Origin of the sequence: Allobosea sp. 2RAB26, assembly GCF_052115465.1 — a bacterium.
Taxonomy (GTDB): domain Bacteria; phylum Pseudomonadota; class Alphaproteobacteria; order Rhizobiales; family Beijerinckiaceae; genus Allobosea.
In genome coordinates, this window is sequence record NZ_JBFRGS010000022.1 from 1 (window position 1) to 85,098 (window position 85,098).

General features: G+C 65.0%; 70 protein-coding genes, 2 tRNA genes and 1 pseudogene. 25 read left to right on the forward strand and 48 right to left on the reverse strand.

The window, feature by feature from the left end:
• The coding region (locus tag AB4118_RS29125) for a peroxidase family protein (protein ID WP_441493037.1) at positions 1–11,525 on the reverse strand (11,525 nt) is incomplete at its 3' end.
• A gap of 815 nt (positions 11,526–12,340) precedes the next feature.
• Complete coding sequence (locus AB4118_RS29130) at positions 12,341–14,746, reverse strand: multicopper oxidase domain-containing protein (RefSeq protein WP_441493038.1); 2,406 nt, start codon at positions 14,744–14,746, stop codon at positions 12,341–12,343.
• 594 nt (positions 14,747–15,340) lie between these two features.
• On the opposite strand from AB4118_RS29130, the gene ppc reads away from it, so the two are divergent.
• Complete coding sequence (gene ppc / locus AB4118_RS29135; RefSeq protein WP_441493039.1) at positions 15,341–18,172, forward strand: phosphoenolpyruvate carboxylase; 2,832 nt, start codon at positions 15,341–15,343, stop codon at positions 18,170–18,172.
• 54 nt (positions 18,173–18,226) lie between these two features.
• On the opposite strand, the gene AB4118_RS29140 is transcribed toward ppc, so the two are convergent.
• The 7 genes from AB4118_RS29140 to AB4118_RS29170 form a co-directional block, all read right to left on the reverse strand.
• Positions 18,227–19,192 (reverse strand): diguanylate cyclase, encoded by a 966-nt coding sequence (locus tag AB4118_RS29140; RefSeq protein WP_441493040.1) that lies wholly within the window; start codon positions 19,190–19,192, stop codon positions 18,227–18,229.
• A gap of 70 nt (positions 19,193–19,262) precedes the next feature.
• On the reverse strand, positions 19,263–20,282 hold the full coding sequence (cheB, locus tag AB4118_RS29145) for a chemotaxis response regulator protein-glutamate methylesterase (RefSeq protein WP_441493041.1): 1,020 nt from the start codon (positions 20,280–20,282) through the stop codon (positions 19,263–19,265).
• Positions 20,283–20,304: 22 nt separating this feature from the next.
• Positions 20,305–22,590, reverse strand: coding sequence for a hybrid sensor histidine kinase/response regulator (locus tag AB4118_RS29150; RefSeq protein WP_441493042.1), 2,286 nt, complete (start codon positions 22,588–22,590; stop codon positions 20,305–20,307).
• Positions 22,587–23,291, reverse strand: coding sequence for a chemotaxis protein CheW (locus tag AB4118_RS29155; RefSeq protein WP_441493043.1), 705 nt, complete (start codon positions 23,289–23,291; stop codon positions 22,587–22,589). The genes AB4118_RS29150 and AB4118_RS29155 overlap by 4 nt, the downstream gene beginning before the upstream one ends.
• The gene (locus AB4118_RS29160) at positions 23,291–24,544 is read right to left on the reverse strand and encodes a CheR family methyltransferase (protein WP_441493044.1); all 1,254 of its coding nucleotides are present in this window, start codon (positions 24,542–24,544) and stop codon (positions 23,291–23,293) included. The genes AB4118_RS29155 and AB4118_RS29160 overlap by 1 nt, the downstream gene beginning before the upstream one ends.
• Before the next feature lie 11 nt (positions 24,545–24,555).
• Positions 24,556–25,020 (reverse strand): chemotaxis protein CheW, encoded by a 465-nt coding sequence (locus tag AB4118_RS29165; RefSeq protein WP_441493045.1) that lies wholly within the window; start codon positions 25,018–25,020, stop codon positions 24,556–24,558.
• 129 nt (positions 25,021–25,149) lie between these two features.
• On the reverse strand, positions 25,150–26,787 hold the full coding sequence (locus tag AB4118_RS29170; RefSeq protein ID WP_441493046.1) for a methyl-accepting chemotaxis protein: 1,638 nt from the start codon (positions 26,785–26,787) through the stop codon (positions 25,150–25,152).
• A gap of 765 nt (positions 26,788–27,552) precedes the next feature.
• Between AB4118_RS29170 and AB4118_RS29175 the strand changes: the two genes are divergently transcribed.
• The 3 genes from AB4118_RS29175 (at position 27,553) to AB4118_RS29185 (ending at position 32,746) form a co-directional block, all read left to right on the forward strand.
• Entirely contained in the window at positions 27,553–28,659 is a 1,107-nt protein-coding gene (locus tag AB4118_RS29175) for an efflux RND transporter periplasmic adaptor subunit (RefSeq protein WP_441493047.1), read from the forward strand.
• A gap of 5 nt (positions 28,660–28,664) precedes the next feature.
• Complete coding sequence (locus tag AB4118_RS29180; protein ID WP_441493048.1) at positions 28,665–31,850, forward strand: efflux RND transporter permease subunit; 3,186 nt, start codon at positions 28,665–28,667, stop codon at positions 31,848–31,850.
• A gap of 278 nt (positions 31,851–32,128) precedes the next feature.
• Positions 32,129–32,746 carry a hypothetical protein gene (locus AB4118_RS29185; RefSeq protein WP_441493049.1) on the forward strand — a complete coding sequence of 206 codons (618 nt, stop codon included), beginning with the start codon at positions 32,129–32,131 and terminating at the stop codon, positions 32,744–32,746.
• Between the two features lie 113 nt (positions 32,747–32,859).
• Here the strand turns inward: AB4118_RS29185 and AB4118_RS29190 are convergent.
• Positions 32,860–32,950 (reverse strand) — tRNA-Ser (locus AB4118_RS29190).
• A gap of 92 nt (positions 32,951–33,042) precedes the next feature.
• On the opposite strand from AB4118_RS29190, the gene AB4118_RS29195 reads away from it, so the two are divergent.
• Positions 33,043–33,447: a hypothetical protein gene (locus tag AB4118_RS29195; protein ID WP_441493050.1), complete on the forward strand. Its 405-nt coding sequence runs from the start codon at positions 33,043–33,045 to the stop codon at positions 33,445–33,447.
• Positions 33,448–33,509: 62 nt separating this feature from the next.
• On the opposite strand, the gene AB4118_RS29200 is transcribed toward AB4118_RS29195, so the two are convergent.
• A complete protein-coding gene (locus tag AB4118_RS29200) occupies positions 33,510–34,490 on the reverse strand; it encodes a glycerophosphodiester phosphodiesterase family protein (RefSeq protein ID WP_441493051.1) in 981 nt (326 codons plus the stop codon).
• A 105-nt stretch (positions 34,491–34,595) separates the two neighbouring features.
• On the opposite strand from AB4118_RS29200, the gene AB4118_RS29205 reads away from it, so the two are divergent.
• The gene (locus tag AB4118_RS29205) at positions 34,596–34,877 is read left to right on the forward strand and encodes a hypothetical protein (protein ID WP_441493052.1); all 282 of its coding nucleotides are present in this window, start codon (positions 34,596–34,598) and stop codon (positions 34,875–34,877) included.
• Positions 34,874–36,019 carry a helix-turn-helix domain-containing protein gene (locus tag AB4118_RS29210; protein ID WP_441493053.1) on the forward strand — a complete coding sequence of 382 codons (1,146 nt, stop codon included), beginning with the start codon at positions 34,874–34,876 and terminating at the stop codon, positions 36,017–36,019. Before AB4118_RS29205 ends, AB4118_RS29210 begins: the two co-directional genes overlap by 4 nt.
• A 76-nt stretch (positions 36,020–36,095) precedes the next feature.
• Here the strand turns inward: AB4118_RS29210 and AB4118_RS29215 are convergent, their stop codons facing one another.
• Complete coding sequence (locus tag AB4118_RS29215) at positions 36,096–36,326, reverse strand: hypothetical protein (RefSeq protein ID WP_441480806.1); 231 nt, start codon at positions 36,324–36,326, stop codon at positions 36,096–36,098.
• Between the two features lie 92 nt (positions 36,327–36,418).
• Entirely contained in the window at positions 36,419–36,694 is a 276-nt protein-coding gene (locus AB4118_RS29220; RefSeq protein WP_441493054.1) for a PilZ domain-containing protein, read from the reverse strand.
• 242 nt (positions 36,695–36,936) lie between these two features.
• On the opposite strand from AB4118_RS29220, the gene AB4118_RS29225 reads away from it, so the two are divergent.
• Complete coding sequence (locus tag AB4118_RS29225; RefSeq protein WP_441493055.1) at positions 36,937–37,398, forward strand: hypothetical protein; 462 nt, start codon at positions 36,937–36,939, stop codon at positions 37,396–37,398.
• A gap of 89 nt (positions 37,399–37,487) precedes the next feature.
• Here the strand turns inward: AB4118_RS29225 and AB4118_RS29230 are convergent, their stop codons facing one another.
• The 4 genes from AB4118_RS29230 to AB4118_RS29245 are packed head-to-tail and all read right to left on the reverse strand — an operon-like array spanning position 37,488 to position 40,168.
• Positions 37,488–38,273, reverse strand: a complete 786-nt coding sequence (locus tag AB4118_RS29230) for an anti-sigma factor family protein (protein ID WP_441493056.1) — start codon at positions 38,271–38,273, stop codon at positions 37,488–37,490.
• Positions 38,260–38,799: a sigma-70 family RNA polymerase sigma factor gene (locus tag AB4118_RS29235; protein ID WP_441493057.1), complete on the reverse strand. Its 540-nt coding sequence runs from the start codon at positions 38,797–38,799 to the stop codon at positions 38,260–38,262. Before AB4118_RS29235 ends, AB4118_RS29230 begins: the two co-directional genes overlap by 14 nt.
• Before the next feature lie 39 nt (positions 38,800–38,838).
• Entirely contained in the window at positions 38,839–39,174 is a 336-nt protein-coding gene (locus tag AB4118_RS29240) for a cupredoxin domain-containing protein (protein WP_441493058.1), read from the reverse strand.
• Positions 39,175–39,211: 37 nt separating this feature from the next.
• A complete protein-coding gene (locus AB4118_RS29245; RefSeq protein WP_441493059.1) occupies positions 39,212–40,168 on the reverse strand; it encodes a metallophosphoesterase family protein in 957 nt (318 codons plus the stop codon).
• Between the two features lie 435 nt (positions 40,169–40,603).
• Between AB4118_RS29245 and AB4118_RS29250 the strand changes: the two genes are divergently transcribed.
• Positions 40,604–41,233 (forward strand): 2OG-Fe(II) oxygenase, encoded by a 630-nt coding sequence (locus AB4118_RS29250; protein WP_441493060.1) that lies wholly within the window; start codon positions 40,604–40,606, stop codon positions 41,231–41,233.
• 407 nt (positions 41,234–41,640) lie between these two features.
• Entirely contained in the window at positions 41,641–42,330 is a 690-nt protein-coding gene (locus AB4118_RS29255; protein ID WP_441493061.1) for a hypothetical protein, read from the forward strand.
• 197 nt (positions 42,331–42,527) lie between these two features.
• On the opposite strand, the gene AB4118_RS29260 is transcribed toward AB4118_RS29255, so the two are convergent.
• The 5 genes from AB4118_RS29260 to AB4118_RS29280 all read right to left on the reverse strand — a co-directional run bounded on the left by AB4118_RS29260 (position 42,528) and on the right by AB4118_RS29280 (position 44,890).
• A complete protein-coding gene (locus AB4118_RS29260) occupies positions 42,528–42,797 on the reverse strand; it encodes a hypothetical protein (RefSeq protein ID WP_441493062.1) in 270 nt (89 codons plus the stop codon).
• 203 nt (positions 42,798–43,000) lie between these two features.
• Positions 43,001–43,076, reverse strand: a tRNA-Phe gene (locus tag AB4118_RS29265).
• A gap of 88 nt (positions 43,077–43,164) precedes the next feature.
• Entirely contained in the window at positions 43,165–43,374 is a 210-nt protein-coding gene (gene yacG, locus AB4118_RS29270) for a DNA gyrase inhibitor YacG (RefSeq protein ID WP_441480815.1), read from the reverse strand.
• On the reverse strand, positions 43,367–44,188 hold the full coding sequence (locus AB4118_RS29275) for an SDR family NAD(P)-dependent oxidoreductase (protein ID WP_441493063.1): 822 nt from the start codon (positions 44,186–44,188) through the stop codon (positions 43,367–43,369). Before AB4118_RS29275 ends, yacG begins: the two co-directional genes overlap by 8 nt.
• Positions 44,189–44,281: 93 nt before the next feature.
• Positions 44,282–44,890: a Maf-like protein gene (locus AB4118_RS29280; RefSeq protein WP_441493099.1), complete on the reverse strand. Its 609-nt coding sequence runs from the start codon at positions 44,888–44,890 to the stop codon at positions 44,282–44,284.
• A 328-nt stretch (positions 44,891–45,218) separates the two neighbouring features.
• Between AB4118_RS29280 and AB4118_RS29285 the strand changes: the two genes are divergently transcribed.
• Positions 45,219–45,602 carry a hypothetical protein gene (locus AB4118_RS29285; protein WP_141739951.1) on the forward strand — a complete coding sequence of 128 codons (384 nt, stop codon included), beginning with the start codon at positions 45,219–45,221 and terminating at the stop codon, positions 45,600–45,602.
• Between the two features lie 93 nt (positions 45,603–45,695).
• Here AB4118_RS29285 and AB4118_RS29290 read toward each other — a convergent pair whose 3' ends face one another.
• Together AB4118_RS29290 and AB4118_RS29295 are read right to left on the reverse strand one after the other, a co-directional pair.
• Positions 45,696–46,547: a CDP-alcohol phosphatidyltransferase family protein gene (locus tag AB4118_RS29290; RefSeq protein WP_441493064.1), complete on the reverse strand. Its 852-nt coding sequence runs from the start codon at positions 46,545–46,547 to the stop codon at positions 45,696–45,698.
• Positions 46,548–46,642: 95 nt separating this feature from the next.
• Positions 46,643–47,341: a phosphatidylserine decarboxylase gene (locus AB4118_RS29295; RefSeq protein ID WP_069877150.1), complete on the reverse strand. Its 699-nt coding sequence runs from the start codon at positions 47,339–47,341 to the stop codon at positions 46,643–46,645.
• A gap of 232 nt (positions 47,342–47,573) precedes the next feature.
• On the opposite strand from AB4118_RS29295, the gene AB4118_RS29300 reads away from it, so the two are divergent.
• The gene (locus tag AB4118_RS29300) at positions 47,574–48,038 is read left to right on the forward strand and encodes a GNAT family N-acetyltransferase (protein ID WP_441493065.1); all 465 of its coding nucleotides are present in this window, start codon (positions 47,574–47,576) and stop codon (positions 48,036–48,038) included.
• Between the two features lie 9 nt (positions 48,039–48,047).
• Here AB4118_RS29300 and AB4118_RS29305 read toward each other — a convergent pair whose 3' ends face one another.
• From AB4118_RS29305 to AB4118_RS29325, 5 genes are all read right to left on the reverse strand, one after another.
• Complete coding sequence (locus AB4118_RS29305; protein ID WP_441493066.1) at positions 48,048–48,560, reverse strand: hypothetical protein; 513 nt, start codon at positions 48,558–48,560, stop codon at positions 48,048–48,050.
• The gene (locus tag AB4118_RS29310) at positions 48,557–49,150 is read right to left on the reverse strand and encodes a hypothetical protein (protein WP_441493067.1); all 594 of its coding nucleotides are present in this window, start codon (positions 49,148–49,150) and stop codon (positions 48,557–48,559) included. The genes AB4118_RS29305 and AB4118_RS29310 overlap by 4 nt, the downstream gene beginning before the upstream one ends.
• Before the next feature lie 12 nt (positions 49,151–49,162).
• Positions 49,163–49,654, reverse strand: coding sequence for a hypothetical protein (locus AB4118_RS29315; protein ID WP_441493068.1), 492 nt, complete (start codon positions 49,652–49,654; stop codon positions 49,163–49,165).
• Between the two features lie 99 nt (positions 49,655–49,753).
• Positions 49,754–51,667: an ABCB family ABC transporter ATP-binding protein/permease gene (locus tag AB4118_RS29320; protein ID WP_441493069.1), complete on the reverse strand. Its 1,914-nt coding sequence runs from the start codon at positions 51,665–51,667 to the stop codon at positions 49,754–49,756.
• A 3-nt stretch (positions 51,668–51,670) separates the two neighbouring features.
• Positions 51,671–51,847 (reverse strand): hypothetical protein, encoded by a 177-nt coding sequence (locus AB4118_RS29325; protein WP_441493070.1) that lies wholly within the window; start codon positions 51,845–51,847, stop codon positions 51,671–51,673.
• On the opposite strand from AB4118_RS29325, the gene AB4118_RS29330 reads away from it, so the two are divergent.
• The gene (locus AB4118_RS29330; RefSeq protein WP_441493071.1) at positions 51,846–52,193 is read left to right on the forward strand and encodes a hypothetical protein; all 348 of its coding nucleotides are present in this window, start codon (positions 51,846–51,848) and stop codon (positions 52,191–52,193) included. The two genes, AB4118_RS29325 and AB4118_RS29330, sit on opposite strands and share 2 nt — an antisense overlap.
• Before the next feature lie 141 nt (positions 52,194–52,334).
• On the opposite strand, the gene cimA is transcribed toward AB4118_RS29330, so the two are convergent.
• The 3 genes from cimA to cysS all read right to left on the reverse strand — a co-directional run bounded on the left by cimA (position 52,335) and on the right by cysS (position 56,123).
• A complete protein-coding gene (gene cimA / locus AB4118_RS29335; protein ID WP_441493072.1) occupies positions 52,335–53,930 on the reverse strand; it encodes a citramalate synthase in 1,596 nt (531 codons plus the stop codon).
• Positions 53,931–54,042: 112 nt separating this feature from the next.
• Entirely contained in the window at positions 54,043–54,612 is a 570-nt protein-coding gene (locus AB4118_RS29340; protein WP_441493073.1) for an endonuclease domain-containing protein, read from the reverse strand.
• Positions 54,594–56,123 (reverse strand): cysteine--tRNA ligase, encoded by a 1,530-nt coding sequence (cysS, locus tag AB4118_RS29345; protein ID WP_441493074.1) that lies wholly within the window; start codon positions 56,121–56,123, stop codon positions 54,594–54,596. Before cysS ends, AB4118_RS29340 begins: the two co-directional genes overlap by 19 nt.
• Positions 56,124–56,437: 314 nt before the next feature.
• Between cysS and AB4118_RS29350 the strand changes: the two genes are divergently transcribed.
• Positions 56,438–56,770 (forward strand): hypothetical protein, encoded by a 333-nt coding sequence (locus tag AB4118_RS29350; protein WP_113512928.1) that lies wholly within the window; start codon positions 56,438–56,440, stop codon positions 56,768–56,770.
• A gap of 9 nt (positions 56,771–56,779) precedes the next feature.
• Here AB4118_RS29350 and AB4118_RS29355 read toward each other — a convergent pair whose 3' ends face one another.
• Entirely contained in the window at positions 56,780–57,307 is a 528-nt protein-coding gene (locus AB4118_RS29355) for a CreA family protein (RefSeq protein WP_441493075.1), read from the reverse strand.
• Positions 57,308–57,382: 75 nt separating this feature from the next.
• Here AB4118_RS29355 and AB4118_RS29360 point away from each other — a divergent pair, with 75 nt between their 5' ends.
• Positions 57,383–57,988: a GNAT family N-acetyltransferase gene (locus AB4118_RS29360; protein ID WP_441493076.1), complete on the forward strand. Its 606-nt coding sequence runs from the start codon at positions 57,383–57,385 to the stop codon at positions 57,986–57,988.
• Here the strand turns inward: AB4118_RS29360 and AB4118_RS29365 are convergent.
• From AB4118_RS29365 to AB4118_RS29390, 6 genes are read right to left on the reverse strand one after another with little or no spacing between them, the layout of a single operon-like run.
• Positions 57,969–58,502, reverse strand: coding sequence for a hypothetical protein (locus AB4118_RS29365; protein ID WP_441493077.1), 534 nt, complete (start codon positions 58,500–58,502; stop codon positions 57,969–57,971). The genes AB4118_RS29360 and AB4118_RS29365 overlap by 20 nt on opposite strands.
• Before the next feature lie 33 nt (positions 58,503–58,535).
• Complete coding sequence (locus tag AB4118_RS29370) at positions 58,536–58,733, reverse strand: DUF2783 domain-containing protein (protein WP_441493078.1); 198 nt, start codon at positions 58,731–58,733, stop codon at positions 58,536–58,538.
• The gene (locus AB4118_RS29375) at positions 58,730–60,328 is read right to left on the reverse strand and encodes an FAD-dependent oxidoreductase (RefSeq protein ID WP_441493079.1); all 1,599 of its coding nucleotides are present in this window, start codon (positions 60,326–60,328) and stop codon (positions 58,730–58,732) included. Before AB4118_RS29375 ends, AB4118_RS29370 begins: the two co-directional genes overlap by 4 nt.
• On the reverse strand, positions 60,325–60,879 hold the full coding sequence (locus AB4118_RS29380) for a DinB family protein (RefSeq protein WP_441493080.1): 555 nt from the start codon (positions 60,877–60,879) through the stop codon (positions 60,325–60,327). The genes AB4118_RS29375 and AB4118_RS29380 overlap by 4 nt, the downstream gene beginning before the upstream one ends.
• A gap of 4 nt (positions 60,880–60,883) precedes the next feature.
• Positions 60,884–61,846, reverse strand: a complete 963-nt coding sequence (locus tag AB4118_RS29385; protein ID WP_441493081.1) for an MBL fold metallo-hydrolase — start codon at positions 61,844–61,846, stop codon at positions 60,884–60,886.
• Positions 61,836–62,849, reverse strand: a complete 1,014-nt coding sequence (locus AB4118_RS29390) for a fumarylacetoacetate hydrolase family protein (protein ID WP_441493082.1) — start codon at positions 62,847–62,849, stop codon at positions 61,836–61,838. Before AB4118_RS29390 ends, AB4118_RS29385 begins: the two co-directional genes overlap by 11 nt.
• Positions 62,850–62,911: 62 nt before the next feature.
• On the opposite strand from AB4118_RS29390, the gene AB4118_RS29395 reads away from it, so the two are divergent.
• Positions 62,912–63,997, forward strand: coding sequence for a TRAP transporter substrate-binding protein (locus AB4118_RS29395; RefSeq protein ID WP_441493083.1), 1,086 nt, complete (start codon positions 62,912–62,914; stop codon positions 63,995–63,997).
• Between the two features lie 31 nt (positions 63,998–64,028).
• Here the strand turns inward: AB4118_RS29395 and AB4118_RS29400 are convergent, their stop codons facing one another.
• Both AB4118_RS29400 and hmgA read right to left on the reverse strand, forming a co-directional pair.
• On the reverse strand, positions 64,029–64,823 hold the full coding sequence (locus AB4118_RS29400; RefSeq protein ID WP_441493084.1) for a CHAD domain-containing protein: 795 nt from the start codon (positions 64,821–64,823) through the stop codon (positions 64,029–64,031).
• A gap of 218 nt (positions 64,824–65,041) precedes the next feature.
• The gene (gene hmgA / locus AB4118_RS29405; protein ID WP_441493085.1) at positions 65,042–66,400 is read right to left on the reverse strand and encodes a homogentisate 1,2-dioxygenase; all 1,359 of its coding nucleotides are present in this window, start codon (positions 66,398–66,400) and stop codon (positions 65,042–65,044) included.
• A gap of 105 nt (positions 66,401–66,505) precedes the next feature.
• Between hmgA and AB4118_RS29410 the strand changes: the two genes are divergently transcribed.
• The 3 genes from AB4118_RS29410 (at position 66,506) to AB4118_RS29420 (ending at position 69,916) form a co-directional block, all read left to right on the forward strand.
• Entirely contained in the window at positions 66,506–67,006 is a 501-nt protein-coding gene (locus AB4118_RS29410) for a MarR family winged helix-turn-helix transcriptional regulator (protein WP_441493086.1), read from the forward strand.
• Positions 67,007–67,187: 181 nt separating this feature from the next.
• Positions 67,188–68,351 (forward strand): DUF2865 domain-containing protein, encoded by a 1,164-nt coding sequence (locus AB4118_RS29415; RefSeq protein WP_441493087.1) that lies wholly within the window; start codon positions 67,188–67,190, stop codon positions 68,349–68,351.
• 245 nt (positions 68,352–68,596) lie between these two features.
• Positions 68,597–69,916 (forward strand): MFS transporter, encoded by a 1,320-nt coding sequence (locus tag AB4118_RS29420; RefSeq protein ID WP_441493088.1) that lies wholly within the window; start codon positions 68,597–68,599, stop codon positions 69,914–69,916.
• An 82-nt stretch (positions 69,917–69,998) separates the two neighbouring features.
• On the opposite strand, the gene gltX is transcribed toward AB4118_RS29420, so the two are convergent.
• The 3 genes from gltX to AB4118_RS29435 form a co-directional block, all read right to left on the reverse strand.
• Positions 69,999–71,339, reverse strand: coding sequence for a glutamate--tRNA ligase (gene gltX, locus AB4118_RS29425; protein ID WP_441493089.1), 1,341 nt, complete (start codon positions 71,337–71,339; stop codon positions 69,999–70,001).
• A 41-nt stretch (positions 71,340–71,380) separates the two neighbouring features.
• A complete protein-coding gene (locus AB4118_RS29430) occupies positions 71,381–73,120 on the reverse strand; it encodes an NAD+ synthase (protein ID WP_441493090.1) in 1,740 nt (579 codons plus the stop codon).
• A gap of 85 nt (positions 73,121–73,205) precedes the next feature.
• A complete protein-coding gene (locus AB4118_RS29435; protein ID WP_441493091.1) occupies positions 73,206–73,499 on the reverse strand; it encodes a Dabb family protein in 294 nt (97 codons plus the stop codon).
• Between the two features lie 576 nt (positions 73,500–74,075).
• Between AB4118_RS29435 and AB4118_RS29440 the strand changes: the two genes are divergently transcribed.
• Both AB4118_RS29440 and AB4118_RS29445 read left to right on the forward strand, forming a co-directional pair.
• Complete coding sequence (locus AB4118_RS29440) at positions 74,076–74,336, forward strand: PsiF family protein (protein WP_441493092.1); 261 nt, start codon at positions 74,076–74,078, stop codon at positions 74,334–74,336.
• Positions 74,337–74,810: 474 nt separating this feature from the next.
• Positions 74,811–75,689 carry an outer membrane protein gene (locus AB4118_RS29445; RefSeq protein ID WP_441493093.1) on the forward strand — a complete coding sequence of 293 codons (879 nt, stop codon included), beginning with the start codon at positions 74,811–74,813 and terminating at the stop codon, positions 75,687–75,689.
• Positions 75,690–75,764: 75 nt separating this feature from the next.
• Here the strand turns inward: AB4118_RS29445 and AB4118_RS29450 are convergent, their stop codons facing one another.
• Entirely contained in the window at positions 75,765–77,150 is a 1,386-nt protein-coding gene (locus AB4118_RS29450; protein WP_113512887.1) for a class II 3-deoxy-7-phosphoheptulonate synthase, read from the reverse strand.
• A 355-nt stretch (positions 77,151–77,505) separates the two neighbouring features.
• Between AB4118_RS29450 and AB4118_RS29455 the strand changes: the two genes are divergently transcribed.
• Positions 77,506–78,537: an alpha/beta hydrolase gene (locus AB4118_RS29455; protein WP_441493094.1), complete on the forward strand. Its 1,032-nt coding sequence runs from the start codon at positions 77,506–77,508 to the stop codon at positions 78,535–78,537.
• Between the two features lie 36 nt (positions 78,538–78,573).
• Here the strand turns inward: AB4118_RS29455 and gor are convergent, their stop codons facing one another.
• Positions 78,574–79,938 carry a glutathione-disulfide reductase gene (gor, locus tag AB4118_RS29460; protein WP_441493095.1) on the reverse strand — a complete coding sequence of 455 codons (1,365 nt, stop codon included), beginning with the start codon at positions 79,936–79,938 and terminating at the stop codon, positions 78,574–78,576.
• Positions 79,931–81,229: an O-antigen ligase family protein gene (locus AB4118_RS29465; RefSeq protein WP_441493096.1), complete on the reverse strand. Its 1,299-nt coding sequence runs from the start codon at positions 81,227–81,229 to the stop codon at positions 79,931–79,933. The genes gor and AB4118_RS29465 overlap by 8 nt, the downstream gene beginning before the upstream one ends.
• A 182-nt stretch (positions 81,230–81,411) precedes the next feature.
• On the opposite strand from AB4118_RS29465, the gene AB4118_RS29470 reads away from it, so the two are divergent.
• The 3 genes from AB4118_RS29470 (at position 81,412) to AB4118_RS29480 (ending at position 84,515) form a co-directional block, all read left to right on the forward strand.
• Positions 81,412–82,377: a Bug family tripartite tricarboxylate transporter substrate binding protein gene (locus tag AB4118_RS29470; protein WP_441480839.1), complete on the forward strand. Its 966-nt coding sequence runs from the start codon at positions 81,412–81,414 to the stop codon at positions 82,375–82,377.
• Positions 82,378–82,526: 149 nt separating this feature from the next.
• Complete coding sequence (locus tag AB4118_RS29475) at positions 82,527–83,003, forward strand: tripartite tricarboxylate transporter TctB family protein (RefSeq protein ID WP_441493097.1); 477 nt, start codon at positions 82,527–82,529, stop codon at positions 83,001–83,003.
• A 12-nt stretch (positions 83,004–83,015) separates the two neighbouring features.
• Positions 83,016–84,515, forward strand: coding sequence for a tripartite tricarboxylate transporter permease (locus AB4118_RS29480; RefSeq protein WP_441493098.1), 1,500 nt, complete (start codon positions 83,016–83,018; stop codon positions 84,513–84,515).
• 13 nt (positions 84,516–84,528) lie between these two features.
• Here the strand turns inward: AB4118_RS29480 and AB4118_RS29485 are convergent.
• Positions 84,529–84,939: pseudogene (locus AB4118_RS29485) on the reverse strand (IS5 family transposase); the annotation flags it as partial.
• Between the last annotated feature and the right edge of the window lie 159 nt (positions 84,940–85,098).

The following is an 85,098-nucleotide window of genomic DNA, read 5'->3' on the forward strand; positions in this document are numbered from 1 at the left end:
GCGCCGGCGTCGTTCGTCGGATTCAGGAAGGCGTCGAACAGCGCCACCTGCTTCGGCTGACCGTCGGCATCGAGCACGGTCATGGTCTGGCCGATCAGGGAGTGACCGACCCGGTACACGGCCGCCGCGAACTCATGCGAGATGGCGGCTGTCGCATCCGGATTGTAGTCGCCGTGGCCGTGGCTGCCATCGCCCTTGATGCCGCCGATGAGATGATCGGCGAACTCGTCGAAGACGACGCGCTGGTACTCGGACTCGTTGATGATCTTGGCCGCCTGGAAGAGTTCCTCCTGCGTACCCTGGAAGCCGGCCTCCACCAGATTCTGGACGTGGAAGTTGTGATTGCGCGCCCAGATCGTGTGCATCGCGGTCAGGGAGAAGTTCTCGTTCGCCCGGCCGTCACCAGCGATGTAGTGGTCGAGCACGCTGATGAACGGATTGGCATCGAGSAGCAGCGCATGTCCGGTGCCCATGAAGTTGGACGCCATGCTCGCTGCCATCGTGGTGTTGATCACGCCGCCGTTGACCAGCCCGGCGAAATAGGTCTGGAAGGCGACCGGGCCGCCGGGCAGGCCGGTGAAGACGGTGTTGTTCTCCCAATGCTCGAGGATCAGCTCGCGCAGCGTCGGCAGCAACCGGAAGTTCGGGTCAGACGGATCCGGCCCTCCCGCCAGCAGCATGGAGCCGAGACCGCCATCGCCGTCGCCTTCGCGGAGGAACTGGCCGACGAGCCCGTTCGAGCCATAGGCCTGGTTCTGGTCCGCGAAGGGCGAAGTGCGGTTGATATGCTGGGGAACGCCGTCGACGATTTCGTCGACCGTGCCCCGGGTGAGATCGGCCGGGTTGCCTGATCCGGGCGCGCCGCTCCCGGGAGCCCCGATCTGAACCGTGCCGTTGCCACCCTTCGGCAGGAAGTCGAGGCCGTGGTCGAAATACTGGCCGAAGGCCATGAAGAATATATTGGCGTCGTTGCTGTTCTTCGGCAGGTCTGCTTCCTGCACTCCGAGGATATTGCTGATGTTGCGTGGATCGAGCCCTTCGAAGATCGGGTTGATCTTGTTGTTGCCGGTCGCCGCGTCGTATTCGCCATAGCGGGCTTCTGTCAGCCGGATGAAGTGCTCGTCCGCCGCGCCGTAATCGGGATGGGCGAGATTGTTGCCGTGGCCGCTGAGATCGCGGACGCCGGGCACCGTGTCGTCATCGCCGGGGACTTCCTGGCCGTTGACCAGGTGCTTCAGCCCGGAAAGGTCGCCGGCGGTGAGTTCGAACGCGCCGGTGACGCCGTCGCCTCCACCATCTCCGCCGCCATTTCCGCCACCATCGCCGCCGCCGTTGCCGCCGCCGTTGCCACCGCTACTGCCGGAATTCGCGAAGGTCGGCGACGCGCCGCCCGCCAGCGTTGCGAAGGTGATGGTATGGCCGCCATTCGTCAGGGTCGTCGTGCCGTTGCCGTTGTTCGTGCTCGTGTAGTTGGCGAGCGTCGAACCGGGCGCCAGCTCGATGACATCCTGAGGCCGCAAGGTCCCGATGATCGTGTCGTGACCGCCGATCGACTTGAAGACGATGCGATGTGCCGAGGTTAGCGCCGAGATATTGACGGTGTCGTCGCCCGTCGAACCATCGATCGTGATGGTGTTGGTGAACAATGTGGTCGCCGCGAAATTGCCGATGACCTGGAAAGTATCGCCGCCACCGCCACCGGTGATCTGGATCTCCTCGATATTCGCCAATTCCGCGACGACCGCGGCACCGCGTGTGATGACGATCTCGGTGGCTGCCGCCGTGACAGCAATGCCGGCAGCGATTGCATCGGCCCGGGCGTAGATCCGGAAAGCCTCTTGGCTCGCGTCGCCCACGATCCGAACGGTGTCGGTGTCACGGCCGCCGTCGATGATGTCACGCCCTTCGGTGGACCCGACGATGATCAGATCATCGCCGCGATCGCCAAGGATCGTGTCATTGCCCGGGCCGCCGTTGATGGTGTCGTCACCACGGCCGCCATCAATCGTGTCGTTCCCGGCCCCGCCATTGAGGATGTCGTTGTCGCGATCGCCAAGAATGGTGTCGTCGCCGTCGCCGCCATCGACCGTATCGGCCCCGCGGCCTGCATCGATCGTGTCATTGCCGCCAAGGCCGGTGATGGTGTCGTCGCCACGGTCGCCCGTGATCGTATCGTCTCCCGCCGTTCCCACGAGGACATCGTTGGCACGCGTGCCGACGATGGTGGTTGCCGGCAGCGGCGGGATATTGGTGCCGACGGTCGCTGTCGGGGCGGAGAACACCTCCTCGAGCACGCCATGGGCGTCCTGATAGACCACCCGCAGCCTGATCGGCAGTCCGTTCTCGCCATCGGTGACCGTGAAGCTCGGGCCATGCGCGCGCTCCACCTCGCCGGCGCCGAAGGTTTCGATATCGGCGAAACCGGTGCCGTCATCGACCTGCCAGAAGTAGGAAACCGGAACTGGAATATGGCCTAGGGGATTGCTGACGCTGATGTTGTCGGCGTCGAACAGAGTGTCCAGGTTCGCTTTCAGGACATCACCGACCTGAATGCCGATGTTGGTGGTTGTGCTATCAACGATGACCGGCCGCCCCACGGGAGCGTTGTTTCCAGCGACGACCACGAGCGACTGATCGACAAAAACCGCACCGCTACGCACGAGAGACTGATCGGTAAACTGCAGCCGCTCGATGTTCCGGAGCGTATCCGTCCCATCCGTCCCGACAGTGTCCGTGACCGTCACGGAGCCGTCGGCATTGATCGTGATCGTGTAGTTACCTCGCGGGCCGGAGAATTTGGCCGTATCGAAATCGGTGGTATCCGAGGTCAGGATCTCGCGAACGATCCTGAGCTGGCTGGGATTGTAGGTACCGTTCAGCATGAACGGGACCATCGGCTCCATGCTGTCGAACGAGGCGATCTCAGGACCGGATCCGTCCAGATTCTGCCGTACGCTGATGCGGACGTTCAAGTAGCGGTCACCGTCGATGACGTCGTCGCCGCCGCGCCCCTGGATGATGTCGCTGCCCTTGCCGCCGAGGATGATGTTGCCACCATCGAAGAAAGTAGCGCCGGGGGCGAGCGGAAGCAGGGCCCGCAAGCCGGTGATCAGGTCGAGATTGGTCATCACGCTGCCGGTCGCACCCGCCGTTGGCAGGGTGGTGGCATCGGAGTCATCGCCGTTGAGAACATCGCCGAAATCCGAGCCGGAAATGCCTTCGACGAAGTCGAAGCGGCTGAGCGAGGTCGACCCACCGGGAACCGGCGGTTGATCGAAGAAGCGATCGGAGATGTCGATATAGACGCCGGTGGTGTTGGGCTTGTAGGTCGCCCAGTCATAGCCGGAGCCGCCGATATAGCGGTCACCGAAGCCGGTCTTGCCGGCCATGATGTCGTCGCCGCCTTCGCCGTTGAACTTGTCGTTCTCGCCATCGCCGATGAAGACGTCATTGCCGATGACCGGGTCGTTGCCGAGCGGATCGAAATTGTCGCCAGGTGCGCCGTCGGAGGTGCCCTTCTCGATCCAGTCGTCGCCCTCGTTGCCCATATCCTGTTCATTGGCCTTGCTGCCGAGGATGAAGTCGTTCCCCTGGCCGCCGATCGCCTCCGATGCGTCCTCGCCGGTGACGATGAAATCGCTGCCGAAACCGCCAATGATCAGGTTGACGCCGTTGCCGCCATGGAGAACGTCGTTGCCGTCGCCACCCTGGATATTGTCGTCACCACCGGTGTCCGTGATGATGTCGTCGCCGGCGCCGCCACGCAGTTGGTCGTTGCCGTCGCCGCCCTCGATGCGGTCGTTGCCGCCATCGCCCCAGACGGTATCGTCGCCTTCGCTCGCAATCAGGATGTCATTGCCGGCGGTACCGCCGAGAACGACATGCTCGTCACCGGTATACTGCAGATAGTTGCTGTCGGGCCCGGCCGTATTCGGGTTGTCGCGAATGACGAGCGGAAGCAACGGATCGCCGTTTGTGGGGTCGTCGTTGCCGGTCGCGCCGAGCCCGGTGTGCTGCTTGGTCGGATCGACCTCGAGCGTGAAACCGGGTGTCGTGAAGACCACGCCGGGGAGATGGGTCGCCGACGAATTCGCCATGATCAGCTTGGCGAAGGAGTTGCTCTCGAGCTCCGCATTGAAGCTCAGGCCGGACGTGCGCTCGAGATAGTAGAAGCGGTCGCCATCCTGCAGCTTTTCGAGCTGGTTCTCGAAGATGAAGTTGAAGGTCGAGCCCAGCATGCCGCCGAAGGGCATCTTCTCCTCGGCGAGACCGCCGATCCAGAGATCGATGGCATCGACGCCGGTGATGGTGACACCATTGGCGCCGCTGGCCCAGGCCCCCGTACCGTTCAGGAAGTCGAGACGGTCGGCAGGTGCGCCGGCTCCACCGAGTACCAGCGACATGGCGGCCGCACGCTTGTCCACAAGTGTGGCCGCGCCCGTGATCGACGAATGCGTGCCGTAGGCGGCGATGAAGTTGATCAGCGAATCCGGGTGCTTCAGGCTCTGAACGAGATCCGCCCAGCTGGTGTATGGCTTGAGCTGGACTTCGCCGGTCGACGTATAGATTTGCCGACGGACTTCGTTCAGCGAGGGAATACCGACGTCCCGGCCGCGCGCGAGGTTGATCGCGGGAAGGTCGAGCGGCAGGCCGAGCAGGTTGTTGCGCAGCGCCTCGGTGACGAATTCGTCGATTTCGTTGCCGGCCTGGCGGGTCACGCCGCGGACGATCGCGCTGACTGCGTCTTCCGGATTGGCGCCGCTGGCAGCGAAGGCGAGCGGGTTCAGGAAGGCAGCGATCAGGCCCATCTGCTGGTCGGGATTGCTGGGATCGGACGAGACGACGTCGAAATCCGCAGTGAAGCGGTCGACCGTCTCGGTCAGCATCGAGTGGCCGAAACGATAGACCGTGTGCGCGAACTCCGCGACGATCGAGGGATCCAGGTCGACGTCATAGACCTGGGTCGGTGCGAAGAAGAGATCGACGTTCGGCTGGATCGTCCTCGCGAACTCCTCGAAGACCAGATGCTGATACTGCATCTCGGTGCCGAATTTCGCGGTCTGGAACAGGCGCTCGCCATTCCACTGCAGGGCCGCGATCTCTGCGGGTGTCGCCGGGAAGGTCGCCGGCTCGGTGCCGGAAATCAGCCATTCCTTGAGGAAGGTCAGGTCGCCTGAGGTCAGCACCGTGTTCTTGGTCTGCTCGACCAGCCGGTTATGCTCGGAGTGGAAGATCGCGTGGACGGCGGTGAGGCCGATATTCTCGTTCACGCGGCCGTCGCCGGCGATGTAATGCGCGTCGAGAAGCTCGTTGTCATAGGAGAGGTTGTTGCCTCCCGGACCGACGGGGACGGCATTTCCGGTATCCGTATCGGCGTCGGGCGCAAGGACACCGGCGTTGAACACCGGTACGGCGTTGTGCGCGATGTCGTTGAGGAAAGCATGGCCGGTGCGCACCGCGTTCGCGAGGCTGATCGGAGCTGCCGGATTGCCTTCGACAAGCGTGGTGACGTCATCGGCGTTGCCCGCAATGCCGTCCGGCCCATTGTTGACCCGCATAACAACCTGCGGGAAGCCATTCGGCCCCTTGATGAAATTGCCGTAGGCGTCGGTCGCCAGCAGCGGACCGCTGTCGATATCGGCGTCGGTGAGATTGATGCCGAGGATGTCGCGCGCCTGGGCCTTGACCACCTTCCAGGTCGCCATGCCACCGATTTCGGTGTCGTCGGTCGTTCCAAACTTCCCATCGGTGCCCAGATCGCGATTGGTGATCAGCTGGCCCGTCGCAACCGGATCGCCGGCAGCGTTGAGCTGATAGCCGCGCAGGAAGACCTGGTGCGAGGGATGCGAGGAATAGGTCTGGTTCTGGTCGACGAAGGGCGAGGTCGTGTTCGTGTGCTCGTGGATGTCGTCGGCATTGCCGAGGATCCCGTCCGGACCTGGCTGATTGGTGGCGCGGGTCAGGACCATGAAGTTGGTCGGGCTACCCGGAACAAAGAGCGGATCATCCGGCTGAAGTGGGATGAAGACCGTCCCGGAGCCGCCCTTGGTCACGAGATCGAGACCATGATCGAAGAACTGGCCGAAGAAGGTCATCCAGGCGTTGAAGGGCGCGGACAGGCCGGCATCCGGCGCAATGTTCGGGATTTCGAAGACCTGCTTGTCGTCCGCCGTTCCGAACTGGCCGTCGAGACCGGGGCTGGTCACAACGGTCAGGCCGAGGCCCTCGGCAACTCCGTTGAAGTTGGTTTGCGCTGCTGCAATCGCCACTGGATCGCCGCCGGCCTTCGCCAGGGTGAGTGCCTGGAAGGCAGCCGTGACCGCTGCGGAATCCGCCGCGATATTCTCCGATCCGGCATTGCGCAGCGCCGCCGCGATCGCAGCAGGGTTGTTCATGGTCTGGTCGACGATCAGGTTGCTGATCGTGCGCGGTTGCGAGTCGATCACCAGCCCGTTCGTCTGCTGATAAGTGGTGCCCCCCTGTGCACTATTGAACACAGGCGTCGTGACGCGCGGGAAGACGTTGTCGGCAGCGCCGAACGTGTCGCTCTGCTGCTGATTGAGCAGGTTGTTTCCGGATCCATCGACCGTGCGCAGGCCAAGCGGCACGCGCACATTCGGCAGCAGCGAGGTCAGCGGCGTACCGGCCGCATTCAATTCTGCGATCTTGATCTGGTCGAGGATGAAGTTGAGGTCCGAGCGCACCAGCATGATGCCCTCGCCACCTGCTGTCGCATCGACAACCGGGGTCGGCGCGACCGGCGGGGGAAGCGGCGCCCCCGCCGCGACTGCCACGGTAGGCGCCGAGAACACTGTTTCGGTGACGCCGTGGCCGTCGGTGAAGATCGCCTTCACGCGCAAGGACGAGCCGACGAGATCGGGCGTGACCTTGAAGGTCGTACCGTCGGCGCTCTGGAAGGCGAGATCCCCGAGCGGAAGCAGGATGATGTCCTCGAAGATACCGGAACCGGGATCCGCCTCGAACTGCCAGAGATAGGAGATCGAGCCGGGCAGGATGCCATTGGGGGCAGCGGCGCTTGTATTGCCGTCGGTCACGCCGGCGATTGAGACGTGCAGAAGCTGACCTGAGGTCGGCGTATTGTCAGGCGCGTTTGTCGCATCGAGAATGGCAAGTGTGCCGCTCGGGTTGAGGTTGAGGCCGACGCCATTTGGAAGCGTCACGCTCTGATCCGCAAATTGCAGTCGCTCGACATTGACGAGAGTATCGGTGCCGTCCGTGCCGACATTGTCGGTGACGGTGGTGATGCCATTGGCGTTCGTGGTGACCGTGTAGTCGGCCCTGGCACCGGAGAAGATTGCCGTGTCGAAGGCGTTATCGTCATCCTTGAGTTCGCGCACCGCCACCAGCTGACCAGGGTTCCAGACCCCGTTCAGCATGTTCTGCAGCAGTTGTGGCGCGACCATGCTGTCGAAGGTCGCAATCTCCCCACCGCTTCCATCGGCATTGGCCCGCACGCTGATGCGCACGTTCAGCCAGCGGTCGCCATCGATCAGATCGTCGCCGCCGCGGCCCTCGAGCAGGTCGCTGCCGGCGCCGCCGAGCATGATGTTGCCGGTGGCAAAACCCGTGGTCGAGAGGCCCGCCTGGTTAAGGAGCGCCTCCAGCCCAGTGATCAGGCCGACATTGGTCAAGGCGCCGCCCGTGGCGCCGCCATGATTGAGGATCGTGACCGCGTCGACATTGTCGCCGCGCAGGATGTCGGCAAAGCGCGAGCCGGACAGGCCCTCGACCTCGGCGAAGCGGTCGAGGATCGATGCCGGGGAGGCGGCCACGGGCTGGACGATGCCGGTGTTTGAGGCAGGCGTCTCGCCATGGGGCTGGGCCAGCGCGGCGAGCGTCAGGTCGACCGTGACGCCCTGATTGTCGTTCTTGTAGGTGACCCAGTCGAAGCCGGACATGCCGTCCATCTTGTCCTGGGCATCGCTGCCGACGAAGATGTCGTCGCCGCCCTCGCCGATGAACTCGTCGAAGCCGCCGCCACCGATGAAGATGTCGTTGCCGATGACGTTGTCGGCCAGAAGAGGCGCGAAATTATCGCCAGGCGCGCCATCCTGCGTGCCCTTCTCGATCCAGTCGTCGCCCTCGTTGCCGGTCGGCGGCAGGCTGGTCTTGGAGCTGTAGATGAAGTCGTCGCCGCGGCCACCGAATGTGGTCGAGATGTCCTCCATCGTGACGATGTAGTCCTTGCCGGCGCCGCCCAGGATCAGGTTCCCGACGCCGCCGACCATCATGTTGCCGGCGTGGATGACGTCGTTGCCATCACCGCCCTCGAGCCGGTCGTCGCCACCCAGGTCCTGGATGATGTCATCGCCAGCGCCACCCAGGATAGTGTCGTTGCCGTAGCCGCCCTGCAGGTAGTCATTGCCGCCATCGCCATAGAGCGTGTCGTCGCCGTCGCCGGAGATGATGACGTCATTGCCTGTGGTGCCGCCGAGGACGACATGGTCCTCACCGTTGTACTGGAGGTAGTTCGTGTCCGCGCCGGCGGTCGCCGGATTGTCGCGAACGACGAGGGCAACGACCTCGACGCCGTTGATCTCGATGCCGCCGGTCGGATCGGCACGGCCATCCGGGCCGAGCCCGGTATGCTGCTTGGTCGGATCGACTTCGAGCGTGAAGGTCGGCGTGGTGAAGATCGCGTTCGGCAGATGCGTCGCGTCGCTGTTCAGCATCACCAGCTTGGCGAAGGAGTTGTTCTCGAGCTCGGTGCCGAAATTCATGCCGGCCGTGCGCGACAGGTAGTAGAAGCGGTCGCCGTTCTGCAGCGATTCAAGCTGGGTCTCGAAGACGAAGTTGAAGGACGAGCCAAGCATGCCGCCAAACGGCATCTTCTCTTCCGCAAGGCCGCCGATCCAGAAATCGACATCGTTGAGACCGCCAAGCGAGCCGCCGGCATACGCACCGGTGGCGTTCAGGAAGTCGAGGCGGTCTGCGGGCGCTCCGGCTCCGCCCAGGACGATCAGCGTCGCAGCCGCGCGCTTGTCGGCCATCGTGGTCGCGCCGGTGATCGACAGATGCGTGCCGTAGGCCGCGATGAAATTGATCAAGGATTCCGCATGCTTGAGATGCCCGGCAAAGTCGGTCCAGCTGATATAGGGCTTGAGCTGGCTGTCGCCGGTCATCGCGAAGAATTCGGACCGCGCGTTGTTGAGCGAGGGAATGCCAGTGTCACGGCCGCGTGCAATGTTCAGCGCCGGCAGGTCGAGCGGCAGGCCGAGCAGGTTGTTGCGAAGGGCCTCGGTGACGAATTCGTCGATCTCGTTGCCGACCTGGCGGGTCACGCCGCGCACGATCGCACCCGTCGCCTGCTCGGGCGTCAGGCCGCTTGCGGCATAGGCGAGCGGATTGAGGAAGGCTGCAATCAGGCCGAGCTGCGGGTCGCCCCCGACGGTGTTGAAGTTCGGGTCGAAGCGATCGACCGTCTCGGTCAGCATCGAGTGACCGAAGCGATAGACCGTGTGTGCGAACTCCGCGAGGATGGCTGGGTTGATCGTGGTGTCGTAGCCGTTAGGCGCCAGGAATTCGTCGACCTGCGGCTGGACCGTGCGGGCGAACTCCTCGAACACCAGATGCTGATACTGCATCTCCGTGCCGAACTTGGCGGACTGGAACAGGCGTTCGCCGTTCCAGTCGAGCGCATCGATCTGGGCTTGAGTCACCGGGAAGGTCGTGGCCGGCGTATCGAGCCACTGGTTGAGGAAGGCGAGATCGCCGGTCGCCAGCGCCACGTCCTTGGTCTGCTGGACCAGGCGGTTATGCTCGGAATGGAACACGGCGTGGACGGCGGTGAGGCCGATATTCTCGTTCACGCGGCCGTCGCCGGCAATGTAATGCGCGTCGAGGAGCTCATTGTCGTATTGCGAAACGTTTGAGGTCAGCGTGACGTCATCGACGAGGACTTGGCCGCTCCCGGTGTGGATGACTTCAATGCGCAGGTGCTGTCCGTTGGCACCGCCTGGGACGGCGCCGGAGCTCAAGGTCACCGGCGCCCATGCGCCGTCCAAAGGCGTCGGGAGGGACGCCGTCGATAGCACTGTCGTATTCCCCAGATCGTCCACGGCGATGAGTCGCACGGTGCCACCGCCGAACCCCTGGTCGGTACGATCACCAACATTGAACGTCAGGGAATAGGTCCGGCCAGCTTGCAGGTCGATCCCGGTATCACGGCTCAACACCGCCCCGTTGTCCAGGAACACGACCTTGCCGCCGCCGTGCCCGGCATCTGGAGAAATGGATGGGATGGGATCATAGACCCCACCGAAACCCGAAACCTGCCAGCCGGGGGGATTGCCAAACCTGTAGTTGCCAAGAGGGTCAACATTGACGCCAGGCGCACCATTGCTCAGGTCGACCGACTCGAAGTTATCAGTGAACGTCGCTACGCCGATGCCGCTGTCGCCATCCGCCACCTTGCCGCCGGTCGGGTCAGCTGCATGCGCGATGTCGTTCAGGAAGGCATGGCCGGTGCGGGCAGCGCCAGCCAGGCTGATCGGCGCTGCCAGATTGCCCTCGGTGAAGCTGCCGTCGGTCATCATGACCAGCGGCATCCCGCCGGGGCCCTTGATGAAATTGCCATAGGCGTCGACGGCCAGCACCGGCACATTGCCGACATCGGCATCGGTGAGATTGATGCCGAGAACGTCGCGCGCCTGGGCCTTGACCACGGCCCAGGTCGCCATCCCACCGATCTCGACATCATCGGCGGTGCCGAATTTGCCGTCGGCACCGAGATTGCGGTTGGTGATCAGCTCGCCGGTCGCCACCGGATCGCCACTGGCATTCAACTCATAGGCACGCAGGAACACCTGGTGCGAGGGGTTCGAGGCGTAGGTCTGGCTCTGGTCGACGAAAGGCGAGGTCGTGTTGGTCGCAGCCTGGCCACCTGCAGCGCGGCTCAGGACCATGAAGTTCAGCCCGCCCGGGGTGAACAATGGGTCGTCCGCGTTCAGCGGAATGAAGACGACTTCGGTCTGACTCGTGGATTTGGTGACCAGGTCGAGGCCGTGGTCGAAGAACTGGCCGAAGAACGTCATCCAGGCGTTGAACGGAGCGGAGAGGCCGACATCCGGGGTGATGTTCGGGATGAAGTTGACTGGCTTGTCATCCGCGGTGCCGAAAATCCCGTCCAGCCCGGGGCTGGTGACGGTGCCTGATCCGGGGTTCTGCGCAGCAGCCGCGACGGCCGCCGGATTGTTGTTGGTCTGGTCGACGATCAGGTTGCTGATCGTGCGCGGCTCGGAGTCCACGACCCCGCCTGGAACACCATAATTGGTTCCGGCCTCGGCCGCCTGGAAGGACGGGTCAGTCAGGCGCGCAAACGCCAGGTCCGCGGCCCCGAATTCCGGGTGGGCCAGGTTGTTGAATGTACCATCGACGGTCCGCAGACCGAAGGGCACCTGGACGCTGGGCAGGATGTCAGTAAGGCTCTCGCCCTGAGCATTCCGCTCCGCAATCCTGATCTGCTCGAGGATGAATTCAAGATCGGAGCGAATGTACTGTACCATGATGCCCTCCTGGGGTGTCCAGGACCCCGTGTTGGCCTTGCCTGGGACAATGCTCCGCCGCTCGCGCCAAAGAGGCACGACGCTGGTTGCATCGTTTGCCAGAACTTGATCGGACAGCGCTTCAGCCCGTCATGGGCCTATCGCAGTGACAGCATGATGCCTGTCGGCACTACTGGTCGTTAGAGGACTATGTCGGACGTTATTTCCCGACCAGCGTCTGGGGCGCGCGACGGAGTTTGGTCTGGTCGTTCTTCCAGACCTAATTCCCTACACTACCGACCAAGGTCCCTAGCTCCTGCTGCCTCGGCGATGCCGACCTGCCGGACCGGTTCCCCCGAAGCCATTCCGGGACGCGGCCTCTTGCCCTCGCCGCCTGCCTATAGAGGGGGTCCATGCCCCCTCATCCAACAGCTGCGAGGTGGTCAGCGGTGATTGCAGACTGGGATGAAGGGCTTGCGGGGCGAGTCGCCAGCGATGGCTAACCCATAGCCTCGTTCGTGCGCGGGATGGGGGTAGGCGCCGCCGCGCATGCCGCGCCCCCCGCACAAGGAATGGTCGGGATAGCAGGGGTTTTCGGGATTTGCGCTCCCGTGCCACGGCTCCAGGGCGAGCTTGGTGCTGATCGGTATGGAGCGAGCAGGGTGCGTGAACGGCCCAGGAGCTATGAGCCGTCGCGCCGGCCACGCCTGGCAAGGCCGCGAGCCCGGCTGTGCGGTCGCGAATCGGCCATTCCGGATCAGGCCAACGCCGCCTGCCCCTCACGCAGACGCCGGGCAGAGCTGAGCCTGCCCGGCGTCGAAAGCTGCACCACAGCGTCAGCTGCGCGTTGCGACCCTGAGTTTGTTCGGGTCGCCCTCGGGCAGAACCTCGGGTTGTTTCCAGACGACACCGTTCGGTGTCGGGATCGGCGTCATCGTCACCTGGTACTGTGGTTGCCCCTTGTAGTCCGGGTCGCCGGGGGGCGGCGTCTGGAGCTGGTAGCGCAGCAGCATCGCGAAATCCTCATGGGTGGTGTTGTGGCAATGGCTGACATAGGCGCCACCGAACTCCCCGAACCGCACCTGGAACCTCACCCTCCCGGACGGCCGCAAGCGCCAGACATCCTTGCGGACGAGCCGCTCCGTTGCGGGAATGGGCGCGCTGCCCCGGTCCATGGTGACGCCCTCCTCGAAGTGGAGGTGGATGGGATGGTCCCAGCCACCCCCGCCATTGATCAGGGTCCAATGCTCCACCTCGCCCGGCTTGGGCATCAGCAGGGAGATGCGATTGGCGTTGAGCGAATGCGCCTTCTCGCCGTTGATCTTGATCGTCCAGGGGAAGGACTTGATGTCTCCGCATTCGGGTATGCACTGCCCGTCCGCCGTAGCGCGTGAATCCCCCTCTCCCGACCTGCCGAACTCGATCACCCGCTCACGCACCGGGGCTACGATCGGGATCTGCGTGGTCAGCGTCTTGACCCCTGATTTCCAGTCGGGATCGGCGAAATTGGCACTGCGATCGGCATCGAGCGGGTTGCTGGCATTGTAGACCTTGCCGGGATTGTCGACGCTCTGGACCTGGCTCACGACCCTGAACTCAAGGATGGGGCCGACGCACGGGTCATCGTCCCGTCCCTTGAACGCCTTCTCGATCGAGACGGCGCCCTTGGGCTTTCGCCCGTCGGTCTGTTCCAGCAGGTTCATGATGTAGACGCTGTCGCCCGGCGCAAAGGCGGAGAAATCGACGACGATATCGTAGCGCTCTGCCACGCCCATCTCGTCGGTCTCGGTCAGCAGAATCGGATTGACCACCAGGTTGCCGTCATTGGCGATGAAATAGAAGGGCACCTTCGTGCCCTGCGAAAAGCGCCTGCTCTTGTTGACCGCAAGCGCAAGCTTGACGAAGCGGGCCATGGCGGCGTTGAGGATGCGGAAGCGGTAGCGTCGCGGCAGCACCTCGAAATAAGGATAATAGGCACCGTTGACGCAGAGCATGTCGCCGAGGAAACCATCGGTATCGAAGATATCGAAGCGGCACTGGCCCCTGGCATCGAAGGCGGGATTCGAGATCGCGAGATTCACGTCGAAATCGAGATTACCCCATTTCAGCTGCGAGCCGCTCGGCAGCCGCAGGTTGATGCCGTCATTGAGATCCTCGCGTCCCCTGTCGGGCCCGCTATAGATGTTGCAGAGCGCGAAGATGCCCTTGTGCACATTCTCGGCGGTGAAGAAGAAGCGGTGATCGTGGAACCAGAGGCTGCCCTGGATCTCCCGGTAGTCGCCGGCGACCGGGACATAGCCTTCGTCATCGTCGGGCCCCGAGCATTTGCGCGAATAGTCGCGATCGCCCGTCGGCCACAGGCTCGGCATGTCGCGCCGGGCCATCGCCATGCCCCAGTGATAATCATAGAAGGTTCCGGGGAAATGATAGGCGTTGCAGGCACCATCGCTTTCGGCGCCGTTATGGGCGTTGTGGAAATGGATCGAGATCTCGTTCCGTCCGAAGCCGCCGTTCTTGGTCCGGTCGACCGGGAGATCATTGTAGATCCGGCTCAGAACCGGTTCGCCATAACGTGCCTTGATTAGGATCGGACGGCCGAGGCCCGTGCGCAGGCCATCCTTGCTCCCCGCCTGTCCGGGCTGGCGCGGACCGAAGGTCCACATCGCAGTCGCGTCCTGCTCGGGCATTTCCCCGCAATAGCGGCTGCCCGTGCCAATCTGCCCGAGGGACAATAGGTAGCCCTTTTTCGGATAGAGTTCCTCCCAGCGCTGATGCGCGAAGAACTCGCCGGGCGGGCGCCCTTCCATCGGTCCAACCCAGGTGACCGGGTTGCGATAGGCCGCACCGCCGGAGTTGCTGAAATCGGTATGGTAGGAAAAGTTCTTCGCCGGCAGTTCCTGGCCTCCCCCAGCAAACTGCCAGGCCGCATCGCCATTCGACAGGCGCTGAAGCGGAACCGGCTTCTGGACGTCTGGCCGCGGCATCGGGTCATGGAATTTGACAGCGCCGAAGTTCGGGCTGCGCGGGGCACCGGTCGGCACCTGGGCATATGCGCTCTTGGCGAAGGGGCTGAGCCCATTTTTCGCGACCAACAACCCGCCGGCGGTAAAGTATCCCCACCGCAACAGGTCACGTTTGGTGATCTGCCCCACCGAAAGGGCCTTCACGATATCGAGCCGGTTCTCCAGAGCCCTCTCAGCTTCCTTCAACCGGATGCCAGTGGTCTCGCGCGAGAGATACATACCTCTTCCCCTTTTCCGGACTGAACCAAGGCGCGCCTCGACGCTAACCTTTAGTTCGGCCAGACGCGGTTCAGTAAGCGGAAAAGGTCTGACCAAGTATGCAACCAAAGTCCCTAGTCCTTGGCGCCTTATTGCGTCGCATCACATCAATTCACTGAGATACGCCTATCGATCAAAATGAACCAACCCGAACTGTCACTCAATCACAACGGTCGAGAGCGGGAATTTCGCCTCGGTAATTACCACCACAAATTACCTATAAATTACATGTAAACATACATATGTTAAAATTTATACGCAAATATACGCACATCACTGGCGAAGCAATCAAGCAATAGATTACATGCAAGCCAACATCGACCCGCCCCTACGGTACTTCTGCAATGCGCAGAGTATTCATGACCTTCGACGCTATCCCGTGACCGCCACCGACAGTGCGAGACCCATGCGGGCGGCAGGTGCGGCTGCCTAAGTTTCAGGCAGCGGACCCGGACGAATCCGCGAACGGCGCAACGCCGCCGCGCGATCACCGCCTTTGGGCTCGATGAGCCCGGGTGCACTGCACAATGAAAGCTTGGCAAGGCAGCATGAGTCATGCTGCCATGGCCGCGAACGCCACCTGTCGGCCCTTTTCCTCGCGAGGCGCCCGTGCCTGTCACCGCCATCGATCCGCGGCCAAATCCAATCGCCGGCCCCGCCGACGCCCAGCCCCTGTTCGAGGATATCCGGCTGCTCGGACAGATCCTCGGCGACACCGTCCGGCAGCAGGAGGGCGAGCAGACCTTCGAGCTGATCGAGGCGATCAGGCGACTCTCGGTCACCTTCCAGCGCAAGGCCGATGTCGAGGCCGGTCGCGATCTCGATACGCTGCTGGCGCGATTGAGTCCGAACGAGACCGTTTCGGTCATTCGCGCCTTCACCTATTTTTCGCATCTCGCCAATCTCGCCGAGGATTGCCACCAACTCCGCCGGCAAGCCGATCTCGAGGCGATTGACGCTCATCCCGATGGCAGCCTGGCGCATAGTTTCGACCTGTTCGCGCAGGCCGGGGTCAGGGCGCCGGCGATCGAACGCGCCCTCTCGCGCAGCCTGGTGTCGCCCGTGCTCACCGCGCATCCGACAGAGGTTCAGCGAAAGAGCATTCTCGACGCCGAGCGCACCATTGCCGAGCTGCTCGCCGCCCGGCCGACTCTGCGCGGCGCGCGCGCACGCGCCCGCAACGAGACGGCGCTGCGGGCTAGCATCGCCCAGCTCTGGCAGACGCGGCTGCTGCGTTACTCCAAGCTCGCCGTGCGCGACGAAATCGAGAACGTGCTGAGCTATTATCGCGCGACGTTCCTGCACGAGATCCCGCGCCTCTATGCCGAACTCGAGGACCTGCTCGGCGCCCGCGTGCCGAGCTTCTTCCGGATGGGAAGCTGGATCGGTGGCGATCGCGACGGCAATCCCAATGTCACCGCCGAAACCCTGCTGATGGCGGTTCGCCTCCAGGCCGAGACGGCGCTGCGCCACTACCTGACCGAGGTTCATGAGCTCGGTGCCGAGCTGCCGGTTTCCTACGCGCTGGTCGGCTGCACGCAGGCGCTGCGGGACCTCGCCGATCGCTCGGGCGACGACAATCCCCACCGCACCGATGAACCCTATCGCCGCGCCCTGATCGGCATCTACGCCCGGCTGGCTGCGACCCTGCGCAAGCTGACCGGCACCGAGGCGCTCCGTCATGCGGTGGCGCCGAGCGCGCCCTATTCGGCGCCCTCGGAGTTCGTGGCGGAGCTACGCATCATTGCCGATAGCCTGCGATCCCACCATGGCGGCCTGCTCCTGGGAGCGCGGCTCTCGCCCCTGCTGCGCGCGGCGGAGGTTTTCGGCTTTCATCTGGCGAGCATCGATTTGCGCCAGAGCTCGGACAAGCACGAGGCGGTCATGGCCGAGCTCCTGGCCGTGGCCCGCATCGAGCCACGCTATGGCTCGCTCGACGAGGACGCCAAGCGCACCTTGCTGCTCTCCCTGCTGGCCGATCCGCGCCCGCTGCGTGTGCGCAACGCCGCCTACACCCCGCAGACCGAGGGAGAGCTTGCGATCTTCGAGGCGGCAAAACAGGTCCGCGCCGATTTCGGCAGCGATGCCATCCGCCACTACATCATCAGCCACACCGAAACGGTCAGCGATCTGCTGGAGGTCGTGCTGCTGCAGAAGGAATGCGGCCTGATGGCGGGCACGCTTGCGCCCGGCGAGGCGACCCAGGCCCGTGTCGAGCTGATCGTGGTACCGCTGTTCGAGACCATCGGCGATCTGCGCGCGGCCGAGCCGATCATGCGCGGCTTCTACGACCAGCCCGGCATCGAGGCGCTGATCCGCAATTCCGGCGGCGAGCAGGACATCATGCTCGGCTACTCCGACAGCAACAAGGATGGCGGCTACTTCACTTCCAACTGGGAACTCTATCGCGCGTCGACGGCTCTGGTTCGCTTTTACGAGGCCAAGCCGGGGCTGACACTGCGGCTGTTCCATGGCCGCGGCGGCACTGTCGGGCGTGGTGGCGGGCCGAGCTACCAGGCCATCCTCGCCCAGCCTTCCGGCACCGTGAAGGGGCAGATCCGCCTGACCGAGCAGGGCGAAGTGATCAATGCCAAATATGCCAACCCGGAGATCGGACGGCGCAACCTGGAAACCCTGCTGGCAGCGACGCTGGAGGCCACCCTGCTGCAGCCGCGCAACGAGGCGGCGCCTGAATTCCTCGACACCGCAGCCGAACTCTCCGTGCGCAGCATGGCCGCCTATCGGGCGCTGGTCTATGGAACCGCCGGCTTCACCGACTACTTCTATTCAGCCACGCCGATCACCGAGATTGCGGAGCTGAATATCGGTTCGCGCCCGGCGTCGCGAAAGGCGACGCGCTCGATCGAGGATTTGCGCGCGATCCCCTGGGGTTTCTCATGGGGCCAGAGTCGCTTGGCCCTGCCCGGCTGGTTCGGTTTCGGCTCCGCGGTCGAGGGCTTCATCGCCGCCGCGCCGGCCGAGCGCATCGCGCTGCTGCAGCGCATGAGCGCGCAGTGGCCGTTCTTTCGCACGCTTCTGTCCAACATGGACATGGTCCTGGCCAAGGCCGATCTCGGCATCGCCCGGCGCTACTGCGATCTCGTCCCGGATCGCGAGCTTGCCCAGCGCATCTTCACCGAGATCGAGGCAGAATGGACCCGGACGGTTCAGGCGATCACGACCATTACCGGCGAAACCCAGCGCCTGGCCGATAACCCGGCCCTGGCGCTCTCCATCATCCACCGCTTCCCCTATATCGCCCCGCTCAACCATCTCCAGGTCGAGCTCCTGCGCCGCTGGCGCTCGGGCCAGATCGACGAGAAGGCCCGCCGCGGCATCCTGATCTCGATCAACGGCATCGCTGCCGGGCTGCGCAATACCGGGTGAGCAGCGCGCGTCAGTCCGACAGTGTCGGCCCCGGAAAGTGCCGGGGCGACGACGCTACGGCACCGCGGAGATTTCCGACGAGACCGAACGATCGCGCCCCTCGTTCTTGGCGCGGAAGAGCGCGAGATCGGCGGCATTGACCAGTTTCGCCGGCTCTCCGCCTTCGTGAGGCATCGTCGTTGCCATGCCCACACTGATCGTGACCCGGCCCGTGCCGTGCGCGATGTTCAGATCCCGTACGCCCTGAACCAGCCGTTCCGCCACATATCTCGCGCCTTCCTGCGGCACATCCGTCAGAATGACGACGAACTCCTCGCCGCCGAAGCGCGCCGCCAGATCGGTCGAGCGAGTGCAGCCGCCCTGGATCACGCTGGCGACCTGCTTCAGCACCTCATCGCCGGCGAGATGGCCATAGGCGTCATTGTAGCGCTTGAAGTGATCGACATCGATCATCAGGACAGACAGCGGATGCTGCGTGCGCAGGCAACGTCTCCACTCCGCCGCAAGGTACTCGTCGAAATAGCGGCGGTTACCCAGTCCGGTCAGCCCGTCGATCCGCGTCAGGCGCTCGAGCTCGAGATTGACCCGCATCAGCTCGCGCTGGCTTTCGCGCAGCGCCCGATAGGCCTCGTCGCGCTGGACATGATCGAGATAGGCGCGGGTGTGGTAGCGCACCCGCGCGATCAGCTCGAGCTTGTCGGGGAGCTTGACGAGATAGTCGTTCGCGCCCGCCTGGAAGGCCTCGCTCTTGGTCGCGGGATCTTCCTTGGTCGAGAGAACGATGACGGGAACATTGTGGATCGAGGGGTGCTTGCGATACTGCCGCACCAAGTCCAGCCCGTCGACGCCCGGCATCACGAGATCCTGCAGGATCACGGTCGGCTTCACCTGTTCGGCCACCTTGATCGCCGCCAAGGGGTCGGTGCAGTAGTGGAAATCGAGATCGGGCTGGTTGGCCAGCGCCCGCCGCACGGCTTCGCAGACCATGACCTGGTCATCGACGAGCAGGATCATGGACATGTAACTGTCCGCCGGCGGGGGCACGGAAGACATGGTGAGGGTCGGTTCGCCTGTCATCAAGACAACCTCTTCAGAACGACTGACGGCACGCCTCGACAAGGCGTGGCGCAATCGCGGCAAGTGGTAGAATTTCGGAAGCTGCATCGATCGCAGCGGCCGCCTTGGGCATTCCGTAAACGGCGCTCGTCGCCCTGTCCTGTGCCAGGGTCAAGTATTTCCTGTCGCGCAGGAGCTTCAACCCGCGGGCGCCGTCCCTGCCCATGCCGGTCAGCAACACGCCCACCAGATCTCCCTGCCACCATTGCGCAACACTCTCGAAGAACACATCGACCGATGGCCGGTAGACGTAGTCGCGCGGTTCGGACCTATAGCCGAGGTCATGGCCCGATTTGAAGACCAGGTGATCGCCACTTGCCGCGATCAGCACGGTCCCGGGTTCGGGCCTGTCGCCTTCGATGGCGGGGCGCACGGAAAGAGCGGTGTGCTGGCCCAGCCAGCTGGCGAAGCCCGGCACGAATTGGGCATCGAGATGCTGGACGAGAATGAGAGCAGCGCGAAAGCCGCGCGGCAGTCCGGCCAGGAGTGTGGCCACGGCAGCGGGCCCCCCCGCCGACGCACCGATCGCGATCAACTGCTGCGCCGACGGTGCAGCGGTGCGGGCCGGCGCCGGCGTCCGGACGACGGGCGCGACATCACGCGAGAGCCGGCCGATCATCGCGATCCTGGCAAGCAGCGCCGCCGATTGAGCCTGGCCATTGCCGTCGGCCCCCACGGAGGGAATGTCGACCGCGTCCAATGCGCCATGGCCCATGGCGTCATAGACGCCGGAGACATTGGCATCGACGCTCGCGGTCACCAGCAGAATGGGACAGGGCGTCTCTGCCATGATCCGCTGGGTGGCCGCGACGCCATCCATCTCGGGCATGTTCAGATCCATCAGGATCAGATCCGGCCTGTCGCGTCGGCACGCCTCCACCGCCTCGAGCCCGTTCACCGCGATCCAGGCGACCGCATGCTCGGTTGTCGAAACAACGATGCGCCGGAGCAGCTCGACCGCCATCGGCAGATCATTGACGAGGCCGATCCTCATGAACCTCTCTCCGTGCTGCCGCTCAGCCCCATGGTTCACCGATCAGGTCGGCAACGGCATGGATCAAAGTCTCGTCGTGGAAACTGCCCTTGGTCAAATAATAGTCCGCACCGGCGTCGAGCCCGCGGCGGCGGTCTTCTTCCCGGTCCTTGTATGACACGATCATGACCGGCAGGCTCCGAAGCCCGCTATCCTTCTTGATCAGTGTCACGAGCTCGATGCCGTCCATGCGGGGCATGTCGATATCGGTGACCACGAGATCGAACGGCTCGGATCGGACGGCGTTCCAGCCATCGATGCCGTCGACCGCGACCTCGACCTCGTAGCCGTGATGATCGAGCAGCTTGCGCTCCAGTTCGCGCACGGTGAGTGAATCGTCGACGACCAGGACGCGCTTGCGCCGCTTCTGGCCCACGCTGGCGACCACGCGCTCCAGGGTCTTGAGCTTGCCGGTCGAGGCGAGCTTTTCCATCGAGCGGATCAGATCATCGACGTCGAGGATCAGGACGGGTGAACCATCCTCCATCAGGGCCGCAGCGCTGATGTCCTTGACCTTGGCGAGCCGTGGATCGAGCGGACGGACGACGAGATCGCGCTCACCAAGGAAGCGGTCGACGACCAGCCCATAGGCCCCGCCCCCCTCCCCGATCACGACGACAGCGAGATCGACCGAACCCGATTGCGGTTCGTCACGCCCCAGGACCTCATGCGCCGTGACCAGTCCGACCTGCCGCTCCTCGAAGCGGAAATGCGGCCTGCCCTCGAGGATCTCGATCCGCTCCCGCGGCAGCATCAGCGTCCGCGTGATCCCGGCCAGCGGAAACGCATAGGGTTCGCCATCGATCTCGACGAGCAGGGCGCGGATCACCGAGAGCGTCAGCGGCAACTGGAGCTGGAAACGCGTCCCGGCGCCGAGCTCCGACGAGACGGTCACCTGCCCCCGGACCTGGCGTGCCATCGCCTGCACGGCATCGAGGCCAACGCCGCGTCCGGAAATGTCACTGACGCTACCCTTCATCGAAAAGCCAGGCAGGAACAGGAACTCCAGGAGTTCGGCCTCGCTCAGGCTCTGCGCCGTCTCGGCCGTCGTCAGCCCGCGCCTGCTGGTCGCAAGGCGCAGCGCGTCGAGATCGATCCCGCGGCCATCGTCGACAACGATGATCTGCAACAGCCCGGCATTGTGCCGGGCCTCGAGCTTGATCAGGCCTTCTTCCGCCTTTCCTGCGGCCCGCCGCTCCTCGGGAGGTTCGAGCCCGTGATCGACGGCGTTGCGCAGGAGGTGCCCGAGCGGGGCATCGAGTTCCTCGAGGATGTCGCGGTCGATGCTCGTCGAGCCGCCGACGATCTCGAGGCGGACCTTCTTGCCCAGGGTTCGCCCGATATCGCGGACGGTCCGCGAAAAATGCCGGACGCCATCGTCGAAGGGGCGCATCCGGCTGGCGAGCGTCTCGTCATAGAGCCGATTGGCGAGATCGGTGGCGCGCCGGTCGACGGCATCGAGCTCGTCGAGGCGCTGCGCCAGAATAGCCTGGCTTTCCCCGAGCTTGAGCTGAGCCTCGGCGAGCGCCTGCAGGGCCCTGACATCCGTCGTCACCGCCGGCATCGCGGCGCGCAGCGCGTCAAAGCTCTTGGCAAGATCGGTCTGGACGCGCCTGAGGCGCAAGAGCCCATCGTTGAACGGTCTGAGGCGCCGGGCCGACATCAGGGACTCGCCCGCGAGCCCGAGCAGCCGGTTCAGGCTTTCTGCCGTGACGCGCACCATGCGGTCCGACCCCGGGCTTCCCGGCGTCTGGGATAGCGCCGGCGCGGATCCGGCAGCCGGCTCCTGGGCTCGAGCGGGCGGAGCTTCGCTGGAATGATCTCTCTCCGGAGCCGCCGCAGGGAGCTCGTCATTCACGTCCGGCCCCGAAGCCGAGGAGCCAGGCTGCTGAAGCGCCTGCGCGAAGCCTGCGATTCTGCGCTGGATCTCCTCTTCGCCAGGTCCCGGCTCAGTGGCGATCGCGGCCAGCAGATCGACGCCCTTCAGAAGCGCATCGATATGGGCGTGATTGAGCCTGACCTGCCCGCGCTGGGCAGCAACGAAGCACTCCTCCATCTCATGCGCCACCTGCACCGCAGGCGTCAGATCGATGATCCGGGCCGCGCCCTTGAGCGAATGGGCGGCGCGCATGCAGGCTTCGAGATGAACGGCCGCGACAGGATCGCGCTCAAGCGCCAGCAGGCCCGCGGTCAGCGCCTGCGACTGCGAGTCGAGTTCGGCACGAAACAGGTCCAGCATCGAGAGCTGGCTGAAATCCTCGCCGCTCATGCGATACTCCGGTCGATCATGGCGAGCAGCGGCGCCTCATCGAGGCAGCCGACCGTGCGCCCGTGCCAGGACAGCATGGCCAGGATGACGGTCGAGGCCGATTTGCCGATCGTTGCCGGCACCGCGATCAGGTCGCGCTCCCCATAGGAATGCATACCGTGCACCTCGTCGACCTCGAAGGCGACGCGCCTCTCATCCCTGCCAATCACGATCAGACGGCGAAACACGGCGATCTTGCCACCGCCTGAACTCTGCCCGCCCGTGTTGATGCCGAGGAGCTCCGGCAGCGACATGCAGATCAGCAGTTCGCCCCGGACATTGACGATCCCCAGCACTGCGCCGGTCCGGCGATGGGGCAGCGAATGGATGCGGCGCGGTTCCGCGATCTCGTGACAGGTCGTCGTCGGGAGACCGAGCCATTCCTCTCCCAGACGAAAGAGAACGACGCTGCGAGCCCCACCCTCGGCCTCGGGGCGTTCTGCAGCTCTCGCGAAATGCTGTGCCCATTCCTCGGAATAGCCCGCAGGCAAGGGGCGATCGAGCAGACTGCGTGCGATCTCCGCATGGGTCGGGCAGTTCCGACAATGCAGATGCTCCCGCAATTCCGGACAGGACCTGTCCCCGCTGACACCGATCTGGCGCCAGCACTCATTGATGCCCTGTCCCTGCTCCGTCGCTTGCATGCCAGCCGTGACGGACATCAGACGTCACTCCTCTTCGCAATCCGGTCGAGCCGGTCGGTCAGCGCCTTGGCTCCGGCCTTGTCGCCTTGCCGCTGCAGCAGGAGCTTGAGCTGGACGAGCGCCTGACGATGGTCGGGCGCAAGATACAGTGCCTTCCGGTAATTCTGGATCGCGTCCGACGGCGCATCATCCGCATCATGGGCGAGGCCAAGCAGGTAGAAGACCTCCGGTGACGGCCCGAATTCCTCGAGATGGCTCGCAGCGGCGCGCTTGACCTCACCGAGGCGGCCGGCATTGGCGGCGTGCTCGATGGTGGCAAGGCTCTTGGCTGCCGGGTCGGGCGCCGGCGAAGCTGCCTCTCCTGGCGCGGTCTTCTGCGCGAAGGGGCGCACGCGCGGAGGCGGCGCGATACGCCGTGGCGCTTGTGCGGGCAGTGGCGTCGGACGCGACCTCCGTACGGGAGCCGCTGCCGGCTCTTGCTGCACAGCGCTTGCCTTGATGAAGGCGAAGGCCCTGGGGAAGCGCACCGAAGCGAAGCCATGCAAGGTCGGCAATCCGGATTCGGCCGGCCCCACCAGCAACAGGCCCTTGTCCGCGAGCATCTGCCTGAGCCGGTCCAGTGCCAGCCCCTGCGTCTCGCGATCGAAATAGATCAGCAGGTTGCGGCAGAAGATGACGTCGTAAGGTTCAGGCCTCGGCTGCGGGACCGGCCCGAAAAGGTTGCCGAGCGTGAAGCAAACCTGCCGGCGGACGCGCTCATGCGGGCGGAAGCCGCCTTCGACCGCATCGAAATGCCGGTCGCGATAGCCGAGTTCCTCGCCACGGAAGGAGTTGCGCCCGTAGACGGCACGTTCGGCATAGACGAGATTGCGCGTGCTCACATCGACGGCGTCGATGCTGAATTCCCTTGCCTCGAAGCCCGCGTCGAACAACGCCATCGCCATGGAATAGGGCTCCTCGCCCGTCGAGCATGGCAGGCTCAGAAGTCTGAGCGGCGCGCCCGAACCCCGGCTTTCGCGAGCCTGGCGCGTCATCGCCGCGAAGGCCTCGCGATCCCGGAAGAACCAGGTCTCCGGCACGACGACCGCATCGATCAGCTCCTGACGCTCGGTGCGGTTCTCGCTGAGATAACTCCAATAGGTGTGGAGGTCCGGCATCTCGCAAGCGGTCATCCGTCGCTTGAGCGCATGACGAATTACCGAGGCGCCGACCGTCTCGCTGCTGAGCCCGATCATCTCCCTGAGAAGCTGTTCGAACGCCCCTGTGCCCATGGCCCTGTCCATCAGGAATGCGTCGCGGGCTGCTGGAACAAGATCTCACGGATCGCCGGGGATAGCAGGGCTTCCGCCCGGATCCTCTGGATCAGCCCCCTGTCGTCGGAAGCGACCGGGCCGAGATAGGGAGGCATTCCAGCCTCGACACCCGTAGCCACGAAATCCGCCGGATCGCGCTCGACGGTCTCGATCGCCCGCTCGGCGACGAGACCAAGCAAGGCGTGCTCGCCTGCACCGACCGGATAGCGCACGAGGATGATCCGCGTGCTCAGCAGGGGCGCAGCAGCGCGCCCGAGCGCGAGCAGGCTGAGATCGATCAAGGGCACTGGTGCGCCCCGGTAGTTGATGGCTCCGACGACGCCGACCGGCGCAGCCGGCAGGGCTTTCACGGTGAGCAGGGGCAAGACCATTTCGACCTGCCCGGCATCGAGCAGATAGCGGTCCTGACCCAGGCGGAACATCAGAAACAGCATCGGACGGGGCTCGGCTCGCCTGCTCCTGCGACAGCATCAGACCGGATATCAAATCCAGTCTGATGCTGTCGCACTTTGTCTTTGCATCCGCTTTTACGAAAACCGGTATCCACTTTTCGGGCCGATGCTCTACGCGCGAAGTTTGAAACGCGAGATGCTGCTGCGCAGCCCGCTCGAGACCTGGTTCAGTTCGTCGATCGCGAGCGTGGATTGCTGCAGCGACTCGACCGTCTGCTGGGCGGCTTCGCTGAGCTGCGACAGGGCTTCGCTGATCTGGCCGGCACCGGTTGCCTGCGCCTGCATGCCCTCGTTTGCCACCTCGAAGCGCGGCACCAGCCCCTGCACCTGTTCGATGATCTCCGACAGCTGCCCGCCGACCTGCTGCACCTCCTGCATGCCGCGGCGCACCTCCTCGGAGAACTTGTCCATGCCCATCACGCCGGCTGCGACGGCCGACTGGATGTCCTTGACCATTTGCTCGATGTCGTAGGTCGACACCGCTGTCTGGTCGGCGAGGCGGCGGATCTCCGTCGCCACGACCGCAAACCCCCGGCCGTACTGACCGGCCTTTTCCGCCTCGATCGCGGCATTCAGCGAAAGCAGGTTGGTCTGGTCGGCGACCTTGGTGATGGTGGTGACGACCTGATTGATGTTGCCCGCCTTCTCGCTGAGGATCGCGAGCTTGGCATTGATCGCGCCGGCCGCCTCCATGACGTGGCGCATCGTCGTTTCCATGCGCGACAACCCGGCCTGCCCGCCTCCGGCAAGCACCGCAGTCTGCTCGGCGACCACAGAGACCTCGTCCATGGTGCGCACGAGCTCGTTCGAGGTCGCGGAGATTTCCTTGGCGGTCGCGCCGATTTCCGTCGTCGTCGCGGCGATCTCGCTGGCCGTCGCCTGCTGCTCCTTCGAGGTCGCAGCGACTTCGGTGATCGAGGTGTTGACCTGGATGCTGGATTTCTGAACCTGGCCGATCAGGCCGGCGAGATCGTCGGCCATGGCGTTGACGCCGTCGGCCAGCGTGCTGAACTCATCGCGACGCTGGAGCTCGAGCCGCGCGCTGAAATCTCCGCGGCGCATGAGATCGACGATGCCGAGCAGCTTTCCGAGCGGCACGGTGATGGCGCGAAACAGCAGGTAGCCGCACAGCGCCGCGAGCGCGAGCGCGACCAGGAAACTGACGGCCAGGCCCAACTCCGCCGTACGCACGATCGAGACGATGCGCTGGGTCGATTCATCGGCCTCCGACTTGTTGTACTCGACCATCGCCTGCAGGCTTGTCCGCAGCTTGGCAGCAATCGGCTCGAACTCGCTCCGGACTGCGCCGCGCTGGTCAAGAGCCTGACCGCCGGCCGCAGCCTGTTTGCCTGCGGCCACGATCGCGTCTTCGGCCGGAAGGACCTGGTCGAAAAGCTGTTTGACCAGGGCATAGTTCTGGCGATCCTGCTCGGAGTCGAGCGTGCCTTCATAGGACTTCAGCAGGCCGCGCAGCTGATCGCGATTGGCGAGCATGGCGTCGGCAATCCTGGCCTTGTCCGCGGCCACGTCCTCGAGCACGAATTCGCGCAGGAGGCTGCTGGCCTCCGTCCATGTCGTCATCAGCCGGGTGCTGAAATAGAGAGCCGGCACCGTGTTGGTTTCGACCCTGGCCGCTTCGCGCTCTGTCTGAACGAACCAGAGATAGGAGATGGCGGCCATCGCCGACATCACCGCCAGGACCGCAGCAAAACTCACGAGAATGCGGCGGCGTATCGTCAGGCTCTTCATCAGGTTCGTTCCATCGTCCAGACACGCATCGAGGAGCAGCGTCGGTTCGACCGGCCGCCGCTCTCTGGCGAGGAGGCCGAATCAACTGTCGTGACAGGCTACCCTGAAGGTGCTTGCTCTCCGGTGAACTGCAGACGCTGCCTGAAGAGCTCTTAAGAAAGCGCTAGATCGATGGCCCAAAGGCGAGTCGAAGACGGCGCCGATGACGGTTGGCGCCGCGCTTGGCTGGCGAGCCTGCCCGCCGCTTCCGTCCGATGCCGTATCGTCACCGGACCCGGAGCCGAAGCAACGCCTGAGAGGTTGCCTGCCTTCGACGAGCCGTCATCGGTTTGCCCTAGCGGCACATACCGATCTCGGTGTGGTGACGAACCATAGGCCGACCGCGCCGACTTACTGTATCGCACTGCGGGTGTTACAGTATCAAAGTTCTAGGCAGAAGCGTTTGGAACGACTGTCAGGACCTATCGAGCATCCCCTTTGCGATGAGGTCACTGGATGACGGCGTCTGCGAGAGTTCTTCGAGGGGCGATGTCGCCCTTCGGCCAGCTGTCAGGTCATCGGGCCGAAGCCAAAGGGCAACAGGCGCGCTCTCATCCCGGTCTGCGCGACGCCGATCACGCCTGGCCCCGCCGGGGCAGCGATCAAGATCGGGGATGTCACGCTCGATCGGCATCACACGGTCACTGACGAGATCGGCGAAACCTAGACCCGCTGCGCCATAGAGCGGCCCGGGAAGTGTTCACCACGGCTGGCAGGGAGGCGTCGATGTGGCGGATTGCATATGTGGCGGCTGTCGCCTGCGCCGTTGCCGGGCCGGCCCTCGCACAGACAGGCGAGCCTGCCGCCGTTCAGGTCGGCACCATCAACGCAGAACGCAAACCGATTTCCAAGTCTCTCGGTTTCGTCGGCCGCGTCTCGGGAATCGACAAGGTCGACATCAGGGCCCGGGTCACCGGCTATCTTGAGGAGGTGCTCTTCAAGGAAGGCGACATGGTCAAGGCCGGCGCCCCGCTCTACCGGGTCGAGCGCGACCTCTTCCAGGCAGCGGTCGAGAAGGCGGAGGGCGCGCTCGAGATCAGCAAGTCGGCCGACGCCCTGGCCGCGATCCAGCTCGAACGTGCCCAGGACCTGCTGGCCAAGGCCGCCGGCACCGTCGTGGCGCGCGATCAGGCCGTTGCCCAGAAACAGCAGACCGCCGGCGCGATCATGACCAACCAGGCCGATCTCGCCACGGCGAAAGTCAATCTCGGCTACACCTCCATCACGGCGCCGATTTCCGGCAAGATAGGCCTGACCAATGTCACGAAGGGCAATGTGGTCGGCCCCGACAGCGGCGTGCTGACGACGATCATCAGCCAGGATCCGATGTATGTGACCTTCCCGGTCAGCCAGCGCGAATTCCTCAAGAGCGCCGAAACGGGCAAGCATGTTGATCCCAAGGCGGTCAAGGTGCAGCTCCGCTTCTCCGACGGCACTCTCTACGACCAGCTCGGGCAGATCGATTTTGTCAACAACTCGGTCGATCGTGGCACCGACACCGTGCTCGTCCGGGCGAGGATGCCCAATCCGACCGGCGCTCTGACCGACGGGCAGCTGGTGCGCGTCGCCCTGGAGGTCGGCGATCCGCAGCAGATGATCGTGGTGCCGCAGGCAGCCCTGATCGCCGACCAGGCCGGCGTCTATGTCTTTGCGGTCGTGGACGGCAAGGCCGTCGTCAAGCGGCTGAAGCTCGGCGGCGAGGACGGCCCCAATGCCGTCGTGTCCGAAGGCCTGGCCGGCGGCGAGCAGATCATCGTCGAGGGTCTGCAGGCCGTCAGGCCAGGGGCACCCGTCCGGGCACGCCCGGTGCCGGCGATGATCAAGGGAAGCTGAAGCCCATGATCTCCGCGATCTTCGTTGATCGGCCCCGCCTCGCCATCGTCATCGCCATCGTCACCACGATCGCCGGCCTGCTCTCGCTGCTGGCGATTCCGGTCGCGCAATACCCCGACATCGTGCCGCCGCAGGTCTCGGTGACGACGGTCTATCCCGGCGCATCGTCCCAGGTCGTCGACGCGACGGTCGCGCAGCCGATCGAGGCCCAGGTCGTGGGCGTCGACAAGATGATGTACATGAAGAGCGTCAGCGGCAACGACGGCAGCTACACGCTGCTCGCCTCGTTCGAGCTCGGCACCGATCCCGATATCAACGCGGTCAACGTCAACAACCGCGTTCAGATCGCCCTGTCGAAGCTGCCGCAGGATGTCCAGCGCCAGGGCGTCACGGTCAAGAAGAAGTCCTCGGCCCTTCTCGGCGTGCTCGCCGTCTATTCGCCGAAGCGCACCTATGATCCGCTCTTCCTGTCAAATTATGTCACCATCAACATGCTCGACCGGATCAAGAGCACGCAGGGCGTCGGCGATGCAGCGCTGTGGGGCGCGCAGGATTATGCGATGCGCGCCTGGATCAAGCTCGACGAACTGACCGGACTCAACCTGACGACCGGCGACCTCATCGCCGCCATCCAGTCGCAGAACGTGCAGGCCGCCGTCGGCCGGATCGGCGGACGGCCGATCTCCGACGACCAGCAGCTTCAGCTCAGCATCCAGACCAAGGGACGGCTGGCCACCACCGAGGAATTCTCCAACATCATCCTGCGCACGAACCCGGATGGTTCGGTGCTGCGGCTCGGCGACGTCGCGCGACTGGAGCTCGGGGCCAATAATCTCGACCGCGACACCCGCCTCGGCGGCAGCCCGGCAGCCGTGATCGCGCTCTACCAGGCGCCCGGCGCCAACGCGATCACCACGCTCGATGCCGTCCGCGCCCAGATCAGGGAGCTCGCCAAGAGCTTTCCCGAAGACCTGGAATGGAAGGTGACCTACGATCCGACGGCCTTCATCACCGCAACCATCGACGAGGTCAAGAAGACGCTCGTCGAGGCCTTCGTGCTCGTCGTCATCGTCGTCTATCTGTTCCTGGGCAGTTTCCGCGCGACGCTCATCCCGACGCTCGCGGTGCCCGTCAGCCTGATCGGCGCGTTCATCGTCCTCAACGCCATCGGCTACTCCGCGAACTCGGTTTCGCTGCTGGCCGTCGTGCTCGCCATCGGCATCGTCGTCGATGACGCGATCGTCGTGGTCGAGAATGTCGAACGCGTGATGGAGGAGCGGCCGGAGCTCACGCCGGGCGAGGCCACGAAGGTCGCCATGCGGGAAATCACCGCGCCGATCATCGCGATCACGCTCGTCCTGCTCTCCGTCTTCGTTCCCGTCGCCTTCATTCCCGGCATTGCCGGCGAACTGTTTCGCCAGTTCGCGGTGACGGTCGTCGTCGCCATGGTGCTGTCGGCGATCAACGCGCTCACGCTCTCGCCGGCGCTGTGCGGCGTCCTGCTCAAGCGCCATCACGGCCCAAGGCGCGGCCTGATGGGCTATGTGATGCGCAGCATCGACCGGGTCCGCGACGGCTATGGCGCGGTGGTCGCGCGCATCGTCCGCTTCTCCGTGATGGGCCTCGTCCTCGTCGCCATCGCGGCGGTGGGCATTGGCGGCCTCTCGAAATTCACCCCCACCGGCTTCCTGCCCGAGGATGACCAGGGCGCCTTCTTCGTCGTGGTCCAGTTGCCGGACGGCGCTGCGGTCGGGCGCACCTCGGCCGTGGTCCAGCAAGCCGAGGAGATCCTCAAGGGCGAGGCTACGGTCGCCGACTACACCTCCGTCGTCGGCCTCAACTTCATCGACAATTACTCGCAGGCGAACTCCGCCTTCATGGTCGTGACCCTCAAGCCGTTCAGCGAGCGACAGGGGGCCGATCTCGGCGTGCCCGCCATCATGCGCCGGCTGGCGCCGAAATTCGCGCAGGTCCAGGGCGGCACCGTGGTGCCGCTCGCGCCCCCGCCAATCATCGGCCTGGGAACCGGCGGCGGCTTCACCTATGTGCTGGAGGATCTGCGCGGCGGCGACCCCAAAACCCTGGCACAGGTGGTCCGTGGCCTGACCATTGCCGCCAACCAGGACCCGCGACTATCGCGGGTGTTCAGCACCTTCTCGGCGACGACACCCTCGATCTATCTCGATATCGACCGCAACAAGGTCCAGATTCTCGGCGTCAAGCTCCAGGACGTGTTCCAGGCGCTGCAGGCCTCGCTCGGCGGCTATTATGCCAACGACATGAACCTGTTCGGCCGGACCTGGCAGGTGCAGCTCCAGGCCGAGGCGGTCGATCGCGCCTCGATCGACGACATCTACCGGATCAATGTCCGCAGCGCGGACGGCAAGATGGTGCCGCTGCGCAGCCTCCTGGAGATCCACGTCGTCGTCGGTCCTCCCGCGCTGATCCGCTACAACAACCTGCGGGCCGTCACGATCCAGGGCGGCCCGGCGCCCGGCGTTTCCTCGGGAGAGGCGCTCAACGCCATGCAGGAGGTCGCGACGCGCGTGCTGCCCGCAGGCTATGCCGGGGAATGGACCGATACCGCCTTTCAGGAGAAGCGGGCCGAGGGCAAGACGCCTATCATCCTCGCCTTTGCCGTGCTCTTCGCCTTCCTCTTCCTCGTCGCGCTCTATGAGAGCTGGACGATTCCGGTGCCCGTGCTGCTTTCGGTCTCGATCGGCATTCTCGGCTCCTTCGCCTTCATGGTGCTCGGGCACCTGACACTCGATGTCTATGCCCAGATCGGCATGATCGTGCTGATCGGCCTTGCCGCGAAGAACGGCATCCTGATCGTCGAGTTCGCCAAGGAGCAGCGCGAGAGCGGGGTTCCCCTGCTCGAGGCCGCGGCAGAAGGCGCCCGGCTGCGCTTCCGGCCGGTGATGATGACCTCGTTTGCCTTCATCCTCGGGCTGCTGCCGCTCGTCATCGCCACCGGCGCCTCGCAGCTCGCCCGGCGCAATGTCGGCACGCCGGTCTTCGGCGGCATGATCTTCGCCTCGCTGCTCGGAATCTTCGTGATCCCGCCGCTCTACGTCTTCTTCCAGTCGATGCGGGAACGCCTGCGCCCCTCGACGCGGCCGAAGCCTATGGCGGAGGCTGTGCCGCAGGGCGGCGAGGCGGCGGCCAAGCCACATAGTCCTGCCGAGTAGGATCTGCGGCGAGGGAGAATGGCTCGGGTGATCGCGGAGGTGCCCTCGCCGGCAGGCGACGGTCCGGGAGAGTACGCGATTACGATGCGTATCATCCATGCCTAGCCCGCCACGCCACGCCGTGCATCGCCATTGCCTGGGTCATGCACGCTGCGATCTCCGCGCGTGCCCGGAATAGTGCCCCGCTGGCATAAACCCAAACGAGGCATGTGACCCACCTTGACCCAAGCGGATGTGGAACGCACAAATCCGAGGTCGGCAGTCGCGGAGCCCCTTCGATGATCGTCACCGAGGAAATGTTGGCCCCTTATCGGGAGGGGAGCCGTCCTTTACCGTGGCCGTCGGAATGCCTGCCTACGAACATCTATTCCGAAAGCAGTTGTTTATTTGGGTCGATTTGGCGACCAAACGCCGCCCAACGCGGCACTGGAGAAGGGCTTCAGGTAGTTCCCGTGCTCGCATTTACAAAAGCTGTTCCGGTTCTCAGCCCGAACTATGAGTGGATAGCGCTCCATCACCAAGCAGGCGGCCATTATCATGATCATCTATGCATTATAGCAACTGTATTAAATCCGAAGAACGACATTCGTTCTGGGCTCAATAAAATCGCTGAAGAGCACTATGCTGCTGAAAATGGCTGGATGATCCGCGATGAACTTCCGGCGTCGCGCATAGTGCGATATGTGAACGGTCTCAGCGCACTCGATCTCGATTGCGAAAGCTCATGGCGGCATCTGACAGAGAGCGTTTACCCGATCGACGCCACGCAGGAAAATTTGGACCGGATTGCCGAGAACGCACCAAATTTGGACGATCTGTTCGATCGGGCTGGCTTCACTCAGGCGTTGTATTTCAACGACCCCGTCATCCTTCTGTTGACCGAGAACAGCCACTGAAGCTGCGGCCGTTACCAACGGCACCGTCCGCTCAGGGCAAAGCGATCAAGCCAAGCCTCCAAGAGGCAGTGGGAACAACACTCTTTAAGGACGATCAGAGGCTTAGGGGGTAATGGCGGAGACGGAGGGATTCGAACCCTCGATACCCTTGTGGGGTATGCTCATTTAGCAAACGAGTGCCTTCAGCCTCTCGGCCACGTCTCCGTTACCGGCTCTATGCCCGATTGCCCGGCGCTTTGACAAGCCATCAGTGTGAAAGATTATCAGCCATCTTCGTCGGGCGGAGGATATCGCCGATGCACGCTGCCCTGAAAGTGATCGTCTTGCCCTGGCACAAAGGAAGCCGCCTGCGCTGTCTCGGCGTCGGGTTCGTCGTCCTGGTTGCCGCCGCGATGCCGCACCCGGCAGCAGCCCAGGCGCTGTTCGTGGCTTGCGACAATGGTTTGCGCTGTGTGCAGGCGCCCTGCCCCTCGAAGGATGTCGTTCTCGTCCCGTCGGGCCGGCGCTATGCGAAGACCGATCCGGACCTGTCTGCTCTGCCGCCAGCGGATGCGGCGCGGCGTGATCTCGCCAATGGCCTCTATTCCGGGCGTCTCGTCCTTTCCGGCACGGTGGAGAACGGACCGCCGGTGCGAATCACGGCGACGAAGATCCTTCGCCGCGCGACTGCGCATGAGGCGGCCCTCTGCCGGCGCCGCTGAAGCATCGGCCCGAATAGTGGATTGCGGTTTTCGGGAAAGCCGATGCATCTAAGGACACGTCGTCAGCGCGTCGGCTTCACTGCCCAGCCAATCACGGCGATCTCGTCGGTCCAGATGCCGCCTGAATAGCCCGCGGGCACACGGGACAAGTCGTCGGGCGTATCCAGGCCCGTCGAAAAACCGCCGCCCTGATAGGGGCCGAGCGCGAAGACCTGGGTGCCGGCGCTGTCGAAACGGTTGAGGAAGCGGTTTGGCCAGCCCCAGAGCCATGGCGCGATGTTGATCGGCACGAGGACGATCGTTCGCCGGCAGATCTCGGGCATCACGCCGGTCCAGCCATAGGCGACATAGCGTGTCAGGCAGCCGATCTGCGTACTCCTGGACATGGCCGGGATATCCGGTCGGAGGCGCCGCAGCGTCTCGACCGGCTCGTCGCCGCCATAGACGACCAGGCGCGCACGGGCCTCAGACGGCAATGCCCCCAGGACCGCAGCGAGCTTCTCGCCCTCGCTCCTATCCCGGCTCTTCACATTGATCGCGAAGCGGCGCTCGGGAAAGGCTGCAAATACCTCGTCGAGCGTCGGCATCATGCCGATGCCCTTGCCGCGCAGCGGGTGGGTCCTGCCACCATCGGCGGTGTAGCCATAGCCGACATCGAGCGCCTTCAGCTGCGCCATCGCGTGCTCCCGCGTGACACCCTCCCCGTTCGTCCGGCATTCCAGGGTCCAGTCGTGGAAGACCGCGAACTGGCCGTCGGTGGTCGGGTGCACGTCGAGCTCGACGATGTCGGCACCGGCCTCAAAAGCTGCCCGCATGGATGGCAGCGTGTTCTCAATGAAATCATGGCGCGGCGGCAGCATGCGCGCGGCGCTGCAGGCATCGGAGCGAAGGTCGGTCTTGTCGTAGAGCTGGGTGATGCCGCGATGGGCGAGCAAGGTCGGCCTGCCCTGCGGCCGGGAGGCCAGGAGACTGCTGTTGCTGATCAGGATGAAGAGCGTGAGGAGAAAGAGCGCGGCGAGCGCTAGGCGTGGGAGACGGCGCATCACTTCATCCTTTGAACTGCGGGCGCGAGCGCCTATCAATGTTCCCGAGAACGGGAGCATGAGAGCGATTGCTCCCAATCATGGGAACATTATGATCGCACCAGCATGATCGTCATCGGAGCCTCGGCCCTGGCCGAGTATGGCGAGGCTCACGCACAGGCTGGCTCTGCTCTGCGCGCCCTGAATGCGCTGCTGCGGCAGGCGAGCTGGCGGGCGCGCGACGAGCTTGCGCGCGATTGCGGCGCCGTTGCCCGCTTCGTGAGCGCGGACGCGGTTGCGCTTGCCTTGCCGCATGTCGGCTGCAGCGTGGCCTTCAGGGTCAATTTCGAGCTGGGCGTGATCCGCATCACCGCGGTCACCGCCCTCAACGAGGAGGACGCAAGGTGAGGGAGCGCGAAACCCTTCCTGTCAGGCCGATCAGGAGCGAAGCGGATCATCACGCGGCGCTGGCCGAGATCGACCGGCTGTTTGCCGCGGAGCCCGGCTCCGATTCTGCCGACCGGCTCGAGGTTCTGTGCCTGCTGGTCGCCGATTACGAGCGCAAGACCCATCCGATCGCGTCGCCGGATCCCATCGCCTATCTGACGCTCGCGATGCGGGCGCAGGGGCGGACGCAAGCCGAGCTCGCCGAGCTCCTCGGCTCGCGCTCGCGCGCCTCGGAAGTCCTGAACCGGCGGCGGCATCTCTCGGCCGAGATGATCGCCAAGCTCTGCGAAGCCTGGGGCGTGGCGCGCGAGCCGCTCTCGGTGCCCTATGCGGTGGCGGGCAGCATCAAGCGCACCGCGCTGCGCGGCGCAGCCCTGCTCGGCCTCCTCGCGGGCCTGAGCGCATCGGCGATCGGCGGCCTGTTCTGGGCTCATGGCAGGGACCTGCCGAGCACGGCCGAGATCGCAGGCTATGTACCGCCCGATCTCGAGCGCTACGGCCGGGACGGCGGCCTGACGGCGTATCGCCGGCCGGTGCCGCTCGCGATCATCCCGCCCCATGTGCTGAAGGCCTTCCTCGCGGCGGAGGACCAGGACTACTACCGCCATGGCGGCTACAGCCTGCCGGCCATCCTGCGGGCCTCAGCCCAGAACCTCGCAAGTCTCGGCGAGAGCCGGACGCCGGCAGGCGCCGCAACCATCACCCAGCAACTCGCCAAGAACCTGCTGCTGCCGGGCCAGCCGCCCTCGCTCGCCCGCAAGGTGAAGGAGATCGTCCTGGCGAGCCGGATCGAGGACGCTCTGAGCAAGGACCGGATCCTCGAGCTCTACTTGAACCAGATCTATTTCGGCGGCTACGCCTATGGCATCGCGGCGGCCTCGGCCCAGTATTTCGGCAAGAGCCCGGCCGATCTCAGCGTCGCGGAAGCCGCCTATCTGGCCGCCCTGCCCAAGGCGCCGAACACCTACCGGCTCGACATCGCCGACAACCGCGGTCGCGCCAAGGAGCGGCGCGACTGGGTGCTTGGACGCATGGCGGATGACGGGCTGATCACGGCGTCTGCCGCTCAGTTCGCCCAGGCCGAGCCACTGACCGGGCCGTGAAATCGGCTGACCTCAACAAGCAACGGCGCTCCTCCGCCCTGGCACCAAGGCGGCCCAGCGCGAGGATCAGGCCGGCTTAGTGGGAGATCGGCACCGTCGCCAGGAACTGCTCGACCGCCAGGGGCACGATATCGACATCCGGCTGCGCACTCGACAGCCCGGCAACGATATGGCCCAGCCACAGCCTCATGCTCTCGCTGCTGGCGGCCTGGAAACAGAGTGACGGCTCGATATGAGCCCAGGCGATCTCAAAGGCCTCGCGCGCTGTTGCGAGTTCGAGGAGTTCGGGAAGGGAGCTGAACGGCATCGGGCACCTCCGGCACCCGCGAAACTCAGCATCGAACCCGACCCGCGGCAAGATGACGAATTCCGACCCAGGGCCTCCGCCTGCCGCAGCGTTCAGTCGGGGCGCTCGGCATCCGGGATGAAGGTCGCGCCGATCGAGTGCTGGCTGCGCCAGGCAATCCGCACGCAGCTGTTGATGTGCAGGGCCGGAGCGATCAGCCTGAAGACGTCTGGCGCCTCGAACCCCATCGGCACGCGCAGCTTGACGCCGGACACCGAGACATCGCGGATAATGCAGGGAATCTCATTGTTCTGGCCGGGAAGACGGATTCGCGCTTCCTGCACAACCTTCTTGCGGTGGTGGCGGCGCTCTTCAGTCTGACCCGGCAATTCGCAAATCCCCGCCACGATCGATCGGTTCAAGTCTATCTGGAACCTGCGCCCGGCACGTTAACCGATGACGTACAGCCCGCGAAGAGTCCGGGCAAGCTTGCCGGACCATCCGGGCCGCCAACCCACAATGAGTTGATCGACTTCCACATGACAGGCCAGCATGGATGGGCGGCGACGCGAAGCCACCGGAGCGCCATGGCTCGATGGGCGTGAGCGATTGCCGTGGAGGAGAAGAGATCATGCGCCATTCTCTCAAGCTGAAATCGCTTCTCATGCTCTTCGCCCTCCTAGCGAGCGTCGTGGCGCCCCTGCCCAGCCTGGGCACGGCCGAAGCGCAGGTCCGCTCCTCCAGCTCGCCGCAGATATCGGGGCAGACTGTCCGCAGGGGCCACCATTCCAGCGCCCAACGGCCCGGCAACGGGGCGCATGTCAGCCGGCCGCAGCACCGTCCGTATAAGCGCCCGTCGCATGTCCATCGGCCGAGCCCGCAGGTCCGGCATCATCGCCCGGGGCCTGTGACCGTCGTTCACCCGCGGCGTCACTGGCATCGCGGCGGAGCGGTTGCAGCGGGGGCGGCGCTCGGCTTCATCGCCGGGGCAGCGGCTGTCTCGCTCGCCGGCCCGGCGCCGCGCGCGGGCTATTGCTGGTACTACACCACGCCCCAGCGCATGACCGGCTTCTGGGACTGGTGCCCCCGCTGAGCGGGTGCCTCGCTCCAGCCGAATGCCCAAGGTTACGCGCCGGAAGAGCTCGGGACCATCACCTCGGAAGCGGTGAGCGATGCCGGTGGTCACCCCTTTTCGGCGGCGCGCGCCTGGAACAGCCGCACGAAGGCATCGAGCTCCGCCCGCTCCAGATCGGAGATCGCCCAATAGGTGAAGGCGCGATCCTCCCAGGTCACCAGTGAAAACCCCCGTGCCGAGCTGCCGCTGGGCCCGGCGGGCGGCTGGGACGAGACAGCGCGCGGCAAGGCGACGACCGAGATCAGATGCTCATTGTGGCGGTAGACGAGGGTCGGCGCGACGTGATTGCCGATGACATCGATGCGTGCGCCGACGAGGGGAAAACCATCCCGAGCAAAGTCGTCGGCCGGCGGAGACAGGCCGATCTTGGCGTCAAGCCATGGCTTGACCTGGTGTCGATCGGACGAGGCCATGTCGACCGGAGTGGGTGCGATGAGGGCCCGGCGGTGACTGCTGGCGATGTCGCCCGCCATATCCTCCGGCGCCACTCTCGACACGCCCCAATAGGTTCCGCCCCCGGCCAGCAGGCTGGCGATCAGAGCGGTTGCGGCCAGTGCGCGCCAATCGAAACGGCGAGCCGGCCGCGCCGATGCATCGGCGCCGATCGCAATGACACGCTTGCGCAGCTCGGCACTGGGCTCCGGCCGGGGCAGCTGCCGCATCGCGCTGCGCAGGGCAACGATCCGCGCCCTTTCCGCCGCGAGGGGCGGATCGGTTGCGAGGCGGCGCTCGAGCGCAGATGCACTGGCCGCATCGAGTTCGCCATCGACGAGAGCGTGCAGAAGCAGCCGCGCTTCGCCTGGATCGATGGGCTGGCCGTCACGCTCGGTCATTGCGTCCCCCAAGCTGGCGGATCAGGATCGTGCGGGCTCGCGACAGGCGGGACATGACGGTGCCGATCGGCGCCGAAATCAGATCGGCGATCTCGCGATAGCCCAGCCCATTGATATCGCGCAGCACGAGAACCTCGCGGAACGGCGGGGGCAGCGCTGCAATCGCCGCTTCGATCTCTGCCGCGTCGGCGCGGGCGATCATGGCCGCCTCCGCGTCGTCATCGCCTGATGGGCCAGAAGCCAGGAGATCCGCATCCGTGACCTCGTCCAGCGGCACGAGCATCGGCCCGCGATTCCTGGCGAGCCATGTGTGACAGGCATTGCGCACGATCGCGAGAAGCCAGGCGCGAGCGCTGCCGCCTGCATAGGTTCCGATCCCGGCATAGGCGCGAAGGCAAGCCTCCTGGACGACGTCTTCTGCATCATGTGCACTGCCGGTGAGCCAGCGGGCGAAGGCCAGCGCATCCGCAAGATGGGGCAACACCACCTCGCGAAACCGTTCGGCGGGGTCGCCGCTTGCTGCCACTGTCGGCTCGCCGTCTGGACACCCAGCCACAAGGTCCGATCAGCGGGAAACGCGGATCTTTCCCTGCATATGCGGATGAAGGCTGCAGAAATACGAAAACTCCCCCGGCAGGGTGAAATCATACGCGAAACTGTCCTTCGTATCGAGCGCGCGGGATCTGAACGAGCCGTCACCCGCGACAACCAGATGCGGTTCGTCATCCTCGTTCCGGAACGTGACCGTCGTTCCGGCTTTCACGGTGAGGTCCGGCGGAACGAAAGCGAAGTTGGAGATCCTCACCAGCGCCTCCTCCGCCCCCGCGGGACGGGATGCGGCGAGGACCGACAGGACGATGATCGCGCCCGCAGCCCAGAGGGGCCTGTGCCTGCAAGTCATGTCGCTCTCCCGATTGCACGGTTACGCCATCCCTCGTTCAGCCGCGCGCGAGCGTGCTGTCGATGATCGCCAGATCGTTTGCGCCCGGGCGAATGGCGACGCTCGTAATGCCGAGGAACTTGCGCAACTCGCCAGCCGGGACGGTCAGGGGACCGGGCGAGGAGGCGGTCCCCGGCGCCGGCTGCGGAAAGGCCGTGGACCTTGCAGTGTGAAAGGTCACATTGCCTTCCACCTTCTGCATGATCTGGTGGATGTGGCCGTTGAGGATGGTGACGGACCCGAAGGGCTTGAGCAGCGCAAGCGCCTGCGTGCTGTCGGCGGTGCCCCAGCCCCAATCGGCATAGACCGTCCAGAGCGGGATATGCGCGAAGACCACGATGGGAGCCGAGGCGCTGCGGCCGCGCAAATCGTCGGCGAGCCATTTCAGCTGCTCCGGCCCGAGTTGACCGAGCCCGCCAGCCTTGAGGTTCACGACATTGACCAGGCCGATGAAATGCACGCCGCCTTCGTCGAAGGAATACCATCCGGCGCCCTGCTTGCCCTTGCCGTACCGCTCCGAATAGGCCTGCCCGTTACCCTCGTCGATCACGTCATGTTCGCCAGGCACGTAGTGAACGTCGAGCCTCGCGCCGCCGATGACACGCGCCGCATCATCGAATTGAGCGGCCGTGGAGAGATGCGTGATGTCGCCCGTATGGATCATGAAGGCGGGCTTGGCCGGGAGCGCCCCGATCTGGGCGATAGCCTCCGTGAGCGTGTCGAGAGCATGCGGGTTCGCAGCCTTGTCGAAGCCGACATGGCTGTCGGATATCTGCAGGAAGGTGAACCCCTTGGTGACCGCTTCTGCCGCCTCCGCCCTGCCGAGCAGGCCCAGCGAGACCGGCACCCCGCTCGCAACCGTCCAAAGCACGCCGGTTCCGGCCCAGATCATGCATTCGAGCGTCTCGCGGCGTGTGGTGGCAGGCCGCTCAGTATCGATCCGATGATGTGTCATGGTCGATCTCCCAAGAACGCAACCACGCTGCGTTCATTGAGAAGACAGGTCTTCAGCGCCGTTTATTCCCGAACATGCGAATTTTCGTCATCGGCGCTGCGCAGCAATGCGACGCTCGGTCCGCGGCATGAGCGTGCGGAGGATGGACCGCGCCCGCCCAGACAGCCGGATCGAAGCAGAAAGCGGGCCGCGCCTCCGGCAATCGCAGCGCCGACACAATGCGAATTCTCGCCCGCCGAACGGTTTCGCCGCGGACCAGACAAGCAATTTTGCATCGTGAAGGCTCGCATGTATGGATAAGATACGATTTCGGCTGCTCGATTCCTGTCTGCAAGCCTTGGCTCCTTCTCCAGCGCGAGCAGGCACGGTCAGCAGCTCTTGTATGTCTACCACCGGTCGAAATTACCGAATGTAATTTACTAAGGGACCACGACTATGGCTCTCAAGCTACTCAATGCAGATGCGATCCGCGACAGTGCGTTCTCACTGCAACCTTATCCGCATTTCCTTGGTGAGAACTTTCTCAGGCCTGAGGCCATCCCGGACATACGTCGGGATTACCCGGCCATTACGAAGCCTGGCTATCTGACCGTCGACGATATCGAGCTGGCGGGAAGCTTTAAACAGCTGATCGATGAAATGGAGAGCCCGGACCTCACCGAGGTGCTTTCGCAGCGCTTTGGAAAGGACCTCCACGCCTTTCCGCGCCTGACCACCGTCCGAAAGCTCTCGCAGGCCAAGGACGGCCGCATTCACACCGATGGCCCGAGCAAGGTCATGACCGTGCTGCTCTATCTGAATGACGATTGGTCACCGGATGCGGAAGGCCGGCTGCGCGTGCTCTATGACGGCACGAATTTCGAGCCCTTCGCCTGCGAGGTGCCTCCGACCATGGGTGCCGTTTTCGGCTTCCTGCGCTCCGACAATTCCTGGCACGGCCACAAGCCCTTCGCGGGCGAGCGGCGTGTCGTTCAGACGGCGTGGATCACCGACGCATCCGAACTCGAGCGCAAGAAGAGCAGAAACACGGTCGCGAAGTTCTTCAAGAGCATCTTCGGCCGGTAGATTCCAGGTCGATGGCCCGCTCGGCAGACCGGCGAAGGTTTCGCGCCGGCCTGCCGCGGGCCATTGCGCCGGCGGACCGAAACCCGGGACCAAGAGCCCCGCGCCCCTTGGCTCGACAGGGCGTTCGGCGCAAAAATCGCAACTAAATCACGGCGTCGATAGGCCATCAGGGATGACTTTGCGTCGCCGGCCCTGTGTCACCGCCGAGGCCCATACCTCCCGCGAAACGCAGTGTTGAGCAATCGCTCCGGCCCGCCTACGCTCTCCCCGTGACAGACCTTCCCCCCGCTTGGGCCCTTATTCAGCCGGCCTCCCTCAAGGCGCTCCTTGAACCTCCCGGCAGGGTCCCGCAGGCTGTCCGCCTCACGCCCGATAGCGTCTCCGTCGAGGCCGCCCTTCAGGCTCCCATGGTCATCGCCGCGAGGCTCCTGCTGGCGCTTGCCGTGGAGAAGGGCGGACTGGTCCTCACCCCTGCGGGAGCCCTGAAGCGGGCCGATGTCCGGCATGTCTTCGACCGGACGGAGTGGCCGGGATACGACAGGGCCACCACTCTGGCGACGAACAAGGTCATCAACGAGCACGATGCCTACGGGGTCCTGTTCACACGGATCGTGCTGCAGGCGGCCCGGCTCCTGCGGAAACGCTCGGGGGTCCTGAAGGCGAGCAATGCAGGCAAGTCCATGCTGGCGCCCGAGGCCGCCCCCGCGCTGCTCGCCGCGCTGTTCGAAGCGACATTCTGGAAAGTGAACCTCCAGGACTTCGACCGGAACCCCCTGGAGTTCTGGCCCCAGCACCACATGGGTGTGATCCTGTGGGGCCTGTCGGTGACGGCGCATGGCTGGTCCCATGCGAAGGACCTGATGCCGGCCTGTACGATCATGGAGACCATCGGGGACCCGATCGCTCCCGACTTTCCCGAGTTCGCCCTGACGACGCGGGTGCTCCGGCCGCTGTCATGGCTCGGACTACTCGAGAGCCGAAGATCGGAGAAGTGGCCCGATGGCGGGCTCGACGATGACGTCCGGAAGGGGCCGTTATTCGACCAACTCCTGCGATTTGAGGTGGAGCTGAAGGGTGGTGGCGAGCCGCGACACTGAAGCGGCAATTTCGCGAGCTGGGTGATTGGGCCGGTGTCCGCCACGAACGGGCTCCACAACCGCCGGAGACGAACTCCGCAGGCGCGCGTATTCTGCCATGCCCCCTCGGGTACTCCCGTGCCGCGGCAGACTGGCCCCCGCCCCTCCCGATAGGGAACAGGCTGCAAAGTCCGCTCCGCGCTACCCCTCCAGTCCGATCACTGGCCAGCGACACAGACTCCAAGCTTTAACACGGTGCCGGCCGGGCAGGTCTTCGCGCTGCTGGCATTCGGCTGTGCCTGTGGAGAGATGGCATTGAAGGATTCACAGCACGCGCCCCGCACGTAGTAGCCGCTTGGGCAGCCACCTGTGAGCTCAATGCGATCCTTGCCGTCGCGCGTGGGGCGGCAGGCACCGGCAGCGAGAGCCACTTGGGCGATCCCGAGAGCCGCGAGAAAGAACAACGTGGCGGCAATGATTCGAGCCATGCGCCGAGAATTCCGCATTGGAGGCTTGGGGTCCACCCGAGGCAACTGTCACTCCGAGGGTAGGGTTCGTGAGGACGCAGTGGTTTGCTACAGCCCATGCGAAGAGCGTCTTCAGGCCCGATAGGTCCCGTTCACCGTCGTCGAGAAGATGGACTTTCGGCGGAGCGGTTTTTCTTTGCTGATCAACCCCTGAGAAGGGGGAGTGGTGCCCAGAGCTGGAATCGAACCAGCGACACTGCGATTTTCAGTCGCATGCTCTACCAACTGAGCTATCTGGGCATCCGGCGAAGCGCCAGGCGCTTCGTGTTGGTGGGGGCGATATAGAGTGTGATTGGCGGGCTGTCCAGTCGCTTCAGCCGGCTTCCGATCAAGTCTCGTCTTCGCGTGTGGGTAACCCGGTTTCAGCCTCCTCCACCGGCTCGCCGGGAATGACATAGCTGCCCTTCAGCCAGTGGCCGAGATCGATGTCGCGGCAGCGTGACGAGCAGAAGGGCCTGAAGCGATGCACCGCCGGCTTGCCGCAGATCGGGCAGGGTCTTGGCGCCGGCGGGGGTGACGTATCCTGATTCTCAGCCATATTTGAGCGTGATGCCTCCATCGACCACGAGTTCGATGCCGGTGACATAGCGCGCTTCGTCACTGGCAAGGAAGAGCGCGGCATAGGCCACGTCCCAGGCCTCGCCCATATGACCCATCGGCACCTGCGCATCGCGTGCCTTCCACATCGCGGCGATGTCGCCTTCGCCATAGGCCTGCGCGAGGCCGGCGGAATGCTCGACCATCGGCGTCTTCATCAGGCCGGGCAGGATCGCGTTCACGCGAATCTTCTGCGCCGCGTATTGCACCGCGGTCGTGCGGGTCAGGTGATTCAGCGCCGCCTTTGTGGCGGAGTAACTGGCATAGGGCACGCCGGTGTGGCGAATCGAGGCGATCGAGGAAATGTTGATGATCGAGCCGCCCTCGCCCGTCTCCTCGAACTGGCGCTGCATCACCGGGATGACATGTTTCATCGCCAGGAAGGCGCTGGTGACATTGACCTTGAAGACCCGCTCCCAGGTCTCCTGCGGCAGATCGACGACGCTGCCGACCTCGGCGATGCCGACATTGTTGTCGAGGATGTCGATGCGGCCGTAGCGGCCGAGCGCCTGGCCGACGAGATCGGCGATTGAATCGGCCCGGGTTACGTCGGTCTGCACCGCGAAGGCCTGGGCGCCCTCGTTCTGGATGATCGCCGCCGTCTCCTCGGCGGCATCGCGGTTGAGATCGGCGCAGACCACCCTGGCGCCCTCACGCGCAAAGATCGTCGCGGTTGCCTTGCCATTGCCCCAGCCGGGCCCGATCGAGCCTGCGCCCGCGACGATTGCAACCTTGCCCCTCAACCGTTCCGTCATCGGCCCCATCCCTGGTTGCGCGCCTTGCGCTGCCGAAGAGGCAGCGGCGACAGGATCGGGATAACCGCAGGTCAGGGCAAGATGCGCTGACGCTCAGCCGACATTCATCCAGCCGAAGCGGATCGGGAAGCCTTCGCCGCCGAGCAGGTTCACCGTCTCGTAGAGAGGCAGGCCGACAACGCCGCTATAGGAGCCGACGAGCTTGACCACGAAGGAGCCGGCAATGCCCTGGATGGCATAGGCGCCGGCCTTGCCGCGCCATTCACCTGAGGCGAGGTACATCTCGAGATCTTCGGTCGAGAGCCGCTTGAAGCGCACGCGCGTCTCGACGATGCGGTCCCGGATCGCTCCGCCCGGCGTAACCAGGGCTACGCTGGTATAAACGCGATGGGCGCGCCCGGAGAGCATCCGCAGGCAGGCAGCCGCCTCATCGACGATCTCCGCCTTGGGCAAGACACGACGGCCGACTGCGACCACGGTATCGGCCGCCAGGATGTAGCAGCCTTCGAGATCGGGGCGGCTCTTCGCGCCCTCCCGCGCGGCCTGCGCCTTCTCGCGCGCCAGGCGGCGCGAGAGATCGCGCGGACGCTCGCCCTTCAGCGGTGTCTCGTCCAGATCGGACGGCAGCATGGCGTCGGGCTTCAGCCCGGCCTGCTCCAGCAAGGCCAGCCGGCGCGGAGAGGCCGAAGCCAGGACCAGCATAGGCCGCCAGCCGGGCTGCTTGGGAGTGGAGAAGAAACTCAAGGGCGTTCGTCTCTGAGGCTCGCAGGCGCCCATGGCGGACACCCTCCGACCAAGCCTCTAGATCATTTTCGCCGGTTGCGAAATCTCTCTGAACCGCCACGCGCCGAATGCAATCCTGGAGCGCAATACCCATTTCGTTATGTTCACTGCGCATAAAATACGCAGCCTCGCCCTTGCGTTTCAGCCTTTCACTTGACACATTCAAGCCTACGGCCCGCAGACGCGGCCTCTTTGCGAGGCCGGAGTCCTTTCCGACCTGTCCCGTGTTCCGGAGCCCTTCACCGAAATGACCACATCGACCCGACGTCCGCGTTCCGCTCTGGGAACGGGAGTGGAAGCGCAGGCGCTCGTGAGCAAGGTCATGACGATGCAGGCCGAGGCCGGGCTGACCATCGCGATGCGGATGCCGATCCTGCTCAAGGGCGCGCTCGGCGACCGGCGCGGCCAGCGCGAGGCGACGAAGGCCCTGACCGAGAAGGTTTCCGCGGTGATGGAAAGCGGCCTCGCCGCGAGCCAGGCCGTCAGCCTGTTCTGGTGGGATCTGGCCTTCAGCCCATTCAGCCAGCTCGATATGAGCGAGGCTGTCGCCAGGGCGACCAGCAACACGCTCGAGCCGTTCTCGAAACGGACCCGTGCCAATGCGGCGCGGCTGAGCAGCCGCCGCCGCTAGATTATCGCCGGCCCGACACTTTTCCGGCCGATGCTTCAGTGCGTTTGCATCGGCTATCCCGAAAACCGCAAATCCACTTTTCGAGCCGATGCTTTAGTCGGTATCCGACACGGACGCCTTGGCGAGCTCGGACGGAGCTTCCACCAGGCCGGCGTTGTATTCGCGCTCGAGCTTGCGATAGCGCGCAACGCTGATCGGGATCAGCGCGAGATAGGCCAGCACGATCAGCGACAGCATCTCGAAGGGGTAGGCAAAGAGCAGCCCCGCCACCACCACCACCGCGACGAAGAGCGGCAGCACCTTCTCACGCGGCACGCGGGTGCCGAGCGTCTTGCCGGCATAGCAGGGGATGCGCGAAATCGTCAGGAAGGCGATGAACAGGATATAGATCCCGACCAGCAGGGCGCCATATTCCTGCACCGGCACACCGATGAAATGCAGATAGAGCGGTAGCATCGCGGTGATCGCGCCCGCGGGCGCCGGCATGCCGACGAAGAAGTTCTTCTGCCAGTCGGGACGATTGGGATCGTCGATCATCACGTTGAAGCGCGCGAGCCGGAGCGCCATGGCGCAGGCCAGCGTCAGCACGATGATCCAGCCGAAGGAGCGCAGATCGTGCAGGACGAAAATCCAGAGCACGTAGCCCGTGGCGACGCCGAAATTGACGAAATCCGAGAGCGAATCGAGCTCGGCGCCGAAGCGCGACGTGCCCTTCAGCATGCGCGCCAGGCGGCCGTCGACGCCGTCGAGCGCCGCAGCGATCAGGATGAAGATCGTCGCCGATTCGAGCTTGCCCTCGACCACGAGCCGCATCGCGGTCAGGCCGAGGCAGAGCGCCAGCAATGTGATGACATTGGGCGCGATCAGCCGAAACGGGATCGCCTTGAAGCGCGTACGCTTCGATTCAGCCTGCTCGGGCTCGAAGGGGGGAAAGAGATCGCTCATGCCAGCCGGAATACGCGGTTTTAGGCGCGGAGGCTAGGAGCAGTCGGCGATCATCCCGGGCGCCGCATCACGGCGCTCCGGGATGTCGAAAGCGCTCAGATTCCGCGGAAGCTGCGCCGTGTTTCGCTGGCCGAGACATCGGCCAGCACGGTCTCGCCGGCGATCGCGGTCTGGCCTTCGCCCACCAGCGGGATCACGCTCGTCGGCAGATAGACGTCGACGCGCGAGCCGAAGCGAATCAGGCCGAAACGCTCGCCGGTCGCAATCGCGTCGCCCTCCTTGACGAAGGGCACGATGCGCCGCGCGATCAGGCCTGCAATCTGGACGACGCCGACCGTGCCGGCCGGGGTCTCGATCGCCAGCGCGTTGCGCTCATTGTCCTCGCTCGCCTTGTCGAGCTCGGCATTGAGGAAGAGGCCCGGCGTATAGGCCATCTTGATGATGCGGCCCGAGACCGGGGCGCGGTTCACATGGCAGTCGAAGACGTTCATGAAAATCGAGATGCGCGTCATCGGCTCGGCCGGCAGGTTCAACTCCGGCGGCGGCAGCGCCGAGGCGATCTGGCTGATGCGGCCATCGGCCGGCGAGATCACCAGCCCCTCGCGTTGCGGCGTGATCCGGATGGGATCGCGGAAGAAATAGCAGACCCAGATCGTGATGATCGCGCCGAGCCAGCCGAAGGGCGACCAGAGATTGGCGAGCACGATCGTCGCCACCAGCGCGATCGCGATGAAGACGTAGCCCTCCTTGTGGATGGGAACGATCACTTTGCGGACGGAATCGACGAGCGACATGGGCAATCCTGTTTGGTCTTGTCAGCGCGTCGGCAGAGTGACGCTCCCCTGCGGCCCGAATGGGGCGGCAGGCATTGCCGCGTGATTTACGGGGTTCGGCGCTCCGGGGGAAGAGGCCGCATGCCGCGCCCCTTGTGGCAGACGAAACTCCGCCTCTTTGCCGCCGCGTCTTCCAGACGGGGCAGCGGAACGGCTAGAAGCGCAGCCATGGCATTGGTGCGGAGTACGGGACATGGCGGAGGCGGGCGATATCGACACGGCTCTTCTGGCCAGACTTGGCTGTGACGATGTCAGCCTGCGGCTGAGCAGGAGCTATTCGCCGGAAACCTCGCCCTGGCGCGCCGCCGCCTATCGCTTCGACATCCTGGCCGAGGCTGAGCCCGCCGGCACGATCAGCCTGCGGCCAGGCGCGAGCTATCTCCTGACCCATCTCGCCGGGCAGATCGGCTTTTCCGTCGAGCCAGCCTATCGCGGGCGCGGCCTCGCCGGCAAAGCGGTGACGGCGCTGCTTCCCCTGGCCAAGGCGTGCGGCCTCAGCGAACTCTGGCTGACGACGACGCCCGACAACCTCGCCTCCCGCCGCACGCTGGAAAAGCTCGGCTGCAGCCTCGTCGAAGAGGTCACGATTCCGGAAAGCTACGAAAGCTATGCCCGCGGCGAGCGCCTGAAGCTGCGCTACCGGCTTGAGCTGGACTGAGCGCAGGCGTCAGTCGGCCGGGCACTGCCCGACAAGCTCGGCCAGCGCGCTCCGGCCGGATGCAAGGTCGAAATCGGCAGAAACCGCCGCGCTGCCCTGGGCCGGAACCAGCACTCCCATCTCGGCCGCACTGAGGATCAGCCTGAGCAGGGGCGCCGGTCGCGAGACCTGCACGGCCCGGTCCGCCCCGACCGCGCCCGCCAGTTCAACCGCCGGCTGGCCATCGGCTTGAACGAAGGATGCAGCCGCCCGCCCCGCCTTGCCGAACAGTCCGTCATTGTTCAGCGGCAGAAAGGCGATGGACAGGCTGGCCTCGATGCAGCGGATCGCGAGGCCGACTTGGGCCTCTTTATCGCTCAGCACCGCCGCGACATCCTTGCGCCCGCCCTGCCGGTCATTGGTAATGACCACCCAGTTCCCGACCTTCTTCGTGCCGGAGGCCTGCACAGGCATGGCCGACAGCGCCAGGACCAGGCTGGCGCCGAGCCGAAGCGCCGCCCGCAAGCGCTTCGCCGCCGTCATCGCGTGGCCCCTGAAGGGCGGCTGAGCGCACCGAGCGCCGCCGCCCAGGGCGCAGGGGCCGGTTGCATGACATCCGCCGGAAAATGCGGGAGCAGTTCGAAGGCGAGCGGCTGGCCTGCCCGGTCCTCCTGGATCACGAGGGTATCGAAGCGAAGCAGCTGAGCGGAGGCTCGCGGCAGGACAGCGCCAGCCGCAACGGGCTTGCCCGCAACCATCAGGACGAAGCAGCTATCGGCCGGATTCCAGCCCCGCTTCGCTGCCGGGCCTTCGGGAGCGCCGCCCTGCACGAGATAGCCGCCCTGCCAGCGTATCGCGAGCGCCTCATCGAGCCGAAGCGGTTGCCGATCGGGAGGAAGTGTCGATTCAAGCGGCGACGGCGACATCTTGAGCAGCGAGCACGTCTGGACGATGCCCGGCCGTCCCGGCTTGACGATCCAGAGCTCCCAGCCCTGCTCCGTCGCGGCAGCGGCCCGGTCCGCGGCCAGGATGGAGAGGAAGAGCGCCCCGGTCAGGCGCAGGCGCTTCAGCATGGTGTCACCGCGGCAGGCGAGGATCGGCCAGTTGCGTGGGAGCGAGCCATCGCCACGCAAGCCACGCAATCCTCAGGCGAGCGCCGTCGGGCTGCGGACGAAGCGGCGCGCGGCGAGATAGGTCAGCACCACGAAGATCAGCAGCACGAGCCCTTCGGCAATCGCGAAGGGCGGCTCTGACTGGGTCGGCGCCATGGCCTGGAGAAACGGCACCTTCATGAAAGCCTGCGCGACCGCGACGAAGATCAGCAGATAGAAGGCGAGCATCGCCGTGACCGCATAGATCCGCCGCCAGGCGCCATCGAGCCTGCGGGCGTAGAGGGCGTATCCGGCAAGGCCGACCAGAATGAGCGAGATCGCACCGACGATATGCGAGGGCAGGAGGCCGTTGAATGGAAAGCCGAAGCCCGTCGCGCTGGTGGCAAACGCGGTGGAGAGGAAAATTCCGGTCCAGCGCGGCCGCGTGTGCCCTTTCAGCATGGCCGCGGCGACGGGAAAACCCGCCACGATGGCGATCAGGCTGAGCCAGGTATGAAAGCCGGTGAAGGTCGTCGGATCGAACATGAGCAGCCCCCGCAATGCTCCGCCAGCTTCGTGCGAAACCGGCGGAGCATAGCATGCAGGAAGCAGGCCGCGTTTGGCGAGAGAATTCCGTCGCCCCGATTACTGCGTCAGGGTCACTCTCACACTCTCTTCTTCTTCCTCGGTCGCGCGCTTCAGCGTCGCCTTGGCCTCGTCGACCTGGCGCTGACGGTTCCAGAGCGCCGCATAGACGCCATCCGCCGCCAGCAACTCGCGGTGATGGCCGCGTTCGACGATCAGGCCCTTGTCCAGCACGATGATCTCGTCGGCATTGATCACGGTCGAGAGCCGATGGGCGATGACCAGCGTCGTGCGCCCCTCGCTGACCCGGTCGAGCGCGTCCTGGATCTCCTTCTCGGTGAAGGAATCGAGTGCCGATGTCGCCTCGTCCAGCACCAGGATCGGCGGCCCCTTGAGGATGGTGCGGGCAATGGCGACACGCTGCTTCTCGCCGCCGGAGAGCTTCAGGCCACGCTCGCCGACGGAGGTCTCGTAGCCTTCCGGCAGCGAACGGATGAAGCGGTCGATCTGGGCGAGCCGCGCCGCCTCCTCGACCTCGGCCTCGGTCGCATCCGGCCGGCCATAGCGGATATTGTACTCGATCGTGTCGTTGAACAGCACGGTGTCCTGGGGAACCATGCCGATCGCCGAGCGCAGGCTGACCTGCTGGATCGCGGCGATATCCTGCCCGTCGATCATGATCCTGCCCTTGGCCGGTTCGTAGAAGCGGAAGAGCAGGCGCGAAATCGTCGACTTGCCGGCGCCGGACGGGCCGACGATGGCGATCGTCCTGCCCGGCGGCACCGTGAAGGAAATACCCTTCAGGATCGGCCGCTCCGGGATATAGGCGAAATGCACGTCCTCGAAGCGGACCTCGCCTGCATCGACGCGAAGCGGTGGGGCGCCCGGATGGTCCTGGATCTCGGGATCGCGGCCGATCAGGGCGAACATCTCGCCTATGTCGAGGGTCGCCTGCTTGATCTCGCGATAGACCGTGCCCATGAAATTCAGCGGCTGGTAGAGCTGGATCAACATGGCGTTGATCAGCACGAAATCGCCGACCGTATGCGTGCCGGCCTGGAAGCCGCGCACCGCCATCACCATCGAGATCGTCAGGCCCGTCGCGAAGATCGCCGCCTGTCCGAAATTGAGCCAGGCGAGCGAGGTATAGGCCTTGATCGAGTTGCGCTCGTAGCGCGCCATCGAACGGTCGTAACGGGCTGTCTCGCGAGCCTCTGCTCCGAAATACTTCACCGTCTCATAGTTGAGCAGCGAGTCGATCGCCTTCGAATTGGCGTCGGTATCGGACTCGTTCATGGCGCCGCGAATGGCGATGCGCCATTCGGTGGCCTTGATCGTGTAGGCCATGTAGGTCGTCACCATCACCACCAGCACGACGACATAGAGCCAGTCGAACATCGTCAGCAGCACGGCGGTGATCAGGGCGACTTCGACCACGACCGGCACCAACTGGTTCAGGCCGAGGCGGACCATTTCTTCGATGCCGTTGCGGCCGCGCTCCAGCACGCGGGTCAGACCGCCGGTCTTGCGCTCGAGATGGAAGCGCAGCGAGAGATAATGCAGATGACCGAAGGTCTGCAGCGCCAGCGTGCGCACCGCATGCATGAACACGGGTGCGAACAACGCGTCGCGCATCTGGATGAAGGCCGAGGAGCCGACGCGCGCCAGCCCGTAGATCAGCGTCAGGGTCAGCGGTGCGCCGACCAGCCAGGGCAGCCAGCGCCCGAGACTGGTCGGCGTGTTCGCCAGGGCATCCGTCGCCCATTTGAAGGTGAAGGGCACGCCCATCAGCACCATGCGGCCAATGACCAGCAGGATGAAGGCCGCGACCACGCGCTTGCGCAAATCGGCGCGATCCGGTGGCCAGAGATAGGGCCAGAGCGCACGGAAGGTCGCGACGAAGCCGGAGCCGGGTTGCAGGACGGCCGAGTGGGCGAAGTTCGACGCTGGAGGCGGCGCGGCAGGCGGGGACATTTTTCAAACAGTTCCAAGTTGAACCGCCCATATATCCGCGATCGCGGGCGAATGCATGAGCCTTGCTGCAAGCCGGGGATTGCGGAACACGCGCGCCGGCTTGGCCTTGTTCTCGTCGAAGGACCGGTGTGAGATGGCGTCGGAGCGGTCAACGCTCGGATCGGGGAAAGAAACAGCCATGAGAGCTCAACGGGTTATCCTTGCCGGCCTGATCGGCGCCAGCGTCTCACTCTGCCTCGCGACGCTTCCCGCCCTGGCGCAATCAGCGCGGCCGCCGGCACAGATCAAGGTAACCAATGCCCGCAGCGTGCCATTGAACACGCTCGAAATCACCACCTCGGGTGAACAGCCCCGCCTCGTCGCCAAACTCGCCAAGCCGCTCGCTCCCGGAAAGAGCGCCGTGCTGAAACTCAACAAGCCGGCGGGCTGCAGCTATTTCGTGCTCGGTCGCTTCAGCGACGAGGTCGAAAACGACAATGACGGCGTCGATCTCTGCAGGGAAAAGACGATCCGCCTGACGGATTGAGCCGCCAGGGCCATCATGGCCGGGCCGCGTCCCGGCCATTCCCGACCGCGGCGGCACCGCCGAACGCTCATCCGCAGAATGATTGCCAGGTGGGCGCTGCGCCTCACCCGGGAATCGCGGCGGATCAAAAGCCCTCGTCGCTTACGCCGTCGCGCCGGCCCGCATCAGCTTGTAGGTGATCGAGTCGACCAGCGCCTGGAACGAGGCGTCGATGATGTTGGCGCTGACACCGACCGTGGTCCAGCGTTCGCCGGTCTCGTCAGCGGATTCGATCAGGACGCGCGTCACCGCATCGGTGCCGCCCTGGAAGATGCGGACCTTGTAGTCGACGAGCCGCAAGCCGCCGATCAGCGACTGATAGCGGCCGAGATCCTTGCGCAAGGCGACGTCGAGCGCATTGACCGGACCGGCAGAGCCCTCGGCAGCCGAGATCAGCAGCTCGTCGCCGACCTGCACCTTCACGATCGCCTCGGAGAAGGTGACGAGCTCGCCATTGGCGTTGTAGCGGCGCTCCACATTCACCTTGAAGCGCTCGACCGTGAAATAATCCGGCACCTCGCGCAGGATCCGCTTGGCGAGCAGGAAGAAGGAGGCGTCGGCCCCCTCGAAGGCGTAGCCTTGCGCCTCCTTGTCCTTGAGCTCGTCGAGCAGGCGCCCGAGCCGCGGATCGTCGCGCCCAAGCGTCACGCCGATGCGCTCCAGCTCGGCAACGAGGTTGGACTTGCCGCCCTGGTCGGAGATCAGGACCTTGCGGATATTGCCGGTCGCTTCCGGCGCGACATGCTCATAGGTGCGCGGGTCCTTCAGCACCGCTGAGGCATGGATGCCGGCCTTGGTCGCGAAGGCAGACGAACCGACGAAGGGCGCGTGCCGGTTCGGGGCGCGGTTCAGCATCTCGTCGAGGGCCCGCGAAACATGGGTCAGCTCGCCGAGCTGCTGCTCGTCGACATTGATGCTGAAGCGCTCGCGATACCTGTCCTTCAGTTTCAGCGCGCCGATCAGCGTCACCAGATTGGCGTTGCCGCAGCGCTCGCCGAGCCCGTTCAACGTGCCCTGGATCTGGCGGACGCCGGCCTCGACCGCCGCCAGCGAATTGGCAACGGCGCAGCCGCAATCGTCATGGGCATGGATGCCGAGATGATCGCCCGGCACGACCTTGGCGACCTCGGCAACGATGGCGCCGACCTCGTCCGGCAAGGTGCCGCCATTCGTATCGCAAAGCACGACCCAGCGTGCGCCCGCCTCATAGGCTGCCCGCGCGCAGGCCAGCGCATAATCGGGATTGGCCTTGTAGCCGTCGAAGAAATGCTCGCAGTCGAGCATCACCTCGCGTCCGGCCGCCTTCGCGGCCTTCACGCTGTCGGTGATCCCCTCGAGATTGTCCTCGAGCGAGATCTCGAGCGCGACATGGACATGGTAGTCCCAGCTCTTGGCGACGAAGACGATGGCGTCCGCCTTCGCCTCGAGCAGGGCCGCGATGCCCGGGTCGTTGGCGGCCGAGCGCCCTGCCCGCTTGGTCATGCCGAAGGCAGCGAACTTGGCCTTCGAAGTCGGCTTCTCCGCGAAGAAGGCGGTATCGAGCGGGTTCGCCCCGGGATAGCCGCCCTCGACATAGTCGATGCCGAGCTTGTCCAGCATGGCCGCGACCGCGCGCTTGTCGTCGAGCGAGAAGTCGACTCCGGTGGTCTGGGCGCCGTCGCGCAGCGTCGTATCGAAAAGATGGACGCGGGCGCTCATCGCCCGGCCCTCATCCGATAGCGCAGCACACGCGGCATCACCATGGCGAGCATGACGAGTTTCATGGCGACCGAGAGCGCACCGGCGCGCCGGATCTTCGGGGCATCCCGGTTCATCGTTTCACTTCCCATGTCATGTCCGTCTCATGGAGCGTCGCTCCATCGAGATCGTGCCAAAGCGTGTCCTGGACCTCGTCGCCACGACGAAGAATATCGGCGTTCCAGAAGCGACGAATGCGAAAGCCCTGCTCTTTCAGCCATGCGTCCCGAACGGCGTCATAGGTGCTTTCTGCATGCTGGCCGCCATCGGCTTCGACGATCAGTCGCTTCGACGGACACACGAAATCGACGATATAGGAACCGATCTGGACCTGCCGACGGAACTTGAAACCGCTGAACCGCCTGTCGCGCAGGAGGTGCCAAAGCTTGCGCTCCGCCTCGGTCGGCTCCTTGCGCATCGAGCGCGCGCGCTGGCCGAGCTTGGCACGCGGCGACGGCGCATGCTCACCTTCTCCCCCTGCGGGAGAAGGTGGCCGCGCAGCGGCCGGATGAGGGGTCGCGCTTCCCTCTCCGGTTGGAGCAGAATGAGACCAAGGCCGGCAAGCGTCGCGCGACCCCCCACCCCAACCCTCTCCCGCAAGGGGAGAGGGGGTTTGGTCGCGGTTCATCGTTTCACTTCCCATGCTGTCGTGGGCTCGCCGGTCGCCGGGTCCTTGCCATCCTTGAGCTGGATGCCCATCGCCGCAAGTTCGTCGCGGATGCGGTCGGACTCGGCAAAGTCCTTGGCGCGACGCGCTGCAAGCCGGCGCTCGATCAGATCGTCGACACGCGCCGCGAACCCGTCATCGGTCGCCGCCCGGACGAGGAACTCGTGTTCCTTTCGCCCCCAGGCCTGACGGTTCAGGCCGAGGAAATCGACGCTTGCCGCCAATGCGCGCGCAGCCTTCGGATCGCCGGCCTTCGCTTCGCGTGCGAGACCATGAAGCCGCGTCATCATCTTGGCCGTGTTCAGGTCATCGGCCAGCGCGGCGATGATTTCGGCATCCACGTCGCTTGGAGCGGCCTGCAGTTCCGTCGGAATGCCACGCAGGACTTCCTCCCAGCCACCGATGATGGACTCCGCCTCCTCCAGCGACTTCACCGTCCAGTCGATCGGCTGGCGGTAATGCGTCTTCAGCATCGCAAGGCGCAACACTTCGCCCGGCCATGTCCGGCCGCCGAAGGCATCGGTCTGCAGCAACTCGTTGATGGTGACGAAGTTGCCGAGCGACTTCGACATCTTCTCGCCTTCGACCTGCAGGAAGCCGTTATGCATCCAGATATTCGCCATGCGGCCGGCGCCGTCGGCACCGCCGAAGGCGCAGCAACTCTGGGCGATCTCGTTCTCGTGATGCGGGAAGACGAGGTCGATGCCGCCGCCATGGATGTCGAAGACATTCTTGGCGGGGTCATCGCAGGCGAGCCCGCCGCCGAAGGGCGCGAGCAGCTTCGCCATCGACATGGCCGAGCACTCGATATGCCAGCCGGGGCGGCCGGGCGTGGCGATGCCGGCCGGGGACGGCCAGCCGGGGTCGATGCCGTCGCGGCTCGGCTTCCACAGCACGAAATCCATGGCATCGCGCTTGTAGGGCGCGACATCGACACGGGCGCCGGCCATCATCTCGTCCAGCGAACGACGGGCGAGCGAGCCGTATTTCGGCGCCTTCCCCAGGCTCGCCACCGCCGGCACGTGGAACAGCACATGCTCCTCGGCAACATAGGCGATGCCACGGGCGATGAGGCGCTCGATGATCGCCTTCATCTCCTCGATATGGTCGGTGGCGCGCGGCTCGGCATCGGGGCGCAGGTTGCCCAGCGCATCGACATCGTTGTGGAACTGCGCCGTCGTCGTCTCTGTGACCCTGGCAATCGCCTCGTTCAGCGGCAGGCCCGGAAAGTCGCGGGCGGCGCGCGCATTGATCTTGTCGTCGACGTCCGTGAGGTTGCGGGCATAGGTGACATGCTCGGGGCCATAGAAATGGCGGAGCAGCCGGTAGAGCACATCGAAGACGATGACCGGGCGGGCATTGCCGATATGGGCGTAGTCATAGACCGTCGGACCGCAGACATACATGCGGACATTGCCGGGATCGATCGGCGCGAACGTCTCTTTCGTCCGCGTCAGCGTGTTGTAGAGCCTTAAAGTCGGCGTCATCGAAACGGTCCTGGCGAATAGGCGACGAGAAGCGTGGTCCGGGCCGCTGGCCGGGGGCGCTTTCTGTCGGGTCGTTTCAGGACGATGACGTGAGCAGCCGGCCAGCGAAAGCTAGCGGCAAATAATGCAAATCCGGATGGCGGCCTGCGTCATGAAAAACTGATTGCCTGTGCGCGGGCTTTGCGTCAAGAGGGCGCCCGAGTTTGTTGCGCCGCAACATAGCTGACGCCGAATTCATTCAAATTTAACGGACTGGAACCATCCTCATGCTTCGAAGGTTCTTTGGCCTGTCGGGTCACGAGGAAAGATCGAGAATGCGCCGCGCCATCGCCCTGATCGGCCTGTTCGGAATCGTCGGAGCCGGCCTCTCGCTCGCAGTCCTGCCGACCTCGAAGACGGTGGCCGCATCCAACGACCAGCGCATTTTCCTGATTCCGGCGAGCGACGGTTATGGCGTGGCCGACTGCCTGTCCTCGAAGACCTCGGAATGCGGCAAGATCGTCGCCGATGCCTGGTGCGAGGCCCAGGGTTTTGCGAAGGCGACAGCCTTCGGCATCGCCTCGCGCGAAGATTTCACCGGTTCGGTCTCGAAGCCTGTCATCACCGAACCGGCCGAACAGCCGCTCTCGATCACCTGCGGCGGCTGAGCCTGCGGCTCACCTCACCCAATCCGAGCATTTCGGCGCCTCGCCTACCCCGCCCCAGGGCATGATCGGGACGGTGGATGTCGAATTCTGCGGCGACCCGTCGATCAGCTTGTCGGAATAGACGAGATAGACCAGCACGTTGCGCTTGATGTCGCAGCCGCGCACGATCTGCATCTTCTTCCAGACCATCGAGCGGCGCTCGCGGAAGACGACATCGCCCTGCTCGAACTTCTCCTTGAACTTGATCGGACCGACCTGACGACAGGCGAGCGAGATCTCCGAGACCTCCTCCGCCACCCCGAACATGCCGGAGACGCCGCCCTTCTCGGGGATAGTGTAGTGGCAGGCCACACCCTCGACGATCGGATCGTCGACGCCATAGACGGCGAGCTTGTCGTTCGGCGTCAGCATCTTCCAGACGGTCGATTTCCTGAAGATCAGGTCCTCCTGGGCCTGTGCGGCCCCGGTCAGACCGAGCCCTAGCGCCAACAGAGCCAGGGCCAGGGCGCGTGAAGAGGTGGTACCACAGGCGCGCATTCTCGATCTCCTGACTGTTCCGCGTAGCCGGCGCCGCATATGGGTTCTGAGGCGAAGCAATGCCAGAGGCGTCCGATGCAGACCAGCAAGATGCCGGCGACGACGCAGCCGATCCTCGCGACGGACCGCCTCATCCTCAGGCCGAGAACCATTGAGGATCTCGACCATGTCATTGCAATGAATTCCGATCCGGAGGTGATGCGACACATCGCGCCAGTCGGCACCGCCTTCATGAGCAGGGAGGCAGTGGCGAAGCGCAGCTTCACCCATGTCGATCGGGGGCTGGGCTACTGGTCGATCAGCCCGCGCGAAAGCCCTGGCGCGTTGCTGGGCTATGTCGCGCTGTTCCCCGGCGCTCCGGCGACGGCGCAGATCGAGCTGGGCTACCGCTTCGAGACGCGCCATTGGGGCCGGGGTTATGCGACGGAGGCGGCCTCGCGCCTGCTCCAGCACGGTTTTGGCCCATTGGACCTAACCGAGGTGGTCATCCTCACGCACCCGTTGAACGCGGCATCCCTTCGTCTGGCGGAGAGGCTCGGTTTCCAGCGCGAGAGCGACCGGTGCTCATGGCTGATGGGCGATCCGCACTTCCTCTGCGCCTTCTTCCGCCTCGGCCGCGCCGGCTGGCTTGCCACCCATGACGCAGCCGCGGCACCGGTCGTCACACCGCCAGTGGCTTGAACACCAGATAGGCCGCGGCCAGCGCGCCGAGCACGCCGAGCGTGAACAGCACCAGCTTCAACTGCGTGAAGCCGCTCGCCATGGCGACATCGCCCGCCTCGACCCGGGGGTATTTGTCGAGCAGCCGGGCAATGACAAAATTCTCGACGACATCGCAGAGCCCGCCGAAGAGCCAGCCGCCGCCGCATAATGCCGCCACCCACCAGGGATAGCCGCGCATCGCGACGCCCGCGACGATGATCGCGCCGACGATCGCATAGGTCAGGGCGAAGGCGACATCGGCCGGCAGCACCCGGTGACGGTAGCGGTTGCGGCGTTCCTCGCCATAAGCTGCGAAGAGCTTTTCGACATCGGCAGCGTTGAAGCCGTTCCAGTCGCTCTCGAGCATGCGGGCCACGCCCTGACGGCTCGCCCAGAGCCCGGTGAGCCAGAACATCAACATCACCAGCGCCGGCCCCCACAGGAAGAACGAGAGCGGGATGGCGCTGGAATAGAGCGGAACGGGATCGATCATCGCGGCCAAGGCTCCGGCAGAGGAAATGCGACGTTACCGCGCCTCGCGCGCCAGCGCCAAGGCCTGACGCAGGATCTCCACGTCACCGATATGATTGACGAAGATCAGGACGAGCCTTGCATTGAGCGCCACGCTCTCGACCTCGGAGAGATCGCGATGCGCCTCCGCGATCATCCGGAACGCCGCGTCGGGATCGGAGAGATTCGGTTCCGTGACAAGTTCGCTGCTCATGCTGCGGCGCGCCCTTCCAGCCTCTCGATCGCGGCCGCCAGTTGCACAGGTGTCGCCTGGCGAAACCGCGCCGCGACATGGCCGTCAGGACGCAGCACGACGGCATCGCCCGGCGTCAATCCGTAACGTCGCGCCAGGGGCTCGTCTCCCCCATCTCTGGCGGGAACGTCGACCCACAAGGCGGCGGCAGGCGTCATGCTCTCGGCCGCCACCCCGCAGGCGATGATGACCGGCCGGCCCTCGGCCAGCGTCTCGCTCAGCCAGCGCCGCCCGCCGGCTGTGGATGGCAGCGCAGCGTCGTGGAAGGAGGTGCCCGCCGCGAGCCCCCCCTGCCAATCCGGGCCAGGCGTCGAAAGCGGCGACGCCAGATAGGTCGTCGGCTGCGAGAGACGCCCGGAATTGACGAAGCCCCGGGCGAAGCCGGCCTTGCCGGCCAGGGCAAGGGCCGCATCGCGCAAGACCCGCTCGCCTGGCGAGCGCGGCGCGATGAAATCCGTGGCGCGGGTCGAATGCAGGATATTCTCCTGCGCTGCTTCGACACGCTCCCTGTCATAGCTGTCGATCAGAGAAGCGGGACTCTGCCCTTTCACGACCAATGCCAGTTTCCAGCCGAGATTGTCGGCATCCTGGATGCCGGAATTGGCGCCGCGCGCGCCGAAGGGCGAGACCTGATGCGCCGCATCGCCGGCGAAGACCACCGGACCATGAACGAAGCGCGCGAGCCTGCGGCACTGGAAGCGGTAGACCGAGACCCATTCCAGCGCGAAATCGTCATGGCCGAGCATCTGCCGGATGCGCGGCCGCACGATCTCGGGCTGTCGTTCATGCTCGGGGTCGGCGTCGCGATCGAGTTGCAGATCGATGCGCCAGACATCGTCCGGCTGCTTGTGCAGCAGGGCCGACTGTCCGGAATGGAAGGGCGGCGCGAACCAGAACCAACGCTCGGTGGGGAATTCCGCCCGCATCTTCACGTCTGCGATGAGGAACTTGTCCTCGAAGGCCTCACCGCGAAACTCCAGGCCAAGCAGCGCGCGCGTCGGCGATCGCGCTCCGTCGCAGGCGACCACCCAGCCGGCATCGAACTGGTAGGGCCCATCCGGCGTCGCGATGGTCAGGAGCGCGCCGTCGCTACGAGGCTGGATGCCGGTGAGACGGTTCGACCAGCGCAGATCGATCAGCGCCTCCGCAGCCGCAGCGTCGGCCAACGCCGCTTCGACGTAATATTGCTGCAGGTTGATGAAGGCCGGCTGCTTGTGGCCAGGCTCGGGCAATAGATCGAACTCATAGAGCTGCTCCTGCCCGCGAAAGACCCTGCCCCGCTGCCAGGTGACGCCTTTCGCGACCATGCCTTCCGCGAGGCCGAGCCTGTCGAAGATCTCGAGCGTACGCTTGGCAAAACAGATCGCGCGCGAGCCCTCGCCGATGCGATCGGAATCATCGATCAGCACGACGGGAACGGCACGGCGCGCCAGATCGAGCGCGAGCGTCAGCCCGACCGGGCCGGCGCCAATGATGACAACCGGATGATGGGCCGGTTCGCGTGCATCCTGGTCAGGGCTGCGGCGATAGGCGAAACGGCGCAGCTCCGTCGTCATCCGATCGCCTCCGGCCCCTCGATCCCGAGCCCCCGCAGATCCGAGGCACGCCGGCCGGCATCGAAAGCGAGGAAATACTCATCGAGCTGCGGCGGCGCGACCGTCGTGCCGGCGAGCATGGCGTGGGCCTGGCCGCGATGATGGATCTGATGCTGGAAGAGATGCGCGAGCAGATCGTCGATCCGCTCGGGCACCTTGCCGTCATCGCCGCGATCGGTCTCGACCTGCCGTGCCAGCTCTGCCTCGCTCAACGCATCGCAGAAGGCGATCAGGCGGCGATCGGTCTGCCCCTGCACGATGAGGAGCGCGGCCGCGTCGAGCGGCCGGAAGGTATCGAAGACGGCGAGCCCGCGCCCGCCCTGCTCCAGGGCGTCGAGATAGAACTGATCGACCGAGAGATTGTGGTTCAAGGTCTCGTGGAGCGAGGGGAAGAAGCTCGTTCGCGTGGCCCTGAATGCCTCGTCGTCCAGTTCGGCGCAGGCGCGCAGCAGCCGGTCATTGGCCCAGCCATTGTTGCGGGCCGCCTTGCGCAGATAGGCGACGAGCGACACCGCCCTACCCTCGCAGGTCGAGCCACATCTGGCGATCGCGCTCGTCGGTCCAGATGCGGGGATGATCGAGCCCGTTGGCCTCGTCATAGGCACGCGAAACATTGAAGGGCAGGCAATGCTCGAAGATCACCCAGTCGCCATAGCCTGGCTTCAAAACGGCATGGACACGCTCGAAGGTCTCGCGGAGCGAGCGGCCCGCGCCGGCGTTCTGCTTCACGGCGTCATAGAGGTCGCTGAGAAAGGCGCGCGTGCCGCTGATGCCATCGGCGACCATCGCCGCATCGGTCAGCGCAGCGCCCCGGCCAGGCACCATCGCGACCGAGCCGAGGGCCGACAAATGGTCGAGCGTCGTCGGCCAGTCCTCGAAATGGGCATCGCCGCAATAGGGCGTCGCACCATATTCGACGAGATCCCCCGCGAAGGAGACCTCGGCATCGGGAATCCAGGCGACGATGTCGCCTGCGGTATGACCGCGCCCGAGCTTCATCAGCCTGACCTCGCGCTTGCCCAGCCAGATCGAGGCGGTGTCGGAAAAGGTCATGGTCGGCCAGGTCAGGCCCGGGCGGATCGAATCCGCGCCCTGGAAGAGCCGCGGAAACCGGCCGATCTCGCTCGCCTTGTCCTGCTCGCCGCGTTCCACGATCATCTCGCGGGCGACATCGGAGGCGACGATCTCGCGGGCGCTGTAGGCTGGCGCTCCCAGCACGCGGACCGCGTGGTAATGCGAGAGCACGACATGGCTGATCGGCTTGTCGGTGATCCTGCGGACGCGTTCGATCACGGTTTCCGCCATCTTCGGCGTCGCCTGCGCATCGAAGACGAGCACGCTCTCGTCACCGACGACGACCCCGGTATTGGGGTCGCCCTCGGCGGTATAGGCGTAGATGCCCCGGCCGATCTCATCGAAGGAAATGGTCTTCTCACCGAGATCGGCACTGGAGGCGAAGGCGGGCTTGTCAGTCGACATGGGGCAGCACGTCCTGTTCGATCGCACCGAAAATGGAAGAACCATCCCCGTCCTTCATCTCGATACGAACCGTATCGCCGAAGCGCAGGAAAGGCGTTGCCGCGGTGCCCGACTTGATGATCTCGACCATGCGCTGCTCGGCGATACAGGCGTAGCCGACGCCACCCTGCGCGATCGGGCGCCCCGGGCCACCTTCGTCGTCGCGGTTTGAGACCGTGCCGGAGCCGATGATCGTGCCGGCCGAAAGCGGGCGTGTCCGCGCGGCATGAGCAATCAGTGTGCCGAAATCGAAGGTCATGTCGATGCCGGCATTCGGCTGTCCGAAGGGCTGGCCGTTGAGCAGCGAGAGCAGCGGCAAGTGCAGCTTTCCGCCCTGCCATGCCTCGCCCAGTTCATCCGGTGTCGCGGCCACCGGCGAGAAGGCCGTCGGCGGCTTCGACTGGAGAAAGCCAAAGCCCTTCGCCAGTTCGTCCGGAATCAGGTTGCGCAGGCTGACGTCATTGACGAGCATCACGAGGCGGACATGGCCATGCGCCGCTTCCGCAGAGACCCCCATCGGCACGTCGCCGGTGATGACGGCGATCTCGGCCTCGAAATCGATGCCGTCCTCCTCGCTGCGGGTCCGGATCGGCTGGCGCGGCCCCAGCACGGCGTCGGATCCGCCCTGATACATCAGCGGGTCGCTCCAGAAGCTCTCCGGCATCTCGGCGCCCCTCGCCTTCCTGACGAGCGCGACGTGGTTCACATAGGCCGAGCCGTCGAGCCACTGATAGGCGCGTGGCAAGGGGGCTGCGCAATCATGCTCGTGGAAACGGAAGGATGGGACGGAGCCATGCTCCAATCCTTCTGCTAGATCGGCCAGGCGCGGCGCATGGCGCCCCCAGTCGTCGAGCGCGGCCTGCATGGTCGCGACCACGGGAAAGGCGTCCGTGGCGCGCGTCAGGTCTTTGGAAACCACGACAAGGCGGCCATCACGACCGTGCATGAGGGAAGCGAGTTTCATCTCTTTCCAATCCGTGACGAACACGCGAGATTGCGCGCAACAAACCTCTGGGAGATCAGCTTATGAAACGCCGCGACTTTTTGAAAACCGGTGCGCTGGCAGCGGCTGCCACGCCGGTCGCGATGCCGGCGATCGCCCAGTCGCAACCTGAGGTGAAGTGGCGCCTGACCTCGAGCTTCCCGAAGGCGCTCGACACGATCTACGGCACGGCCCAGCAATTCGCGAAATACATGTCGGACGCGACCGACGGCAAATTCCAGGTCCAGACCTTCTCCGCCGGCGAGATCGTGCCGGGCCTGCAGGCCCTCGACGCGGTCACCTCCGGCACGGTCGAATGCGCGCATACGCCGACCTATTTCTATATCGGCAAGGAGCCGGCACTCGGACTCGGCACCGGCATCCCGTTCGGTCTCAATGCGCGTCAGCAGCATTCCTGGTGGTTCTTCGGCGGCGGCGAGGAGATCATCAATTCGGCGCTGGCCAAATTCAATGCCTATTCGATCCCCTGCGGCAATTCCGGCTGCCAGATGGGCGGCTTCTTCCGCAAGGAACTGACCTCGCTCGATGATCTCAAGGGCCTGAAGTTCCGCATCGGCGGCATGGGCGGGGCCGTGCTGGCCAAGCTCGGCGTGGTGCCCACGCAGATCGCAGGCGGCGACGTCTACCCGGCGCTGGAGCGCGGCACGATCGACGCCGCAGAATTCGTCGGCCCCTATGATGACGAGAAGCTCGGCTTCGTGCGCGTCGCCAAATACTACTACTATCCCGGCTGGTGGGAGGGCGGCGCCATGCTGCATCTCGTCGTTGGCCAGGAGGCCTGGAACAAGCTGCCGAAGCACTACCAGGCCATCGTCCACCACGCCTGCGAGGCTGCCAATAACTGGATGCTGGCGAAGTACGATGCGGTGAACCCGGGCGGCCTGCGCCGGCTGGTCCAGCAGGGCGCACAGCTCAAGGCCTTCCCGATGCCGATCATGGAAGCGGCTCTCAAGGCGGCGGACGAGTACTATGCCGAGACCTCCGCCAAGAGTGAGTTGTTCAAGAAGGGCTACGACTCGATGGTCGCCTTCCGCGGTGAGAACCTGCTCTGGTGGCAGGTCGCCGAGCTGTCGTATGACTCGTTCATGAACCGGCTGCGGTCGCGCTGAGGCGCCGCCGGGACCACTAGATGGCGCCGGGTCAGACAAGTTTGATCCGGCGCGGTGCATGCGCCACCATCGCCTCGGCCAGGTGGGCGCAGACGGCTTTCGGGCGTGTGTCGAGCACGGGCTCGACCATCCCCGCCGCTTTGCCACGCTGCTTGCCGGCGCGCCGGCGCAGTTTCTTCCTGACCTTCCTCAGGGGCTTGATCGCGGCGGTTTCCACCAGTTGCCGTTCTGCCAGGTCGAGATCGACGACCGCGCCGAGATGGGTGCGTAAGCGCTCGACCGCCTCGATCTGCTCCTTGTAGTGACCGGGATCGGCGGGCTGGAAGAAGCTGAGCTGATAGCCGAGATCGATGATGCGGGTGCGCCAGGCGTGCAGGTGCTTCAGGCTCATCCGACGCGGATCACGGCGGGCCGCGCGTCGGGCCTTGCGATAACTGCGCCGGAATGCCGCGAGCAGGAAGCCCCCGCGCTCGCCGGCGACCGACCATTCCTCCATCCTGGCGGCGAGACGGTCGAGTTCCGTCTGCATGGACACAATGGTTTCCGGCAGCGGCATCGGGTCCGGCGGGGGCTCGAGCAGCCTGCCGCGTTCGCCGGGCAGCAGCTCCTGCAAGGTCCGCGCGACAACCGCGGCATCACGCGTCGCGCCGAAGTTCTGACGCAGGCGCTTGATATCGGCCCGGAGCTGCGCCGAATCCTGCTCCAGTGCGGCCGGCGAGAGCTTCAGCAGGGAACGCCACGCCTTCATCAGTCGCCGGAAATCATGAATGCCCTTGGCCGGATCGTTCTCCAGGCGGTCGAGCAACCTCCGGCCGTGCAACGGCATCTCGCGACAAACTGCGAGCCAATGCTGGGCCCAGAGCCGCATCAATGCCGGACCACTGGGCACCGCAGTGCGCGACGTCCGGGGGCGCGGGCTCCTGCCGCCGCTCAGCCGAACCGGTGCTTTCGCGGGTATCGCCAAGGCGCGCTCCTTGCGAAGTTCGGGAGCGCATTGAGCGACAAGCATTCGGGCTCCGCAAGTGCCTTGCAAGGATCGGAACGCTACCAGGCCTCGCGTCTCGTCGGATCGAAACGCTTCTTCAGGCCCTCCCAGCAGGCGCTGTAGTCCGGCTGCCGGGCGGGCAGGCTCGCGGCGTAGCCGGTGACGCGCTGGGGGAAGCGGGTCTCGAACATGAAAGCCATGGTCCCGGTCAGCTTCACGGGCTTGAGCTCGACCGTGCTTGCATGTTCGAACGCCTGCGCGTCCGGGCCATGCGGCAGCATCATGTTGTGGAGGCTGAAGCCGCCAGGCGTGAAGCCCTCCGGCTTGGCGTCATAGACGCCGTAGATCAGCCCCATGAACTCGGACATGATATTGCGATGATACCAGGGCGGGCGGAACGTGTTCTCCGCGACCATCCAGCGCTCGGGGAAGATCACGAAGTCGATATTCGCAGTGCCGGGTGTCTCCGAGGGCGCGGTCAGAACCGTGAAGATCGACGGGTCGGGATGGTCGAAGGAGATCGCCCCGACCGGCGAATAATGGCGCAGGTCGTATTTGTAGGGCGCGTAATTGCCATGCCAGGCCACGACATCGAGCGGCGACTGGCCGATCGGCGTGGAGAAGAGCTCCCCGCCCCATTTCGCATAGAGCGTCGACGGCGTCTCGTCGTCTTCATAGGCCGCGATGGGTGTCAGGAAATCGCGCGGATTGGCCAGGCAATTCGCGCCGATCGGGCCGCGATCCGGCAAGGTGAAGGAGCCGCCATAGTTTTCGCAGACATAGGCGCGGGCCGGTCCGCCCATCAGCTCGCAGCGGAAGACGACGCCGCGCGGAATGATGCAGATCTCGCCGGGCTCGATCTCGATCACGCCGAACTCGGTGCAGAAGCGCAACGCCCCCTCCTGCGCCACGATGAGCAGTTCGCCATCGGCGCAGAAGACGTATTCGCGTTCCATCGAGGCCGTGACGAAAACCATATGGGCGGCCATGCCGGCCTGGGTCTCGGCATCGCCAGCGGTCGTCAGCGTGCGCAGTCCGGTGAGGAAGGTCAGCGACTCCGACGGCATCGGAATCGGGCTCCAGCGCAGCTGTCCGATCGGCAGCTCGGCCTCGTCGCGGCAGGGCGCACTGCGGATCAGCCCCTTGTCGACCTTCTTCCAGCGCCCGCCATGCTTGACGCTGGGCCGGATGCGGTAGAGCCAGGACCTCTCGTTCGAGGAGCGCGGCGCGGTGAAGGGCGAGCCGGAAAGCTGCTCGGCATAGAGGCCATAGGCGGGCCTCTGCGGCGAATTGCGGCCGACCGGCAAGGCGCCGGGCAGCGCCTCGGTCTCGAAACTATTGCCGAATCCCGACATGTAGCGCGTGCCGGTCGCGGCCTGGCGCAGCGGGGCTGTATGAATCTGTGCCTGGACATTCATGAGCATTTCCCCTTCCGCTGCCGGACCGCTTTGACAAGAACGCAGGTTCCGGAAAGATCGGAGCGGGCGTCCCGCCCCGACCTCAGCTAGTTACAGATGAAACTAATGTCAACGCAGCCCGAGCCTCCCCCACCCGGCGACGAAACGACCTTGCGGCTGGAGCAGTTCCTGCCCTATCGGCTGAACGTCGTCGGCCATTTCGCCAGCCGCGCGCTCGGACGAATCTATAGCGAGCGCTTCGGCATAGGCATTCCCGAATGGCGCGTGATCGCGCAGCTCGGCGAATTCGGAAAGCTGACCTCGCGCGACATCGGCGAGCTGTCCCAGATGCACAAGACCAAGGTTTCGCGCGCCGTCAGCGAACTCGAGAAGCGCGGCCTGACGTCGCGCAGCGAGAATCGCGAGGACCGGCGCGAGGCCTTCATCAGCCTTACCCCCCGCGGCTCCCGAACCTATGCCGAGATCGTGCCGCTGGCGCTCGCCTTCCAGGCGCGCTGGACCGAGGGACTTCCGGCAGAGGAGCTGCGCGTGTTCGAACGCGTGCTTTCGATTCTCACCGAACGGGGCCGCCATCTCGCCGGCAGCTATCACGAACGCGAAGGCTGAATTGCCGCTTGCCGCCAAATATGGCATGCCGGGCCTCGCCATGGCCGTCCGCCCGAATCCGCGCCGCGCCATCGCAGGACCCGTCCTTAGTTCCGTCGCGTTTGGCAGGTGAAACTCCCGCAAAGCGATTGCCCGGTTTCCGGGGCGGATCGAACAAGCAGGTAATATGGCCCGACCGGCGATGAGACTACGACTAACCCGGCGCCTCGGCGCGATGCTGCTGGCCTTCTCGGCGATGGGTGGAGCGGCGCTGGCGCAGTCGCCCGCGTGCAATGCCTGGCGCAGCGAACTCGCGAGCCTGCAGGGCCAGCGCGGCGGCGATCCGCGCGCCGCGCAGCAGGCGCAGCGCGTCGGCGCCCAGCTCTCGCAAAGCGTCAGCCAGTTCCGCGCAATGGGCTGCGAACGTGGCGGTTTCCTCTTCTTTGGTGCGCAGGCGCCCCCGCAATGCGGCGGCCTGCAGGCACAGATCAACCAATTGCAGTCCCAGTACACGGCACTCCAGCGCCAGGCACAGGGCGGAGCTGCCGAGCAGCGCCGCATGCAGCTCGCCGCAGCGATCGAGACCAATTGCCGGGGGGGCGGGCAGCAGCGCGGCTTCTTCGAGACGATCTTCGGCATCGAGCCTCGCCGCGGTGAGATCGATTCGACCATACCCGAACTCGATCCGGACATGCAGCCGCTCGATTCGGAGAAGCCCCGCCAGGGCGGCCCCAATACGGTCTGCGTCCGGACCTGCGACGGCTATTTCTTCCCGCTCGCCAACAGCCCCGGCGGCCGCGACGGCCAGGATGAAATGTGCCAGGCGCTCTGCCCGGGGACGGAGACGCTGGCCTTCGGCATGAGCACCGGCGGCGACATTCAGAATGCGGTCGCCCGTGGGAGCGGGACGCCCTATTCGTCGCTGGCGAACGCCGGAAAATACATTCGAAGCTTCGATTCCGCCTGCACCTGCCGGGCGCCGGGCCAGAGCTGGTCCCAGGCGCTGCGCAATGCCGAGGAGCTTCTCGACAAGCGCAAGGGCGACGTCATCGTCACCGAACAGCGCGCAGCCGAGCTGTCGCGGCCCAAGCCCGATCCCAAGCGCAGGACCGCGACTCCCGCGCCGGCTCAACAACAGCCGATCCTGTCTGATGCCGACGACAAGCCGATGCCGTCCGAGAATTCGCCGACTTCGGGCACGGAGTCGGCCGGCATGGGTCCGCAGAACGTCGAGCCCGAGAAGGTCGTGCAGCAAGGCGACGGCGTGAAGAAGGAGAGCCGCAGCGTCACCGGCGAGCGGCGCACGGTCAGGATCGTTGCGCCCAACCTCGCACCCAATCTGGGCCCCGCAGTCGCGCGGCCCTGACGCCGGCAGCGCCGCCGCAACGGCGCCTCGTCCGTCGGCGGCGAAGGCTGCGGCATGCGCCAGAGCGGAGAGCGGCGTTTAAATACCCCGCGGATCAAGCGCTGGACGCATGACGCCGACAGGCGCATATACAGGCAAGACCACCCCGGCCGGCCTGGATACGCGCCAGATCTCGTCAGGATTGCTCTTCCAGCGCGCAATCCTACTCTGACGGCCTCCTTGGCAGAGCCCAGCAGAGGCGTCCCATGTCAGAGACAACCGCCAACACGCATACCGGAATGGATCTGGCCGACACCCGTCGTCGCCTGAAGGCGATCTTCATGGGCTCGGTCGGCAATCTCGTCGAATGGTATGATTTCTACGCCTACACGGCCTTCGCACTTTATTTCGCGCCGCATTTTTTTCCGTCGCACGATCCGGTCGTCCAGCAGCTCAACGCCGCGACGCTGTTTGCCGCCGGCTTCATCGTCCGCCCGATCGGCGGATGGCTGTTCGGTCACATCGCCGACCGCTATGGCCGCCGGCTTTCGCTGACGATCTCGGTGCTGATGATGTGTTTCGGCTCGCTGATCATCGCGCTGACGCCGACCTATGCGACAATCGGATTTGCAGCGCCCGCGCTGCTCGCTCTCGCGCGGATCATCGAAGGCCTGAGCCTCGGCGGCGAGTACGGGGCAAGCGCGACCTATCTCACCGAGATCGCCGACCCGAACCATCGCGGGTTCTATTCGAGCTTTCAGTACGTCACGCTGATCGGCGGCCAGCTGACCGCCATCGTGGTACTGCTGCTGCTCCAGAACGTGTTCCTGACCCATGAACAGCTCGTCGCCTGGGGCTGGCGCATTCCTTTCGTGATCGGAGCCCTGCTCGCGATCACCGCGATGTTCATGCGCCGCCACATGCATGAGACGGAATCCTTCGTCGAAGCCAGCAAGACGAAGAAGCGCGAAAGCTCGCTGCGCGGGCTGCTGAAATACCCGCGCGAGGTTGCGATCGTGGTCGGCCTGACGGCCGGCGGCACCGCGGCCTTCTATACCTTCACCACCTATATGCAGACCTTCGTGAAGCAGACCGTCGGCCTGTCCGACATCACGACGACCTATGTCATCGCCGGTTCGCTGATCTTCGCCTCAATCCTGCAGCCGATCTATGGCGCCATCTCGGACAGGATCGGCCGCAAGCCGCTGCTGATCTTCTTCGGCGTTGCCGGCTCGCTGCTGACGGTGCCGATCCTGACGATGCTGTCCCAGACCAAGTCGCCCTGGATGGCGTTCCTGCTGATCTCCGGAGCCTGGATCTTCGTCGCCGGCTATACCTCGATCAACGCCGTGGTGAAGGCCGAACTGTTCCCGACCGCGATCCGCGCCACAGGCATCGCCGTGCCCTACGCCGTGACGGTCTCGATCTTTGGCGGCACGGCGCCTGCGATCGCGCTGTTCTTCAAGCAGCAGGGCCACGAGCAGTGGTTCTTCTACTACCTGGCGGGCGTGATCTTCCTGTCGCTGCTGGTCTACGCGACCATGCGCGACACCAAACATGAATCGGCGATGCACCGGCACGAGTGATCCACGGCGCCATTGCCCGCTGGACCGATGTCGTCCCGGACACGTAGCGCAAGCCGCGCTGATCCGGGACGATGCGAAGCCTTCAGGCCGCCTCGCCCCCGAGCCGCTTCAGCGCTTTGTCACGGCCGATGAGCGGCAGCAGTGCAGCCAGCTCCGGCCCGTGCTCGAGGCCGGTCAGCGCCTGGCGAAGCGGCATGAAGAGCCCCTTGCCCTTGGTGCCGGTCGCCGCGCCGACGGCCTGTGTCCAGCTCTTCCAGGTTGTCATATCGAAGGGCTCGGCCGGGAGCAGTGCGGCTGCGCTCGCCGCAAAGCCGGCATCGGTGATCACGGGCGTGATCGGGCCGCGAACGACCTGCCACCAGGCCTGCACCTCGGCAAGCTTCGCGAGATTGCCGCGCACCGCCAGCCAGAAGGGCTCGCCGGCCGCGATCCCAAGCTCCTGCAACCGGTGCGACACCGCGTCGAACGGCAGCTGATGCAGCGTGCGCGCGCTCAGTGCTTCAAGCTCATGCTCATCGAACTTGGCCGGTGCGCGCGAGACATGGGCGAGGTCGACGAGATCCGCGAGCTCATCCAGGCTCGCGACCGGCCTGACGGCGTCGGAGGAGCCGACCAGGACGGCCAATGCCGCGACGGCGAGCGCCTCCACCCCGGACTCGCGCAGGCCGCGCAGCGAGAGATGGCCGAGCCGCTTCGACAGCCCCTCCCCACTCGCCGTGGTCAGCAGGTTGTGGTGGCCGAATGCCGGAAGGCCAGCGCCCAGCGCCTCGAAGATCTGGATCTGGACCGCCGTGTTGGTGACATGGTCCTCGCCGCGAATGACATGGGTGACGCCGGTCTCGATATCGTCGACGACCGAAGGCAGCGTGTAGAGATAGCTGCCATCCTCGCGCACCAGCACCGGATCGGAGAGCGAGGCGCAGTCGACATGCGATGCGCCGCGCACGAGATCGTCCCAGGCGACCTCACGGGCCTCGAGCAGGAAGCGCCAATGCGGCTTGCGTCCTTCCGCCTCAAGCGCCGCCCGCTGCTCGGCCGTGAGCTTCAGCGCAGCGCGGTCGTAGATCGGCGGCAGGCCGCGAGCGAGCTGGCGCTTGCGGCGGCGATCCAGTTCGTCGGCGGTCTCGAAGCAGGGGTAAAGCCGCCCGGCAGCACGCAGCCTGTCGGCTGCCGCATCATAGATCGGGAGCCGCTCCGACTGGCGAATGACGAGATCGGGCTCGATGCCGAGCCAGCCGAGATCCCCTGAAATCGCATCCGCGAATTCGGGCTTCGAGCGCGCAAGATCGGTATCGTCGTAGCGCAGCAGGAAACGCCCGCCATTGCGGCGGGCATAGAGCCAGTTGAACAGCGCCGGACGGGCATTGCCGATATGGAGATAGCCGGTCGGCGACGGCGCGAAGCGAACGAGTGGCGTTGTCATGACGAGGCTTATGACGCCTTTGCGCGAGGCCGACAATCGGCTCAGAAATCGAAGCTCTCGCCCCCGGCCTTGCCGACGCCCTTGACCAGCGCGGCGTCCGGCCGATGCGCGGGTTCGCCGGGATCGCGGAAGCGATTGACGATCGGGTAGCGCCGGTCGCGGCCGAAATTCTTGCGCGTCACCTTCACGCCGGGCGCGGCCTGTCGGCGCTTGTACTCGGCGAGATAGAGCAGGCGTTCGACCTTCTTGACCGTCTCGAGATCGTGGCCACGGGCGACGATGTCGGCGAGACGCATCTCATGCTCGATCAGGCAGGCCAGGATATCGTCCAGCACGTCATAGGGCGGCAGCGAATCCTCGTCCTTCTGGTTCTCGCGCAGCTCGGCCGTCGGCGGCTTGACGATGATATTGTGCGGAATGACCTCGCCGTCCGGTCCGAGCGCACCGGCGGGCTTCCAGCGGTTGCGCAGCGCCGACATGCGAAAGACCTCGGTCTTGTAGAGGTCCTTGATCGGGTTGTAGCCGCCATTCATGTCGCCATAGAGCGTGGCATAGCCGCATGACATCTCGGATTTGTTGCCGGTGGTCACCACCATCGGCCCGAACTTGTTCGAGATCGACATCAGCAGCGTGCCGCGCACGCGGCTCTGCAGGTTCTCCTCGGTGACGCCGCGATTGGTTCCGGCGAAAAGGCCGGCGAGCGCCGCTTCGAAGCCCTCGACCGGCTCGGCAATCGGCACGATCTCGTAGCGGACGCCGAGCGCATCGGCGCAGCGCTTCGCATCGTCCAGGCTCTCCTGCGAGGTGAAGCGATAGGGCATCATCACGCAGCGGACCTTGTCAGCGCCGAGCGCATCGACCGCCATCGCCGCGCAGATCGCGGAATCGATGCCGCCGGAGAGGCCAAGCACCACGCCGGGAAAGCGGTTCTTCTCGACATAGTCGCGCAGGCCCAGCACGCAAGCCGCGTAATCAGCCTCGTCGCTGCTCTCGATCGGCGTGATCTCGCCCGGCAGGCAGCGCCAGGACCCGTTCTCGCGCACCCAATCGGTCAGGCGCAGCACTTCGCGAAACGCCGGGAGCTGGTGAGCAAAGGTCTTGTCCGCATTCAGCACGAAGGAGGCGCCCTCGAAGACGAGCTCGTCCTGGCCGCCGAGCTGGTTCAGATAGACCATCGGCAACCCGGCCTCGACGACGCGAGCGACCGCGACATTCAGGCGTTCCTCGGTGACGCCGCGCCGATAGGGCGAGCCATTGGGAACAAGCAGGATCTCGCCGCCGGTCTCGGCGATGCACTCCACGACCTCCTCGCCCCAGATATCCTCGCAGACCGGCAGGCCAAGGCGGATATGGTTGCGGAAGACGACAGGACCGGGCAGCGGGCCGGGTTCGAAGACGCGTTTCTCGTCGAATACACCGTAATTCGGCAGGTCGACCTTGAAGCGCACCGACTGGATCATCCCGGCGTCGAGCAGCGCGTAGGCGTTGTAGAGCTTGCCGTCCTCGAGCCAGGGCAACCCGACGAGCAGAGCTGGACCACCATCGGCGGTCTCGCGCGCCAGATCCTCGCAAGCCCTGCGACAGGCATCCTGGAAGGCGGGCTTCAGCACCAGATCTTCCGGCGGATAGGCCGACAGGAAGAGTTCCGTGAACATCACGAGATCGGCGCCGGCAGTTGCAGCGTCGCGCCGCGCAACGCGCACCATGTCGGCATTGCCGGCTACATCGCCGACGATGGGATTGAGCTGGGCCAGAGCCAGGCGGAACGAGGTCGCTGTCATGCTTCGGCTTTACCGCGCGGCGGCAGGGCCAGCAACGGGCGCGCGCCCTGCCCCGACCTGCATTTGTGCGTGATCGGCCCTTCGATCAACGCAAGGTCGAACGGAAATCGGCGGAATAGCGCAGCTCGCGCAGCGGACGCACGCGGCGTGTCGTTTCGTCATAGATCGGATGGGCCTTGTAGGCCGCCAGCGCCGCCTCATCGGCAAATTCGCCGTAGACGACGACATCGATGTCATTGCCCAGCGGATCGAGCTTGGCATTGGCCACGACCTCGAAGGCGAGCGAATGCGGGATATCGCCGAGCCGGGACAGAGACAGGCGGATCGTCTCGACATCCTCGCGCCGCTGCGCCGTGAAAAATACGATGTGGCGGATCATGCGCCCTCCCTCGCAGGCAGCCGGGAATCGCGCCGCCCTTTCGGGCCGATGTCTTCCCGACGGTGCGCAAAACGCAACCTGCGTTAACGCCGCATCGGCATCGATCCAGCCAAGCGCTTAATCTTGCTTGCCTCCGCTTCCCTCGGTCGCCGGAACAGCCGCGTACGAAAGCGGAATCGCGCGGCACGCTGAAAACTCCCTCTCGCCCTGTTCACCCCTCCGCGAGGTGGCGCCATGAGCAGGCGCGCGCCTCAACTGACCGCCAAACGGATTGCCGTGCTCAAAATCCTGGCTCCGCATCGCGGCGCGGAATATCTGGTGACCTGTGCCGAGATCGGCGCCAAGAGCGTCCCGTACGGCACCCGCAGCGGCTACCGTGAATGGGCCTGCTCGGGTTCACTGTCTCACCTCAAAGAAACGCCCCGCCGGAGCGAGACTGAAAATGCCACAGGTCGAAGACGTGGCCAGCCAGCTGTTCAGTAGCCATTCAAGTCGGGCAGCGCGATCATTCGCCATCCGACAGCCGACCCGGCGACTGCCTGGAACCGATCATCCGGGTTGATGACGGACGTTGCCATGAACCTCTCGCACTATCTGCTGCCGGTTGCCGCGCTCGCGATGATGACGGGATACGGGTTTGCGCAAACACCCGTACAGATGGGTCCGGATACAAAGCCGGCCATGACCTCCCCGGCACCCGCGGCGCCTGCCAAGAAGGCTACGGCGACCTCCTCCGACAGGACCGCCAAGTCAAAGGCGTGCTCTGTACAAGCCGATCAGAAGGGGCTTCACGGGAAGGCCAGGAAGAAGTTTCGCGACGAGTGCCAGAAGGCCTAGGCTCGATGAGATCGGGCGCCATCGTGGATGTCAGGTGGCGCCCTGGGGCCAATTTGTCAGCCGGCCGTCAGTTTGGCTTTCCTTCAGCGCCGCACTTACGGAGTGAGTAGACGCCCCGGTGGGCTTCGGAGACAGGTGGAACGGCATCACATAGCCCTCGTCCCGGTCGTCACAGACGATGGCATGAGTGACTTGCCGCCCTGTTCGGCATGTCGATTGGAATGGTCGAGCGCTACACCAAGCACATCGACCAAGAGGCTTCGGCGCGCAAGCCGCGGTCTGGAACGGAACGCTCAGAGAACAAGGACTGCAAACTTTCTATAGCCGATCTGAAAACTCCGGCGCGAAACGCCAAACAAACAGGGCCCGACAGAGATGAGCACGTTAACGCCGCATTAGGGTTACCAATGCATCAATACCGCCCAGAGCAGTGCGACAAAGGCCGGGTTGCGGCCCCTGCTCGGGGAGACCACGATGCGTATCCGCTCCATTGCGCCGGCCCTGGGCCTTGCCGCGCTCGGACTGTCCGTGGCCGCCATGCCGGCGGCTTCGGCCGACTATCCGGTGTTGCGCGGCTCGCAGATCGAAGATGCACCACCGCCGCCATCGGAGTATTTCTCGGGCGGGGTCAACTGGACGGGCTTCTATCTGGGCGGCGGCGCCGGGGTCTCGGAGACGAAATTCGAGCCCGGAACCGGCCTGCAGAACCTGGCCAATTTCGCCTTCCGGAACACGTTGCTTGGCGCCGAGAGCAATATGGGCTCGTTCGTCAACAACCTGCCGTCGAAGAGGGACAGCGGCGCAACGTATTTTGGCATGGCCGGCTATAACATTGCCTTTGGCGATGCCGTACTCGGCATCGAGGCCGACTATACCCGCTCCGACCAGAGCTACGGCATCAACGACTTCATTGCGCGCCGGACGATCACCTCGAACGGCACGGTAAATGACTGGTCCATGACGACCCGCCAGGGAGCGGTTCTGAACGACTACGCGACGGCGCGCATTCGCATGGGTTGGGCCTATGGCCGCATCATGCCCTTCGCGACATTCGGTGGCGCCGTCGGTCGCTTCGACACCGCATCGACGATCACAGCGACAAACTTCATCACCCAGGCGAATCCTGTCACCGGCGCCATCAACTCCGGCATGGCGGTTGGCTACCCGCTCACAGTCGGGGCCACCAAGAAGAACGTCTATGGCTACGGCCTCGCGGTCGGCGCCGGCGTTGACATGGCCTTGACCGACAACCTCTTCCTGCGCGGCGAATACCAGTTGATCCGCTTCGCGGACGTCGAAGGGACAACGACGACGGTCAACACGGCCCGCGTCGCCGCGGGCGTAAAATTCTGATCTGAAGACCCGGACTAATAGGAAAAGCCGCGGCTCACGCCGCGGCTTTCTTGTTTCTGCCAGGGTGACGCCTGCTTATTCCGCTGCCTCGGCCTCGGGCCGGGCCCGGCCCGAGCGCTCGCGCTTGACCAGTTCTGCAACCAGGAACGCCATCTCCAGCGCCTGCTCCGCATTGAGGCGCGGGTCGCAGAAGGTGTGGTAGCGGTCGTTCAGGTCGGCGTCGGTCATGCCGCGTGCACCACCCGTGCATTCCGTGACGTTCTTGCCGGTCATTTCCAGGTGCAGGCCGCCGGCATAGGTGCCTTCGGCCTGGTGCACGGCGAAGAAGTTCTTCACCTCGCTCAGGATCAGGTCGAAGGGCCGCGTCTTGTAGCCGCTCGCAGCCTTCACCGTGTTGCCGTGCATCGGATCACAGGACCAGACGACATTGCGCCCTTCCCGCTTGGTGGCGCGTACCAGGGCCGGCAGATGGTCGAAGACCTTGTCGGCGCCGAAGCGTGCGATCAGCGTCAGGCGTCCGGCCTGGTTCTGCGGATCGAGCGTGTCGATCAGCCTCATCAGGTTGTCCGGGGTCAGGGACGGGCCGCATTTCAGGCCGATCGGATTGCGGATGCCACGGAAGAACTCGACATGGGCATGGTCGAGCTGGCGGGTGCGGTCACCGATCCAGACCATATGGCCGGAGGTGTCGTACCAGTCGCCGGAGGTGGAATCGACGCGGGTCATCGCCTGCTCGTAGCCGAGCAGCAACGCCTCGTGGCTGGTGTAGAAATCCGTGCTCCGCATCTCGGGATGCGTCTCAGGATCGATGCCGATGGCGCGCATGAAATCGAGCGCCTCGGTGATGCGCCCCGCCACCTCCTGGTAGCGGCCCGACTGCGGACTGTCCTTGACGAAGCCGAGCATCCAGCGATGCGCATTGTCGAGATTGGCATAACCGCCGGTGGCGAAGGCGCGGATCAGGTTCAGCGTCGCCGCCGACTGGCGATAGGCCTCGAGCTGACGGCGCGGATCCGGAATCCGGGATTCTGCCGTGAACTCGTTGTCGTTGATGATATCGCCCTTGTAGCTCGGCAGCTCGACGCCACCGATCGTCTCGGTCGGGGTCGAGCGCGGCTTGGCGAACTGGCCAGCGACGCGGCCGACCTTCACCACCGGCGAGCCGCCGGCAAAGGTCAGGACGACCGCCATCTGCAGGAACAGGCGGAAGAAGTCGCGGATATTATCGGCCGAATGCTCGGCGAAGCTCTCGGCGCAGTCGCCGCCCTGGAGGAGGAAGGCCTCACCGGCGGCAACCTTGCTCAACGCCCGTTTGAGCTTGCGCGCCTCGCCTGCAAAAACGAGCGGCGGAAAGCCGGCGAGCTGCTGCTCAACCGCCTTCAAGGCTGCCTGGTCCGGATATTCCGGCATCTGCTGGACGGGCTTTGCCCTCCAGCTCTCGGGCGTCCACCGCTCGGACATCTCACTTGCTCCTGATGATAACATCTCACGCCCACCCCTCCCCACGGAAAGGCAGTGTGATCCCGGCGCTATACACCCGCACCGCAGCAAAGACCATAAAGCCGTTGACGGTTACGTATGCGCGAGCTGGGCGTCGCAGGGCGGAGCTGTTCCGGCGACTAGGACCGGGCCGCGTGAACGAGAGCGCCCAAGAGCACGGCAAGGGCATGCCCCTTCGTTCGCCTCTGCGTGTCGGCCGAGGAGTTCATCCCGTCGGCGATGCAAGCCGCCGGCTGCCGGGCATCGTTGTATTCGCCTCGACAGCTCCCTAACGTCACCTGCCAATCACAAGAACATCGGCAGGGAGAAACAAGGCATGGTCATTCGCGCGTTCGCGGTTGCTGCTTTCATGGTTGCCGCAGCATGGGCTGCACGGGCCGAGGAGCCCCTCGCGCTTCGCGGCATGGGCTCGTTCCATGTCGGCGGCAAGTTGGTCGAGATCTCGGGCCGTCCCGTGAAGGAGGTCACCTTCACCCCTGGCGGGGTACCGGCCAAGGTCGACCCCAACGGCACTTACCAGACCGGCCAGATGTATGTGCAGTATTACCTGCCGCAGAACGAGCGCGGTGCAGCGCCGCTGCTGTTCTGGCATGGCGGTGGCATGACCGGCGTGAACTGGGAGAGCACGCCGGATGGACGGCAAGGCTGGCTCGAATACTTCCTGCGCAAGGGCTGGGCCGTCTATAATTCCGATGCCGTCGAGCGCGGCCGTGCCGGCTGGGCCATGTATCCCGACGTCATCCCCGGCGAGCCGGTCTTCCTGACCACCGCGAACCCGTTCGAGCGCTTCCGTATCGGCGCTGGCGCAAATGCCTATGATAAAGACCCGGCCAAGCGGACATTCCTGGCCGGCAGCCAGTTCCCGCCCGATGGCTACGACAATTTCGTCAAGCAGATCGTGCCGCGCTGGACGTCGACGGACCAGATGATCATCGACGCCTATCTGGCCGAAGTCGACAAGATCTGCCCCTGTGTGATCGTGTTCCACAGCCAGGCCGGCCAGTTCGGCTTCAAGGTTGCCCAGGCCCGGCCCGACAAGATCAAGGCCCTGATCGCGGTGGAACCGGCAGGCCTCGGAGACCCCGCCAAGGCCGATGTTTTGAAGAACATCCCCGTCCTGATGATCTATGGCGATTACATCGAACAGGATGCGCGCTGGCCGACGATCCGCAAGAACGGCACCGAGTTCGGCGACAAGATCAGGGCGGCGGGCGGCTCAGTCGATGTCGTCAACCTCCCCAGCATCGGCATCAAGGGCAATTCCCATATGCTGATGATGGACAAGAACAATCTCGAGGTGGCGCAGGTCGTCCAGGATTGGCTCGTCCGGAAGGGACTGACCAAGTGATGCAAGGCGGCGCCCCAAGGGGCGCCGCCTTGCTGCTCAGTGGCGCGCCGTCCGCATCGTCACGAGTTCCTCGGCCGCGCTCGGATGCAGCGCGATGGTGCGGTCGAAATCGGCCTTGGTCGCTCCCATGGTGACGGCAATCGCCACCGCCTGGATGATCTCGCCCGCGTCATGGCCGATGATGTGGACACCCAGCATCCGGTCCGTTTTCGCGTCGACCACGAGCTTCATGTAGATGCGCTCGTGGCGGCCCGAGATCGTCGCCTTCATCGGCCGGAAACCGGCCTCGAAGACGCGCAGTTCGTAACCAGCGGCGATCGCCTGCTGCTCGGTCAGGCCGACCGTTCCGATCTCCGGTGTGGTGAATACTGCCGAGGCCACCACGTGATGGTCCATCGCCCAGGGCTTTCCGCCAAAGGTCGAGTCGGCGAAGGCGTGGCCCTCGCGAATGGCGACGGGCGTGAGATTGATGCGATTGGTGACATCGCCGACCGCGTGGATCGACGGCACGGTCGAGGCCGAATTCGCATCGACCATGACCTGACCGATGGGCCCGAGCTTGACGCCGGCGGTCTCCAGGCCGAGCCCCACCGTATTGGGACGACGGCCGGTCGCCACGAGAACCACGTCCGCATCGATCGGCTCGCCCGTGGCGCAATGGGCACGGCGCGTACCATCGGCCAATTGTTCGATGCGATCGATGGTGCAGCCCAGCCGCAACGTGATGCCCGCATGGACCAGCGCATCGCGGAGGCGCACGCGCAGATCCTCCTCGAAGCCGCGCAGGACATTGTCGCCGCGGTGCAGCACCGTCACCTCGACGCCGAGGCGGCGGAACACGCTGGCAAATTCGAGCGCGATATAACCGCCGCCCACCACCAGCATGCGCCGCGGCAGGCTCGGAAGATGAAAGATCTCGTTCGAGCTGATGCCGAGTTCGCCGCCAGGGATCGGCGGATCGAAGGCGGGGTAGCCTCCCGTCGCGACCAGGATGTGCCGGGCCCGGACGGTCTCGCCGGATTTCAGCAGGCGCACCGTGTTCGGCCCTTCGACCACAGCGCGCTCTTCGCGGATCGCGACCTTGGCGCCTTCAAGCCCCTTGCGGTAAAGGCCGGAGAGCCGGGTCACTTCGTTGGCAACGGCATCCCGCAAGGTCGGCCAGTCGAAGCTCGGTTTGTCGAGCGTCCAGCCGAAGCCGGCAGCATCCTCAAACTCGTCTGCAAAGCGGCTGGCATAGACGAAGAGCTTCTTCGGGACACAGCCGCGAATGACGCAGGTGCCGCCGATGCGGTCTTCCTCGGCGATCATGACGCGCGCCCCGTGACCGGCCGAGATCCGCGCCGCGCGCGTACCGCCGGAACCAGCGCCGATCACGAAAAGGTCGACATCGAAATCAGCCATGCTCTGCTCCTCGGCCGACATCTCGGCCCGACTCGAACCAAAGGGCGGCGGCAGCCAGGGCCGCGATCCACCAGCCCTGCCAGGCGCCATGTCCCACCGATGCCATGACGAAGGCTGCCGCAAAAAGTGCAAGCCGCGGGGCGCGTTCGCGCGCGGACAAGGCGCCAAGCCTCCGGAAGAACAACAGCCCAGCAACCAGCAGCAATGCGGCGCCGACGATGCCGGTTTCCGTCCAGAGCTGAATCGGCGCGCTATGCGGGTGTCCAACCGCCAGGAGCAAGCGACGTGGCGGCGAGACCTGTTCTGCGACCGGGTGCGTCTGGAGGGCCGAGGAGGAGCCGAAGCCAGAGCCGATGAACGGGCGGGCCGCGATCGCCTCCCCGAAGCTGAGCCAGATGTCGACGCGGTCACGTGAATGGGATTCGGCCGTCTGCTCATAGAGCGCGGGCGGCAGAAGCCGATCGACCAATTGTCCGATCACCGGCGCCAGCACCAGCGTCGCCGCAAAGCCAAGTGCCGTCGCAGCCAGTGTCAGGCGTGGAAGCAGGCGGGCCAGCAGCCAGGCAAGGACGAGAATGCCCAATCCAAGTTTCGCAGTGCCGCTATCGGAATAGAGAATGATGCCCGCAACCGCTGCGGCTACGCCCCCCGCCAGCAGACGATCGGCGACGCGTTTCGATCCGCCGCTCCAGAGCAAGTGCACAGCCGGAGCCAGGAGCACGAGGCAGGCGATGACCGGCCGGTTGAATATAAAGCTCATCTGTTTGCCGCCCAGGCCCAGCGTAATGCGCTGAGCGAGGCCATTCTGCAGCTCCAGGAAGATCAGGCCCGAGGCCAGTATCAGGCAAATGGCCAGGGCCCGCATCAGTGCCTGCTTCGGCCTGAACCAGGCACTCGCCGCGATCACCAGGGCAAAACCAAGAGGCAGCAGCAACTCCGCCCAGGCTGCAAAGCCGGATGCCGGCCGATGCGTCCACAGCAGCGAGACCAGGGCCCAGGCAAGGAAGGCCGTCAGTGCGAGGCCGATCGGGCTTCGCAAGCCTGCAAGGATGCGCCGCAACAGGGGGCCGACATCGCGGCCCGCAGCGGCAACGGCAGCGGCAGCGAATGCCGCTGCCGCCAGCCCGAGCATCAGCGGCGCGGACCGATTTGCCGCCCACATGACGAGCGGCAACGCGACCATGAGGATGCCGCCCAGCGCTGCGAGTCGAAGGGCCTGGCGCGACGGGGAAGGGTCGGTGATCACAGCGCGATCGACATCCCGCGAGTTGAAGTTCAAGCTCATGGTCATGCGATTACGCGATCGCACCAAGCCCGCCTAGCGTGAATTCCGCCGGCTCGCGTGCGTTGATGCGCAAAAGACCTTGACTTGAGATTATGCAATCAGGCGCAATTGACCGGCGGAGCGTCAAAGTGTCACTCGCGGAGCGCGGACACCAAAACAGTGCGGGAATCCGCAAGCGGAGGAACAACATGCTCAAATCCATTCTGTCGCGCGGGGCCGTGACGGCTCTGGCGCTCGCTGGCCTGACGACTGCCGCATTTGCGCAGCTCGAACTCAAGATCATGGCTCCGGCCGCGCCGGGTGGTGGCTGGGACGGAACCGCCCGCTCGATGCAGCAGGCGCTGACCGCGTCCGGCATCGCCAAGAGCGTGCAGGTCAACAACGTCAACGGCGCGGGCGGCACGATCGGCCTTGCGCAGTTCGTGAACGGCGCCAAGGGCGACGGCTCGCAGCTGATGGTCAACGGCTTCGTCATGGTCGGCGCCATCCTCCTGAACAAGTCGCCGGTCAATCTCAGCCAGGTGACGCCGATCGCCCGCCTGACCGCCGAGGCTCAGGTCATCGTCGTTCCCGCGGATTCGCCGATCAAGACCGCCAAGGACCTCGCTGACCGCGTCAAGGCCGACCCGGCCAAGGTGACCTGGGCTGGCGGCTCGGCCGGCGGCGTCGACCACATCATGGCTGCCCTCTTCGCCGGCGCTGTCGGCGGCGATGCCACGAAGATCAACTACATCCCCTTCTCCGGCGGTGGCGAGGCCCTGGCCGCGCTGCTCGGCGGGCGCGTCACGGCCGGCATCTCGGGCTATGGCGAGTTCGAGGGTCAGATCAAGGCTGGCAAGCTGCGCGTCGTCGGCGTGAGCTCCGGCACCCGGCTCCCCAACGCCCCCGATGCTCCGACCCTGAAGGAGGGCGGCGTCAATCTCGAGGTGCTAAACTGGCGTTCGGTCGTCGCCCCTCCCGGCATCACCGCCGAGCAGCGCAAGGTGCTGGCCGATGCCATGGAGAAGATGGCCAAGTCGAAGGAATGGGCCGAGATCCTCAAGGCTCGCGGCTGGGATGACGCCTATCTCGGCGGCGCCGAGTTCGAAGCCTTCCTGAAGGCCGAAGATGCCCGCGTCGGCAAGGTCCTCCGTGACGTCGGCCTTGTGAAGTAACGCCACAGGCGACTGACGAACATAGGCATGGGCGGGCGGTGCCATCACCGCCCGCCCATTCTCTCCTGCCAGTTATCTCTGGCAGTCGCCGCTTTGCCATCAGCTGGGCGCACCGGTTCTGGTCCGCGTCAAACCAGGTAAGGAACGACATGGCCTCCACCTCCTCGGCCAAGGGCGCCGACATCCCCGCCCTCGTCGTCGCAGCTCTGCTGCTGATCCCGGCGGCTCTCGTCGCCTATGACGCGAAATCGCAGACGATCGTCTCGACCTATGGCGTCGGCCCGACGGCGATGCCCTACGTGGTCAGCGCCGTCCTTGGCGTGCTGGGCCTGTGCCATCTCGTCGTCGCGTTCCGGGAGGGACTGCCCAAGCCCGAGGCGGTCGACAGCACCGCGGTGCTCTGGCTGACGGGCGGATTGATCGGCCTGATCGCCTGCATCGGGCTCGGCGGCGGCTTCATCATTGCGACGGCCATCGTCTTCTCCGCGACCGCGCGCTCCTTCGGCCGTCAGGCACTGGCCGTCGATTTCGGCATCGGCCTCGTGCTCGGGCTTGCCATCTTCCTGATGTTCTCCAAGCTGCTGCAGCTGACGCTGCCGTCCGGTCCGCTTGAAAAGCTGTTCTGAGGAGCCGGGACAATGGACACATTCAACGCACTGATGCACGGCTTCGCCGTCGCGATCGAGCCGTCGAAACTGCTCTTCGCGCTGGTCGGCGTCTTCCTCGGCACCGCAGTCGGCGTCCTGCCGGGCATCGGCCCGGCGCTGACGGTGGCACTGCTCCTGCCGGTGACCTTCAAGCTCGATCCCGCCGGCTCGCTGATCATGTTCGCCGGCATCTATTACGGCGGCATGTATGGCGGTTCGACCACTGCGATCCTGATCAACGCGCCAGGAGAGAGTGCCTCGCTCGCAACCGCGCTCGAAGGTTCCAAGATGGCCAAGGCCGGCCGCGGCGGCCCGGCACTGGCAACCTCCGCGATCGGCTCCTTCGTCGCCGGCACCATCGCGACGCTGGGCCTCGCCTTCCTCGCGCCATGGCTGGTGGAGGTCGCGGTCAAGTTCGGGCCGTGGGACTATTTCGCGCTGATGATCCTCGCCTTCGTCACGGTATCGGCGACCTTCGGCGATTCACCTCTGCGCGGGATCACCAGCCTCGCCATCGGCGTCACGCTCGGCCTGATCGGCATCGACCGCCTGACCGGACAGGCGCGCCTGACCTTCGGCGTGCCGGAACTGCTCGACGGCGTCGAGGTGACGACGCTGGCCGTCGGCCTGTTTGCGGTCGGCGAGGCGCTCTATGTCGCCTCCAAGCGCTTCCGGGACCCGGAGGAGATCGTCCCGATCAAGGGCTCGCTCTGGATGACCAAGGAGGACTGGAAGCGCTCGTGGGCGCCATGGCTGCGCGGGACCGCCTTCGGCTTCCCGATCGGCGCGCTGCCCGCTGGCKGCGCAGAGGTGCCGACCTTCCTGTCCTATTCGACCGAGAAGAAGCTCTGCAAATATCCCGGCGAGTTCGGCAAGGGCGCGATTGAAGGCGTCGCCGGCCCGGAAGCCGCCAACAATGCCTCGGCGGCGGGCACGCTGGTGCCGCTGCTGACGCTCGGCCTGCCGACCTCGGCGACGGCCGCGATCATGCTGGCTGGCTTCCAGCAATACGGGCTCAACCCTGGCCCGCTGCTCTTCGCCGAGCGCCCCGATCTCGTCTGGGGCCTGATCGCATCGCTCTTCATCGCCAACACGATGCTGGTGATCATCAACCTGCCGCTGATCGGGCTCTGGGTCAGGCTTCTGGCGATCCCCCAGCCCTGGCTCTATGCCGGCATCCTGGTCTTCGCGGCGATGGGCACGCTCGCGGTCAAGGCCTCGGTGGTCGAACTCTCGATGCTCTTCGTCTTCGGCTTCCTCGGCTTTCTGATGCGCCGCTACGACTATCCGGTCGCTCCGATGGTGGTCGGGCTCATCCTCGGCCCGATGGCGGAGGCGCAGTTGCGCCGCGCGCTCCAGATCAGCCTCGGCGACCCGATGATCCTGCTCGAGAACCCTGGCTCCGCGATCCTGCTCGGCCTGGCCTTCATCGGGCTCGTCGCGCCCTTCGTGATGAGCGGGCTGAACAGGTTCAAGGCTTCCGAAGACTAGAGCGGATCGACATTCAGCGTAGCCATATCATTGCTGCGGCGAGGTGGACGAAGCCTGTGAAGTGGATGGTTCTGCGGTCGTAGCGTGTGGCGAAGCGGCGGAAGTGCTTGAGGCGATTGAAGCATCGCTCGATCCGGTTGCGGTGTTTGTAGATCTCGCCGTCGTGAGGGATGAAGACCTTGCGGTTGCGCTTGGACGGGATCACCGCCTGTGCCTTCATTGCGGCAATCTGGTTGCGCAAATCGTTGCTGTCATAGGCTTTGTCGGCCAGCACCGCATCGGCTTCCTGACCTGCGAGGAGATCGGGAGCGGCTGTGATGTCGCTGGCCTGGCCGGGCGTGATGCGCAACCGCAAGGGCCGACCGAGCCTGTCGGCRAGCATGTGGACCTTGGTGGTCAGTCCCCCTCTGGAACGCCCCAGCGCCTGGTCCTTGGCCCCCCTTTATGGAATGGCCCGCCCCTCTCCTCCATGCTGATCGGGTCGCAACAGGAGGGTGGCATGAAGGACATTCAGATTCTTGGTGTCGATTTGGGCAAGAACAGCTGCAGCGTGGTTGGTCTGGATCAGGCTGGGCGGGTTCTA

Bases quoted from the DNA above. Each gene is read 5' to 3' on its own strand.
- AB4118_RS29130 (WP_441493038.1), bottom strand. From the start codon at position 14,746: ATGTATCTCTCGCGCGAGACCACTGGCATCCGGTTGAAGGAAGCTGAG.
- ppc (WP_441493039.1), top strand. From the start codon at position 15,341: ATGCTGCCATGGCCGCGAACGCCACCTGTCGGCCCTTTTCCTCGCGAG.
- AB4118_RS29140 (WP_441493040.1), bottom strand. From the start codon at position 19,192: ATGTCCATGATCCTGCTCGTCGATGACCAGGTCATGGTCTGCGAAGCC.
- cheB (WP_441493041.1), bottom strand. From the start codon at position 20,282: ATGAGGATCGGCCTCGTCAATGATCTGCCGATGGCGGTCGAGCTGCTC.
- AB4118_RS29150 (WP_441493042.1), bottom strand. From the start codon at position 22,590: ATGAGCGGCGAGGATTTCAGCCAGCTCTCGATGCTGGACCTGTTTCGT.
- AB4118_RS29155 (WP_441493043.1), bottom strand. From the start codon at position 23,291: ATGTCCGTCACGGCTGGCATGCAAGCGACGGAGCAGGGACAGGGCATC.
- AB4118_RS29160 (WP_441493044.1), bottom strand. From the start codon at position 24,544: ATGGGCACAGGGGCGTTCGAACAGCTTCTCAGGGAGATGATCGGGCTC.
- AB4118_RS29165 (WP_441493045.1), bottom strand. From the start codon at position 25,020: ATGCTGTTTCTGATGTTCCGCCTGGGTCAGGACCGCTATCTGCTCGAT.
- AB4118_RS29170 (WP_441493046.1), bottom strand. From the start codon at position 26,787: ATGAAGAGCCTGACGATACGCCGCCGCATTCTCGTGAGTTTTGCTGCG.
- AB4118_RS29175 (WP_441493047.1), top strand. From the start codon at position 27,553: ATGTGGCGGATTGCATATGTGGCGGCTGTCGCCTGCGCCGTTGCCGGG.
- AB4118_RS29180 (WP_441493048.1), top strand. From the start codon at position 28,665: ATGATCTCCGCGATCTTCGTTGATCGGCCCCGCCTCGCCATCGTCATC.
- AB4118_RS29185 (WP_441493049.1), top strand. From the start codon at position 32,129: ATGATCGTCACCGAGGAAATGTTGGCCCCTTATCGGGAGGGGAGCCGT.
- AB4118_RS29195 (WP_441493050.1), top strand. From the start codon at position 33,043: ATGCACGCTGCCCTGAAAGTGATCGTCTTGCCCTGGCACAAAGGAAGC.
- AB4118_RS29200 (WP_441493051.1), bottom strand. From the start codon at position 34,490: ATGCGCCGTCTCCCACGCCTAGCGCTCGCCGCGCTCTTTCTCCTCACG.
- AB4118_RS29205 (WP_441493052.1), top strand. From the start codon at position 34,596: ATGATCGTCATCGGAGCCTCGGCCCTGGCCGAGTATGGCGAGGCTCAC.
- AB4118_RS29215 (WP_441480806.1), bottom strand. From the start codon at position 36,326: ATGCCGTTCAGCTCCCTTCCCGAACTCCTCGAACTCGCAACAGCGCGC.
- AB4118_RS29225 (WP_441493055.1), top strand. From the start codon at position 36,937: ATGCGCCATTCTCTCAAGCTGAAATCGCTTCTCATGCTCTTCGCCCTC.
- AB4118_RS29230 (WP_441493056.1), bottom strand. From the start codon at position 38,273: ATGACCGAGCGTGACGGCCAGCCCATCGATCCAGGCGAAGCGCGGCTG.
- AB4118_RS29240 (WP_441493058.1), bottom strand. From the start codon at position 39,174: ATGACTTGCAGGCACAGGCCCCTCTGGGCTGCGGGCGCGATCATCGTC.
- AB4118_RS29245 (WP_441493059.1), bottom strand. From the start codon at position 40,168: ATGACACATCATCGGATCGATACTGAGCGGCCTGCCACCACACGCCGC.
- AB4118_RS29250 (WP_441493060.1), top strand. From the start codon at position 40,604: ATGGCTCTCAAGCTACTCAATGCAGATGCGATCCGCGACAGTGCGTTC.
- AB4118_RS29255 (WP_441493061.1), top strand. From the start codon at position 41,641: ATGGTCATCGCCGCGAGGCTCCTGCTGGCGCTTGCCGTGGAGAAGGGC.
- AB4118_RS29260 (WP_441493062.1), bottom strand. From the start codon at position 42,797: ATGGCTCGAATCATTGCCGCCACGTTGTTCTTTCTCGCGGCTCTCGGG.
- yacG (WP_441480815.1), bottom strand. From the start codon at position 43,374: ATGGCTGAGAATCAGGATACGTCACCCCCGCCGGCGCCAAGACCCTGC.
- AB4118_RS29275 (WP_441493063.1), bottom strand. From the start codon at position 44,188: ATGACGGAACGGTTGAGGGGCAAGGTTGCAATCGTCGCGGGCGCAGGC.
- AB4118_RS29280 (WP_441493099.1), bottom strand. From the start codon at position 44,890: ATGCTGGTCCTGGCTTCGGCCTCTCCGCGCCGGCTGGCCTTGCTGGAG.
- AB4118_RS29285 (WP_141739951.1), top strand. From the start codon at position 45,219: ATGACCACATCGACCCGACGTCCGCGTTCCGCTCTGGGAACGGGAGTG.
- AB4118_RS29290 (WP_441493064.1), bottom strand. From the start codon at position 46,547: ATGAGCGATCTCTTTCCCCCCTTCGAGCCCGAGCAGGCTGAATCGAAG.
- AB4118_RS29295 (WP_069877150.1), bottom strand. From the start codon at position 47,341: ATGTCGCTCGTCGATTCCGTCCGCAAAGTGATCGTTCCCATCCACAAG.
- AB4118_RS29300 (WP_441493065.1), top strand. From the start codon at position 47,574: ATGGCGGAGGCGGGCGATATCGACACGGCTCTTCTGGCCAGACTTGGC.
- AB4118_RS29305 (WP_441493066.1), bottom strand. From the start codon at position 48,560: ATGACGGCGGCGAAGCGCTTGCGGGCGGCGCTTCGGCTCGGCGCCAGC.
- AB4118_RS29315 (WP_441493068.1), bottom strand. From the start codon at position 49,654: ATGTTCGATCCGACGACCTTCACCGGCTTTCATACCTGGCTCAGCCTG.
- AB4118_RS29320 (WP_441493069.1), bottom strand. From the start codon at position 51,667: ATGTCCCCGCCTGCCGCGCCGCCTCCAGCGTCGAACTTCGCCCACTCG.
- AB4118_RS29330 (WP_441493071.1), top strand. From the start codon at position 51,846: ATGAGAGCTCAACGGGTTATCCTTGCCGGCCTGATCGGCGCCAGCGTC.
- AB4118_RS29325 (WP_441493070.1), bottom strand. From the start codon at position 51,847: ATGGCTGTTTCTTTCCCCGATCCGAGCGTTGACCGCTCCGACGCCATC.
- cimA (WP_441493072.1), bottom strand. From the start codon at position 53,930: ATGAGCGCCCGCGTCCATCTTTTCGATACGACGCTGCGCGACGGCGCC.
- AB4118_RS29340 (WP_441493073.1), bottom strand. From the start codon at position 54,612: ATGGGAAGTGAAACGATGAACCGCGACCAAACCCCCTCTCCCCTTGCG.
- cysS (WP_441493074.1), bottom strand. From the start codon at position 56,123: ATGACGCCGACTTTAAGGCTCTACAACACGCTGACGCGGACGAAAGAG.
- AB4118_RS29350 (WP_113512928.1), top strand. From the start codon at position 56,438: ATGCGCCGCGCCATCGCCCTGATCGGCCTGTTCGGAATCGTCGGAGCC.
- AB4118_RS29355 (WP_441493075.1), bottom strand. From the start codon at position 57,307: ATGCGCGCCTGTGGTACCACCTCTTCACGCGCCCTGGCCCTGGCTCTG.
- AB4118_RS29360 (WP_441493076.1), top strand. From the start codon at position 57,383: ATGCAGACCAGCAAGATGCCGGCGACGACGCAGCCGATCCTCGCGACG.
- AB4118_RS29365 (WP_441493077.1), bottom strand. From the start codon at position 58,502: ATGATCGATCCCGTTCCGCTCTATTCCAGCGCCATCCCGCTCTCGTTC.
- AB4118_RS29370 (WP_441493078.1), bottom strand. From the start codon at position 58,733: ATGAGCAGCGAACTTGTCACGGAACCGAATCTCTCCGATCCCGACGCG.
- AB4118_RS29375 (WP_441493079.1), bottom strand. From the start codon at position 60,328: ATGACGACGGAGCTGCGCCGTTTCGCCTATCGCCGCAGCCCTGACCAG.
- AB4118_RS29385 (WP_441493081.1), bottom strand. From the start codon at position 61,846: ATGTCGACTGACAAGCCCGCCTTCGCCTCCAGTGCCGATCTCGGTGAG.
- AB4118_RS29390 (WP_441493082.1), bottom strand. From the start codon at position 62,849: ATGAAACTCGCTTCCCTCATGCACGGTCGTGATGGCCGCCTTGTCGTG.
- AB4118_RS29395 (WP_441493083.1), top strand. From the start codon at position 62,912: ATGAAACGCCGCGACTTTTTGAAAACCGGTGCGCTGGCAGCGGCTGCC.
- AB4118_RS29400 (WP_441493084.1), bottom strand. From the start codon at position 64,823: ATGCCGTTGCACGGCCGGAGGTTGCTCGACCGCCTGGAGAACGATCCG.
- hmgA (WP_441493085.1), bottom strand. From the start codon at position 66,400: ATGAATGTCCAGGCACAGATTCATACAGCCCCGCTGCGCCAGGCCGCG.
- AB4118_RS29410 (WP_441493086.1), top strand. From the start codon at position 66,506: ATGTCAACGCAGCCCGAGCCTCCCCCACCCGGCGACGAAACGACCTTG.
- AB4118_RS29415 (WP_441493087.1), top strand. From the start codon at position 67,188: ATGAGACTACGACTAACCCGGCGCCTCGGCGCGATGCTGCTGGCCTTC.
- AB4118_RS29420 (WP_441493088.1), top strand. From the start codon at position 68,597: ATGTCAGAGACAACCGCCAACACGCATACCGGAATGGATCTGGCCGAC.
- gltX (WP_441493089.1), bottom strand. From the start codon at position 71,339: ATGACAACGCCACTCGTTCGCTTCGCGCCGTCGCCGACCGGCTATCTC.
- AB4118_RS29430 (WP_441493090.1), bottom strand. From the start codon at position 73,120: ATGACAGCGACCTCGTTCCGCCTGGCTCTGGCCCAGCTCAATCCCATC.
- AB4118_RS29435 (WP_441493091.1), bottom strand. From the start codon at position 73,499: ATGATCCGCCACATCGTATTTTTCACGGCGCAGCGGCGCGAGGATGTC.
- AB4118_RS29440 (WP_441493092.1), top strand. From the start codon at position 74,076: ATGAACCTCTCGCACTATCTGCTGCCGGTTGCCGCGCTCGCGATGATG.
- AB4118_RS29445 (WP_441493093.1), top strand. From the start codon at position 74,811: ATGCGTATCCGCTCCATTGCGCCGGCCCTGGGCCTTGCCGCGCTCGGA.
- AB4118_RS29450 (WP_113512887.1), bottom strand. From the start codon at position 77,150: ATGTCCGAGCGGTGGACGCCCGAGAGCTGGAGGGCAAAGCCCGTCCAG.
- AB4118_RS29455 (WP_441493094.1), top strand. From the start codon at position 77,506: ATGGTCATTCGCGCGTTCGCGGTTGCTGCTTTCATGGTTGCCGCAGCA.
- gor (WP_441493095.1), bottom strand. From the start codon at position 79,938: ATGGCTGATTTCGATGTCGACCTTTTCGTGATCGGCGCTGGTTCCGGC.
- AB4118_RS29465 (WP_441493096.1), bottom strand. From the start codon at position 81,229: ATGACCATGAGCTTGAACTTCAACTCGCGGGATGTCGATCGCGCTGTG.
- AB4118_RS29470 (WP_441480839.1), top strand. From the start codon at position 81,412: ATGCTCAAATCCATTCTGTCGCGCGGGGCCGTGACGGCTCTGGCGCTC.
- AB4118_RS29475 (WP_441493097.1), top strand. From the start codon at position 82,527: ATGGCCTCCACCTCCTCGGCCAAGGGCGCCGACATCCCCGCCCTCGTC.